The organism is Geodermatophilus sp. CPCC 206100 (assembly GCF_048569675.1).
GTDB lineage: Bacteria > Actinomycetota > Actinomycetes > Mycobacteriales > Geodermatophilaceae > Geodermatophilus.
On sequence record NZ_JAQISV010000003.1, the window covers coordinates 112,033 to 226,965 of the forward strand.

Below are 114,933 nucleotides of genomic sequence, written 5' to 3' on the forward strand. Positions count from 1 at the left end.
CCGCGGCCGCTCCGGACCTCGTCCTGACCCAGGACCTCTGCCGGGTGTGCGCGCTGCCAGCCGGGACCGTCGAGGACGCCTGCCGGGCGCTGGGCATCTCCGCCGCGGTGCTCGCGGTCGACCCGCACACGCTGGACGAGGTGCTGGACGCGCTGCTCGCGGTCGGGTCCGCGGCCGGTGTCCCGGCTGCCGCCGAGGCGCTGGTCGCCGGGCTCCGGGCCCGCCTCGCCGCCGTCGAGCGGGCGGTCGCCGGCCGGCCGCGGCCCCGGGTGCTCGTCCTGGAGTGGACCGATCCGCCCTTCCTGCCCGGCCACTGGGTGCCCGACCTCGTCCGCCGGGCCGGCGGGGACCCGGTCGGCGCGGGGGACGGCGGCCGCAGCGTCGCCGCGGCGTGGCGCGACCTGCCCCCGGCGGACCTCGTCGTGGTGGCGCCGTGCGGGATGGACCTCGCCGCGGCGCTGGACCAGTGCCCCGCCGTGGCCGGGCGGCTCCCGGGCGTGCCGCTGCTGGCGATCGACTCGGCGGCGCACGTGGTGCAGGCCGGCCCGGGGCTGGTCGACGGGATCGAGGCCCTGGGCTGGGCGTTCCACCCGGACGCCGTCCCCGAGCCGCCCCCCGGCCGGGTCGCCCGGCCGTCGGGGACCGGTGTCTGATCCCTCACACCCGGCCCGGACGGCACCGCGGTCGCGGGAGAGTGGCCCGATGGACCGCGTTCCCTCCCTGACCGTGCGCGGCGCGGACGGCACCCGCCTGCGGGCCTGGTGCACCGGCGGCAGCGGCACCCCGGTCCTGCTGTGCAACGGACTGGGCGCGCCCGCCTCGGCCTGGCCGGAGGTCGTCGGGCGGCCGGACGAGTTCTGCGTCGTCGGCTGGGACCACCGCGGCCTCGGCGACTCCGAGCGGCCCCGGGACCCGGCCCGGGTCCAGGTCGAGGACCACGTCGCCGACGCGCGGGCCGTGCTCGACGCGTTCGGCCTGCGGTCGGCGACCGCCGTCGGCTGGTCCCTGGGCGTCAACGTCGCCTTCGAGCTGGCGCTGGAGGACCCGGACCGGGTGGACGGCGTCCTGGCCGTCGCGGGCGTCCCCGGCGGCTCCTTCTCGTCCCTGTTCGCGCCCTTCGGCGTTCCGCGGCGGCTGCGGCCCCGGGCCGGGCGCCTGGGCAGCCGGCTGCTGCCCCTCGTCGGACCGCTGCTGCCGCTGATCACCCGGACCGTCCAGCCGTGGCAGGCGGCGCTGCTGCCGGCCGGCGGCGACGACCCCGCCGGCCGGCTGGGCACCGTCGTCCAGGTGGCGGCCGAGTTCGCCGAGAACGACTGGTCGTGGTTCCGGCACCTGGCCGTCGCCGTGGCCGACCACGCCCCGCTGGACCTGTCGCCCCTGACGTGCCCCGTGACGTTCCTCGCGGGCTCCTCCGATCCGCTCGTCGACGTCGCCGACGTGCGGGCCGCCGCCGCCACCGTGCCCGGCGCCCGCTACCGCGAGCTGCCGGCCGGGCACTTCCTGCCGCTGGAGCGCCCGGCGGACATGCGCCGGGAGCTGCGCCGGCTGACCGGCGCCCGCACCGCCGCCTGACCGGAGGCGGTCCGGCCGCCGGTCGGGCCTCCCGGTCAGCCGCCGGCGGCGTCGAGCTCGGCGAAGGTGTCGGCGACCCAGTCGGCGACGAACGTGCTCACGTGCGGCAGGTGGTCCAGCCCGATGTGCTCGGTCGCGCCCTCCTCGGGCGTGAACACCCGCAGCTCCCGCTTGGGTGAGTGGACCGCCTGGTCGTAGGAGCGGTGCGCGTACTCCAGCGGGATCTGCCGGTCGTTCGCGCCGTGGGCGACGAGGAACGGCACGGTGATGCGCTCGACGACGCCGTCGAGGTGGACGTCGTCGGCGAAGTCGAGGAACCGGTCGAGGTCGTCCTCGTCGCCCTCGTGGCCCCAGACCCACAGGACGTGCTCCCAGTAGTGGGGGACCGGGCGCTCGCCCTCGCGCTCCTTGCGGCGGCGCTGGACCGCGCCCCAGTCGTGGTTGGCACCCCAGGCCACGCAGAGCGCGAACCGCTTCTCGAACGCCGCGGCGCGGGGGGCGTAGTAGCCGCCCAGCGACCAGCCGACGACGCCGATGCGGGCGGCGTCCACGTCGGGGCGCTGCTCGAGCCAGTCGACGGCCGCGCCGGCCCAGACCTCGGTGTCGATGCGGGCGGTCAGCCCCTGCAGCCGCAGCGCCTCGCCGGTGCCGGGCTGGTCGAGCATCAGGCAGGAGATGCCGCGGGCGGCCAGCTCCGCCCAGTGGTTCGAGGCGTACATGTGCTCTTTGGTGGAGTCCAGCCCGTTGACTAGCACCACCACCGGGGCGGGGCCGTCGTCGGTGGCCGGCGCGGTGCTGAGGTAGGCCGGCAGCGTCGTCCCCTCGTAGGGGATCTCCACGCGGGAGACCCGCGGGCTGTGCGTCGCGAAGGCCCGCTGCGCCAGCTCGAGCATCCGCCGGTAGGTCGGGACCCGGTTCGGGTCGGAGTGCGCCAGCATCCGCTCGGCCTGCGCCAGGTAGTTGCTGGCGCGGAACCACAGCTGCCCGGCGGTGCGGGTGTGGCCCAGCTTCTCCGCCTCCTCGGCCTGCCCGACCAGCTGGTCGGTCAGCGCGGTCCAGGCCCGCAGGAACTCCGGCGTCCCGGCGTCCTCACCGGCGTTCGCGGCGTCCTTGATCGGCCGGCAGGCGCGGTCCACCTCGTCGATCAGCCCGCCGGAGTTCAGCGTCGCGACGACGCCGAGGTTCCAGGTGTAGGGCCCGGTGGGGAAGTACTCGAACACGGGGGTTCCTCTCGATCAGGGAAGGCGCTTGCGGGTCCGCTGGCGTGGGCGGGCCGGGCGGACCGGCGGCAGGTCGAGCCCCTCGACGACGCGGTTGCGGATGGTGCCGACGCCCTCGACGGTCATCTCGACGACGTCTCCGGGGCGCAGCGGGGGCGGGGTCGGCTCGCCCCGGCGGCCCCAGAGCTCGGCGAGGCAGCCGCCGTTGCCGCAGGTGCCCGAGCCGAGCACGTCGCCGGCGCGGACCTCGGTGCCGCGGGAGGCGTAGGCGATCAGCTCCTCGAACGGCCAGCCCATGTTGGACAGCAGGTCCTGGCCGACCTCGGTGCCGTTGACCGACACGCGCATGTCCAGGTTCAGGAAGCCCTCGTCGTCCCGGTACCGCTCGAGCTCGTCGGCGGTCACCAGCCACGGGCCCAGGGTGGTGGCCGAGTCCTTGCCCTTCGCCGGGCCGAGCTTGACGGCCATCTCGCGGCCCTGCAGGTCGCGGGCCGACCAGTCGTTGAGGACCGTGTAGCCGAAGACGTGCTCGCGGGCCTGCTCGGGGGTCAGCGAGGCGCCGTCCCGGCCGACGACGACGGCCACCTCCAGCTCGAAGTCGAAGCGCTGCGAGCCCGGCGGGACGGCGACGTCGTCGAAGGCCCCGACCAGCGCGTACGGGTTGGTGAAGTAGAACGTCGGCGCCTGGTACCACTCCGGCGGGACCGGCTCGCCGCTCGGGGCGACCATGCCCTCCACGTGCTCCTCGAACGCGACGAAGTCCCGCACCGTCGGCGCGGCCAGCGGGGGTAGCAGCCGCACGTCGGCCAGCGACACCGCCGGGCGCCGGAGGGCGACTTCGCCGACGTCGAGCGCGGCCGGGAGCCCCGCACGGACGAGGTCGAGCACCGTCGTCCGCGCGGGGAGCTCGTGCAGCCCGGCGTCACTGACGACGCCGGCCCGGACCCGGCCGTCGGCTTCCCAGGTGGCGAAGCGCATCAGACCGGCGGGGCCACGAACAGGCCCTTGTCCGGGTCGTTGAAGGACCGAGCGGCCACGAACTCGTTCATCGCGTTGGCCGTCCCCCACTGGTCGGAGACCTCGGGGTCGGTGAAGTCGTAGAGGTGGGGGTGCCACGTGTCCTCGTCGACCACCTCCAGCTCGGTCGTGTACTCCATCGTGTTGCCATTGGGGTCGAGGAAGTAGCTGAAGGTGTTGTTGCCGGCCAGGTGCCGGCCCGGGCCCCAGATCTTCTCCACCCCGGCGCGCAGCACCCGGCCGGTGCCGCGCATGTACTCGTCGATGCCGCGCAGCTCGAACGAGGCGTGGTGCAGCGAGGGGTGCGGGCCGCGGGCGATCGCCATGCTGTGGTGCCAGGGGTTGGTGCGCAGGAACCACATCATGCTGCCCATCCGGGGGTGCATGAGGGTGTCCGACAGCGAGAAGCCGAGGTGCCGGTCGTAGAAGGCGACCGTCGCCTCGGGGTCGGCCGAGTTGATCACCACGTGGGACAGCCGCACCGGGATCGACTCGCCTGCCTCGATCTGCCGGTGCTGCCGGACGGCGACGTCCGAGCTGATCTCGACGGTGCGGCCCTCGTTGTCGAAGAACCGGAACCCGTAGCCGCCGCCCGGGGTCTGCAGGTCACCGGGCTCGGTGACCAGCTGGACCCCGTCAGTGGCCATCCGGCCGGCGAGGGTGTCGACGTCGGCGGCGCTCCCCGCCCCGAAGGAGATCAGGTCGATCCGCTTGTCGGCGGACTCGCGCAGCCGGACGACGTACTGCTCGGGGCTGCCCTCGGCGGCGAGGAAGGTCAGGCCGGTGTCGCTGTGCTCGGCCGTGAGCCCCCAGGTGCCGGTGTAGAAGTCGAGCTGCTGGCCGTAGTCGGGCACGGCCAGGTCGACGTGCCGCAGGTGGGTGATCAGGCGCTGGGTCACGGGGATCTCCGGGTGCTTCGGTTCAGGCGGGCTGGCTGGTCAGCTGGGTGATGGTGCGCATCAGCGCGTGGATGTCGCCCTGGACGTGGTCGAGCTGCCACTGGGCGACCTGGTTGGAGGCGTCGACGACGGTCTTCGCGCGCTCGAAGCGGCGGGCGGTGAAGGCGTTCCACAGGCCGTCGTCGACCGCGTCGCGGGAGAGCAGCAGGTCGGTGAGCGCGTAGGCGTCCTCGAGCGCCTGCGCGCCGCCCTGGGCGATGGTGGGCGGGCAGGTGTGTGCGGCGTCGCCGATCAGCACCACCCGGCCGCGGTTCCACGGCGCCGGGAGGACATGGGTCTCGAACCAGGTGTAGTTGACCCGGCTCGGGTCGGTCAGCGTTCCGCGGATCTCGTCCCACGGGCCGTGGTAGGCCTGCGACAGCTCCCGCATGGTGGCCAGCTGCTGCTCGGGGGTGAGCGTGGAGCGGTCCTGGGCGGGTTCGACGATGTAGGCGTAGAGGGTCTCCTCGCCGGTGGGGCAGTAGCCGGCGATGAACGAGGGCCCGCCGTAGAACAGGTCGGTGCGGGTCACGCTGGCCGGGCGGGGGCCGAAGACGCGCCAGATGCCCATGCCGACCGACGTCGTCTCCAGGTCGATGCCCAGGGCGCGGCGGGTCCAGGAGCGGACACCGTCCGCGCCGACCACGAGGTCGTAGCGGCCGGTGCCGCCGTCGGAGGTGGTCACGTCGACGCCGTCCGCGTCCTGGCGCAGCTCGGTGTGCGTGGCCCCGAACCGCAGCTTGACGCCGACCTCCGCGGCGCGGTCGACGAGGATCCGCGCGAGCTCAGGACGCGACATGCCCAGGGCGGCGGGCAGGTCGGGGCCGCCGGTCTTGGCGTCGGGGATCTCGGCGACGACGGTGCCGGCCGGGTCGGGGGCGCGGATGCCGGTGACGTCGAAGGCGTAGCCGCTGGCCTGCACCTGCTCCCAGACCCCGAGGGTGCGCAGCTCGCGCAGCGCGTTGCCCTGCAGCGTGATGCCGGAGCCGAGGGCGCGGGTGTCGGGCTTGATCTCGACCAGGTCGACGGCCACGCCGGCCTCGGCGAGGCGGATGGCGGTGGCGGTGCCGGCCAGACCGGCACCGACCACGAGGACCGAGTTGACGGCGGGCACGGGCGTGCTCCTCACTTGACGGCGATCGGGTTGACCGGGGCGCCGACGGCGCCGGTCACGGGCAGGGGTGCGGCGGTGAGGAAGAAGTCCCACTGACCGTCGGCGGCGCAGTCGGCGGCGAGCGCGTCGAGGTCCCACATCTCGCCGATGAACAGGCCCATGTTCGGGATGGCGACCTGGTGCAGCGGCTGGAACGCGACGTCGAACTCGTTGGGGCGGACCTCGAAGCCCCAGGTGTCGGTGGCGATGCCGGCGATCTCACTGCCGTGCAGCCAGTCGGCGGTGGTGAACGACAGCCCGGGAGCCGCACCGCCGGCGTAGTCGCCCCAGCCGCGGCCCTCGGCGATGTCGCGGCGGGCGCGGGTGAGCCGGCCGGTGCGGACCAGCAGCAGGTCGCCGCGGCCGACCCGGGACGACTCGCCCTGGGCGGCGATGGTGGCCTCGAGGTGCTCGGCGGTGATGGCGAAGCCGTCGGGCAGCTCGCCGTCGGTGCCGATCGCGCGGCCGACGTCGAGCAGGACGCCGCGGCCGGCGAACAGCGCCGCGGTGGTCTCGATCCCGGTGACCCGGTCGCCGTCGCTGGTGACGACGTCACCCGCGCGGCGGCCGTTGTACGCCATGCCGTGGTCGAAGATGTGGCCCAGGCCGTCCCACTGGGTGGAGGCCTGCAGCGGCATGAAGATGACGTCGTCGGCGCCGCCGATGCCGTGCGGGAAGCCCTGGACGCCGCGCTCGGCGTCGGTGCCGGTGTCGGTCATCGTGTGCACCGGGTTGGTGCGCCGGCGCCAGCCCTTCTGCGGGCCGTCCGTGTCGAAGGACTGGGCCAGGGAGAAGCTCGCCCCGCGTCGGACCCGCCGGGCGCCCTCGACCCGCTTGGCCTCGTCGAGGAAGTTCAGGGTGCCCAGCACGTCGTCGGCACCCCAGCGGCCCCAGTTGGAGCAGCGCTTCGCCGCGGCGGCGATGGCACCCTCGGGGTCGGTGCGGTCCGGCGGGGGGACGTCGGTGGCGCGGGTCACGTCTCCTACGGTCGGGCGCGAGAGGGTATCAGGGAAGACCGAATGGGTGATGCCTGTCATCAGCGCCGTCTATAGGCTGCGCAGCCGTGAACCTGGGCAGCCTCGACCTCAACCTGCTGGTGTCCCTGGACGCCCTGCTCGAGCAGCGGAGCGTCACGCGGGCGGCCCAGCAGTTGGGGCTGAGCCAGCCGGCGCTGTCGGCCTCCCTGGCCCGGCTGCGCCGGCACTTCGGTGACGAGCTGCTGGCACGTGTGGGCAACTCGTACCGCCTGAGCCCGCTGGCCGCGCAGCTCAAGCCGCGGGTGCGGGTGGCGCTGGACGGTGTGGAGCGGGTGTTCACCGCCCGGCCGGAGTTCGACCCCGGCCAGTCGACCCGCGACTTCTCCCTGCTGGTCAGCGACTACGGCTGCGCCGTCTTCGGGGACGCGCTGGCCCGGTTGATGGAGGAGGAGGCGCCGGGAGCGCGGCTGCGGCTGGCGCACAACACCCCGGACGCGGTCGACCAGGCCCAGCAGACGCTGCTCAACACCGACCTGATGCTGTTGCCGCGCGGCTTCCTCACGGACCTGCCGTACGCCGACCTCTACCGCGACCGGTGGGTGCTCGTGGTCTCGTCCGACAACGCCGACGTGGGGGAGTCGCTCACCGTCGAACAGCTGGAGTCGATGCCGTGGGTGGCGACCTACCACGGGCCGACGGCGTCCACCCCGGCCGCGCGGCAGATGCGGATGCTCGGCATCGAGCCGCGGGTCCAGGTGGTCACGGAGAGCTTCCTGACCGTGCCGAGCCTGGTCGCCGGCAGTGGGCGGATCGCGCTGCTGCAGGAGCGGCTGGTCCAGCTGCTGCCCCTGGATGTCGGCGTCCGGGCGCTGCCGCCGCCGTTCGAGGTCGGTCCCCTGCTGGAGGCGATGTGGTGGCACCCGGTCTACGACCGCGACCCGGAGCACCGGTTCTTCCGCGACCTGGTGGTGCGGGCGGCCCGGCAGGCCACCGACCCGGTCGGTTGAATCATCCACCGCACTGATACATCCCATCAGCGATCGGCCGTTCCCTGATGGGCGCCGGCGTCCGCAGACTGCTCCGCCAGTGACGCCGGTCACCGGACCGGCGCCTGCCACCCCCGGAGATGTCCGTGTCGGATCGTGCCCTCAGCTCACCCCCTGCGGCGCCGCTCGACGGCGAGGTCGCCGTCGACCCGGCCACCGGTCGTCCGGCTGGCCGGCCGCAGGCGCTGGTCCTCCTGCTGTCCAGCTGCCTGGCCGTGCTCGGCGCGGTCCTCCTGGCGCCCGTGCTGCCGCGCATCCAGGACGCCTTCGCCGGCACGCCGGGTGTGGAGACCCTGACGCCCGTGGTCCTCACCGCGCCGGCCCTGGTCATCGGCCTGACCGCCATGATCGCCGGCCGGATCGTCGACCGGGTGGGGCGCAAGCGGCTGCTGGTCGGCGCGCTGGTCGCCTACGCGTTCGCCGGGACCGCGCCGCTCTGGCTGGACTCCCTGCAGCTGATCGTGGCCAGCCGGGTCCTCGTCGGCCTGACCGAGGCCGCGATCATGACCTGCTGCACCACCCTGCTGGCCGACTACTTCTCCGGCGCCACGCGCGAGCGCTACTTCGGGCTGCAGGTGGTCTTCACGACCGTCGCCGCCACCCTCTTCTTCGGCCTCGGCGGTGCGCTCGGTGCCCAGGACTGGCGGACCCCGTTCTGGCTGTACGCGGTGAGCCTGCCCCTGGCGGCCGCGGCCGCGAAGTACGTCTGGCAGCCGACCCCCGTCGCGCGGACGACGCAGCTGCCGCCGCTGCCGTGGCGGCAGCTGGCCGCACCGGTCGGCGTCTCGCTGTTCGGCGGCCTGGTGTTCTACGTGCTGATCGTGGAGCTGTCGTTCGTGCTCGACGGCATCGGGGTCGAGTCCACCGGCACCATCGGCGCGGTCAGCGCGATCGGCTCGCTCGGCACAGCGGTCGGCGCCTTCCTGTTCGGGCGGGTCGCCCGCCTCGGCCCGGCGGTGACCGTCCCCGTGGCGTTCGCGTTCTCCGGTCTCGGGCTGGTCGGTCTCGGGCTGGCAAGCTCCGTGCCGATGGTCGTCGTGTTCGCCGTGGTCACGGGCTTCGGCAACGGCCTGCTGCTGCCCGCGCTGCTCAGCTGGGCGCTGGGTTCGCTGACCTTCGAGCAGCGCGGCCGCGGCACCGGCGTCTGGACGTCGGCCATGTTCATCGGCCAGTTCGTCTGCCCGCTGGCGGTCCTGGGTCTCAGCGGCGCGATCGGTGGTCTCGGAACGGCGCTCGCGGTGGTCGGGGCGCTCGCCGTGGTCGCCGCGGTCGGGGTCCGGTCCGCCCGGCCGGTCGGCGCAGCCGCGCACTGACCGCTCCGGTCCCCGTCCCGGCCGGCCGTCTCCCTCGGGAGGCGGCCGGCCGGCGGCGCGTCGGGTCCGTCCCCGCCGGCTGCTCAGGGCAGCGGGGTGCCCTGGTGGAAGCGCAGCTGCCAGCCGGCCGGGCCGTTCCGCAGCCAGATCGAGCTGCGCAGCGACGGGCGGTCCCCGTCCACGCGGTAGGTGACGAGGACGGCGTCCACGGCGAGCCGCATCGGCGTGAACGCGCCCGGAGAGCCCGACGGTGCGGGGTCCGACACCAGCGCGTCGATGATCGCGTCGCGGTCCCACACCCGACCCGAGGCGCCGAACTCCTCGAAGTCGGGGTGCAGCAGCCGTTCCAGGCGGGCGCGGTCGGCGCGCACCACGGGCCGGAGCAGCGACCGTTCGCGCTCGACCACGGCCACCAGCTCGTCATCGTCGGCGGTCACCGGTCCAGGGTGCCTGCCGCCGGCCTCCGCCCGGCCCATCGGCGTTCCCGATCAGCCGAGCGCGGGGTCGGGTGGGGCGGTCTCGTCGAGCCAGGGCGGGTCCGGTTCGGGGTCGGGAGCCCAGCCCGGTGGTGTGCTGGTGCGGGTGATGCCGCTCGGGGTGCGGACGCGCAGCCGACCGTCGGGCAGCAGGATGAACGCCCAGCCGGGGGTGTGGGTCTTGAGGCGGTGGTGGGTGCGGCACAGGCAGCACAGGTTGGTGCAGGCGGTGCGGCCGCCGGTGGCGTACGGCCGGACGTGGTCGAGGTCGGACCGCACGGGTGGGCGGCGGCAGCCGGGCCAGCGGCACCGGCGGTCGCGGGCGAGCACGAAGCGGCGCTGGGCGGCGGTGGGTCGGTAGCGGTGGGTGTCGGCCGGGCGGCGCAGGCCGGGGCCGTCGGCCGGTCGAGGTGTCGGTTCGTCGACCTGGCGACTTGGCGATCCGTCGACGTGGCGCCCTGTCGGTTCGGGAACACGTCGACCCGTGCCCCTCCGGCGACGGGGGCTGCCGGCGGCGCGGGCGAGCTGGTTGCGGGTGGCGACCGCGAGCAGCCGCCCGCTGCCGGCAGCGTGGACGGCGACGGTGACGCTGCCACCGCGCGGAGGCCGGCCCACTCCGAGCACGCCGAGCTGGGCCAGCAGCTCGCGGCACTGGGCGGCGGACACGACGGTGCCGTCGACCTCGGCGGCGGACTGGTCGGGGCCGGTGGTGTCCAAGGCGGGCAGGTCGGCGTGGATGGTCAGCTGCGCGGTGACCGCCGGCCGGCGGGTGTCCCAGGGCCGCAGGATGAGGTCCTGCACCACCGCGGCGCGGATCACGCCGATCGGGCGGTCGTCGCCGCCGGCGCGCTGCAGGTCGGCGTAGGTGCGCACGGCGTCGGCGCAGGCGTGCGCTGCCGGGGTGGGCAGCTCCGCGACGAGGGCGGACAGGCCCTCGTCGACCGGCTGGACGCGGACGTCGGCGCGGCGGGCGGCGTTCCTGCGGCGCAGTTCGGCGGCGTCGGCATCGACTCTGGCCAGCACCCGGCGGGTGCGCTCGCGCAGTTGCGGGGCGGTGCGCGCGGCGGCGCCGGGCAGCACGGCAGCCAGCACCGCCGCGGCGGTGGCGGGGGAGACCTCGCCGAGCAGGTCGGCCAGCACCCGCGCCCGCCGGAGGTCGAGGTGCCCCTGGTACAGCTCGGACCACACCGCGGGCAGCCGCTCGACCAGGACCACCGACTCCACGGCCAGCATCGCGGCCTCGGCCTCGGTGCAGCCGCGGATCAGCGCCAGCTCGGGCACGAACCCCTCGGACACGTCGGCCAGGCACGGCGGGCGCCGGTCCACGGTGTCCCGGCCCGGTGCGCCGCGGGCCCCGAACTCGTCGCGCTGGGCCTCGATGCGCCGGCGGCGGGCCAGCCGCGCCACCCACACCGCCAGCTCGGCCGCGGCCCGGGCCGCGCGGGCGTCGGCGGCCCAGATGTCGGCCACGTCGGCCAGGTCCGAACCCTCGTCGGCGGCCAGCAGTTTGTCCGGGCGCACCGGGATCGGCACCCCCTCGCCCGGAGGCCGCGGCGGCTGGGTTGCGAGCACGACCCCATCCTGACCTGCAGGTACGACAGTTTCGGCGACACCGGACGTGGTCGCCGACGCTGCTGTCGTAGCGGGTCGATGGAGAGGACTGGGGTGGCCTCGGCCGGACGGTGGCCGCAGGCGTCCTTGCCGTCGGTGCGGCCGAGGTCGACGAGATGCGGTGGGGGTGTCGAGAGTCGATTCAGCCCTCGGACGTGACGAGGTACGAGCTGAACGTCTTGATCGCCTCGGGCCTGTGTCCGGACGACAGGATGTGCTGCCGAGCGGCAGCCTCGTCATCGCCGCGGGCAGATGACCACCCACAGGTGCCGGTGAGGGTCTGCCCACTGCGGATGTCGAGGCGGTGCGCGATGGGGGCGAGTTCCGCAGCGAGGACGGCACGGCGCCCCGCCCCGCTGTGCCGGCTCGAGACGTCGTTGAGGCGGTGGGCTCGAGGACGGTCTTCGGCGGCCCGAGCCGCCAGGTGCGGCGGTCGGCACCGTTCGCTCGCAGCCGCACTCGCGGGCGGGGTGGTCGTCGCCCACGAACTCGGTCGGGACCGGAGACGATCTTCACGGCGGCGACACCGGGTCCACGTGTCGGCGTCACCGTAGCGCCGTCCGTCGCCGAGAGCGTGCGGCCATGCGCGTCATCGGACACCGCGGCACGCCCGCTTCCCCCGTCCACCCCGAGAACACCCTCGCCGCCGTCCGGACCGCCCTGGCGGCCGGCGCCGACGGCGTCGAGGTCGACGTCCGCGCCACCCGCGACGGCGTCCTGGTCCTCTCCCACGACCGCGACCTCGGCCGGGTCCTGGGCACCGGAGCCGGCACCGGGCCCGAGGTCGGGCGGCTGTCGGAGGCCGAGCTCCGCGAGGTGGTCCTCCCCGGCGGCAGCGGCGTCCCGACGCTGGCCGAGGTCCTCGACCTGGCGGCCGCCTCCGGCGCGTGCGTGCTCACCGAGGTCAAACCCGAGGCCGGCGGCACGGACGCGCGGCGGACGGCGCGGCTGCTCGCCAGGCTGCTCACCGACCGCCGGCGCCGGCTGCCCGGCGCCGACCGGGTCATCACGACGTCCTTCGACCTGACGACGGCGGCGTCCCTGGCGGGCGTGGGCACCGTCGCGGGCGCGCTCATCGTGGCGCCGCACCTGGACCCCGACCGCAGCGCCCTGCAGGCGCGGGCCCGCGGCCTGACCGACGTCCACCTCGCTCCGACCCACGTGCGCGACGACCGCGGCGTCGTGGCGCGCATCCGGGCGCTGGGCCTGCTGGTGGGCGTGGGGGTGGTCGACGACCCGGACGAGGCGGACCACCTGTTCGCCCTCGGCGCGCACCTGGTCTGCACCGACGACCCGGCCGGGCTGGCCGCCGCCCGCGCCGCCCGGCGGGCCGTGGTCCCGCTCTGACCGGCTACAGCCAGCCGAGCACCGAGGCGCCGACGCCCACGTACAGGACCGCGCCCGGCACCACGCCGACGGCCGTGGCCAGCGCGTGCGGCACCCAGGGCACGCTGGACAGCCCGGCCGCGTAGCTGACCACCCAGAACGGCACGGGGCTGACCCGCGCGGCGAGCACGGCGAGGAACCCCCGGTCCCGGAACAGCCGGTCGGCGCGCGCCAGGCGCCGGCCGGCCAGCCGGGCCACGGTGTCCCGGCCCAGGTGCCGGCTCACGGTGAACCCGCCCATGCCGCCGAGCCACCCCGCGGCCACGGCCACGGCGAGCCCGGCCGGGAACCCCGCGGCGGCGCCGAGCAGGAGCGACAGCGCCGTCCGCGGCACGGGCGTCATCAGCGCGCCCGCCGTGCCCGCCACAACGGCCGCCCAGCCGAGCGGGCCGGCGTCGTGCAGCCAGGCCCGCAGCGCCGGCACCCCGGGACGCTCCACCGTCAGCGCCACGACGACGGCGGCCGCCAGCACCGCGCCCAGGACGCCGAGCCGCAGCCACCCGCCGGCCGACCGCCGGTCCCGGCCGTCGGCCACGGGCCGGCGCTCAGGCGTCGATGACGACCGGGATGACCATGGGGTTGCGCCGGTGGGTCCGGTGCGCCCAGGAACCGACCGCGCGCGCGATCAGCTGCTCGAGCTGCACCGCCCCGCCGACGCCCTCCTCGGCCGCACGGGCCAGCGCCTTCGCGATGATCGGCTCCAGCTCCTCGAACGTCTCGTCGTCGTGCACGAAGCCGCGGGCGAGGAAGTCCGGCGCCTCGGCCAGCTGGCCGGTGTCGGCGTCCACGATCGCGACGACGGTGATGACGCCCTCCTGGGCGAGGGTCCGGCGGTCCCGCAGGTGCGCCTCGGTCGCGCCACCGACGGTGGTGCCGTCGACGTAGACGTTGCCCGCGGGCACCTTGCCGGCGACCTTCACCCGGCCGTCGCGCAGGTCGACGGCGACGCCGTCCTCGGCGATGACCACGCCGCGCGGGTGCACCCCGGTGCGGATCGCGATCTCGGCGTTGGCCTTGAGGTGCCGCCACTCGCCGTGCACCGGCATGACGTTGCGCGGGCGGACGACGTTGTAGCAGTAGGCGAGCTCGCCGGCGCTGGCGTGGCCGGAGACGTGCACCTTGGCGTTGCCCTTGTGGACGACGTTGGCGCCCCACCGGGTCAGCTCGTTGATCACCCGGTAGACGGCGTTCTCGTTGCCGGGGATGAGCGAGCTGGCCAGCAGCACGGTGTCGCCGTCGGTGATCCGGATGACGTGGTCGCGGTTGGCCATCCGGGACAGCGCCGCCATCGGCTCGCCCTGGGACCCGGTGCAGATGAGGCACACCCGGTCGGCGGGCAGCTTCTCCAGCTCCTTCATGTCGACCAGCAGGCCCGGCGGCACGGTGAGGTAGCCGAGGTCCTTCGCGATGCCCATGTTGCGCACCATCGACCGGCCGACGAAGGCGACCTTGCGGCCGTGCGCGGCGGCGACGTCGAGGATCTGCTGGATCCGGTGCACGTGGCTGGCGAAGCTGGAGACGATCACGCGCTTGGGAGCGGTGCGGAACACCGTCTCGATGGCCGGCACCAGCTCGCCCTCGGAGGTGGTGAAGCCCGGCACCTCGGCGTTGGTGGAGTCGGTGAGGAAGAGGTCGACGCCCTCCTCGCCGAGCCGCGCGAACGCGCGCAGGTCGGTGATCCGCCGGTCCAGCGGGAACTGGTCCATCTTGAAGTCGCCGGTGTGCAGCACCATCCCGGCCGGGGTGCGGATCGCGACCGCCAGCGCGTCGGGGATGGAGTGGTTGACCGCGACGAACTCGCAGTCGAACGGGCCGAAGGACAGCTCGTCGCCCTCGCTCACCTGGCGGGTCACCGGGCGGATCCGGTGCTCCTTGAGCTTGGCCTCGATGAACGCCAGCGTCAGCCGCGACCCGACCAGCGGGATGTCGGCCCGCTCGCGCAGCAGGTAGGGGACGCCGCCGATGTGGTCCTCGTGCCCGTGGGTCAGCACGATCGCCAGGACGTCGTCGAGGCGGTCCCGGATCGAGGTGAAGTCCGGGAGGATCACGTCGACGCCGGGCTGGTGCTCCTCGGGGAACAGGACCCCGCAGTCGACGATCAGCAGTTTCCCGGCGAACTCGAAGACCGTCATGTTGCGGCCGATCTCCCCGAGGCCGCCGAGGGCGACCACTCGCAGGCCACCGTCGGCCAGCGGCGGGGGTGTGCGGAGCTCGGGGTGCGCGTGGCTCATGGCCTCCACGCTACGGCGGGCCGGTCCGCTCCCGGGTCAGCGGTCGGCGAGTTGCCGTTCCAGCGCGGCGAGCTGGCCGGCGTCGCTGCGCCGGATCGCCCAGCGGAGCAGCGGGCCGAGCGCCGTCCACGGGCCCGCGGTGCGCACGTCGGCGTCCAGGGTCACGCGGGCGCCGGTGCCGGAGGGCTCCACGCGGTAGGTGTAGTCCGCGGTCACGCCGCCCTGCCGCGACCGCAGGGTGACCGACCGGCCGGAGTCGAGGGCGGCGATCTCGGCGGTCCGGTCCCGTCCCCGGCTGGTGAACCGCAGCCGGGTGCCCACCTCCGGTGGCCCCTCGACGGTGACCCGGTCGACCCCGAGCCAGCCGGCGGCGCGGTCCCAGTCGGTGAGCTGTCGCCAGACGTCGTCGGCGGGGCGGTCGATGAGGGCGGTCGCGGTGAACGCGCGGGTCATGCGGGCCTCCTGCCGGACGGGGACGCCCACCCTGGCGCGCTGCGGCCGGGCCGGTCTTGGACGGACTGCACACGGCTCAGCCGGGCTCGGGGACGAAGCCCGGAGCCTCCTCGCCGGGCTGGAGGAACCGGCGCTGGGCGGCCACGTAGGCCGACGGCGGGACGCCGGTGTGCCGGACGACGTCGCGGATCCGGTGCGCCTGGTCGTACCAGCCGAGCTCGGCGGCCAGGCGGGTCCAGGCGACGCGGTCCCGGACGTCGACCTGCTCGAGCAGCCGGCGGACCCGCAGCACCCGGGCCAGGGTGCGGGGGCTGAGCCCGACCACGCGGGTGAACTCGCGGTCGAGGTGGCCGTGCGAGACGCCGAGCCCGGCGGCCAGGTCGCCGACGGGCCGCGCCGGGTCGGCCTCCAGCGCGGCGACGGCCGCGGCCACCCGGTCCAGCCCGCGGTCGGACTCGTCGAGCCCGGTCGCCAGCACGGCCTCGGTCCGGTTCAGCGCCTCGGCGCCGTCCGCGCCGGACGCCAGGAGCTCGGCGTGCAGCGCCCGGGCGGCCGGCCACCGGGCCAGCAGGTCGGCCACCCGGCCGCGCAGCGGGGCGGGGTCCAGCCCGAGGACCGCCCGGCAGCCGATCGGTGTGGTGACGATGCCGACGCAGTGGGTGTCGGCGGTCGGCTCGTTCACGATCGGGCGGTCGTGCGGCCCGATGAGGAACCCGGTGACCGCGAGGAACGCCGGCCCGCCGTCGGGGGTCTGGCGGATCGGCGGTCCGAGCACGATGCCGGCCACCGTCGACCCGGTCGGCGCGATCCGCTCCCGCCGGTACGGGATCTGCCCCCGGGCGTGCCACAGCGACGCGACGTGGCGGCCGAGCCGGCCGGCGGGCCGCCGCTCGGTGAACGCGAAGTCCACCCCGAGAGCCTAGGTGCGGCGAGCGGACCGGTTGGATGGCGGCGTGGGCACGGACTGGCCGGTGCGGGACGCGACCCCCGCCGACGCGGCGGGCTGCGCGGAGGTCTACGCCCCCTACGTCCGCGACACGGCGATCTCCTTCGAGACCGAGCCGCCGTCGGCGGCGCAGGTGGCCGAGCGGATCGGTGCGGCGCTCGCCACGCACGCCTGGGTGGTGCTCGAGGACGCCGGCCGCGTGGTGGGCTACGCCTACGGCGGCCCGTTCATGGCGCGGCCGGCCTACCGCTGGTCGACGTCGGTCAGCGTCTACACCGAGCCGGGCCGCCGCCGCCCCGGCGCGGGCCGGGCCCTCTACACCGCGCTGTTCGACCGGCTCACCGCCCGCGGCTTCCGCATGGCCTTCGCCGGCATCGCGCTGCCCAACCCCGCGAGCGAGGCCCTGCACCGCGCGCTGGGCTTCGAGCCGGTCGGCACCTACCGGCGGGTGGGCTGGAAGCACGGGCGCTGGCACGACGTCGCCTGGTGCCAGCGGCCGCTCGGCGACCCCGGCGACGACGGCTCGCCGGCCCCGCCGCGCTGAGGCGCCGCCCCGACTGTGGGGGGACTGTGGGGGTCGTGTGGGTGCCGGCCGCCGACGCCCGGCGACAGGCTCGTCCCATGACCGAGACCGCGAACCGCCCCCTCACCGACGTGCACGACATGGTGGTCGTGCACCGCGCCTTCCGCCGCGAGTTCCGCCTCCTCCCAGAACTGGTGCGCGCCGTCCGGCCCGGCGACACCGCCCGCGCCGCCGTCCTCGCCGGACACGCCCGGCTGGTGCTCACCGGCCTGCACCTGCACCACTCGGGCGAGGACGAACTGCTGTGGCCCCGGCTGCTCGAGCGCGCCGCGCCGGACGCCGCCCTCGTCCACCGCATGGAGGTCCAGCACGAGCGGGTGCACGACGCCCTCGAGCGGCTGCACCCGGCCCTGGACCGGTGGGAGGCCGAGGCCCGCCCCGCCGTCACCGAGGAGGTCGCCGCCGGCCTCGACGCGCTGCGCACCGCCCTGCTCGAGCACCTCGACGAGGAGGAGCGGGAGATCCTGCCCCTGGCCGCCCGGCACCTCTCGCCGGAGGAGTGGGCGCAGCTCGGCCAGCACGGCTCCGGGCAGATGCCGATGAGGTACCTGCCGATCCTGTTCGGGGCCGTGGCCGAGGAGGCGACGCCCGAGGAGATGGCCGCGATCCTGGCGACGCAACCCGCGCCGGTGCGGCTCCTCCTGCGGACCGTCTTCGCCCGCAGCTACCGGCGCTACGTCAGGCGGGTGCGGCACGGTCGCTGATGTCCGCGGCGAGCCGGGGGACGTCCGCGGGGCGCAGCCCGCGCCCGCGTTCCCAGGCCCGCCCGAACGCGGCCTCGCCCAGCGCCGCGCGCACCTCGGGGAGCGCCCGGGCCAGGAACTCGAGGTCGGGCGGGAAGGACACGGCCACCGCGGCCGCCTCCGCGGTCGCCGACCCGGCGGCGAACAGCTCCGCGGCGAGCTCCGGCAGGCCGCGCCGGGCCGCGAGCACCGCCAGGCCCGGCACGGTGTAGGCCATCGTCCAGGTGGTGCCGACCGCCGCGGCCAGCCCGGCCGCCTCCGTCCACCCCCGGAGCGCGGCGTCGTCGTCGCCCCGGACGAGCGCCAGGCTGGCCTGCACGTTGAGGACCATCGCGAGGGTGAACGGGCCCCCCATCTCACGGGCGATCCGCTCCCCCTCGACCAGGCCCGCTGCCGCACCCGGCAGGTCGCCGGCCAGGAACAGCAGCTGGGCCTGGGCCGTGGCCGCGTGCGCCAGCGCCCAGGAGTGCCCGGCCGCCGCGCCGAGCCGCCGCGCGTCGGCCAGCGCCGCGGCCGCCTCCTCGAACGACCCGAGGAAGCCCGTGGCCGAGCCCGCCAGCACCAGCGCCTCCACCCGCCGGTCGTCGTCCCCGGCCTCGGCGGCGGCGCGGGCCGCTCGGCTGGCGGCGGACGCCGTCGCCGCGACGTCCCCCGACGCGAAGGCCAGCCCGGCCGCCGCCAGGTGCAGGGCCGCCGACCCGGCCGGCGGCAGGGCGTCGCCGTCGACCCGGGCCACCCAGCGCAGCCCCTCGGCGGTGTTGCCCCGGAGCGCCCAGTACAGCCACGTGTCGGCGGCCAGCTCCGCCGCGGCGCCGGCGCGCCCGGCGGCGGTCAGCCGGGCCAGCGCCGCGGTCAGGTTGCCGTGCTCCTGCTGCAGCCGGTCCAGCCACTGCCGCTGCGCCGCCCCGCGCAGACCCCGGCGCGCGCCGGAGGCCAGCGCCAGCACCAGATCGGCGGCCCGGTCGGCGGTGGCGTCGGCCTCGCCGGCCGCAACCAGGTGGCCGGCGGCGTACTGCCGGACCGGCTCGAGCAGCCGGTAGCGCGCCGCGCCGCCCTCCTCGGCGACCACGAGCGACTGCTCGACCAGGCCGGCGAGCGCGGGCAGGACGTCGACGTCGGGACCGGCCACCTCCGCGGCGGCCTCCAGGGTGAAGCCCCCGGCGAAGACCGACAGCCGGCGCAGGAGCAGCTGCTCGGCCGCGGTCAGCAACTGGTGGCTCCAGTCGAGGGTGGCCCGGACGGTGCGCTGCCGCTCGGGCAGGTCCCGGCTGCGCGGCGAGCTGACCGCCTGGTCGAGCCGGGCCAGCAGCGCCGACGGCGTGAGGAAGCGGGCGTGGGCCGCCGCGAGCTCCAGCGCCAGCGGCAGGCCGTCGAGCCGCCGGCAGATCGCGGCGACGTCCGGCGCGGTGGCGTCGGTGAGCGGCACGGCCCGGCCGGCCGCGCGGGCGCGGTCGAGGAAGACCCGGGCCGCGGGGGAGGCGGCCACGGTGGCGACGTCGGTCCGCTCGGGGACCGGTAGCGGCTCCAGCGGCCGCTCGAGCTCGGCGCGCACGCGCAGGGCGGCCCGGCTGGTGGCCAGCACCACCAGGCCCGCGCAGCGGGCGAGCAGGGCCGCGACGTCGGCCGCGGCGTCCAGCACGTGCTCGAGGTTGTCGAGGACGACGAGCTGCCGGCGGGTGCCGATGGCGGCGGCCAGCGACTCGACCGCGGAACCGGCCGGCTGCCGGGCGCCGAGCGCGCCGGCCAGCGCGGGCAGCACCAGCGCCGCCTCGGGCACCGCGGCCAGCTCGACGACCGCGACGCCGTCCGGGAAGTCCGGGGCGAGCGTGCGGGCCACCTCGAGGGCCAGGCTGGTCTTCCCCACGCCGCCGGTGCCGGTCAGGGTGAGCAGCCGGGTGGTCCCGGACCGCAGGAGCCCCACCACCTCGTCCCGCTCGGCGGCCCGGCCGACCAGCGGTGCGGCTGGGTGGGGGAGGACCGGGGGCGGGGCGGGCGCGGCGCCGGGCTGCTCCGGCCGGGCGGCCGCGGCCAGGGCGCCCCGGTCGGCGGGGTCGAGGCCGAGCGCGTCGGCCAGCGCCCGGACGGTGTGCGGGTGCGGGCGCCGCCGCTCGCCCCGCTCGAGCGCGCTGACCGCCTTGGCGGTGAGGCCGGAGCGCTCGGCGAGCTCCTCCTGGCTGAGGGCCGCCCGCCCGCGCTGCCGGCGCAGGACCTCGGCGAACGCGCCCGGACCGTCGCTCACCGGCCGCAAGGTAGCAGCGGGCCCCGCCGCGGACCGGGCGTGGACACCGGCCTCGGCGGGGGAGATACTAGGACGTCCAACTATCGCACCCGGTGGTGCCGCCGGCGTCCGGACCCAGGGAGCACCATGCCCGGCTCGCGCTCGGACCTGCACGTCCCCGTCCACCCGGTCCGGTTCGTCACCGCGGCCAGCCTGTTCGACGGCCACGACGCGGCGATCAACGTCATGCGGCGGCTGCTGCAGAGCCAGGGCGCCGAGGTGGTGCACCTCGGGCACGACCGCAGCGTCGACGCCGTCGTGCGGGCGGCGCTGGAGGAGGACGTGCAGGGCGTCGCGATCTCCTCCTACCAGGGCGGCCACGTCGAGTACTTCACGTACCTGCGGGAGCGGCTGGCGACGGCCGGCGCCGGGCACGTGCAGGTCTTCGGCGGCGGCGGGGGCGTGATCGTGCCCGAGGAGATCGCGCTGCTGCGCGACCGCGGCGTCACGATCTTCAGCCCCGAGGACGGCCAGCGCCTGGGCCTGCCGGGGATGGTCAACGAGCTGATCCGCGCCTGCGACGTCGACCTCGCGGCCGAGGGCCCGGACGTCGACGCGCTGCGCACCGGCGACCCGGCGGCCCTCGCCCGGGCCATCACCGTGCTGGAGGCCGGGCGGGACCCCGAGCTGGCCGCCCGGGTGCGCGAGGCCGCGGCCGGGCGGACGGTGCCGGTCCTCGGCATCACCGGCACCGGCGGCTCGGGCAAGTCCTCGCTCACCGACGAGCTGCTGCGCCGGCTCCGGCTGGACCAGGAGGACAAGCTGCGGATCGCCGTCCTGGCGATCGACCCCACCCGCCGCCGCGGCGGGGGAGCGCTGCTCGGCGACCGGATCCGGATGAACGCGCTGGACACCGGGGAGGGGTCGCACACCTTCTTCCGCTCCCTGGCCACCCGGTCGGCCGGCGCGGAGACGCCCGCGCACCTCGACGACGTGCTGTGCGCGGTGCGGGCCGCCGGCGTCGACCTGGTGGTCGTCGAGACGCCGGGCATCGGCCAGGGCGACGCCGGGATCGTGCCGTTCAGCGACGTCGCGCTGTACGTGATGACGCCGGAGTTCGGCGCCGCCTCGCAGCTGGAGAAGATCGACATGCTCGACTTCGCCGACGTCGTCGCCATCAACAAGTACGAGCGGCGCGGCGCCGAGGACGCCCGCCGCGACGTCGCCCGCCAGCTGGTCCGCAACCGCGAGGCCTTCGGGCAGCGCTGGGAGGACATGCCGGTCTTCGGCACCAGCGCCGCCCGGTTCAACGACGACGGCGTCACCGCGCTCTACCAGCACCTGCTGGGCCTGCTGGCCGGCGCGGGGCTGCCGGTCGGCCCCGGCGTCCTGCCGCGGGTGGACGTGACGGCCTCGTCGGGGCTGACCAGCGTGGTCCCGGCGGCCCGGTCGCGGTACCTGGCCGAGATCGCCGAGACGGTGCGGCGGTACCACGCGCAGACCGAGGAGCAGGCCGCCGTCGTCCGCCGCCGGCAGGCCCTGCGCACCACCGCCGACCTGCTCGGGGACGACGCCGGCCGGGTGCCGGAGCTGCTGGCGGACGCCGACGGCGAGCTGCTGCCGGAGGTCCGCGCGCTGCTCGACGAGTGGCCGGACCGGGTCGCGGCCCATGCCGGCGACGAGTACGTCTACACCGTCCGCGGCCGGGAGATCCGCACGCCGCTCACCCGCGAGACGCTGTCGGGCACGCGGGTGCGCCGGGTGTCGCTGCCCCGGACGACGGACGAGGCGGAGCTGCTGCGCTTCCTGCGCCGGGAGAACCTGCCCGGGTCCTTCCCGTACACCGCGGGCGTCTTCCCGTTCAAGCGGGCCGGCGAGGCCCCCGCTCGGATGTTCGCCGGCGAGGGCGACGCCTTCCGCACCAATCGCCGCTTCCGGCTCCTGTCGGCGGGCAGCGAGGCGACCCGGCTGTCGACGGCGTTCGACTCGGTGACCCTCTACGGCCGCGACCCCGATCCGCGGCCCGACGTCTACGGCAAGGTCGGCACGTCCGGCGTCTCCATCGCCACGCTCGACGACATGCGCGAGCTCTACGCCGGCTTCGATACGTGCAGCCCCACGACGTCGGTGTCGATGACGATCAACGGGCCGGCGCCGACGATCCTCGCGATGTTCCTGACCACCGCGGTCGAGCAGCGGCTGGACGCCTTCCGCGCCGAGGAGGGCCGCGAGCCGGACGAGGCGGAGGCCGAGGAGATCCGCGCCTTCGTGCTGTCCACCGTCCGCGGCACGGTGCAGGCCGACATCCTCAAGGAGGACCAGGGCCAGAACACCTGCATCTTCTCCACCGAGTTCGCGCTGCGGTGCATGGCCGACATCCAGGAGTGGTTCATCGCGCACCGGGTGCGCAATTTCTACTCGGTGTCGATCTCCGGCTACCACATCGCCGAGGCCGGGGCGAACCCCATCAGCCAGCTCGCGTTCACCCTCGCCAACGGCTTCACCTACGTGGAGGCCTACCTGGCCCGCGGCATGGCGATCGACGACTTCGCACCCAACCTGAGCTTCTTCTTCTCCAACGGCATGGACGCCGAGTACACGGTCATCGGCCGGGTGGCCCGCCGGATCTGGGCGGTGGCCATGCGGGAGCGCTACGGAGCCGCGCCCCGGTCCCAGCAGCTGAAGTACCACGTGCAGACGTCGGGCCGGTCGCTGCACGCGCAGGAGATGGACTTCAACGACATCCGGACGACGCTGCAGGCGCTGTGCGCCGTCTACGACAACGCCAACAGCCTGCACACCAACGCCTACGACGAGGCGGTGACCACGCCGTCGGAGCAGTCCGTGCGCCGGGCCCTCGCCATCCAGGTCATCATCGACCGGGAGTGGGGGCTGGCCGGCAACGAGAACCCGCTGCAGGGCTCGTACGTCGTCGAGGAGCTCACCGACCTGGTCGAGGAGGCCGTGCTCACCGAGTTCGACCGGATCGCCGAGCGCGGCGGCGTGCTCGGGGCGATGGAGACCGGCTACCAGCGCGGCCGGATCCAGGACGAGTCGATGCTCTACGAGCACCGCAAGCACGACGGCAGCCTGCCCATCGTCGGCGTCAACACCTTCCTCGACCCGCACCGCGACGAGACGCCCCCGAAGCCGCTGGAGCTGGCCCGGGCCACCGAGGACGAGAAGCGGTCGCAGCTGCGCCGGCTGGCCGACTTCCACGCCCGGCACGCCGGCGAGGCCCCGGCCGCGCTGGCCCGGCTGCAGCAGGTGGCGATGGAGGGCGGCAACGTGTTCGCCGCGCTGATGGACGCCGTCCGCGTCTGCTCGCTCGGGCAGATCAGCGACGCGTTCTTCGAGGTCGGCGGCCAGTACCGCCGCAACGTCTGATGGCCCCCGTGCAGGGGCCCGACGCGAGCCTGCGAGTGGCGGGGGGCACGGGGCTCCTCGACGACCTGGGAGCGCCGGTCGACCTGCCGCGGCCGCCGCGGCGGGTGGTGTCGCTGGTGCCCTCGCTGACCGAGGCCCTGGCGGTCACCGTGCCCGACCGGCTGGTCGGCGCCACCGACTGGTGCACCGCCCCGCCGGGCCTGGACGTACCCCGGGTGCGCGGGACGAAGAACCCCGACCGCGCCGCCATCGAGGCGCTGGCGCCCGACCTCGTCGTCGCCAACCAGGAGGAGAACCGGCGGCTGGACGTCGAGCGGCTGCGGGCCGCCGGCGTCCCGGTGTGGGTGACGGTCATCGAGTCGGTCGACCAGGCGCTGGCCTCGATGCGCCGGCTGTTCGCCGACGCCCTCGACGCCGGGGAGCCGGACTGGCTGACCGAGGCCGCGCGGGTGTGGGCCGAGCCGGCGCCGGACGACGGGCGGCGGGTCGCCGTCCCCGTCTGGCGGGACCCGTGGATGGTCGTCGGTCCGCGCACCTTCACCGGCGACGTGCTGTCCCGGCTGGGCCTGGTCAACGTCCTCGCGCAGCACCCCGACCGCTATCCACGGGTCGAGCTCGCCGACATCGCCGCGGCCGCGCCGGACGTCGTCGTGCTGCCCGACGAGCCCTACCGGTTCACGCCGGACGACGGACCCGAGGCGTTCCCCGGCACCCGCACCGTGCTGGTCTCCGGCCGCGACCTCACCTGGTACGGCCCGTCGCTGACCGGCGCCCGCGCCCGGCTGCGAGCCGCCCTCGCCCGATGAGTCCCGGCCGCGACCGGAGTCGTCCCTGCATGGATCTCGACCCGGTCCGGCACGTGCTGGACGCGCAGGTCGCCGGCGGGCGGCTGCCCGGCTACGTCGCCGCCGTGCGGCACCGCGGGGACACCCAGGTGCTCACCGGCGGCACGACCGCGTTCGGCGGCAGCGCCCCCGTGCGGCCCGACACCCTGTTCCGGCTGGCGTCCTTGACCAAGCCGTTCGCCGGGGCGCTCGCCCTCGCCCTGGTGGAGGACGGCGTCCTCGCGCTCGACGACCCGGTGGCGCGCTGGCTGCCGGAGCTGGCCGCTCCGCGCGTGCTGCGCGACCGGGCCGGGCCGCTCGAGGACACGGTCGCCGCCGAGCGGCCGATCACCGTCCGGCACCTGCTCTGCGGCACCCCCGGCTTCGGCGGCGTCCCCGGCGGCGGCCCGCTGGCCCGCGCGATCGACGAGTCGCAGATCGGACCCAGCGCGTGGGGTCCGCCCGTGGCGCCGGAGGAGTACCTGCGCCGGCTGGCCGCGCTGCCCCTGGCGGCCCAGCCGGGGGAGGTGTGGCTGTACCACCTGGCGTCCGACGTCCTCGGGATCCTGCTGTCCCGGGCGACCGGACGGCCGGTGTCGCAGCTGCTGGCCGAGCGGGTCACCGGCCCCCTCGGGCTGCGCGACACCGGCTTCCGGGCACCGGACGCGGCCCGGCTGGTGACCTGCTACCTCCCCACCGAGGCCGGGCTGGAGGTCGTCGACGCCCCCGGCGGGTTCGCCGCCGCGCCACCGTTCGAGAGCCTGGCGGCCGGCCTGGTGTCGACCGCGCCCGACGTCCTGGCCTTCCTCGCCGCCCTGGCCGACGGCGGCGCGCCGGTGCTGCCGGCCCGGGCGGTCGCCGCGATGACCACCGACGTGCTGACCGACGCGCAGCGGGCCGCGGCCGCCGACTCCCTGGGCCCCGGGATCTCCTGGGGCCTGCAGACCGGGGTGTGCGTCTCACCCGTCCGCCCGTGGACGACGCCCGGCCGGTGGGGGTGGGACGGCGGCACCGGCACCAGCGGGTGGGCCGACCCGGCGGAGGACCTGGTCGCCGTCCTGCTCACCCAGCGGATGATGGCCGGGCCCGACGACGAGCCCACCGAGTTCTGGCGCACGCTGTACGCCTGCCGAGGCGCACCGCTCCGTCGCGGTGCGGATTGACGCGGCGGAGGCGGCCCCGGAGCCTGGGGGGATGACGGTGCTGTCGCTCCCGAGCCGGGGCCGCTGGGTGTGGGACGCCCGGGACCGGACGCGTGCGGTCCGGGTGTCGGCGCACCCCGACGTCGGCCTGCTCAACCTGAGCGTGTGGCGGGACGAGACCTGCGTGGGCACCGTGAAGCTGCGCCCCGACGAGGTGTCCGGCCTGGTCGCGGCGCTCACCGACGGACTCGCGCAGCTGGCCGCGCCCCGGCCGGGCACGGACGGCCCGCGGCTGGCTGCCGTGGAGGACCGGGTGACCGAGCTGGAGTCCCGCCTGGCGGCACCGGCTCGCCCCTCCGCGGTCGCGGCGCTCCGCGAGCGGGCCCGCCGGCTGCTGGGCTGAGCCGGCGGACCCGGACTACGGGCGGGTCCGGACCAGGTTCATCGCGACCATGCTCAGGGCGACCACGCCGTCCCGGTTCGCCAGCTCGATCCGGGTGCGCACCAGCCCGCGGTCGGGCTTGGTCCGCGACACCCGGGCCTCCTCGACCGTCGTCCGCAGCGTGAGCTCGTCGCCGGGGCGGACCGGAGCGCGCCAGCGCAGCTCGTCCACGCCGGGCGAGCCGAGGCTGGAGACGGGGGAGAGGTACTCGTCGGCGAACAGCCGCATCATCAGCGCGCAGGTGTGCCAGCCGCTGGCGATCAGGCCACCGAACGGCCCGGCCGCGGCCGCCTCGGCGTCGACGTGGAACGGCTGCGGGTCGAACCGGCGGCCGAAGTCGACGACGTCGTCCTCCTCGACCCGCAGCGGGCCGAACTCCGCCGTCGCCCCCGGCACGTAGTCCTCGAACCAGCGCTCGGTCACCGGCCCGAAGGTAGGGGACCGCCGGACCGCCCGCCGCGCAGAATGTGGGCTCGCACCATCAGGGATGCCGACAGGAGACGAGAGGGACGCCGGATGAGTGGTACCGCCGTGATCACCGGGGCGGCCGGAGCACTGGGCCAGGCGGTGGTCGCCGAGTTCCGCCACCGGGGGTGGCAGGTGGTGGCCGTCGACCGCCCCGGGCCCGCCCTGGACGGGGTGGCCGGGGACGAGGGGGTGCACGCCGTCCCCGCCGAGCTCTCCTCGCGGGACGAGGTGCAGCGCGCCTGGGAGGAGGTCGACCGCATCGGACCCACCGACGCGCTCGTCGCGCTGGCCGGCGGCTTCCGGCCGGGCTCGCTCGCCGACCTCACCGAGGAGGTCTGGGAGGAGCTGTGGCAGTCCAACACCACCTCGGTGCTCTGGTGCTGCCAGGCCGCGGCGGCCCGGATGGCCGACGCGGGGGGCGGCACGATCGTGACCGTCGGGTCCAAGACGGCGGTCGGGGGGAAGGCGCCCGTGGCGCACGCGGTCAGCAAGGCCGCCGTCGTCCGGATGTCCGAGCTGCTCGCCGACGAGCTGCGGCCGCGGGGCATCCGGGTCAACTGCGTGCTGCCCTCGGTCATCGACACCCCGGCCAACCGGAGCTGGATGTCGGCCGACCTGGCGGCCCGCGCCGTGGCCCCGGCGGCGATCGCCGCGGTCATCGCCTTCCTCGCCGGGCCGGACTCCGCGCCGGTCAGCGGGGCGCGGGTACCGGTCTACGGCGACTCCTGAGCGTCCCGCCGCTGCTACGGTCCGCGGCGTGCAGCCAGCCACCGGCCCGCTGAGAGGGATCCGCGTCGTCGAGATCGCGGGGCTGGGGCCGGTGCCGTACGCCTGCATGCTGCTGGCCGAGCTCGGCGCCGACGTCGTCCGGGTGGACCGCCCGGGCGGGGGCACCCAGCCGCTCCCGCCGGACCGCGACGTCCTGCACCGCAGCCGCCCCTCGCTCGCCGTGGACCTCAAGAGCCCGGGCGGGCGGGACGTCGTCCTCCGGCTCGCCGGGACCGCCGACGTGCTGGTCGAGGGGCTGCGGCCCGGTGTGACCGAGCGGCTGGGCATCGGCCCCGACGCCTGCTGCGCCCGCAACCCGCGGCTGGTCTACGCGCGGATGACCGGCTGGGGCCAGGACGGCCCGCTCGCCGCGCAAGCCGGGCACGACATCAACTACCTGGGGCTGACCGGCGCCCTGCACGCCATCGGCACGGCGGAGACGCCGGTGCCCCCGCTCAACATCGGCGCCGACTTCGGTGGTGGCTCGATGTTCCTGCTGGTCGGCGTCCTCGCCGCGCTGCTGGAGCGGGCCACCAGCGGGCGCGGGCAGGTGGTCGACGCGGCGATGGTGGACGGCGCCAGCTCCCTGGTCACGATGGTCCACGGGCTGCTCGCCGCCGGGCTGTGGCAGGACCGCCGGGCGGCCAACCTGCTCGACGGCGCCGCCCCCTTCTACGGCACCTACGCCTGCGCCGACGGCCGGCACGTCGCGGTCGGCGCCATCGAGCCGCAGTTCTTCGCCCGGTTCCTCGACGGCCTGGGCGTGGCCGAGGGGTTCCCCGGCGGGCAGGACGACGTCGCCCGCTGGCCCGAGCAGCGGGCGCGGATCGCCGCGGCGATCGCCACCCGCACCCGCGACGAGTGGGCCGAGGTCTTCGCCGGCACCGACGCCTGCGTCACGCCGGTCCTCGGGCTCACCGAGGCCCCGCACCACCCGCACCTGGCCGCCCGCGGCACGTTCGCCGCCGGCGACGGGCACCCGCAGCCCGGGCCGGCGCCGCGGTTCTCCCGCACCCCGGCCGCCGTGCGCGGGGCGCCGCGGGCGCCCGGGCAGGACACCCGCGCGGTCCTGCGGGAGTGGGGCTTCGCCGCGGGCGAGGTGGCCGCGCTGGAGGACGACGGCGCGGTCGTCCAGGCCGGCTGAGCGCCGCACCACCACCGGAGGAGGTCCCGTGACGGACGAGGTCCTGGTCGAGCGCCGCGAGGGCGTCCAGGTCATCACGATCAACCGGCCGCAGGCGCGCAACGCCCTCACCCGGGCGGTGGCCGACGCGGTCGCCGCGGCCGTCGACGAGCTCGACGCCTCCGACGAGCTGGCGGTCGGCGTCCTGACCGGCGCCGGTGGCACCTTCTCCGCGGGCATGGACCTCAAGGCGTTCCTCCGCGGCGAGACCCCCGCGATCGAGGGCCGGGGGCTGTGCGGGATCACCCAGACCCCGCCGCGCAAGCCGTTGATCGGCGCGGTCGAGGGCTGGGCGCTGGCCGGCGGGTTCGAGCTGCTGCTGGCCTGCGACCTGGTCGTGGCCGCGGAGACCGCCCGGTTCGGCGTGCCCGAGGTGCGGCGCTCGCTGGTGGCCGCCGGCGGCGGTGCGCTGCTCCTCCCGCGGCGGGTGCCGCCCAACGTCGCCATGGAGATGCTGCTGACCGGCGACCCGCTCCCCGCTGCGCGCGCGGCCGAGGTGGGGCTGGTCAACCGGCTGACCCCGGAGGGCGGTGCCCTGGACGGCGCCCTCGAGCTCGCCGCCCGCATCGCCGGCAACGGCCCGCTCGCGCTGGCCGCCACCAAGGCCATCGCCCGGGGCGCCGCCGACTGGACCGCCGCCGAGGGCTGGGCCCGGCAGGCCGAGCTGGTCGGCCCCGTGTTCGCCAGCGAGGACGCCCGCGAGGGTGCGACCGCGTTCGCCGAGAAGCGGACGCCCGTCTGGCGCGGCCGCTGAGCGGCGTCCCGTCGCTCGCCTGTCCCCGTGCCGGACGTCGGCTCGGACCCGGCGGCCCCCGGGTGGTAGACCCACGGGGTGCAGCGCCGTCGCGGCGCCTGCCTACCGAGGGGGAGCATGAGCGCGGAGACGACGCCGGACGCCGGGACGACGGCCGCCCCCGCCGCACCCCCGCCGCCCCTGGGCGCGCTGGCGATCCTGCGCATCGGGGGCTTCCTGGTGCTGTACCTCAACGCCGCCGCGGTGTTCCTCGGGGTCATGGGACAGGCCATCGCCCGCAGCTGGCTGGCCTTCGAGCTCACCGGCTCCAACGCGGCGCTGGGCGGGGTGCTGCTGTCCTTCGGCATCGCGTTGCTGATCGCCACGCCCTGGGGCGGGGTGGCCGCCGACCGGCTGCCCAAGCGGCTGGTGCTGCAGCTGTCGGTGCTGATCCTCGCCGCCTCCAGCGCGTGGATCGGGCTGGCCGTCGTCTTCGACGTCATCCAGTACTGGATGCTGCTGGGCGCCGGGGTCCTGCAGGCGGTCGGGTTCGCGCTGTTCAACCCGGCCCGCATGGCCTTCCTGGCCGAGCTGGTGCCCCGAGGGTCGGTGCCGCAGGCGGTCTCCCTGCTCCTGGTCAACGCCGAGGTCAACCGGGTCATCGGTCCGGCGCTGGCCGGCGTCGTCATCGGCTCGGTCGCCTGGGGCACCGAGGCGATCTTCCTGACCAGCGCGGGGCTCGCGACCGTCGGCGTGCTGCTCACCGGCGCGCTACCCCCGGGGCGGCGGCGCGGCGAACCCTCCGACCGCTCGCCGCTGGGTGAGCTGGCCGACGGCGTCCGGTACGTCCGCCGGCAGCCCGAGCTGTCCGCACTGACCTGGTGCGGCATCGGCGTGACGATGTGCGGGATGCCGTACCTGGCGTTCATGCCGACCATCGCCAGCGACCTCTACGGCCTCGGCTCGCTCGGCTACGGCGTCCTGTCGGCGATGTCGGCGGTCGGCGGGGTCACCGCCGGCCTGCTGCTCGGCCGGCGCTCGTCCCGGACCAGTGAGCAGCGGGTGTTCGTCCTCTCCGGCGTGCTGTTCGGCCTGGCCATCTGCGCGCTCGCGGTGGCGCCCAACGCCGGGGTGGCCGTCGCCGTGCTGCTGCTGCTCGGTGGCGGGATGCTGGCGTTCCAGACGACGAACCAGTCGCAGCTGATGACGCTGTCGGACATGGAGTACCACGGCCGCGTGCAGTCGCTGATCATGCTGAGCTTCGGGGCGTTCGGCATCGCCGCGCTGCCGCTGGGCCTGCTCGCCGACGTGGTCGGGTTGCGCTGGACGCTGACCGGGATGGGCGTCGGCGTGCTGGTGTTCGTGCTGCTGTTCGTCCTCGTCAGCCGGCGGTTCGGCGCCGCGCGCCGGCTGCGCGACCTCGGCTGAGCCGCCTCACGAGCGCCAGTCCACCCCCGGCAGGGTCGCGCTCCAGGACTCGGCGATCCGCCCGTCGGCGACCCGGTGCACCACCAGCCAGGTGATCACCGAGGTCTCCCCGGTCTCGAGGTTGACGCCGGTGGTGGTGGCGCGGGTCCAGACCCGGTCCTGCGAGGTGACCTGGTCGTCCACGGTGGTCGCCGGGGCGTGCAGCAGCTGCCAGGAGTTGCGCACCTCGCGCGTGAACTCGGCGCGGGTCAGCGAGCGGGTGCCGGCCGAGGAGTGCCGCACGTAGGGCTCGGCGATCAGCTCGTCGATGACCCCGAGGTCGCGCTGGTTCCACAGCCCGTCCCAGTACCGCCGCACGATCCCGGTCACCGCCTGCTGGTCCACGAGGGGGGAGCCTAGAGGCCGCTACCCGACCACCACCCGGCCCGGTGGCAGCAGCGGCTCGCGCTTGAGCTCGGCCCGGGCGACCGCGCGCAGGTGCACCTCGTCGGGCCCGTCGAACAGCCGCATCGCCCGGTGCCAGGCGTACATCGCGGCCAGCGGCGTCACGTCGGTCATGCCGGCGCCGCCGTGCACCTGGATCGCCCGGTCGATGACCCGGGTGGCGGCCCGCGGAACGGCGACCTTCGCCATCGCCACGAGGTCCTTGGCCGCCTTGTTGCCCTGCGTGTCGATGACCTGGCAGGCGCGGTGGCACAGCAGCCGGGCCTGTTCGATCTCCAGCCGGGACTCCGCGATCTGCTGCTGCACCACGCCCTGGTCGGCCAGCGGCCCGCCGAAGGCCACCCGCTCCCGCGCCCGCGCCACCAGCAGCGCCAGCGCCCGCTCGGCGGCACCGAGCGCCCGCATGCAGTGGTGGATCCGGCCGGGGCCCAGCCGGGCCTGGGCGGCGGCGAACCCGCCGCCCTCCTCGCCGATCACGTTGGCCACCGGCACCCGCACCCCGTCGAACCGCACCAGGGCGTGTCCGTGCTGGTCGTGGTGCCCCAGCACCGGGAGGTCCCGGACGACGGTGACCCCGGGCGTCTCCCGCGGCACGATCACCATCGACTGCTGCCGGTGCGGCGCGGCCGACGGGTCGGTCTTGCCCATGACGATGAACAGCGCGCAGCGGGGGTCCATCGCGCCGCTGGTCCACCACTTCAGCCCGGTGACGACGTACTCGTCACCGTCGCGCTCGATGCGGGTGCCGATGTTGGTCGCGTCGCTGCTGGCGACGTCGGGCTCGGTCATCGCGAACGCCGACCGGATCTCCCCGGCCAGCAGCGGCGCCAGCCACCGCTCCTTCTGCTCCGCGGTGCCGAGCAGGTGCAGCAGCTCCATGTTGCCGGTGTCCGGGGCGGCGCCGTTGATCGCCTCGGGCGCGAGGTCCAGGCTCCACCCCGACAGCTCGGCGATCGGCGCGTACTCCAGCTGGGTCAGCCCCGACTCCGCCGGCAGGAAGAGGTTCCACAGCTCCCGTTCCCGCGCCGTGCCCTTGAGCCGCTCCACCACCGGTGGCACCTCGTGCCCCTCCGGCCCGGCCGCCCGGCGGTGCGCCAGGTACTCGGCCTCCGCCGGGAGCACCTCCTCGCGCAGGAAGGCGACCATGCGGTCGTAGAGCTCGCGGGCGCGGGGGGACGGTGCGGCCAGGGCGTACTCCGTCACGGGAACTCCTGTCGGTCGGGGGGCTCGACCCGACCGTAGGGACTCGCGCGACCCTCCGCAGGAGTGCCTCCGTCAGGCCGACGCGGTGCCGCCCACGGGGCTGGGGACGTCGCGGTGCGGGCGGGACTGCCACAGCGCCCACTCCGCGCTGACGTCCCCGGCGGTGCGCAGCAGCTTCGGCAGGTGCTCGCCGAGCAGCTGCGCGGTCGAGGTCTCCGCGGCGTGCACGGTGACGTTCATGGCCGCCCGCACCGCGCCGGACGCGTCGCGGACCGGGACGGCGACCGAGCGGACCCCGGGCGCCAGCTCCTCGTCGGCCAGCGCCCAGCCCCGGGCCCGGACCTCGACCAGCTCCTCCTGCAGCTGCTCGGGGCCGCGGCCGATCGGGCCCGGCAGCCCGGCGCGGCTCGGCTGGGCCAGGGTCGCCGCCAGCTCGTCGGGGGAGAGGGCGGCGAGCAGCACCTTGCCCTGGGAGGTCTGCACCGCCGGGAACCGGGTGCCGATCTCCACCCGCAGCGCGATCAGCTTGGGCACCGAGACCCGGGCGACGTAGACGACGTCCGAGCCGTCGAGCTGGGTCATGGACGACGACTCGCCGGTGCTGGCCACCAGCGCCTCGAGGTGCGGCCGGGCGATGTCCCAGAGCCCCAGCGCCCCGACGTAGGCCATGCCGAGCGACAGCACCCGCGGGGTGAGCTGGAAGGCGTTGCCCGCGGTCCGCACGAAGCCGAGCTCCTCCAGGGTCAGCAGCAGCCGGCGCGCGGTCGGGCGGGCCAGCCCCGCCGCCGCGGCCACCTCCGACAGCGTCATGCTCCGGTGGTCGGCGTCGAAGCAGGCCAGCACGTCCAGGCCCCGCGCCAGCGCCTCAACGAAGTCCGGCCCGCTCCCGCGACCCGCCATGGTGTGCCCCTCTTCCCGGCGAGATCGCCGATCTCGCGCGAGTGCGGCCGCGGAACCGTGCGAGATCGCCGATCTCGCACGGTTCCGCAGTCGTGGCTCAGCGACCGAGGACGCGGTCCTCGCCGCCGGCCCGCTTCGACTCGTCCTTGAAGTCGCTGTACTGGTACGGGTTGTCGAGGACGTCGGCCTCGGCATCGGGCTTGTCGGGGAACATCCCGGCCTGCCACGCCTCCTCGCCGATCTCCGCGCGCAGGTACTCGATGGTGTCCTCGATCTCGCGCCGGACGGCGGCCAGGTCGACGCCGACCAGCCGGTGGGCGTGCTTCACCACCCGGCCGTCCACGAGCACCGTGTGCACGTCCCCGCGCTGGGCCTGGAAGACCACCTGGCCGAGCGGGTTGAGCAGCGGGAACGACACCGGGGAGGAGTCGTTCTTGATCAGCACCAGGTCGGCCTTCTTGCCGGGCTCGAGGCTGCCGAGGTCGGAGTCGCGGCCGATCGTGTGCGCGCCACCGCGGGTGGTCCACTCGACCACCTGCTGGGCGCGCAGCCGCAGGTGCGTGATCGTCTCGCCCTTGAGGTGCGCGGTGAGGTGCTCGGACATGCGGTCGGCGTTGAGGGTCGCGCGCATCGCGGAGAACATGTCGCCGCTCCACCAGACGCTGGTGTCCATCGACAGCGACACCGGGATGCCGTACTGCAGCACCTGCTCGGTCGGGGCGTGCCCCTGCCCGGCGCTGCACTCGGACTCGGTGGCCACGGAGATGGACCCGCCGGTCGCCGCGATCCGCTGGTAGGAGTCCCGGGTCAGCGTCGACGCGTGGACGTAGGTGGTCTCCGGCGTCATGAAGCCGTTGTCGTACATCTGCTGGATGCCGGTGTCGCTGGTGGCACCCCAGACGCCGGCGTGGGTGGTCACCGGGAGCCCGAGGTCGCGGGCGACCTCGAACGCGGCCTTCTCCGGGAACGCCGGGTCGCCGGTGACGTCGAAGGCGATCTGCACGCCCATCATGTCGTCGCGGGCGTCCCGCAGCCGCTCCAGGAACGACCGGACGGCGGGGTCGGCCGTCCACTCCCACGGGCCGGCCTGGATGTTGCCGTAGGCCAGGACGAACCGGCCGGGCACCGACCGCAGCGCGTCGAGTGCCGCCTCGCCGTGCTCGACCGAGTGCAGGTTGTGCGACCAGTCGACGGTCGTGGTGACGCCGGCGTCGAGGGACTCGATGGCCGCCAGGCGGTTGCCCGCGGCGATGTCCTCGGGGCGGAACTTCTTGCCGTGCTCCAGGTAGTACCAGACGAAGTACTGGGTGAGCGTCCAGTCGGCGCCGTAGCCGCGCATGGCCGTCTGCCACATGTGCCGGTGGGTGTCGATCATGCCGGGCATGACGATGCCGCCGGAGGCGTCGATCTCCTGAGTGCCCTCGGGGACCTCGAGACCCGTGCCGACGGCGGCGATCCGGTCGTCGACCACGAGCACGTCGGCGTCGGTCAGGACCGTGCAGGCGTCGTCCATGGTGAGCACGGTGCCGCCGCGCAGGACGACGGGGCGCCCGGCCTCCGGAACGGGGCCGTCGGAACTGGTCATCGTCTCCTCCTCGAGACAGCCGACCGTCAGCGGACCCACGTCCGTATACCGGTCAGCACATCGGACCCGGCCACCCTGGCCGCGGGCGCGCGAGGCTGTCAAGACGCGCCCGCGCCGGAGCGGGGACCGGGCCGGTGACAGGGCGGTCGCTTGACAGTGGGGGACGGCGTCCGAAGACTCGGGCCGCGGTGTGCGGACCGTCGTCCGCATGCCGGTCGAACGGCACGAGAGGGGCCTCATCGATGACCGCATCCCAGCTCCCGCCGGGTGCGACGCCCGGCCGGGGGCCCCTCGCGGGCCTGCTGGTCGCCGACTTCTCCCGCGTCCTCGCCGGCCCCTACGCCACGATGCTGCTCGCCGACCTGGGCGCCGAGGTCGTCAAGGTGGAGAGCCCGGCGGGGGACGACACCCGCAGCTGGGCCCCGCCGGTCCGGGACGGCGTCTCCACGTACTACCTCGGCGTCAACCGCAACAAGCGGTCGATCGCACTGGACCTCAAGGACCCCGAGGACCTCGCCGTCGCCCGCGAGCTGGCCCGCCGGGCCGACGTGCTGATCGAGAACTTCAAGCCCGGGGGCCTGGCCCGCTTCGGCCTGGACCACGCGTCGGTGGCCGAGGGCAACCCCGGCATCGTCTACGCCTCGATCAGCGGCTTCGGCAGCGGACCCCAGGGCCGGTCGTTGCCCGGCTACGACCTCATCGTGCAGGCCATCTCGGGGCTGATGAGCCTGACCGGCGACCCGGACGGCGAGCCGTTCCGCGCCGGCATCTCCGTGTTCGACGTGATGGCCGGACTGCACGCCACCATCGGCGTGCTCAGCGCCCTCAACCGGCGGCACGAGACCGGCACCGGCCAGCACGTCGAGGTCAACCTGCTCTCCTCGGCGCTGTCGGGCCTGGTCAACCACTCCAGCGCCTACGTCGCCGGCGCGGTGGTGCCGTTCCGGATGGGCAACAGCCACCCCAGCCTGTTCCCGTACGAGCCGTTGCCCTGCGCCGACGGCGACCTGATCATCACCGCCGGCAACAGCGGCCAGTTCCGCAAGCTGGTCGAGGTGCTCGGCGTCCCGGAGCTCGCCGACGACCCGCGGTTCCTGCGCAACGAGGACCGCACCGCCCACCGCGACGAGCTGCGCCCGCTGCTGGTCGAGCGGCTGCGGACCCGGACCAAGCACGACTGGTTCCGCGACATCATCGCCGCCGGGGTGCCCTGCGGTCCGATCAACACCGTCGACCAGGGCGTCGCCTTCGCCGAGGAGGTCGGCCTCGACCCCGTCGTCGCGGTCGGGGAGGGGGCCGCCGCGGTGCCCTCGGTCCGCAACCCGATCCGGTTCTCCGACACGCCGGCCGACTACCGCTTGCCACCACCGGCCCTCGACCAGCACGGTGCGGAGATCCGCGAGTGGCTGGCGACGCCGGCCGCCGGCACCGCCGACCGGCAGGAGGGGCAGGCGTGACCGACGACGGCCGCCCGGTCTACCCGACGGCGCTGGGCGCCTCGAGCCGGGAGAGCATCACCCTGCTCGGCTCGGACCTCGCCCGCGACGTCATGGGCGAGGTCGGCTTCGGGGAGCTGGCCTTCTGGCTGGCCACCCAGCGGCGGCCGTCGAGGGGGGAGACCCGCGTCTTCGAGGCCGTCCTCGCCGCGCTCGCCGACCACGGCTTCACGCCGACGGCGATCGTCACCCGGCTGACCTACCTGTCCGCGCCGGACTCGGTGCAGGGGGCGCTGGCCGCCGGGCTGCTCGGTGGCGGCTCCCGATTCCTGGGGGTCACCGAGGACTGCGGCCGCTTCCTGCACGACGTCCTCACCGGCGTGGACGGCCCGCTGCCCACCGACGACGCCGGCTGGGACGCCCTGGCGCTGGAGACGGTGACCGCGCAGCGGGCGGCCCGGCGGTTCGTGCCGGGCCTCGGCCACCACGTGCACAAGGACGGCGACCCCCGCACCCCGCGGCTGTTCTCGATCGCGGCGGAGGAGGGGCTCTACGGCCCGCACCTGTCGCTGTTCGCCGCGATCGGCCGGGTGCACCCCACGGTGCTCGGGAAGACGCTGCCGCTCAACGGGGCCGGCGTCTGCGGCGCGGCGCTGGCCGACCTCGGGCTGCCGCTGGAGCTGCTGCGCGGGTTCGCGCTGCTGGCCCGCACCGCCGGGCTGATCGGTCAGCTGGCCGAGGAGCTGCGGCACCCTGTCGGCAACGAGATCTTCCTGTCGGTGGACCTGAACAACCGGTCCGTCGCACCCGACCCCTACACCCCTGACACCGACGTCAACGGAGGACGGCATGGCTGAAGTCGCCGCGGTCATCGCATCTACGCACCACCCGTTCTACTACCGGGCCAGCACCTCGACCGGCGAGGACCGGCCGCCGTTCGCCGACGAGTGGGTCGCCAAGATCGAGCGGTTCCGGGAGACGCTGACCCGGGCCGAGCCCGACGTCCTGGTGATGGTCGGCAGCGACCACTTCCACCAGCTCTGGCTGGACAACATGCCGCAGTTCCTCGTCGGCAAGGCGCCCTTCTTCGACGCCAACTGGTACAACGAGGAGCGCGAGTTCGGCCTGCCGCGGATGACGCTGCGGGGCGAGGAGGAGCTGGCCGCGCACATCCTGCGCGACGGCCTGGACCGCGACTTCGACCTGGCGTTCAGCAACGAGCTGCGGATCGACCACAGCATCACGTGCCCGATCATCACGCTGCGCCCGCAGGCGGACCTGCCGATCGTGCCGATCTACACCAACATCTTCGCCCCGCCGCTGCCGCAGCCCAAGCGCTTCGTGCAGCTGGGCCGGGCGGTCCGGGAGATGGTCGAGTCCTGGGAGAGCGACAAGCGGGTCGCCATCATCGGCACCGGCCACCTGTCGCTCGAGCTGGGCGGCCCGCGCCAGTTCGGCGAACACGGACCGGATCCGGAGTTCGACCGCAAGGCCGTCGAGTGGATCGCCAGCGGCGACATCGAGGGCTGCCTGGCCGAGGTGAGCCTGGACAGCCTGCACTCCCCGGGCAACGCCACCCACGGGTTCATGGACTTCATGCTGATGATGGGCGTCGCCGGCGAGGGCCGGAAGGCCGACCACGTGGACACCCTCGACCTGTTCCACACCATGGAGGCCTACTTCACCTGGTACCCCAACGGGGCCCCGGCCTGAGCGCGCGGACGACCGGAACGGAGACAGCCGCATGAGCAAGTACCTGCTCGACAAGTTCCTCTACACCGTCGACCGCGACCCCGAGCTGGTCGAGCGCTACCGGGAAGACCCCGCCGGCACGGTGGAGTGGTGGGAGGCCGAGATGGCCAACACCATCCTCAACTGCACGCCGCCGGAGAAGACCACCTGGCTGTCGTTCACCGAGGAGGAGCGCCGGGCGCTGCGCGAGCACGACCACGTCACGCTGTTCCAGATGGGCGCGCACCCCTTCCTCACGCTCACGCTGTTCATCGCGATGTTCGAGCGCGACCACGGGCCGCTGGAGTACCAGAAGGCCTACGGCAAGGCGATGGAGCACGTCTCGATGCCCTATCCGGACATCGCGACCTGAGCGGAGGGGAACACCTGTGCGTGCCGCCGTCCTGACCACCCCGGGGGCGCCGCCGGAGTTCGGCACGCACCCGGCGCCGGAGCCGGGCGCGGGGCAGACCCTCGTGCGGGTCACCGCCGCGCCGGTCGTGCCCCTGGACCTGCTCTGCGCGTCCGGGACGTCCTACTTCGGCCGGCCCGCCACGCCCTACGTCCCCGGCGTGCAGGGCGTCGGCGTGGTGGAGCGCTCCGCCGTCCACCCGCCGGGCAGCCGGGTCTGGTTCGCCACCTCGGCGGGGATGGCGCCCGGCGACGGCAGCCTGGGGGAGTTGTGCGCCGTCCCGGACGCCGACGTCGTGCCGCTGACCGCGGCGGTGCCCGACGAGCTGGCCGCGGCGCTCGGGCTGTCGGCCGTGGCCGGGTGGATGGCGCTCACCTGGCGCGGGCGCCTGCGGGCCGGCGAGCGGGTGCTCGTCCTCGGGGCCGGCGGCGCGGTCGGGCAGGTCGCCGTCGGGGCCGCCCAGCTGCTCGGCGCCGCCCGGGTGGTGGCCGTCTGCCGGCCGGGCGCGTCGGAGGAGCGGGCCCGCCGGGCCGGCGCCGACGAGGTGGTGCCGCTGTCGGACGACGCCGACGAGCTCGCCGCCCGCCTGGCCACCGCCGCCGGGGGCGCCGTCGACGTGGTGGTCGACCCGGTGTTCGGCACGGCGGCGACGGCGGCCTCGCGCGTGCTCGCCCCGTTCGGCCGGCTGGTCAACCTGGGCGGGGCCTCCGGGGACGAGGCGCGGTTCTCCTCCGCGGTGCTGCGCGGCCGCAGCGCCGAGGTGCTCGGCTACACCAACAACGCGCTGACGCCGGAGCAGCGGGCGCAGGCCCTGACCGCCGTCCTGGGGCACGCCGAGCGGGGTGCGCTGTCGCTGGACCACCTCGTGCTGCCGCTCGCCGAGGCGGCCCGGGGGTGGGCGCTGACCGCGGAGGGCGGCGGCCGCCGGGTCGTGCTGGTGCCCGGCGACTGAGGTCCGCGGACGGGCCCTCCGCGGAGCGGGTGTGTGCCTTGACACACCGCGAGCGGGTCGTGCATCGTCCCCGGGTCCGCCCAGCGGACAACTGTCCACGCCCGCAGACCGCGCGCCGGAAGGACCTCCCGGACATGACGACGACCGCCCCGACCTCGGCTCCCACCTACGACGGGGACATCTACTCGGACGAGGCGCTGCTCGAGCCGTACGAGGACTACCGGGCGCTGCGCGAGCTGGGTCCGGCGGTGTGGCTGTCGCAGCACGGCGCCTACGCCGTGGCGCGCTACGACGAGGCCCGGGCGGTGCTCACCGACGCCGACACGTTCCGATCGGCCAACGGCATCGCGCTCAACGAGCCGGCCAACCAGGCGATCCTCGGCTGCACGCTGGCCAGCGACGGCGAGCTGCACGCGCACCTGCGCCAGGTGGTGGCCAGCCGGCTCACCCCGCGGGCGCTGCGCCCGATGACCGAGGTCGTCACCGGCAAGGCCGAGGCGCTCGTCGAGGGCCTGGTCGAGAAGGGCTCCTTCGACGCGGTCGGCGACCTGGCCCGCGCGCTGCCGCTGTCGGTCGTGCCCGACTTCATCGGCTGGCCCCAGGAGGGCCGCGAGCACCTGCTGCGCTGGGCCGGCGCCAACTTCGACTCCTTCGGCCCGATGAACGCGCGCACCGAGCGGGCGCTGCCGCAGTGCGGCGAGATGGCCGCCTACGGCGCGGAGATCGTCCGCACCCGCAACGTCGCGCCGGGCAGCCTGGGCGCCGGCGTGCTCCAGGCGGTGGACGCGGGGGACATCTCCACCGAGCAGGCGATGATGCTCATGCTCGACTACCTGGCGCCGTCCCTCGACACGACGATCAGCGCGGTGGGCAGCGCCATCTGGCTGTTCGCGCAGCACCCCGACCAGTGGGACCTCGTCCGCGCCAACCCGCGGCTGGTGGCCAACGCCGTCAACGAGGTGGTCCGGATCGAGTCGCCGATCCGCGCGTTCGGCCGGCTCGCCGCCACGGACACCCGGATCGGCGACGTCGACGTCCCCGCGGGTTCTCGGGTGCTGGTCGTCTACGCCGCGGCCAACCGCGACGAGCGCACGTTCGAGCGGCCGGACGAGTTCGACGTGACGCGGGCCAACGCCGTCCACCAGCTGGGCTTCGGCATGGGCGAGCACGGCTGCGCCGGTGCCGGACTGGCCCGCATGGAGTCGGAGTCCCTGCTGCGGGCGCTGGCGTCGCGGGTGTCCCGGTTCCACCTGCAGGGCACCGAGCGGGCCCTGAACAACCTCATCCGCGCGTTCGGCCGGGTGGACGTCACCGTGGACCGGGCGCCGGCCGCCGGCTGAGCCCCCGCGGGCGTCAGTGCCGGTCGGCGAGCTGCTCGCCGATCCGGCGCCCCACCGTCTCCAGCAGCCCGGCGGCCTCGGTCATGGACCGCGCCTCGTCGGGCTCCAGCTCGGTCAGCGCGTGGACCGCGGTCAGGCCCGCCGCCGCGGCCTGGGCCGGGGTGAGGAGGTTGCGCCCGGCGACGGCGACCACCGGCGTCCCCGAGGCGCGGGCCACCGCGGCCAGTCCGACCGGTCCCTTGCCGCGCAGGCTCTGCCCGTCCAGGGAGCCCTCCCCGACGACGACCAGCGCGGCGCCGCGGACGGTGTCGGCGAAGCCGGTCAGCTCCAGCAGCAGGCCCACCCCGGGCGTCAGCCGGGCACCCAGCACGCTGGCCAGCCCGAAGGCGATACCGCCCGCGGCCCCGGCACCGGGGACGTCGCGCCGGTCCGCCCCGGTCGCCGCGGCCACCACGTCGGCCCAGCGGCCGAGCGCCGCGTCGAGCCGGGCCACGGCGGCGGGGGTGGCGCCCTTCTGCGGGCCGTAGACGGCGGCCGCGCCCTCCGGCCCGGTCAGCGGGTTGTCGACGTCGCAGGCGAGGACCAGCTCGGTCCGCGCCAGGCGGGGGTCCAGGCCGGTGAGGTCCAGGCGCACCGCCTCCGCCAGGCCCGCGCCCCCGGGCGGCACCTCGCTGCCGTCCGCGGCGAGCACGCGGGCGCCCAGGCCGACCAGCGCGCCCGCCCCGCCGTCGGTGGTGGCGCTGCCCCCGACGCCGAGGACGACGCGCCGCGCGCCGGCGTCCAGCGCGTCGGCGACCAGGCGGCCCACCCCGAGCGTCGAGGCGCGCAGCGCGGTGGCCTCGGTCGGCCCGGGGGGCGGCAGCAGGGCGAGGCCCGCGGCGGCCGCCATCTCGAGGACCGCGGTGTCGCTGCGCAGGGCGTAGCGGGCCGGCACCGACCCCCCGAGGGGGCCGGGCACGGCCCGGGTGCGGGGCGCGAAGCCGTGCGCCAGCACCAGGTCCACGGTGCCCTCGCCGCCGTCGGCGATCGGCGTCTCGACCAGCTCGGCGGCCGGCAGGCTGCGCCGCAGCCCGCGGGCCAGCGCGGCGGCCACCTCGGGGGCGCTCAGCGACCCCTTGAACTTGTCGGGGGCGAGCACGATGCGGACGGCCACGGGCGCTCAGCCGGCGAGGTAGGGGATGGTCTGCGGGCCCTCGGGCAGGTAGCAGACCCGGGCGCCGGGTCCGTGCCGGCGGACGGCGTCGTCGACCGCCCCGGCCAGGTCGTCCACCGGGACCAGGTGGGCGGCGCGCACCTCCTCCGGCGGCAGCCCCGAGCAGTACAGCTGGACGTCGGCCTTGGCGAGCACCCGCGCGAGCACCTGCACCTGCCACTGGTCGGGCACGCGGAAGCCGGGGGAGGAGATCAGCTGCAGCAGGCCGGCCGGGTCCGGTGCCGCCCCCAGCACCTCGGCGAAGGACCCGTGTGCGGGGAGCCCGTCGGCGCACTCGGCCGCCACGACCACCGTGCCGCCCGGCCGCACGACCCGCTCGGCGGCGGCCATGCCCTTGACCGCCTGGTAGAGGTTCTGGTCCAGCGGGAAGCCGGAGTTGGTCGTCACGACGACGTCCATGGGGTGCGGAACGGCGCGCATCGCGGCGGCGCGGGCCAGCTCGCAGGCCCGCGCGTGCATCGCGAACAGCTCGCCGCAGACGACGGCGGTGATCCGCTTCGTCCGGTCCAGCAGCACGTCCAGGGCGAGGTCCGGCGGCGCAGCCGCGGCGCAGGCCCGGATGTCGCGGTGCACCGGGTTCTCCTCGATCACGCCCCAGGTGGCCAGCGGGCTGCCGATGCGGGCGGCGTCGTGGAGCACCATGACGGTGTCGAGGCCGGCCAGCCCGGGGGCGACCATCTTGGGCCCGCCGCTGAAGCCGGCGAAGAAGTGCGGCTCGACGAAGCCGGTGGTGATCCGCAGGTCGGCGGCCGGCCAGCGGCTGTTCAGCTCCAGCGGAACGCCGTCGCCGACCGTGCCCAGCGAGGTGAGCGAGGCGCGGTCCCGGGCGTCGTGGTTGACCACCTCGCACCGGTCCAGCACCGCCGGCCCCAGCATGGCGAGCAGCTCCTCGGGGGTGTTCCCGCGGTGGGTCCCGGTGGCCACGAGGACGACGACCTCGCAGCCGCGGGCCGCCGCGTCGATCTCGGCCAGCAGGACCTCGAGCACCTCCTGGCGGGGCTGGGCGCGGGTGCCGTCGCAGACGGACACGGCGATCGTCATGCCGTCGCGCACCTGCGCCGCCAGCGGTGCGGCTCCGAGTGGGTCGCGCAGGGCCCGGCGGAGGGCGGCGGCCGGATCGGGGAGGGCCGGGTCGTCGCGAGGCGTGACCACGAGGCCGCCGTCGTGGAGGGGGACGTCGACGGTGCCCCTCCCGTAGGCGAGGGGGACGACCGGAGCCGCCGGGCCTCCCGTCATCCGTGCACCGTCTCCCGGGGTCGTCCGCCAGCTGTCCGGACGTACCGTGCGGCCGGTCGGAGCGGGTGTCAAGCCGGCCCGGGCCCCGCGCCGGGCCGCCCTTCCGCCCGGGAGATGTGTCCCTTGACACACCGCGGCGAGCCCGCTGAGACTGGCGCCGGATGACTGTCCGCCATGCGGACACCGGGTCGCTCGACGTCGACCGACCCCGCCCGAGCCCCCTCAGCAGAGCAGGAGCCACCATGACGACGACCGCTCCCGACCCCACCCTCGGCGTGCAGCCGGCCGACCTCGTCGCCGCCGCGCAGCGGCTGGCACCGCTGGTCCGCGAGAGCGCTGCCGCCAACGAGGCCGCGGGCGAGCTGGTCGACGCCGTGGACGACGCGCTGCACGAGGCGCGCCTCTACGGGATGTGGACGCCCCGCGAGCTGGGCGGCGCCGAGTGCGACCCGATCTCGTCGCTGGAGATCGTCCAGACCCTCGCCGCGGCGGATCCCTCCACCGCCTGGGTGCAGATGGCCGCCGCGCTGGCCATCGGCACCGGCGGCGCCTACCTCAGCGACGAGGCGGTGAAGGAGGTGTTCTCCGGCGAGCGACTGCCGGTCGTCGCCGGCCAGGGCACCCGCCCCGGCACCGCGGTCACCGACGGCGACGGCTACCGGCTCAGCGGGGACTGGAGCTTCGCCTCCGGCATCAAGCACGCCCAGTGGATCCACACCCTCGGCATCATCCAGGAGACCGGCGAGCCGCGGATCTTCGTCCTGCCCGTCGAGGAGGCCGAGCTCATCGAGACCTGGGACGTCATGGGGCTCAAGGCGACCGGCAGCATCGACTACACGACCCGCGACGTCTTCGTGCGCGACTCCTTCACCCACCTCGGCCCAGTCGAGGAGGGTCGCCGCGGCGGCTGGGTCTTCAAGCTCGGCATCATGCACTTCGCGCTCATCGGCCACTCCGGCTGGGCGCTGGGCGCCGCGCGGCGCATGCTCGACGAGCTGGCCGAGCAGGTGCGGTCCAAGGCCGGTCGCGCCGGGTCGATGGCCGACAGCCCGCGGTTCCACGCCACCTACGGCGAGCTGGAGGCGCGGTACCACGCTGCCCGCGCCTTCGTGTACGAGGTGTGGCGGGACGCCACGGAGACCCTGCAGGGCGACGGCCAGCTCACCCCCGAGCAGCGGACCACGGTGCGGCTGGCGCTGTACAACGCCACCTGGACCGCGGAGGCCATCGCGAACGAGGTGTACCGGACCGGCGGGACGGCGGCCCTGCGCACCGGCCCGATCCAGCAGTTCTTCCGCGACATCCACGCCGGCACCCAGCACGTCACGTCCGGGCCGCAGGTCGTCGAGGGCGCCGGGCGGTTCCTGGCCGGCCTGGCCCCGAACCACTCGTGGCTGTACATGAACCTCGTGCCCCAGGGCTGAGCCCGGCACGCACGAGGGGGCGCCGACCACGAGGTGGTCGGCGCCCCCTCGTCGCGGAGGGAGGGCCGGGTCAGGAGACCCGGCGTCCGTCACCGGGACGCGGGGTCCGAGCCCAGGACGAACCCGAGGACCTCGTCGGCGACCTCGTCCGGCCGCTCGTGGTGCAGGCCGTGCCGGGTGCGCGGCAGGTCGCGCAGCACCGCCCCGGGGATCGCCTTCACGTAGGCCTCGCTGTGCTCGCGCGGGACGATCACGTCGATCTCCGCGGCGATGACCAGCGTCGGGCAGGTGATGAGCGGCAGCCGGGCCGGCAGCTCGGGGTTGTGCAGGTACGGCTCGCGGGCGAACCGGGCGAAGGCGGCCACGTCCTTCTGGGTCTGCGCGACCTGCTCGGGCGTGGGGGGCGCGGAGAGAGCCGCCTCCACCAGCGCGTCGTCGTAGAAGAGCGCGCGCACCAGGTCCGGCGGGGCCAGGTCGAACAGGTCGGCCGGGGGCGCCTCGGGCACGTCCAGCCCGGCGGGGGCCATGAGCACCAGGTGCTCGACCCGGTCGGGGATGGTGCTGGCCAGCTCCGCGGCGGTCCAGCCGCCGAAGGACGCCCCCACGACGTCGAGCCGGTCGATGCCGAGCTCGTCGAGGAGCTGGAGGTAGTGCTGGACCAGGTCGGCCATGGTGGCGACCTCGGGCAGCTCGTCGCTGTGGCCGAAGCCGGGGTGGTCGGGGGCGATCAGGTCGACCGACTCCGCCATCCGCTCGTGGAAGGGCTCCCAGTGGCCGGCGCCGCCGGCGGCGTGCAGGAAGAGGACAGGCCGGCCCGAGCCCTGGCGGAACAGGCTGATCTCCCCGGAGCCCATCGGCAGTCTCGTCGGGGTCGGTGCAGCAGCGGGTGCGGTCACGGTCTCTCCTGCCTCGTCGCGGAAACGGACAGTCGTCCGCCCCCGGGACCGTGTCGCATGCCACGTCGCGGTGTCAACGCCGACTCCGTGGAGCGGAGGGGCCGCGCTCAGGCCGTCGCGGACGGGGCGACCTCCACGTGCGGCCGGGACTGCCACAGCGCCCACTCGGCACCGACGTCGCCGGCGGTCCGCAGCAGCTTCGGCAGGTGCTCCTGCACCAGCCGCTCGGTCGAGGTCTCCGCGGCGTGCACGGTCACGTTCATGGCGGCGCGCACCGTGCCGCGGCCGTCCCGCACCGGCACCGCCACCGAGCGGATGCCGGGGGCCAGCTCCTCGTCGGCCAGCGCCCAGCCGCGCGCCCGGACCCGGACCAGCTCGTCGCGCAGCCGGTCGGCGTCCGGCTCGGACGTGGGGAGGCCCGCCCGGCTGGGCTGGGCGAGGGCGGTCTCGAGCTCGTCGGGGGACAGCGCGGCCAGCAGGACCTTGCCCTGCGAGGTGCGGACGGCGGGGAAGCGGGTGCCGACCTCGACCCGCAGCGCGACGATCCGGGGCACCGCGACGCGGGCCACGTAGACGATGTCGGAGCCGTCCAGCTGCGCCATCGACGAGGACTCGCCGGTCCGGGCGACCAGCGCCTCCAGGTGCGGGCGGGCGATGTCCCAGAGCCCGAGCGCGCCGACGTAGGCGGTGCCGAGGCTGAGCACCCGCGGGGTCAGGGAGAACGCGCCGCCACCCGAGCGGACGAAGCCGAGCTCCTCCAGGGTCAGCAGCAGCCGGCGGGCGGTCGGGCGGGCCAGCCCGGCGGCGGAGGCCACCTCGCTGAGCGACATGGCCGGCCGGTCGGCGTTGAAGGCGGCGATGACGTCCAGGCCGCGCGCCAGCGCCTCGACGAAGTCCGGTCCGGTCCCGCGTCCGGCCATCGCCCCCACCTCGTCCCGATCCCGGCTCGACCGGGCCATCATCCCGGTCGCGGGGCCGGGAACGGGCTCAGTCCCGAGCCGGCCACCCCGTCGGGGGAGTCGGTCCCCGCTCGGCGGACCCGTCGACCAGGGTGGCCAGCCCGGCGAGGTCGACGAGGTCGGCGAGGAACGGCCGGGCGCGGACCACCCGCACCGAGCACCCGCGGGCGGCCGCCAGCGCCTGGGCGCGGGCGAGCACCCGGAGGCCCTCGGTGTCGCAGAAGGAGATGCCAGAGGCGTCCACCGTCCACACCGGGTGGGCGGTGGAGGAGAGGGCGGCCAGCGCGTCGAGCAGGTGGTGGGCGCACGCCCGGTCGAGGTCGCCGGTGACGTACACGCGCCCGGCGCGCAGGTCGACCGAGACGAGCAGGGTGCGCGGGAAGGGAGAGGAGAGGACGCGGGGACGAGCCGACACGGTGGACCTCGCGGGCATCGCGGGGCCGGGAGGCGGGAGCTCCGGGCCAGAGTGGTGCGCACCTCACGTGCGCCGGCCGGAGCTTCGACCGAGACCCGAGCGTACCGGTCGAGACGCGTGCCCGCCCGTCGAGCGGGCTCCCGGCTCACCGGAGCCGGGGCAGCACCTCGCTGGTGAAGAGATCGACGAGCGACTGCCGCTCCGTGCCCCCGCCGACGGGGGAGAAGACCAGCGTCTCCGCGCCGGCGTCGGCGTACTCCCGGGCCCGGGCCGCCACGCGGTCGGGGTCGCCGTGCAGGAGGTAGCGGTCGGCCAGCCGGTCGAAGTCCTGCTGGTAGACGGCGCTCACCGTCTCGACCACCTGCCGCCGGGACCGGGCGGCGTCCTCGTCGACCCCGCCCCAGCAGAACACCGCACCGCGCACCGCGGCGGGGTCCCGGCCCGCGGCCTCCGCGGCCGCCCGCACCTCGACGAGGCTCGAGGCCAGCTGGTCGGGGGTGTACATGTACGGCATCCAGACGTCGCCGAACCGGCCCGCCCGGCGGATGGCGGCCGGCCGCCGGCCGCCCAGCCAGATCGGCGGGCCACCGGCCTGCAGCGGGAGCGGGTCCAGGGCCAGGCCGGGCACCCGGGTGAAGCGGCCGGCGAAGTCCACCGGTCCGCCGGCCCACAGCGCGCGGAACAGCTGCAGGGCCTCGTCGGCCCGGGCGCCGCGCTCGGTGACGTCGACGCCGGCCGCGGTGAACTCCGGCGGGTACTCGCCGCCCACGCCGACGCCGAGGTCGAACCGCCCGCCGCTGACCCGGTCGAGCGTGGTGGCCAGCTTCGCGGCCAGCGCCGCCGGGTAGAGCGGGACGACGGTCAGGGCGCTGAGCAGCCGGATGCGGCTGGTCGCGCCCGCGGCGGCGGCCAGCGCGACGAAGCCGTTCGGGTGCGTGCTGTGGAAGAACAGGTGCTCGCCGGTGGCCACGCCGTCGTACCCGGCGTCCTCGGCGGAACGGGCCTCCGCGGCGACGGCGGTCTGGTCGCTGCTCAGCGAGAGGACGACGCGCACCGGTCAGCTCTGCTCGGCGACGAGCTCGGTGTCCACGCCGATCCGGCCGACCTTCGACGCCCCGCCCGGACTGCCCAGCGGCGCCTCCCGCCCGGGGAGCACCTCCACGAAGAAGCGCCGGTTGTCGTCGACGTGCGGCTCGTTCTCGTCGCTGACCCGCCGGTCCTGGGCGATCGCCTCGACCGGGCACACCGGCTCGCAGGCGCCGCAGTCGATGCACTCCTTGGGGTTGATGTAGAGCTTCCGGTCGCCCTCGTAGATGCAGTCGACCGGGCACTCCTCGACGCAGGACATGTCCGTGGTGTCGATGCACTCGGCGCCGATGACGTAGGGCACGGGGACTCTCCTCGTGGGGCGGGGTGGTCGACGGGGGTCAGTGCGCGGCCGCGCCGAGGCCGGCGGGGTCGTCGCTGCTGTGGCCGGGGAACAGCGGCTGGTCGGGGTCGAGGTAGGTGGCGGCGTTGTTCACCGCGGTCGCAGCCTCCCCGAAACCGACCGAGATCAACCGCACCTTGCCGGCGTACTCGGTGATGTCGCCGGCCGAGTAGACGCCGGGCACCGAGGTGCGCATCGCGGTGTCGACGAGGATCTTGCGGTCGACGATGTCGATGCCCCACCGCTCCAGCGGGCCGATGTCGGCGGTGAACCCGAGCGCGGCGATCACCGCCTGCGCCTTGTACGGGGTGACGGTGCCGTCCTTGGCGCGCACGTGCACGGTGTGCAGCACGTCGTCGCCCTCCAGGGAGTCGACCTGGGCGTCGGTGACGACGACGGTCCGCCCCCGCTCCATGTCGGCGACGCTGGCCGCGTGCGCGCGGAAGTTCCGGCGCCGGTGCACCAGGGTCACCGAGGCGGCGAGCGGCTCCAGCGCCAGCGCCCAGTCGACCGCGCTGTCCCCGCCGCCGACGATGACGACGTCCTGGCCGGCGTGCGCGGCGAGGTGCTTCACCACGTAGGTGAGCCCGCGGCCCTCCCACTCCGCGCCGCCGGGCAGCGGGCGGGGCGTGAAGGTGCCGATGCCGCCGGTGATGACCACGGCGCCGCACGTGATGCGGGTGCCCTTGTCGGTGGTGACGACGAGTCGCTCCCCGGCCCGGGGGCGGCGGCCGGCCTCGTCGGTCAGCGACTCGGCCCGCTCGCCCAGCACGTACACCGGGTCGAAGCGGGCGGCCTGCTCGACCAGCCCGGCGACCAGGTCGCGGCCCCTGATGCCGGGGAACCCCGCGACGTCGTAGACCATCTTCTCCGGGTACAGCGCCATGACCTGGCCGCCCGGCTCGGGCAGGCTGTCGACCAGCGCCGTCCGCAGCCCGCGGAAGCCGGCGTAGTAGGCCGCGTACAGCCCGGCCGGCCCGGCCCCGACCACGAGCAGGTCGGCGTCGACCCGGCGGTCGTCGTCCACCCCGGTGGGTGACGGGACGAGGTCGGTCGCGGTCATGCGGGCTCTCCCGGGGTCGCGGCGGCGAGGTTGTCGGAGCGGGCCGCCCCCTCGAGCCGGGCGAGGGCCAGCTCGCGGATGCGGAACCGCTGCAGCTTGCCGGTCGCCGTCGTGGGCAGCTCGTCGAAGACGAGCACGTGCCGGGGCCGCTTGAAGGCGGCCAGGCCGTCGCGGCAGAAGCCGACGAGGTCCTCCTCGGTCGCCTGCCCGCCGGGCAGCAGGACGACGCAGGCCACCGGCTTGTCCAGGCCGTCGGCGTCGGGCAGCGAGACGACGACCACCTGGTTGACCGCCGGGTGCTGGCGCAGCCGCTCCTCGACCTCGGTGGGCGAGACCCAGATGCCACCGGCCTTGATGATGTCGTCGGTGCGGCCGAGGGAGGTGTAGTAGCCGTCCGCGCTGCGCACGTAGGTGTCGCCGGTGCGGACCCAGGAGCCCTGGAACACCCGCCGGCTGACCTCCGTCCGCTGCCAGTAGCCGGTGGCCGCCGAGCTGCCGCGGACGTAGAGGTGCCCGGGGGTCCCGTCGGGCACCGGGGCGCCCTCGTCGTCGACGATCTTCGCGTCGTAGCCGGCGACGATCTCACCGGTCGAGCCGGCGCGGGTCCGGCCGGGCCGGCCGCTGATGAAGATGTGCAGCATCTCGGTCGACCCGATGCCGTCGAGCATCTCCACCCCGAACGTGCCGGTGAACCGCTCGAACAGCGCCGCGGGGAACGCCTCGCCGGCCGAGACGCAGGCCCGCACGCCGGCGAAGGCGTCCCGCGGCAGCCCCGCGGCCAGCAGGGCGGCGTAGTACGTGGGACCGCCGAAGAAGAGGGTCGGCCGGTGCTCCTGCAGCACCCGCAGCGTGCTCGCCGGGCTGGGCCGGGCCCGGTCGAGAACCGTGCTGGCGCCCACGGCGAACGGGAAGGTCATCGTGTTGCCGAGGCCGTAGGCGAAGAAGAACTTCGCCACCGAGAACGTCACGTCGTCCGGGCCGATGCCCAGCACGTCGCGGGCGTAGGTCTCGGCGGTGTCGCGCAGCGACCCGTGCCGGTGCATCGCCCCCTTGGGTGTGCCGGTGGTGCCCGAGGTGTAGAGCCAGAAGGCGGGGGAGTCGGCGACCGTCGGATAGGGCTCGGCCACCCGGTCCAACTCGCCGGTGCCGGCGGCGAGGAACTCCGGCCAGGAACGGACGCGGGCGCCGGCCACCTCCGGGAGCTCCTCGGCGTCGAACACGACGACGTCGGCGAGGTCACGCATCCCGCCCAGGGCCGGCGCGAGATCGGCGAACTCGGCGCTGAGCAGGACGAGCCGGGCCCGGCTGTCGGTGGCGAGGACGGCGATGTCCTTGGGCTTGAGCATCGTGCTCACCGGGACCGGGACCGCGCCGATGCGCAGCCCGGCCAGGAACGCCGTGAGCAGCTCCGGGGTGTCCCCCATGCAGAGCAGCAGCCGCTCCTCGGGCCGGACGCCGGAGGCGACCAGCGCCGCGGCGAACCGGCGGACGGCGTCGTCGAGCTCGCCGTAGCTCAGGGTGCGCACGCTGCCGTCGAGGTCGATGGCGGAGATCGCCCGCTTGCCGGGGGCCGCGCGGGCGTGCCGGGTGACCAGCCACTCGGCGGCGTTGAACGGCTCCGGACCCGGCGGCGCCGCGGCCGGGGAGGGGAGGTCGGGACGGGCGGTGTCGAGGGTGGCCACGCTGCTCAGCCCTTCGGTGATGTGGCCCTCCTGCAGGGTCCCGCCGCGAGCGTGCGAGCGGTGGGGGGCAGGAGGGTCCTTTCTCAGAAGCGGACGTAGTCGTACTCGACCGGCAGCGAGTTGATGCCGACCGACGGCGGGGCGATCCAGCCGGCGAACTCCCCGGGCTCGTGGTGCGGGACCATCAGCTCGGCGACCTGCGCGCGGTCCTCCGGCGTCGGCAGGTACCCGCTGACCGTCCGCTCCCAGGTGGCCGCGTCGACGATCTCGCCGGCCGGGGTGACGTGGTGCCCGGAGAACGCGCCCACCTTGCGGTTGAAGCCCTGGTGCGGCAGGTACAGCCGCTCCTCCAGGCCGGCCTCCTCCAGCTCCTGGTTCCACCGCTTGACGCCGTTGGCGCAGTCGGCGACGTACTCGTTGCGCAGGTCGAGGTTGAGCGCGGTGAGCATCGGCACGGTCCTGCTGCTCATCCGGCCGTCCTCGATGATCGGGACGTCCATCGTCAGGTCGTGCAGCTGGTGGTCGTCCTTGCGGCGGGTCTCCATCCAGCGGCCCTTGAGCCCGGACGTGTAGTAGCCGGCGACGTTGGACGAGGTCTCGGAACCGAAGAGGTCCATCGAGACGGAGAACTGGAAGTTCAGGTACTTCTGGATCACCGACAGCGGGATCCCGCCGTACTGCCAGATGTCGTCGGTGCCGTGCTGCTTCATGAGCTCGGCGGTCCGCTGGACGGTGCGCTGCACGCCCGTCGTCCCGACGAACATGTGGTGCGCCTCCTCCTTGAGCATGAACTCGCAGGTGCGCGCCAGCGGGTCGAAGCCGCTCTCCTTCAGCGTCCCGAGCTGGTACTTGCCGTCCCGGTCGGTGAAGTAGGTGAACATGAAGAACGACAGCCAGTCGGTGGTCTCCTCGTTGAAGGCACCGAGGATGCGGGGCGAGTCGTAGTCCCCGGAGTTGCGCTTGAGCAGCTCCTCGGCCTCCTCGCGGCCGTCCTTCCCGAAGTAGGCGTGCAGCAGGTAGACCATCGCCCACAGGTGACGGCCCTCCTCCACGTTGACCTGGAAGAGGTTGCGCATGTCGTAGAGCGACGGGGCCGTCATACCCAGGTGCCGCTGCTGCTCGACCGAGGCGGGCTCGGTGTCGCCCTGGATGACGATGAGGCGGCGCAGGTCCGAGCGGTGCTCGCCGGGCACCTCCTGCCAGGCCGGCTCGCCCTTCTTGTCCCCGAAGTTGACCTTCCGGTCGGGGTCGCGCTCGGCGAGGAAGATGCCCCAGCGGTACTCCTCCATCGGCACCCGGTCGAAGTGCGCCCAGCCGTCGCGGCCGACCGCGATCGCGGTGCGCAGGTAGACGTCGTGGGTGGGGATCGAGGGGCCGAGGTTCTTCCACCAGTCCAGGAACTTGGGCTGCCAGCCCTCCAGCGCGCGCTGCAGCTTGCGGTCACCGGCCAGGTTGACGTTGTTGGGGATGCGCTCGCTGTAGTCGATCGTCGACAGCGGCCCGGTGGGGGCGGGGGCGTCGCCGGTGACCGTGCCGTTGGTGGGTGAGCTCTCGGTGGTGGTCATGCTCAGACCCGCTTCCTGTCGTAGTCGGCCCGCTTGCCGGTGCCGTACCGGCGCAGCGCTCCTTCCGGCCCAGCGGCGTTGGGCCGCTGGAAGATCCAGTTCTGCCAGGCCGTCAGGCGGCCGAAGACCTTCGTCTCGGGGGTCTCGCGACCGGCGAAGCGCAGGTTGGCCTCCATGCCGGTCAGGGCGTCGGGGGAGAAGCTCGCCCGCTCCTCGATGAGCAGCCGGACCTCGTCGTCCCAGTCGATGTCGTCCGGGGTGGCCGTGACCAGGCCGAGCTCGGCGGCGTCGGCGGCCGCGAGGTCCCGCCCGGTGGCGGCCTCCGCGGCGGCCAGTTCCTCGGCGCTGCCGAGGAAGCGCACCTGCAGCCGGGACAGGCCGTTGCCCATGGGCAGCAGGCCGGTGTTGAACGCGTCCAGCCGGACCACCGCGGGCGGCTTCGGGTCGTCGTCGTCCTCGAACTGCCCCTCGAGCATGACCTGCCGGTCGGCCGCCAGGGCGATCTCCAGGAGCGACCCGACGAAGCAGCTGCCCGGCTCGATCAGCGCGAAGAGGCTGCGCGAGGTGGTGTCCAGCCGCTTCACCGTCCGGCGGTAGAAGCCGATCGTCTCGTTGACCAGCCAGTGCTCGCGGTTCGCCAGCAGGAACTCGTCGTAGGCGGCGACCGTCGCCGGCTCGCCCTCGGTGCGCAGCAGCCAGGTGCCGATCGCCAGCTCGTTGGTGCGCAGCCGCAGGATCGCGTCGTCCAGCTCGCGGGTGGCGGCCAGCAGCCAGGCGGCGTCCCCCTGCTCCTGCAGCTCGTCGACGCTGCCGGGGACGGCGGTCGGCCCGAGCACGGTGACCGTCGCGGTGCCCGAGTCGCGGTCCAGCACGACGCGGACGTGTTCGTAGCGGGTGGTGTCGCCGTCGGTCTCGCGCCGCAGCGGGGTCAGCTGCACGCCGGTCGCCCCGGCGCCCGGGCGGGTCGAGCGGGCGGCCAGGTCGGCGGCCCGGCGGGCGACCTCGTCGGCGAAGTCGCGGGCCTTGACGGTCGCGTCGACCAGCCGCCACCGCACCGCGCGCTCGCCCCGGATCCCCTCGGCGGTGGTGGAGAAGACGTCGGCGAGGTCGCGCCGGACGCCGCGCTTGTCGACGACCCGGGTCAGGCCGCCGGTGCCGGGCAGCACGCCGAGCAGTGGCACCTCGGGCAGCGACACCGCCGAGGAGTTGTCGTCGACCAGCACGATCTGGTCGCAGGCCAGCGCCAGCTCGTACCCGCCACCGGCCGCCGTGCCGTTGACCGCGGCGACGAACGACAGCCCCGAGTGGGCCGAGGCGTCCTCGAAGCCGTTGCGGGTCTCGTTGGTGAACTTGCAGAAGTTCACCTTCCAACTGTGCGGCGAGGCCGCGAGCATCTTGATGTTCGCGCCGGCACAGAACATCCGCTCCTTGGCGCTGGTGACGACGACCGCCTTCACCTCGGGGTGCTCGAAGCGGATCCGCTGGACGGCGTCGTGCAGCTCGATGTCGACGCCGAGGTCGTAGCTGTTCATCTTCAGCTCGTAGCCCGGGACGATCCCGCCGTCCTCGGCGACGTCGAGGGTGAGGGTGGCGACCTCACCGTCGGTCGACAGCGTCCAGTGCCGGTAGGCCTCCGGGGAGGTGTCGAAGGAGACCTCGGTCGTGGCGGCCGGCTCGGCGACGGGGGCCGGGCCCTCCGCCGTCGTCGCCGCTCGGTCGTCGAGGGTGGTCACGGTGCCTCCAGGGGAGTTGCCGGCGCGGGCGTGTGGCGCCCGTCACCCATCCTGACGTGCTACACGACCGTGCGCAAGAGACAGAACAGATGTAGCGCGCGGTCAGGAGACCCCGAGCAGCGCGGAGGCGACGGAGCTGTCGCTGCGGAAGGCGAGCGTGGGCGAGCGGTGCACGACCTGGCCCTTGTCCATCACCGCGATCTCGTCGGCGACGGCGAAGGCCAGGTGCAGGTCCTGCTCGACGACGACCAGGGTGGTGCCCTCGGCCTTCATCCCGCCGATCGCCTCCCCGATGAGGTCGACCACGGCCGGGGCCAGCCCGTCGGAGGGCTCGTCCATGAGCACCAGCCGCGGGTTGGTGAGCAGCGCGCGGGCGATGGCCAGCATCTGCTGCTCGCCGCCGGAGAGCTGACCGGCCGCGTGCCGGCTCCGCTCGCCGAGGCGGGGCAGCAGCTCCAGCACCCGCGGCACGGTCCACGGCCCCCGGCCCCGGCCGCGCCGGGCGGCGAGGTCCAGGTGCTCGGTCACGGTGAGCGGCGCCCACACCCGGCGGCCCTGCGGCACGATCGCCACCCCGGCCCGCGCGACGACGTCCGGACGGCGGCCGGTGAGGTCGGCGCCCTCCAGCCGCACCGTGCCGGCCGACGGGGTCACCAGCCCCATCAGGGTGTGCACCAGGGTGGTCTTGCCGACGCCGTTGCGGCCGAGCAGGCCCAGCACCTGGCCGGCCGCGACGTCGAGGTCGACGCCCTGCAGGACGGTGCTGCGCCGGTAGCCGGACCGCAGTCCGCGGACCTCGAGCACTCAGCCCACCTCCAGCCGGGCCGGCCCGGTGCCGTCGAGGAACAGCGCGCCGCGGCCGGTGCCGAGATAGGCCTCCTGCACCGCGGCGCTGCTCCGCACCTCGTCCGGGCTGCCGGTCAGCAGCACCCGGCCCAGGTGCAGCACGGTCACCGACGTGGCCAGCGCGAAGACGACGTCGAGGTCGTGCTCGACGATCACCACGGTCACCGACTCCGGCAGCGCTTTGAGCAGGCCGACCAGCCGGGCGCTCTCCGCCGGCGACATCCCGGCGGCCGGCTCGTCGAGCAGCAGCAGGGTCGGCTCGCAGGCCAGAGCGACCGCCACCTCCAGCTGGCGCCGCTCGCCGTGGGACAGGGCCGCGACCGGGGTGGCGGCCCGCGCCTCGAGCCCGACGTCGGCCAGCAGCCCGCGGACGCGCTCGCGCGCGGCGGCCTGCCGGCGGGGCACCAGCGAGTGCCGCGAGCCGTGCCGGCGCTGGGCGGCGAGCAGCACGTTCTGCTCGACGGTCTGGCTGAGGAACAGGCTCGAGTGCTGGAGGGTCTGGCTGATCCCGCGCCGCGCGCGCTGCGGCTCGGACAGCCGCGTCACGTCGTCCCCGGCCAGGGCCACGGTGCCCGCGGACACCCGCAGGGCCCCGGTGACCAGCTTGAACAGCGTGCTCTTGCCGGCGCCGTTCGGGCCGATGAGGGCGTGCCGCGCGCCCGCGGGGACCTCGAGCGAGACGTCGTCCACCGCCTTCAGCGCGCCGAACGTCCGGCCCACGCCGGACAGCGACAGCAGAGGTGCGCTCATGCCGATCCCTCCCGGGGGCGCCGGCGCCGGAGGCCGGCCAGGCCCGCGACGCCGCGGGGGAGGAGGTAGACCGCGGCGATGAACAGCAGGCCGAGCAGCAGCGGCCCGTGCCCCTCCAGCGTCGGCCCGAACGTGTCGCGGACGAGGACGACGACCGCCGCCCCGAGCGCCGGCCCCCAGAGCGAGCCCGCCCCGCCGAGGACGACGGCCAGCAGCATCAGCGCGCTGGTCGTGAACCCGGTGTCGCTGGGGTTGACGATCCGCACGAGCCCGGCGAACAGGCCCCCGGCCAGGCCGGCGAACCCGCCGGCGAGGACGAAGGCGAGGTACTTGTAGCGGAACGGCGAGTAGCCCAGCGAGCGCATCCGGGCCTCGTTGTCGCGGATGCCGCGCAGGGCGGCGCCGAACGGCGAGGCGGCCACCAGCCACAGTCCCAGCGCGCCCAGGACGACGACCGCGAGGACGAACCAGTACACGTACCCGGCCAGCGTCAGCGGCGTGCCGGCGACCCGGATGGAGGGGATGCCGAACAGGCCGTTGGAGCCGCCGGTGACCGACGACAGCGACTGGGCCAGCTGGTGCACCAGCTCACCGATCGCGAGGGTGAGCATGAGGAAGAAGACGCCGCCGCTGCGCACCGCCAGCCAGCCGGTCGCGGCGGCCGCCACCGCCCCGGCGACCGCCGCCGCGAGCACGGTGACCACGCCCTCGCTGTTCCAGTGGGTGGACACCAGTCCGGCCGTGTAGGCGCCGATGCCGAACCACGCCGCGTGGCCCAGCGAGGGCAGCCCGGTGATCCCGACCAGCAGGTCCAGGCTCATCGCGAACAGCGCGAAGACGAGCAGGCGGGAGACGGTGGTGGTGCCGAAGGGGTCGACGAACAGCGGCACCGCGGCCAGCACCGCCAGCACGGCGAGGGCGAGGACGGCGGCCAGCGGCCGGGAGGTGCGGCGCCGCGGCGCGGCCGCCGCGGCCGGCGCCCCGTCCGCGGTGCTCACGACAGGAGGACTCTCCACGGTCATGAGTGGGCCACCTTCCCGGCGAAGAGTCCACGGGGTCGGACGATGAGGACCAGCGCCAGGGTGCCGAAGAGGATGAACGAGGCCAGCTCCGGCAGCAGCGCGCGGCCCAGCGACTCGACCTGGCCGATGACCAGCGCGCCGATGAGGGCGCCCCGGATCGACCCGAGCCCGCCGATGACCACGACCACCAGCGCCAGCAGCAGGATCGTCTCGTCCAGCCCGGGCCGGGCGCCGTAGACGGGGGCGGCCAGCACCCCGGCGACGGTGGCCAGCATCGACCCGAGGCCCAGGACGGCGACCTTCACCTTGCGGTTGTCGATGCCCATCGCCGAGACCATCTCCCGGTCGGCGACGCTGGCCCGCACGAGCGCGCCGACGGAGGTCTTCTCCACGACCAGCCACACCACCAGCGCGAGCACCAGGCCGATGCCGATGATGAGCAGGCGGTAGGCGGGGTAGGCGCTGCCGGCGACGTCCACGCTGCCGTCCAGGCCCGGGGGCGGGGGCACCGAGCGGACGTCGTTGCCGTAGACGATGGACAGCACCTCGGCCACGACCAGCGAGATGCCCAGGGTGAGCAGGGCCTGGTCGAGGATCGGCCGCCGGGCCAGCGGCTCGGTCATCCCCGACAGCGCCCCGCCGGCGAGCAGGCCGACGAGGGCGGCGACACCGAGGGCGGTCAGGAAGCCGCCCCAGGAGTCCCCGGCGACGAAGGTGACCGCGAGGTAGGAGCCGACGAGGAAGAACGCGCCGTGGGCGAGGTTGAGCACGTCCATCATCCCGAAGACGATGGACAGCCCGACGGCGAGGACGAACAGCAGTGCGCCGATGGCGAGGCCGTTCAGGATGCTGACGAGGTTCGCGTCGAACCAGCCGAGCACGGGCTGCTCCTTCCGGGGGTGCCGGGCCGCGGAACGGTGACTCCCGGCCCGGCACCGGGCGGGTCAGGGCTGGGGGAAGACGCCGAGCTCCTCCACGACGGAGTTCACGAGCGTGCCGTTCTCGTCGACCACCTCGCGCAGGTAGACGGCCTGCTCCGGGGTCTGGTTCGTGAAGCTCCACGGGCCGCGCGGGCTGTCGTCGATCTCGCCGAGGCCGCCGAGGGCGTCGCTGACCGCCTCGCCACCGGTGTCCCCGGCCTCCTCCAGCGCGCGGGCCAGGACGTTGGCCGCGTCGTAGGCCTGCACCGCGTACGTGGTGGGCAGCTCGCCGTAGGCCTCCTGGTAGGCCTGCACGAACTCGGTGTTGGCCGCGTTGTCGATCTCGGTCGAGTAGTGCAGCGTCGTCCGGACGCCGACCGCCGCGGGGCCCTGCGCCTCGAGCACGCTGCCCTCGGTGAGGAACCCGGACCCGTACAGCGGCACGGTGTCCTTGAGGCCGAAGTCGGCGTACTGCTGGACGAAGCTGACCGCCTCGCCACCGGCGTAGAAGACGAAGGTGGCCGCGGCGCCCGAGCCCTGGATGCCGGAGAGGAAGGGCTGGAAGTCCTGGGTCGTGCCGAACGGGCTCAGCGCCTGGCCGGCGATCGTGCCGCCGCCGGCGGTGTAGGCCGCGGTGAAGCCGGCGACGACCTCCTGCCCGGCCGCGTAGTCCGGTGCCATGACGTAGACCGGGCCGATGCCCTCGGCGGCGAGGTGCTCGCCCATGGCGGCGGCGATCTGGGCGTTGGTGAACGACGAGCGCCAGACGTAGGGGCTGGCCGCGTCCTTGGTGATGGCCTCGGCCCCGGCGTTGGCCACGATCAGCGGGATCTGGGCCTCGGTGACCTGCTCGGCGACGCCGAGCGCGGTGGCGGAGTTGACGATGCCGACCATGGCGTCCACGTCGCCCTCGGTGAGCAGCCGCTGGACCGCCGGGACGCCGGTGTCGGGGCCCTCGCCCTCGTCCGCGGTCACCGTCTCGACGGTGAAGCCGCCCATCTCGCCGCCGTTCTGCTCCAGCCAGAGGTCCCAGCCCTGCTGCATGTCCTCGCCGAGCGGCGTGTAGACCCCGGCCTGGGGGATGACCAGGCCGACGCGGACGGTGCCGCCGCCCTCGCCGCCGCCCCCGCTGCCGCCCTCCTCCTCGCCGCCGAGGCTGCCGCCTCCGCACGCGGCCACGGCCAGGGTGAGGATGCCGACGCCGAGGCTGCCGACCAGTCGCCGACCGGACAGGTGATGCACCACGGGCACACTCCGGAGCTCACGACGTGCTACACCCGCACGTCTGATGGAACTGAACCATGTAGTTTCCCGTCCAGGTGTGTCAAGCCTCACAGTTCGCCCGTCGGCCGCTTTGGTGCCGTTCCGTGACCTGCGGCGGGACCGGGGTCGCGGTGGGTGGCGGGGTGGCACGGGGTGTCACGATGAGGGGCGTGGAGGTCGTGGACGGTCCGTTCGTCACCCGCCGGCAGGAGCTGGGCGCGGCCAGCGCGCGCAGCCTGCTGCTCACCGTGCTCGGCGAGTTCGTGCTGCCCGGCGGCGGGCCGGTGTGGACCGCGAGCCTCATCGACCTGCTGGGGGAGCTCGACGTCGCCGAGAAGGCCGCGCGGCAGGCGATCATGCGCACCGCCGACAGCGGCTGGATCGAGCCCAGCCGCATCGGCCGGGAGACCCGCTGGGCGCTCACCGACGCCGGCACCCGGCTGCTGCGGGAGGGCACCGAGCGCATCTACGGCTTCGCCGCCGACGACCGCGCCTGGGACGGCCGCTGGCTGGTCCTGTCCGTCGGCGTGCCCGAGAACAACCGGGCGCTGCGCCAGCAGCTGCGCACCCGGCTGGGCTGGGCCGGGCTGGGCTCGCTGGACGCCGGGACGTGGGTGACCCCGCGGGTCGACCGCGAGGAGGAGGCCCGGCGGGTGCTCGAGCAGCTCGGCGTCCTCGCCGGCAGCTGGTCGTTCGTCGCCACCGCCGGTCTGGTCGGCGACGAGCGGTCGCTGGCCCGCACCGCCTGGGACCTCGACGGCATCGAGGCCCGCTACGAGGACTTCCTCGAGCTGGTCAGCCGGCGCCGGCCGCGGACGGACCGGCAGGCACTGGTCGCGCAGGTCCGGCTCGTGCAGGAGTGGCGCCGCTTCCCGCTGCTCGACCCCGGCCTGCCCCGCGAGCTCCTGCCGCCGCGCTGGAGCGGCAGCCGGGCCGCCGAGGTCTTCCGGGAGCGGCACGCCTCCTGGGCGCCGCGCGCGCAGCAGGCCTGGGCCGAGCTGGTCCGAGACCGCTGACCGCCCTCAGGCGGGGACGGCGTGGCGCTGCAGCCAGTCCCGGCCGGCGTCGGTGAGCACCCGCATGTCGCGGTCGGCCTCCAGCAGGGGCGGGTCCTGCCGGTAGAGCCGGGCCACCAGCTGGCTGTCGGGTGCGAGCTGGCGGGCGATCTGGTGCGCCTCCAGCTTGTGCATCCGCCCGCCGGGCGCCTCGGCGAAGCGCTGCAGGAGCGCCAGCTGGGCCTGCTGGGGGTCGGTCCGCGGGCGTGGGGTGGCGGCGGCCACCGGCTCCTCGTCGAGCAGCGCGGTGATCGCCCGGGAGAAGGTCTGCACCAGGTCGCGGATGCGGTCGTCGCGCGAGGGGGCGGCCGCCTCGCCGCCGGAGCCCTGCCAGGTGCGCTGCGGGTGCCGGCGCAGGTACTCCTGCTCCAGCTCCAGCATCCGCTCGGTGTGGGTCCGGTACTGCTCGGCGGTCCCGTGCAGGAAGACCCAGTGCCGCATCGCGTGCGCGTGCAACCCCTGGCGCTCGAGCTCCTCGTCGGTCAGCTCGCGCGCCGGGATGCCCGGTCGGTCGGTCATGGCCGCTCCCCTCGGTCGTGCCCGGTCGACGGTGACCGGGGTCTCATCGTGTCGGCAGGGGCGCCGGGCTGTCACCTCGGCGGAACGGCGCCGGAGGTGCGGCCGGCCCGGTCTGTGCCACCCTGACCGCGCCCGTGTGGCACCAGTCCGCCGGCCGGGGAGGATCCGATGCGCGTCGCGGTGGTGGGCGGCGGACCGGGCGGCCTGTTCGTGGCGGCCCTGCTGCGCAGCGCCGACCCGCGCCGCGAGGTCACCGTGTACGAGCGCAACCGCGCCGAGGACACCTTCGGCTTCGGGGTGGTCTTCTCCGACGCCACCCTGGCCGGGATCGACGACGCCGACCCGGTGCTGCGCACCGCGCTCACCGAGCACGGCGTGCACTGGGACCCCATCGAGGTGCGGGTGCACGGCGAGCGGCTGCGCTGCGGCGGCAACGGGATGGCGGCCGTCGAGCGGCGCACCCTGCTGCGGCTGCTGCAGGAGCGGGCCGCCGAGGTCGGCGTCGAGGTCCGCTACGCCACCGAGGCCGACCCGGACGCGCTGCTGTCCGCCGGGGCGGACCTGGTCGTCGCCGCCGACGGCGCGAACTCGCGGGTGCGGGCCCGGTTCGCCGGCACCGCCGGCGCCACGGTCGAGACGGCGTCGGCGAAGTTCATCTGGCTGGGGACGACGTACCCCTTCGCGGGCCTGACGTTCGTCCACGAGCGCGGCCCGCACGGGGTGTTCGCCGTCCACGGCTATCCGATCGGGTCCGGCGTCTCGACGTTCATCGTCGAGACCGACGAGGCGTCGTGGCGGGCGGCGGGCCTGGACGCCTTCGACGTCACCCAACCGCCCGGGCCCAGCGACGAGCGCTCCCGGGCCTACCTGGAGGAGCTGTTCGCCGGCCAGCTGGACGGCGCCGAACTGCTGGTCAACAACTCCCGGTGGTCGAACTTCCGGACGCTGCGCACCCGCCGGTGGACCGCCCGTGCCGGCCGGACCGCCGTCGCCCTGCTCGGCGACGCCGCGCACACCGCGCACTTCTCGGTCGGTTCCGGCACGAAGATGGCCATGGAGGACGCCGTCGCGCTGGCCGCCGCGCTCGACGCGCACGGGGACGACGTGGACGCGGCCCTGGCGGCCTACGAGGCGGCCCGTCAGCCGCAGGTCGCGAGGATCCAGGACGCCGCCCGGCCCAGCCTGTCGTGGTGGGAGCACGTCGGGCGTTCCCACGACGCGCTGCCGGCCTGGCAGTTCGCCTACCACTTCCTCACCCGCAGCCTCACCGACGCCCGGCTGCGCCGCCGCGACGAGGGGTTCGTCGCGCAGGTGCACGCGCGGTGGGCGGCCGAGCACGGCGCCGAGCCCCTGGCGAGCCCGCTGGAGCTCGCCGGCCGGCGGGTGCCCGGCCGAGTCGTCGAGGTGGCCGGCGACGCGGTGCGATATCCGGGCGGGGCGCTCCCGCTGGCCGCCGGGCCGCCCGGCGCCGGGCCCTGGGGCCTCGCGGTGACCGCACCCGACGCGGAGCAGGACCTGCCGCCGGCGCTGGACGCCGTGGCGGCCGGCGTGCGCGCCGGCGCCGACCTGGTGGCGGTCGGCGGGGGCACCCCGCTGACCCGGCGGCTGCTGTGCGAGGCGGCCCGGCTCGAGCACGGGGCGGCCGCCCTGCTCGTCGAGGACGCCGACGCCGACACCGCGACCACCGCCGTCCTCTCCGGGCGGACCGACCTGGTGGCGGGAGGAGCGCGCCGATGACCGAGCGGAGGAGGGCCACCCCGATCGCCGAGGGCACCGTGCCCTGGCCCGAGGACCTGGCCCGCGAGTACACGGCCCGCGGGTGGTGGCGCGGCCGCGCGCTCGGCACCGAGCTGGCCGAGGCCGGCGACACCCGGCCGGACGCGGTCGCCCTGGTGGACGGCGACGTCCGGCTGACGTACCGGGAGCTGCTGGCGCGGGCCGACGCGCTCGCCGCCCGCCTGGTCGACGACCTCGGCCTGGTCCGCGGCGACCGGGTCGTCGTCCAGCTGCCCAACTGCTGGGAGTTCGTCGTCCTGACGCTGGCCTGTCTGCGGGCCGGGATCGTGCCGGTGATGGCGCTGCCCGCGCACCGCTCGCACGAGCTGGGCCACCTGGCGCAGCACGCGGAGGCGGCCGCGCTCGCCGTTCCCACGACGCTGCGCGGCTTCGACCACCAGGCGATGGCGGCGGAGCTGGTCGCCGCCTCCGCCACCCTGCGCGCGGTGCTCGCCGTCGGCGAGGCCGTGGCGCCGGGGTCGGTGGACCTGACCGCGCTCTGCGCGGCGCCCCGGGACCCCGTCGTGCTGCGGGCCCGCTGGGACACCGATCCGCCCGGCAGCCGGGACGTCGCCGTGTTCCTGCTCTCCGGCGGGACCACCGGGCTGCCCAAGCTGATCGCCCGCACCCATGACGACTACGCCTACAACGCCCGGGCGAGCGCGGAGCTCTGCCGGCTCGGGCCGGGCAGCGTGTACCTGACCGCGCTCCCGGCGTCGCACAACTTCCCGCTGGCCTGCCCCGGGATCCTCGGCACGCTGCTGAGCGGCGGTCGGGTCGTGCTGCTGCCGTCACCGGAGCCGGAGCGGACCTTCGCCGTCGTCGCCGCCGAGGGCGTGACCGTCACGGCTGCCGTGCCCGCGGTCGCCCAGCGCTGGCTCGCGCACGCCGCCGAGGTCGGGGCCGGGCAGCTGGCCACCCTGGAGCTGCTGCAGGTGGGCGGCGCGCGGCTGGCCGACGAGGTGGCCCGCACCGTCCGGCCCGTGCTCGGCGCCACCCTGCAGCAGGTGTTCGGCATGGCCGAGGGGCTGCTGAACCACACCCGCCTCGACGACCCCGACGAGGTGGTGTGTACGACGCAGGGGCGGCCGCTGAGCCCCGGCGACGAGGTGCGGATCGTGGACGAGACCGGGGCCGACCTGCCCGACGGCGTGCCCGGCGCGCTGCTCACCCGCGGGCCCTACACCCCGCGCGGCTACTACCGGGCGCCGGAGCAGAACGCCCGCGCGTTCACCCCGGACGGCTGGTACCGCAGCGGCGACGTCGTCCGCCGCCGGCCCGACGGCAACCTCGTCGTCGAGGGCCGGGACAAGGACATGATCAACCGGGGCGGCGAGAAGATCAGCGCCGAGGAGGTGGAGAACCTCGCCTACACGCTGCCGCAGGTGGCCCAAGCCGCCGCGGTGGCCATGCCCGACCGTGAGCTGGGCGAGCGGGTCTGCCTCTACGCCGTCCTGCGGCCGGGTGCGGCGCTGACCCTCGAGGAGGTGCGCGCGGCGATGGCCGCGGCCGGGGTGGCCCGGCACACGTGGCCCGAGCGGCTCGAGGTCGTCGCGGAGCTGGCCACGACCAAGGTCGGGAAGGTCGACAAGAAGGCGCTGCGGGAGGACGTCGCCGCCCGGCTGACCGGCTGACCGTGGTGGCGATCCTCACCGCCGGGCGCCGTCGGGGTGTGAGACGGTGGGAGGGAGTCCCCAGCCGGGCTCCCGGACGAGCACCGCCGTACCCGGTCAGCGACAAGACGGCGTCAGGGAGTTCTGCCGTGTACTGGCTCGTCCTCGTCCTCTCCGGTGTCCTCGAAGCCGTCTGGGCCACCGCCCTCGGCCGCTCCGAGGGCTTCTCCCGCCTGGCGCCGACCCTGGTGTTCGTCGGCGCGCTGGTCGCCAGCATGGTCGGGCTCGCCCTCGCGATGCGCGCCCTGCCGATCGGCACGGCCTACGCCGTCTGGGTGGGCATCGGCGCCGCCCTGACCGCGGGCTACGCGATGTGGTCGGGGCAGGAGCCGGTCTCCGCGCTCCGGGTGCTGCTGCTGGCGGGCATCGTCGGCTGCGTGATCGGCCTGAAGCTCACGCACTGACCGCGGCGCGCCGCCGGGGCGGGACCACCACCAGGGCCACGCCGACGGTGGTGACGGCGATGCCCAGCAGCGAGAGCGGCGCCAGGCGCTCGCCGAACAGCAGGTAGGCCTCCACCGCGGTCGCCGGCGGCACCAGATAGTAGAGGCTCGACACGCCGGCCGCCGTCCCCCGGCGGAGCAGCACCAGCAGCAGGAGCACCGCCCCCAGGGACAGGACGAGCACCAGCCACACGAAGGCGGCGACGAACTCGCCCGTCCAGCGGATGGTGGTGTCCTCCGTGGCGAACGCGAGCGCCAGGAGCAGCACGGAGGCGGCGGCGTACTGCACGGCCGTGCCCCACACCAGCGGCACCTCGTCGCCGTGCCGCTTCTGGTACAGCGTCCCCGCGGTGCCGGCGGCCAGGCCGACGACGCAGGCCAGGACGCCGGAGACGGGCAGCGGGGCGGCGGGTCCGGCCGCGGCGATCCCCGGTCCCACGACGAGCGCCACGCCGGCCAGGCCCAGCAGCAGCCCGGCCCACTGCCGGGCGGTGGCCCGCTCGCCCAGCAGGGGGACGGCGAGGACGGCCACCACGACCGGCTGCAGGCTCACCACGACCGCCGAGACCCCCGCAGGGACCCCGACCGAGATGCCGTAGAAGACCCCGCCGAGGTAGCCGGCGTGCAGCAGGACCCCGGCCACCGACGCATGCCGGTACTGGGCCGGCCCGCGGGGCCGCGCCGACCGCAGGACCAGCGCCAGCCCGGCCAGCAGCGCGGCGGCGACCACCAGCCGGACGCCGAGGAAGGTGAACGGCTCGGCGTAGGGCAGCCCGTACTTCGCGCCGACGAAGCCGGTGCTCCACAGCAGCACGAACAGCGCCGGCCCGCCCAGGCGCAGCAGTCGGGAGGGTGCGGTCACGGACGCCAGCGTGCGTGCCGGGTTCCCGTCGCGCGCGTCCGGAGCAGCTCGAGCCGCGGACGCGGGCCGTCGGTGCGCCCGGCCTGCGGGCGGCGGCTGCCCGCCCGGAAGGGCGCGGGCCACTGCGCGCCCGGCCCGGTGTAGCCCTGCTCCGCGGCGGCGTGCAGCGTCCACTGCGGGTCGTAGAGGTGCGGGCGGCCGAGGGCGCAGAGGTCCGCGCGGCCGGCCAGCAGGATCGAGTTGACGTCGTCCCAGCTGGAGATGGCCCCGACCGCGATGACCGCGACCCCGAACTCGCGGCCCACCTCGTTGCGGATCCGGTCGGCGTACGGGGTCTGGTAGCTGCGCCCGAACGCCGGCCGCTCGTCCTTGACCACCTGGCCGGTGGAGACGTCGATGCCGTCGGCCCCGTGCTCGGCGAACGCCCGGGCGACCGCGACGGCGTCGTCCACGTCGGTGCCGCCCTCGAACCAGTCGGTCGCCGAGATGCGCACCGTCATCGGCCGCTCCGCCGGCCACACGGCGCGGACGGCGTCGAAGACCTCCAGCGGATAGCGCAGCCGGTTCTCCAGCGGCCCGCCGTAGCGGTCGGTGCGGTGGTTGGCCAGCGGGGAGATGAACGAGGAGAGCAGGTAGCCGTGCGCGCAGTGCAGCTCCAGGACGTCGAAGCCGGCGCGGGCCGCCGCGCGGGTGCTGGCGACGAACTGGTCGCGGATGAGCTCGAGGTCGGCCTCGGTCAGCTCCCGGGGGACGGCGTTGGCAGGGGAGTAGGGGACGGCCGAGGGGCCGACCACCTCCCAGTTGCCCTCGGGCAGCGGCTCGTCGATCCCCTCCCACATGAGCTTCGTGGAGCCCTTGCGTCCGGAGTGGCCGAGTTGGACACCGATCCGCGCGTCGGTCGCGCCGTGCACGAAGTCGACGACGCGGGTCCACGCCGCCTCCTGCCCGGCGGTGTAGAAGCCGGTGCAGCCCGGGGTGATCCGGCCCTCGGGCGAGACGCAGACCATCTCCGTCATCACCAGCCCCGCGCCGCCGAGCGCCTTGCTCCCCAGGTGCACGAGGTGGAAGTCGGTGGGCAGCCCGTCGACGGCGGAGTACACGTCCATCGCGCTCACGATGACGCGGTTGGCCAGCTCCAGGCCGCCGAGCCGGAAGGAGTGGAACATCGGCGGGCGCGGCTGTGCCGGCACGGGCTGGGTGCGGGCGAACCAGGCGTCGACGCCCGCCACGAACTCCGGGTCGCGCAGCCGCAGGTTGTCGTGGGTGACCCGCCGGCTGCGCGTGATGATGTTGAAGGCGAACTGCTCGGGGTCCTGGTGCACGTAGCGGCCGATGTCCTCGAACCACTCCAGGCTGGCCTGCGCGGCGCGCTGGGTGGAGAGCACGACGGGGCGGCGTTCGGCCTCGTAGGCGGTGAGCGCGGCGTCGACGCCGGGCTGCTCGTGGAGGCAGGCGGCCAGCGCGAGCGCGTCCTCCATCGCCAGCTTCGTGCCCGAGCCGATGGAGAAGTGCGCGGTGTGCGCGGCGTCGCCGAGCAGCACCAGGTTGCCGTGCCGCCAGGTCTCGTTGCGCAGCGACAGGAAGTTCAGCCACTTGGAGTTGTTGGCGAACACCCGATGGCCGCCGAGCCGGCCGGCGAACAGCTGCTCGACCAGGGCGATGGACTTGGTGTCGCTCTCGCCGGGCGGCAGGTCCAGGGCGGCGACGTCCCCGAAGGCGCGCTGCCACACCTCCTCGTGCATCTCCACGATGAACGTGCTGCCGGTGCGGTCGTAGGGGTAGCCGTGGATCTGCATGACGCCGTGCGGCGTCTCCTCGACGAGGAACTCGAACGCTTCGAAGACCAGGTCGGTGCCCAGCCACATGTACCGGCAGCGCCGGGTGTCGAACGTCGGCCGGAAGACGTCGGCGTAGCGGGTGCGCACCGCCGAGCGGGCGCCGTCGGCGGCGACGACGAGGTCGTGCTCGCGCCGCAGCACCTCGGGGTCGGGCGCCTCGGTGCGGAAGTGCACCGGCACGCCGAGGTCGGCGCAGCGCCGCTGCAGGATGCCCAGCAGCTCCTTGCGGCTCATCGCGGCGAACCCGTGCCCGCCGGAGGTGGTCACCCGGCCGCGGTGGTGCACGTCGATGTCGTCCCACCGGGCGAAGTGCCGCTCCATCTCCCGGAACACCGCCGGGTCGGCGTGCTCGATGCCGCCCAGGGTCTCGTCGGAGAAGACGACGCCGAAGCCGAAGGTGTCGTCGGGGGCGTTCCGCTCCCAGACCGTGACCTCGTGCGCCGGGTCGAGCTGCTTGACCAGGGCGGAGAGGTACAGCCCGCCGGGCCCGCCGCCCACCACCGCGATGCGCATGCCGTCGCTCACCGCAGCCGGAAGCGCTGGAGCTTGCCGGTGCTCGTGCGCGGCAGCTCGGTGCGGAACTCGACGGCCCGGGGGCACTTGTACGGCGCGATCACCTGCTTGCAGTGGGCCTGCAGCTCCTCGGCCGGCACCTCGCGGGCGCGCTCGGGGTTGAGCACCACGAACGCCTTGACGACCGTGCCGCGGTCGGGGTCGGGCGCCCCGACGACCGCGCACTCGACCACCTCGGGGTGGCTCAGCAGCGCCTGCTCGACCTCCGGTCCGGCGATGTTGTAGCCGGCCGAGATGATCATGTCGTCGGTGCGGGCCCGGTAGGCGAAGTAGCCGTCGGCGTCGCGGACGTAGGTGTCGCCGGTGTAGTTCCAGCCGTGTCGGACGTAGACCTCCTGGCGGTCACCGTCCAGGTAGCGGCAGCCGGTGGGCCCGCGGACGGCGAGGTGGCCCTCGGTCCCGTCGGGCACGGGGTGGCCGTCGTCGTCGAGCACCGCGGCGGTGTACCCGGGGACGGCGCGGCCGGTCGACCCGGGGCGGATGTCGTCGCCGGACGCGGCGATGAAGATGTGCAGCATCTCGGTCGAGCCGATCCCGTCGATGGCCCGCACGCCGCTCGCCTCGCGCACGCCGTGCCACACGGCGGCGGGCATCGACTCGCCGGCCGAGACCGCCCGGCGCAGTCCGGCCAGCCGGTCGCCCCGGCCGCCCGCGACGATCGCCTTGTAGGCCGTGGGGGCGGTGAACAGCACGGTCACGCCGGAGTCGGCGACGGCGTCCGCGAGCAGGTCGGGGGAGGGGTGCTCGAGCAGCAGCACGCTGGCGCCCGCGCGCAGCGGGAAGACCACGAGGCCGCCGAGGCCGTAGGTGAACGCGATCGGCGGGCTGCCGGCGAAGACGTCGTCCGGCTCGGGGCGCAGCACGTGTGCCGAGAAGGTGTCGGCGATGGCGAGCACGTCGCGGTGGAAGTGCATCGTGGCCTTGGGCCGGCCGGTCGTGCCGGAGGTGAAGGCCATGAGCGCGACGTCGTCGGCGGCCGTCTCGACGTCGCGGAAGCCCGTTGGTCGCGCCGCGCAGCGGGCGGTGAGGTCCCCGGGGGCGTCGGCGCCGAAGGTCACGACGGCGAGGCCGGGGATCGCGGCCCGCTCCAGGTCCGCGGTCAGCCGGGCGTCGCACAGCGCGACGGCCGGGCGGCACATCTCCCCGATGGTGGCCAGCTCGCCGGGGCGCAGGACCGGCATCGTGGTGACCGCGACCGCGCCGGCCTTGAGCACGCCGAACCAGCAGGCGACGAGGTCGGGGCCGTTGAACCCGCGCAGCAGCACCCGGTTGCCGGGGACGACACCGAGCTCGTCGGTGAGGACGCCGGCGATGCGGTCGGCCCGGTCGCGCAGCTCGCCGTAGCTCCAGGCTGGTCCGTCGGGCGTGCGCAGGCACGGCCGGTCCGGGCCGAGGCGGGCGATGGTGCCGTCGAGGAGCTCGGTGGCGGCGTTGAGCTTCTCGCCGTAGCCGAGGTCCCCGAGGTCGAGCACGGGCCACTGTCCTGGCGGGGGCAGGTGGTCGCGGCAGAAGGGATCGACGTGCGCGGAGGGGGACAGGGGCGGGGCGCTCAGCGTCATGGGACGGACCTCCCTGCGGTCGCCGGGTCCGGCCGGGCCGCACCCTCGCGCCAGTATGGCGCTGTGCTGACGGGAGTCAACGGGGCGGCATGGCGGGCCCCTCGCGGTCCCGGCCGCGTGGCTATCGTGTGCGCGTGACCGCCGTCGAGGAGGCGGCGGCTCCGGGCCCCGTCGTCCTCCAGCCCCGCCAGCTGATCGTCACCCTGTACGGGCTCTACGCCCGCGAGCGCGGGGGCTGGCTGTCGGTGGCCGCCGTCGTGCGCTTGATGGCGGACCTCGGGGTGGAGGAGGCCGCGGTCCGGTCGTCGATCTCCCGGCTCAAGCGGCGGGGGCTGCTCGACGCCCGGCGCGACGGCGACGTGGCCGGGTACGCGCTGACCGCGGAGGCGCTGGAGGTGCTGGCGGAGGGGGACGCCCGCATCTTCGGCCGGCGTCGGGCCCAGGAGGACGACGGCTGGCTGATCGTCGTCTTCTCCGTGCCGGAGTCCGAGCGCGAGCGTCGGCACCGGCTCCGCTCGGAGCTCAGCCATCTCGGGTTCGGCACGGTGGCGCCGGGGGTCTGGATCGCGCCCGGCCACCTGGGGGACGAGGTCCACGAGGTGCTGCGCCGGCGCGGGCTGTCCGGCTACGTCGAACTGTTCTCGCGGGCGCGGGTGCCGCGCGAGGAGGCGCGAGCTGCCGTGCCCCGCTGGTGGGACCTCGACGCGCTGCACTCGCGCTACGCCGCCTTCCTCGACCGGCACGCGCCCGCCCGGCACCGCGCGCATCCCGACCGCGCGCTGGACCCGGCCGAGGCGTTCGCCGACCACGTCCGGCTGGTGACCGACTGGCGCGGGCTGCCCTACGCCGACCCCGGCCTGCCGCTGGAGCTGCTGCCCGCCGACTGGAACGGCGCCCGCGCGGCCGACCTGTTCGCCGAGCTGGCCGAGCGGCTGGCCGGCCCCGCGGGCGAGCACGCCCGCCGGCTGCTCGACGCCTGAGCGCTCGTGGCACGCCCGTGCAGTCGTCGCCGGGCGCGTCCTGCATGGGGGGCGCGCGGACGGGTTCCGTGTCCCGCTCCCCTGCGGGAGGGTCGATATCGCCGTGCAGCCGGTCGACCGAGGGAGCGGACATGGCTTCGTACGTGCAGACGGGCCCGGTCACCACCTGGTACGAGGAGCACGGGGACGGCGCACCGTTGGTGCTGCTGCACGGCGGCCTGGTGGACGCCCGCTTCTTCGAGCCGAACCTGAAGCCGCTGGCCGAGCGGTTCCACGTCTACACCCCCGAGCGGCGCGGGCACGGGCACACGGCCGACGTGGAGGGGCCGATCACCTACCAGCTGATGACCGACGACACGATCGCCTTCCTCGACCAGGTCATCGGCGGGCCGTCTGACCTGGTCGGGCACAGTGACGGCGCCTTCGTCGCGATGCTCGTCGCGATCCAGCGCCCCGACCTGGTCAACCGGCTGGTCATGATCAGCGGCGGATTCGACAAGTCCGGCGAGGCCGCGCCGGACACGGAGTTCGACGTCGACGAGGTGGTGCAGTTCCTCGGCACGGCCTACGGAGAGGTGTCACCGGACGGCGAGGCGCACTTCCCGGTCGTCGTCGCGAAGATCGGCGAGCTGATGGAGAACGAGCCGCACGTGGACATCGCCGAACTGGGGAAGATCCGCGCTCGTTCCCTGGTGATGTTCTCGGACGACGACCTGGTGACGCTCGAGCACGCGGTGGCCATGTTCGACGCGATCCCGGGCGCGGAGTTCGCCGTGGTGCCGGGGACGTCGCACTTCCTCACCCAGGAGAAGCCACACCTGGTGAACGCGCTCGTCCTCGACTTCCTGACCAACGAGCCAGTGCCGACCGTGGCCCCCATCCGGCGGGCCCAGGAGGGAGCCTCGCCGCAGCCGCACCTCGCTGGGGCTGGGTGACGACGCCAGGCTGCTCGGCATTCGACCTCCGGCGAGGTGTCCGCAGCCGCCCAACGCAGTCGCTTGCACCGCGACCGATGTTGCGAGCGCGAGCCGGTAGCCCTCGGACCGTCCCCGCGGACCCGGGCTAGGTGCGCGGGCCGCCTCGGTGTTCGCAGCGCGGCCGGCAGGTCAGTGAGCTGTCACTGTCCTGGGCGGACGGAACGGTCGCGATGCCCGGCCACGCTCACGCCGGCAGGACGGCGATGCCCTGGACCTCGACGAGCGCGTCGTCGTCCCACAGGCGGGCCACGCCGATGCCGGCCATCGCGGGGTACTCGCGGCCGACCAGTCGCTTCCACACCGCTCCGATGTCACGGGCGCGCGCCCGGTAGTCGACGAGGTCCACGGCGTACACGGTGAGTGAGGCCAGGTGTGCGGGCTCGCCACCGGCCGCCCGCAACGCCGTCAACAGGTTGCCCAGTGCCCGCTCGAACTGCTCGACGACGTCCCCGCCCACGATGCGTCCCGAAGCGTCCATCGCCGTCTGGCCGGCCAGGAAGACCGTCCGTCCGGGCTGGGCCACCACGGCGTGCGCGAAGCCGGACGGCCGGGCGAGCTCCGGCGGGTCCACCCGCTCCAGCGAACTCACGACTGCACCGCTCCTCCATCGACGTTGATCCCCTGTCCGGTGATCGCCGCGCTGGCCACGCACAGCAGCACCGCGTCGGCCACCTCGTCGGGGTCGACCAGCCGGCCGATCGGCTGGCGGCGGCTCAGTGCCTCCCGCGCCTGCTCCTCGGTGCGCCCGGTGGTGGCGCTGATCGTGGCCACCGTCCGCGCCGTCATCGGGGTGTCCACGTAGCCGGGGCAGACGGCGTTCACCGTCACCCCCGTGCCGGCCACCTCGGCCGCCGCCGACCGGACCAGGCCGAGCAGTCCGTGCTTGCTGGCCGTGTAGGCCGCGACGTACGGGTCACCGCGCTTGGCCGCGGTCGAGGCGACGGCGACCACCCGGCCCCACCCGCCGTCGACCATCCCGGGCAGCGCCCGCCGCAGCAGCCGGAAGGGCGCGGTCAGGTTGAGCTCGAGCATCCGCGCCCAGTCCTCGTCGGTGGTCCGCGCGAGCGGCGCCGACGTCCCCGCGCCGGCGTTGAGCACCAGCACCTCCACCGGTCCGCCCCACTCGCGCTCCACCGTGCCGAGGACGGCGTCGGCCGCGGCCGGGTCGGTGAGGTCGGCGGGGACGACGAGTGCGGGGCCGGGCAGGTCGCCGGCGACCGCGGCCAGCTCGTCCACGCTGCGCGCGGTGAGGGCGACCGGGTGCCCCTGAGCGGACAGCCGCCGCGCGACCGCGGCACCGATGCCCCGCCCCGCGCCGGTCACCAGGCAGCGGCGGGGGACCACGCCGGCGAGCTTGCCAGTCGCTCGTGACGACCGTCAACATGACGACATACCGGCCGCGACCGCCGGCGCCGACGACCACGGAGGGGTGGTGCGCGATGCGGCCCGAGGAGTTCACCGACATCCGGTACGAGGTGGAGGAGGACAACCACGCCGTCATCACCATCGACCGGCCGGAGCGGATGAACAGCTTCCGCGGACGCACCGTCGACGAGCTGATCTCGGCGTTCAAGCACGCCTGGGCCGACCGCCGGGTGGCCGCCGTCGTCCTGACCGCCACCGGCGAGCGCGCCTTCTGCACCGGCGGGGACGTCAAGGAGCGGGCCGAGACCGGCGGCTACGGCGAGACCGAGTGGGGCACGTTCGAGATCGAGCGGCTGCACCGGATCATCCGCGACATCCCCAAGCCGGTGATCGCCGCGGTCAACGGCATCGCGATCGGCGGCGGGCACGTGCTGCACGTGCTCTGCGACCTCACCGTGGCCTGCGAGGAGGCGACCTTCGCCCAGGCCGGGCCGCGGGTCGGCTCCTTCGACGCCGGCTTCGGCTCGGCATACCTGGCGCGGGTCGTGGGGGAGAAGCGGGCCCGCCAGATCTGGTTCCTCCTCGACCGCTACGACGCCGCGACCGCCGAGCGCTGGGGCCTGGTCAACGAGGTGGTCCCGCGCGACCAGCTGCTGGAGACCGCCCGCGCGTGGGCCCGGACGATGGGGTCCTACTCGCCGACCGCGCTGCGCTTCCTCAAGCACTCGTTCAACGCCGACACCGACCACCTCGGCGGGATCTCGCACCTGGCCTTCGACGGGCTGGCGCTGTTCGCGGAGGGCGAGGAGGGCATGGAGGGCGCCCGGGCCTTCGCGGAGAAGCGCCCGCCGGACTTCCGCCGCTTCCGCTGACCGGCCCCCCTGGAGGTGCACTGCAGATGGACACCTTCCGTCCTCCGCGCATCGAGTCGCGGCGGCTGCCCGACGGCCGGCTGCTCCTGCGCTCGGCCGAGCCGCTGGCCGACCACCCGGTCAGCGTCGTCCACTCGTTCCGCGCCGGGAGCGAGGCGCACCCCGACCGGCTGCTCGTGGCCGAGCGGTCGGGGGAGAGCTGGGCCCGCTCGACGTGGGGCGAGGTCCGCGCGCAGGCCGACCGGCTGGCCCAGGGGCTGCTCGACCGCGGGCTGGCCGAGCGGCCGGTGCTCGTCCTGTCGGGCAACAGCCGGCTGCACCTGACCGTTGCGCTGGCGGCGATGACCGTCGGGGCGCCCGTCGTCCCGACCAGCGTCGCCTACTCCCTGCAGAGCGCCGACCACGCCAAGCTGCAGGCGATGGCCGAGCTGGTCGACCCCGGCCTGGTGGTCGCCGAGGACGCCTCGTACGCCGCGGCGGTCGCCGCGGTCGCGGGGGACCGGCCGGTGCTCAGCCGGGACGGCGACGTCCCGGGGTCGACCCCGCTGGCGGGGTTCGGCGCCGAGCCGACGGCCGAGGTCGACCGCCGGTGCGCGGCCCTGCGCCGCGAGGACGTCGCCAAGATCCTCTTCACCTCCGGCTCCACGGGGCAGCCCAAGGGCGTGCTCAACACCCACGGCATGCTCTCGGCCAACCAGCAGCAGATGCGGCAGGTCTGGCCGTTCCTCGCCGAGGAGCCGCCGGTGCTGCTCGACTGGCTGCCGTGGAGCCACACCTTCGGCGGCAACCACGACACCAACCTGGTGCTGGTCAACGGCGGCAGCCTGTGGATCGACGACGGCCGCCCCGCGCCGGGCCTGGTCGAGCGGACGGTGCGCAACCTGGCCGACGTCCACCCCACCGTCTACCTGAACGTGCCGGCCGGCTACGCGGCCCTGCTGCCCCACCTGGAGCGGGACGCCGATGCGGCCCGGGCGTTCCTCGACCGCCTCCGGCTCGGCTTCTTCGCCGCGGCCGCGCTGCCCCAGCAGCTGTGGGACCGGCTGCAGGCGCTGGCCGCCGCGCACGGCAGCGGGATGCAGATGACGACCTCCTGGGGGTTGACCGAGACCGCGCCGGCCGCGACGTCGGCGCACTTCCCGATCCCCCGCAGCGACGTGCTCGGGGTACCGCTGCCGGGGGTGGAGCTGGCCCTGGTCCCGGTGGACGCCGGGACCATCGACGCCGGGACCATCGACGCCGGGACCGGCGACGCGAAGACCGGCGACGCCAAGACCGAGGTCCGCGTGCGCGGCCCGAACGTCACGCCCGGCTACCACCGCCGTCCCGACCTCACGGCGGCCGCGTTCGACGCGGACGGCTTCCTCCGCACCGGGGACGCCGTCGCGCTCGCCGATCCGGACGACCCCGCGGCGGGCCTGGTGTTCCGCGGGCGGATCGCCGAGGACTTCAAGCTGTCGACCGGCACCTTCGTCAGCGCGGGGACCCTGCGCCCGCAACTGCTGTCGGCGGCGCGGGGACTCCTGACCGACGCGGTGCTGTGCGGCCAGGACGGCGACTGCGTGACCGCGATGGTGTGGCTGCACCCCGAGCACGCGGGGCGGGTCGACGCCGGCGGGGTGCCCGACGACGGCCTGCGCGCCGACCTGGTCGCCACGATGGACCGGCTGGCCGCCCAGGGCGGCGGCTCCTCGCAGTGCGTCGAGCGGCTGCTGGTGCTGACCGAGCCGCCCCGGCTGGACGCCGGCGAGGTCACCGACAAGGGCTACGTGAACCAGGCCGCCGTCCGGGACCGGCGGGCGGACCTGGTCGCGGTGCTCACCGCCGACCCCCTGCCCCCGCGGGTGGTCGTGCGGGGACCGCGAGAGGATCGCTGAGTGCTCGACGGTCACCTCCTCGTGGACGCGCACGTCCACGTCCCGCACCTGGCCACCCTCGCGCCGGCCTGGCTGGACTGGGCCCGGCAGTTCGGCCGGCCCGGCCTGCTCGAGGAGGCGTGGCGGGCCGACGGCTCGCCGGACCCGGCGGTGCTCGACCGGCTGTTCGGCGACGAGGGCGTCGACGTCGCGCTGCTGTTCTGCGAGTACAGCCCCAAGGCGACCGGCTACCAGCTCTTCGACGACCTGCTGCCGCTGGTCGACCACAACCCGCGGCGGTTCCGGCCGGTCGCCAACGTCAACCCGCACCTGCACTTCCCGATCGCGCGGGAGCTGGCCCGCCAGCTGGACCTCGGCGCCGCCGCGCTCAAGATCCACCCCGTGCACGGCGGCTTCCGCGCCGACGACGCCGCGATGTACCCCGCCTACGCCCTGCTGGTGGAGCGGGGGGTGCCGCTGGTCGTGCACTGCGGCACGAGCAGCTTCCCCGGGTCGACCAACGCCTACGCCGACCCCCAGCTGCTGGACGCCGTCCTGCGGGACTTCCCCGACCTGCAGGTGGTGCTCGCGCACGGCGGCCGCGGCTGGTGGTACGACGCCGCGGCGTTCCTCGCCGTCTCCCGGCCCAACGTCTGGATCGAGCTGTCCGGCCTGCCGCCCAAGCGGCTGCCCGAGTACTACGCCCGCTTCGACCTCGGCCGGCTGGCCCGCAAGTGGATCTACGGCACCGACTGGCCGGGCGTCCCGGGGCAGGCGGCCAACGCGCGGGCGGTCGCCTCGCTGGGACTGCCCGACGACGTCGTCCCGCTGGTGCTCGGGGAGAACGCGCGACGGGTGTACGTGGGCCTGGACCCCGCCTGAGGGACCCCGGTTCGTCTCCGCGCGGCGCATCGGTCAGGATGGTGCGGATGTACCCGGGGGAGGGAGAGGCCGGTCATGGGCAAGCACCGGGCGCCTGACGCGGACCCCACCGACTTCGACGCGGCGACCACCGCCCTCGTCGACGTCACCGGTGACTACGAGGTCGACACCGCGCACACGCGCATCGGCATCCGGGCCCGCCACGCGATGGTGACCACCGTGCGCGGGTCGTTCACGGACTTCAGCGGCACGGCGCACCTGGACACGGCGGACCCGGCGGCCAGCTCGGTCACCCTCCGGATCCGCACGGCCAGCGTCGACACGGGACAGGCCGACCGCGACGGGCACCTGCGCTCGGCCGACTTCCTCGACGTCGAGACCTACCCGGAGATCGTCTTCGTCTCCACCGCGGTCGAGCAGGTCGAGTCCGACGTCTACTCGGTGACCGGCGACCTGACCATCCGCGGCACCACCCGCCCGGTCACGGTCGACTTCACCCTGACCGGCTCGGCCAAGGACCCGTTCGGCAACACCCGGGTGGGGTTCGAGGGCGCGCTGGCGATCCGGCGCAGCGACTGGGGCCTGACCTGGAACACGCCGCTCGACACCGGCGGCGTGCTGGTCAGCGACCGCATCCAGATCGAGTTCGACGTCTCCGCCGTCCGCACCCACTGAGCGAGCCGCGCCGGCGGCTCGCGCCTAGGCCGGGCGGGCCGGCGGCCAGAGCGCCAGCAGCGTCCGGACGCCGGTGACCAGCGCCAGCGGCTGGTCGAGCATCGGGTGGTGGCCGGCCTCGGGCAGGTCGACGACGGGCAGCCCGCCGGGGACCAGCGCGGCCATCTCGGCGGCCATCTCCGGGGTCACCAGCCCCTGCTCGCAGCGGAACAGCGCGGCCGGCGCGGCGAGCCGGGGCAGCAGCTGGCGCACCAGCGGGCGGGTGCCGAAGAAGCCGGGGTCGAACTTCCACGTCCACCCGCCCTCGACGGCCCGCAGCGACCCGCGCGCGACGTGCTCCCGGACGTCGGGCAGGTAGACGTCCTGGGCGGGCAGCGTCCGGAACCGGGCGACGGCGGCGGCCAGGTCGGGGTGCACCCGGTGCACCCGCGGCTGCTCGCGCAGCGTCTGCTCCTCCGGCGGCTGCCGGTCCAGCGGGGAGTCGATGACCGCGACCCCGGCGACGGCGTCCCCGTGCTCGACGCCGATGGTCAGCGCCACCCAGCCGCCCATGCTGTGGCCCAGCACGACCGGCCGGGTCAGCTGCTCGGCGCCGGCCACGGCGAGCACCTCGCGTGCCCACCGCGCCATGTCGTAGGCCGGGCGCCAGTCGCTGTCCCCGTGCCCGCTGAGGTCGGGGGCGACGACGCGGTGGGTCGCCAGCAGCGGCGCCACGTGGTCCCACCACCCGGAGTGCGCCGCGCCGCCGTGCACCAGCACCAGCCCGGGCCGGCCCGGCTCGCCCCACACCCGGTAGTGGATCCGGGCGCCGTCGACCTCGACGTCCCGGTGCTCGGGCTCGGTGGCGAGGGCGCGGGGGAACCAGCCGGGGGCGGGCATGCGGGGTACTCCTCGGGGCCGTGGCGCGCGGGCCCCGCGGCAGCCGGGACCGGGAGGCGACGTTACGGGCGGCCGCGCCGGGCCTGGGGGAGCGGCCCCCGTCGTTGACCCGGCCGCCCGCGCTGTCTAGGGTCGCTGTGCGGCAAGGGAACTGGTGTGCGTATGCCGCACACGCCCTGCCGCCATCCCCGACGACGAGGAGCCGCCATGGAGCTGGAGTCGATCCTCGACCCCACCGGCGCCACCGACACCGCATCCGACACGTCCCTGGCCGCCCGGCCGGCGACCCTGCGGGGCAAGACCCTCGGGCTGCTCGACAACACCAAGCCCAACGGCGCGGCCCTGCTCAACGAGCTGGGGTCGGTGCTGCGCGAGCGGTACGGGCTCAAGGACGTGCTGATGTACAGCAAGCCCTACTTCGGCACCCCGGTCGAGCCCACCCAGACCCAGCGGATCTTCGAGGAGTGCGACTTCGCGATCACCGCGATCGGTGATTAGGGCTCCTGCAGCGCGGCCAGTGTGGCCGACGGGATCCTCCTGGAGCGGCAGGGCGTGCCGGCCGTCTCCATCTGCACCGACCCCTTCAAGCTCACCGCGCAGGCGATGGCCCGGACCTACGGGTTCCCGGGCTTCGACTACGTCTCCATCCCGCACCCGGTGGCCAGCCTGGACGCCGAGGGCCTCCGGCGGCGCGTGCAGGAGATGCTGCCCCGCGTCCTCGAGATCCTCGGGGTCGAGGAGTGACCGGGGGGCGCGGGTGAACCCCACCCAGCGGGCGATCGAGCACGTCTACACGCAGGGCTGGACCGACGGGCTGCCCGTCGTCCCCTGCGACGCCGAGGCGCTCGACGCGCACCTCGCCCGGGTCGACCGCGACCCGGGCGAGGTGCTGCTCGAGATGCCGCAGCTCAACCGCGCGGTCACCGTGCGGCTGGCGGCGATCAACGCGGTGATGGCCGGTTGCCGGCCGGAGTACTTCCCCGTGGTCGTGGCCGCCTGGGACTCGCTGCGCGAGGAGGGCTACCCGCGCAAGGGCATCTGGCAGAGCACCACCGGCACCGGCACCCTGCTCCTGGTCAACGGCCGGGTCCGGCAGGAGCTCGGCGTCAACAGCGCAGGGAACCTGTTCGGCCCGGGGTTCCGGGCGAACGCGACGATCGGCCGGGCGGTGCGGCTCGCCGCGATCAACAGCCTGGGCCTGCGACCGCACGAGCTGGACCAGGCCACCCAGGGGACGCCGGCGAAGTACACCTGCTGCATCGGCGAGAACGAGGAGCAGTCGCCCTGGGCGCCGCTGCACGTCGACTGCGGCCTCGCGCCCGAGGACAGCGCGGTGACCGCGTTCACCATGCGTTCGACGCTGCACATCGAGGCCCGGCACACCGGCGTCCCCGAGCAGCTGCTCGACGACGTCGCCGGCAGCCTGCGGCGCACCGGGGCGCTGCTGCAGCAGACGGTGAGCGCCCTCGTCGTGCTCGGCCCCGAGCACGCCCACCTGCTGGCCGACGCCGGATGGAGCAAGCGGCAGGTGTCGGAGTACCTGTACGAGCAGTCGTTCGTGTCGCGGGAGGAGCTGGACCGCGCCGGCAAGGGCGCGGTGTCGGCGAAGAGCCACTGGCGGGTCGCGCGCGACCACCCGGACGCCGTCGTCGACGACGGGCCGGACCCCGCGCGGGACGGCATCCGCGCGATGACCTCGCCCGACGCCGTCCTCGTGGTGGTGGCCGGCGCCTCGAACTCCGGGGTGTCGGCGGTCGTGGAGACCTTCGGCCCGCGCGGCGGGCGGCCGGCGGTCGCCCGGGTCGCGGGGGTCTGAGGGCCGTGGCCGCGGGCGGGGAGGCCCGGTTCCGGGACAACCTCGCGACGCTGTTCGAGGCGGTCGCCGACGCCGTCAGCGCCGTCGACCCGGGCCGCACCGCGCTCGTGCACGGCGACCGTGCCCTGACCTGGCGGCAGTTCGACGACCGCGCCGCCCGGCTGGCCGGGGCCCTCGCCGCCCGTGGGGTCGGTGCGGGCGACCCGGTGGGCATCGGCCTGTACAACTCGCCGGAGTACCTCGAGTCCGTGGTGGCCGTGCTCAAGCTGCGCGCCGTCCCGGTCAACGTGAACTACCGCTACCTCGAGGCCGAGCTCGAGCAGGTCCTGCGGATGGTCGACGCCCGCGCGCTGGTCGTCGACGCCTCCCTCGCCGACCGGGCCGCGGCCGTCGCCGGCCGGCTGCCCGGCCTGACCGCCGTGGTCGTCGCCGGGGACGTCGAGGACAGCGGGGTCACGCCCTACGAGGAGGCCGTCGCCGGGCCGCCCGCGCCGCGGACCGCGCGCTCGGCCGACGACCGGGTGCTGCTGCTCACCGGTGGGACGACGGGGCTGCCCAAGGCGGTCGTCTGGGACTGCGCGGGCGTGTGCGGCGTCGTCTCCTCGGCCTACGGGCGGGCGCAGCGGCCCGTTCCGGCCGACCTCGACGGCGTGGTCGCCGACGCCCTCGAGGCGGTCGCGGACGGCACCGCGCCGGTGATCCTGCCGGCGTCGCCGCTCATGCACGGCACCGGCTTCTTCTTCAGCCTGGGCAACCTGCTGCGCGGTGGCCGGGTGGTCACCCTGCCGCAGCGCTCGCTCGACCCGGCGGCGCTGTGGACGGCGGTGCAGGAGCACGGCGTGCACGAGCTGGCGATCGTCGGCGACGCCTTCGCCGTCCCCCTGCTGGCCGAGCTGGACCGGGCCGCGGCGGCCGGGCGGCCCTACGACCTGTCCTCGGTGCAGCGGATCGTCAGCGCCGGGGTGCGGTGGAGCACCGACACCAAGCGGCGGCTGCTCGGGTACGCCCGCTGCACGCTGCAGGACTCGATCGCCGCCACCGAGGGCGGCCCGTTCGGGATCAGCGTGTCCGGGCCGGACCCGGACGCGGTCACCTCCACCTTCACGCTGCCGCCCAACGCGCGGGTCGTCGGGCCCGACGGCGCCGACGTCGTCCCGGGGTCCGGGCAGGTCGGCGAGCTGGCCAGCACCGGCAACCTCCCGCTGGGCTACCTGGACGCGCCGGAGGCCACCGCGGCGGTGTTCCGCACCATCGGCGGCGTCCGGCACGCCGTCCCCGGGGACTCGGCCACGCTGGAGGCCGACGGCACGCTGACGCTCCTGGGCCGCGGCTCGGGGGTCATCAACACCGGTGGGGAGAAGGTCTTCGCCGAGGAGGTCGAGCAGGTGCTCGTCGACCACCCCGCGGTGGCCGAGGCGGTGGTCGTCGGGGTGCCCGACGACCGCTGGGGCGCCCGGGTGACCGCGCTGGTCGTGCCGGAGCCCGGGGCCGAGGTGGACGCCACGGAGCTCGCCGCGCACGTCGGCGCCCGGCTGGCCGACTACAAGCGGCCGCGGCTGGTGTCGGTGGTGCCCACGATCGAGCGGACGGTGTCCGGGAAGGTCGACCGGCGCTGGGCGGCCGAGCAGGCCCGCGGGCTGCCCGGGCGGGCCTGACCGGTCAGAGCTGGCCGGGCGGGGTCGGCCGGACCCCGAGCAGCCCGATGTCCCGCTCGACCAGGCGCGCGGTCTCGCGCAGCGGCTCCAGCGCCGCCCGCCGCAGCGCCGCGGGGGACAACCGGCGCGAGTGCGTGCCGACGTTGAGCGAGGCGACGACCGTGCCCTGCGCGTCGCGCACCGGCACGGCGATGGAGGTGACGCCCTCCTCGAGTTCCTGGTCGACCAGCGCGAACCCCTGCGCCCGGACCTCCGCGAGCCGCTGCCGGAGGACGGCGGGGTCGGTGACCGTGCGGGAGGTCCGCGGCTCCAGCGGGGTCCGCTCGAGGTAGGCCGTCAGCCGGTCCTCGGGCAGCTCGGCCAGCTGCACCCGGCCGTGCGAGGTGACGAACGCCGGCAGCCGGGTGCCGATCGTGATGCCGCCGACCCGCACCCGGCGGGGCCCGACCCAGGCGACGTAGACGATGTCGTCGCCGTCCAGCACCGCCGCGCTCACCGTCTCGTTGAGCCGGTCCGACAGCGCGGTCAGGTGCGGCGCCATCAGCTGCGGCACCGACATGACCGACAGGTAGGTGTAGCCGAGCTCCAGCACCGACGGGCGCAGGTGGAACCGCCGGTCGACGGTGCCCACGTAGCCGAGGTCGACCAGCGTGAGCACGAAGCGGCGGGCCGCCGCCCGGGTCATCCCCGTCCGCCGGGCGATCTCGCTCAACGTGAGCTCGGGCTCCTCGGCGGTGAACGCCTTGACCACGGCCAGCCCGCGCTCCAGCGACTGCACGAAGTAGTCACCCCGCGGGCGGGGGGCGTCGTCGGCCACGGCCACGGCCTCGGGTCCGGTCAGTGCGTCCAGCTCCTCTCCGCGGTCGCGGCCCTGCGGCGCGGCGTCGTCGTCGGTCATCGATCCTCGTCCCTGCGCCGTCGGGGGCGACCGGCGCCGGCGCCGCTATCCCCCGGAGGGGGTGACCACGACCTGCCCCGTGTCCGCGTCCACCCGCACCCAGTCGCCGGTGCGGATGAGCTCGAAGGGGTCACCGTCGAGGTCGGTGATCGCCGGCACGTGCGTCACCACCACCCCCAGCGCGATCTTGGTGTTCATCGTGGTGAAGACCATCGCCGCCGGCGCCGAGCCCATCAGCCGCGACATGTGGAACATGCCCGACCAGCCCGAGGAGCCCTTCGCGCCCCGGAAGACCAGCACCCGGCCCGCGAAGGACTGCCCGACCAGCTCGTGCCGGGACTCGATGACCCGGCCCTTGCGCGGCTCCACCCCGCCCCAGCCGGAGATGGCCTCGCGGGTGACCAGCGCCTCGCCCTCGGCGACCCCGCCGACCAGCCCCCGGCCGGTGAGGACGATCGGCTCGCCGGCCGCCCGGAGCGCGGCACGGTCGCGCAGCTCGGTCACGGGGCCTCCCCCCGCCAGGTGCCGGTCACGGCGGCGTCCACGCACTCGGCGAGGGTGCCGAACCAGCCCTGGACGTTCATGATCGCCGGCAGGTAGTGCACCTGCTTGGCCGAGTCGGTGGCGATGACCCGTGCGCCCTCGGGCAGGAACTGGCCGATCGCCGGGCAGGTGTCGCTCATCAGCAGCGCGCCGGCGTCGGCCAGCGCCCGGTCGTACCCGTTGCGCTCGGCCACGTGGCGCAGCGCGCGCGGGGTGAAGACCCACAGCTCGGTGTCGGGGTGCACCCGGCGGCCCTCCAGCAGCCGGACGACGTCGCGGATCTGGCCGAGCGTCGCGTGCGGGCAGCCGATCATCACCAGGTCGACCGAGGTGTCCCGGGCCGTGGCGTTGAGGTGCTCGTAGGCCTCGCGGCGCTGCGCCGGCCCGTAGCCCAACCGGACCGCCGGCGCGCGGCCGGCCAGGGCCTCCTCGACCGTGCGGGCCTCGGCCGTCACCCCGGGGACGTGGTACAGCTCGACCCCGCCCGAGGAGGCGGCCGCCGCGCCGAAGTGCTTGAGCCGGACCAGGTCGGGGGTGGCGGGGATGCCGTCGACGACCGGGATGGCCTCCTCCGGCACCTGCTCGCCGATCCAGTAGCCCAGCAGCCCCCAGTCGCGGTTGGACTCGACCGGCGTCGTCACCTCGACCAGGTGCGAGCCGTGCCGGTTCTCGTCCAGGTGCAGCCCCCAGTAGGGGATCTTGCCCGTGAGCATCGCCGCCCCGGTGCTCTCCCGGCCCTCCACGTTGGTGCGGGCGCCGAGCACCGAGTTGACGTAGACGACCGCCGAGCTCTCCATCCACGCGCAGTGCTCGCCCTTCAGCGGCACGTTGCCCACCTGGTAGGGCGTGCAGGTGTTGAGCAGGTGGATGCCGTGCTCGGCGTTGTACTGCTCGCTGGCCACGATCTCGTCGTGCTCGGCCTGGGGGAGCCCCTGCACCTGCCAGTGCTTGGTGTCCATCGGGCCGATGAGCTGGTAGCTCTGCGCCTTCACCGGCGGGATGGGCAGCACCGTGGGCGCGTCGAGGCTGTGCTCGGAGAAGGCGGCGTCCGGGGTGGGGGAGCCGCAGACCAGGCTGTGCCGGGAGCCGAACAGGTTGGCGCCGCAGACGTTGTCGGTGTCGACCAGCCGCTCGGCCCCCAGGACCTCGCCGTAGCGGACCAGCAGGTCCATCGCGGCCGCGACCGCCTCGCCCTGTACGCCGTCGAGCATCGCCTGCTCGTCGTCGGCCAGCCTCACCGGGACTCACCGCCCAGCCAGGCGCCGTCCTCCTGCAGGCGGGCCTGCAGCTTGGCGACGTCGACGTCCCCGGCGGCGACCCCCGCCGACAGCACGAGGTCGGCGGCGGTGCCGGCCGCCTGGCCCATGGCGAAGCACGGCCCGGTCACCCGGGCGCTGGACTGCCCCTCGTGGGTCATCGAGGCGCACCGGCCGACGACGTAGGTGTTGGTCAGCCGCTGTGGCACGACCATCCGGAAGGGCAGCTGGTTGTAGCCCCGCGGCTGCCGCTGCCAGCGGATCTCGACGTCGCCGGCGACGTGGGCCTCCACCGGCCAGCCGTTGACGCCGATCGCGTCCGGGAAGTCGGCGCAGTCGAGGATGTCGTCCTCGCTGAGCTGGTAGGCCCCGACGATCCGGCGGGTCTCCCGGATGCCGATGTCCGGCGCGATGTCGACGACGTAGGCGGCCTCGAAGCCGGGCACCTCGCGCCGGTAGAACGGGAAGACGTCGCGCACCTGGCGCCGGCCCTGCAGCTCCCCGCGGGACAGCTGCCAGACGTCGGTGCCGTCGATGGCGCTGCCGTCGGCGTTGGACAGCTGGGTGATGTTGGCCCGGTACTCCAGCGGGTTGCGCTGGGGGCGCACGATCGGCCGCTTGCGCGGGAAGGTGTACCGGCCCGACTGCTCGGCGTCCTCCATGAGCGCCGGCAGCAGGTCGTTGGTCGTGGCCGCGACCGCGGGGTCCACGCCGTTGATGCGGAACATCAGCGACGGGTAGAGCATCCCGTGCGCCGGGTCGGTCTTCTCGTACGGCGCCCCGGCCCAGGCAGCGAGGTCGCCGTCGCCGGAGCCGTCGACGAACACCCGCCCGCGGATGGCGCCGCGGCCGGACTTGGACTCCACGAGCAGCGCGTCGACGGTCGACTCGTCGGCCATGACCACGCCGACGGCGAGCGCGTGGAACAGCAGCGTCACCCCGGACTCGACCAGCAGGTCGTCGAGGGCGATCTTGTAGGCGCTGATGTCGTAGGCCTGGGCGAGGATCCGGTTGGCGAAGCTCAGGTGGGGCGGGTTCAGCCCCTCGAGCGCGTCGATCCGCTCCAGCAGCTCGTCGGCCAGGCCGTGCACCACCTGCCGGTCCTCGCCGTGCACGCGCGCGTGCAGCCCGCAGAAGGTGGACAGCCCGCCGGCGCTGCCCGCGCCGCCGGTGTAGCCGTTGCGCTCCACCAGGATCGTCGACCGGCCGGCGCGGGCCGCGGCGGCCGCGGCCATGACCCCGGCCGGCCCGCCGCCGAGCACGACGACCTCGTACTCGCCGAGGACGGCGGTGCGCCGTCCCGGCTCGTCGATCCAGCTGTCGGTCACGGGCGGTCCTCGGGGGTGCGGCCGGGGGCGGGCGAGGTGAGCACCGCGCCCTCGGGAACGGGGGAGACCAGCCGGCGGTAGGCCGACAGCCACCCGTGGTCGGGGCCGAGCTCGGGCGCGGCCAGGTGCTCGCGGCGGGCGGCGAGGACGTCGTCGGGCACCTCGAGGTCCACGGTGCGCCGGTCGACGTCGATGACGATCCGGTCGCCGTCCTCCACCAGGGCCAGCGGGCCGCCGAGCGCCGCCTCGGGCGTGACCTCGCCGACGACCGTGCCCACGTTGACCAGCCCGGACATCTGCCCGTCGGTCACCACCGCGACGCTGTCGCCGAGGCCGGCGCCCTCCAGGGCGAACACGACCGCCGAGCCCAGGGCCATGCCGGGGCCGCCGACGACGCCGAGGCCGCGGACGACCAGCACCGTGCCGGGCGGGATGTCGCCGCGCGCCAGCCCCGCGAGGGCCTCGTCGCGGGAGGAGTAGCAGAGCGCGGTGCCCTCGAAGCGGCGGGCGCCGCGGTCGTCGACCGGCCGCTTGACCACCGCGCCGCCCGGGGCCAGGGAGCCGCGGACCATGACGATGGTCGGCCGGGTGCCGAAGGGGCGGTCCGCGGGGCGGACCACCTCCTCGTCGGCGGGCGCGGCGTCGCGGAGGGCGTCGCCGAGGGTGCCGCCGTCGACCGTGGGGACGTCGAGGTCGAGCAGGTCGCGCAGCTGGGCGAGCACCGCCCGCGTGCCGCCGGCCCGCTCGAGGTCCTCGATGAAGTGCGGCCCGTTGGGGCGGACGGCGCACAGCAGCGGAACGCGGTCGCCGAGCTCGGCGAACAGGCCGGGCACGTCGACGTGCACGGCGGCCTCGTGCGCCACCGCCTGCAGGTGCTTGATCGAGTTGACCGACGCGCTGGTCGCCAGCATCACCGTCACCGCGTTGCGGAAGGCCGCCGCCGTCATCACCTGGCGCGGGCGCAGGCCCGCAGTGACCAGCCCGACGATGCGCTCGCCGGCCAGGCGGACCGCGTCCCACATCGCCGGGCTGTTGGCCAGCACGGGCGTGGTCCCCGACAGCGACATGCCCAGCGCCTCGCAGGCCATGTGCATGGTGTTGGCGGTGCCGAGACCCGCGCAGACCCCGGGCCCGCGGATGGCGTTGTCGGCCATCCCGCACAGGTGCTCGAAGGTCATCCGGCCGGCCGCCGCGGAACCGGCCGCGAGGAAGACCTCCTCGATGTCGACGTGCTCGCCGCGGTAGTCGCCGCTGGGCTGGTAGCCACAGCCGACGACGATCGTGGGGATGTCCAGCCGGGCGGCGGCCATGAGGTGCGCCGGCGCGGTCTTGTCGCAGGAGGCCAGGGTGACCATGCCGTCGAGCTGGGCACCCTCCACCGCGACCTCGACGTCGTTCACGATCAGGTCGCGGCTGGGCAGGATGTAGCGCCCGTCGCGGCCGGCCGAGGTGATGAAGTCGCTGGGCGCCGCCGTCCGGACCTCGAACGGCAGCCCCCCGGCGGCCCGGATCGCCTCCTTGAGCGGCCCGACGACCCCGTCGAGGTGGCTGAAGCAGATCGCGAGGTCCGAGGAGGAGTTGACGATCGCGATCTTCGGCTTGGTCATGTCCTCGTCGGGGATGCCGAGCGCCCGCCACTGGGCGCGGCGCACCGCCCAGCGCGAGCTGCCCTCGACGAGGTTGCTGCGCAGCTCGGTCACGGGGACTCCTCGCTGGCGCTCGTCGTCCCCGTGTCCGGGGGTGCTGTGCTCATGCGTGACCTCGCGAGCTCGGTCACGGGGAGACGCCCGCCACCGAGTCGTGCCACGGGATCATCAGCCGCTTGGTGAGCGTGACGGCCGCGTAGAGCAGCGAGCCCATGATCGCCAGCAGCACGATGACGGCGAACAGCTGCGGGGCGTCCAGCGCGTTGAGGCTGCGCACCACCAGGTGGCCCAGGCCCTCGCTGCCGCCGAGGTACTCGCCGACGATCGCGCCGATCACGGCGAAGACGATGCCCACCTCGGCGCCGGCGAAGATGTAGGGCAGCGTGCTCGGCAGCTCGAGGTTCTTGAACGTCGCCCAGCGGCTGGCGCCCAGGCCGCGCATGACGTCGCGGTGCCCGCGGTCGACCGACCGGACGCCGAGCATCACGTTCAGCATGATCGGGAAGAACGCGAGGATCGCGGCCATGATGATCTTCGACGTCGTGCCGAACCCGAACCAGATGACGAAGATCGGGATGAAGGCGACCTTCGGGACGACCTGGAGGGCGACCAGGGCCGGCTGGACGGCGCGCTCGAGCCAGACCACCCGGCCGAGGATCGCGCCGACGGCCATGCCGAAGACCAGCGCGAAGAAGAAGCCGACCAGCACCTCGTAGAGGGTGATCCAGATGTCGGTCCAGACCGCGGCGGTGCCCAGCATGGTGAGCAGCGAGTCCCAGACGTCCAGCGGCGCCGGGAGGATGAACTCCGAGACGCCGATGACCGAGACGGCGAACTGCCAGCCGCCGATCAGCAGGACGAGCAGGATCGGCGTGGAGATGAACGGCAGGGCCTTCATCAGCCCGTCGCGGTCACCGGGGACGCTGCTGCGGCCCGATCGTGCGTCCTTGCGGGACGGGGTGGTGTCCTCGGTGGGACGGTCGAGCGTGGTCATGGCTGCGTCACTCCTCGTCCAGTTCGTGGCGGAGCACCCGGACGATCTCTTGGAACTCGGGGCTGGTCTCGGTGTCGAGGGAGCGGGGCCGCGGCAGCGCCACCGGGGTGATCGAGCGGATCCGGCCCGGCCGCGGGGTGAGCAGGACGACCCGGTCGGCCAGGAAGACCGCCTCGTTGATGGAGTGGGTCACGAACACCACGGTCGCCCCGGCCTGCGCGTGGATGGACTGCAGCTCGAGGTTCATCTTGTCGCGGGTGAGCGCGTCCAGGGCGCCGAACGGCTCGTCCATCAGCAGGATCTTCGGGTCGTAGCTGAGCGCCCGGGCGATGGCCGCGCGCTGCCGCATGCCGCCGGACAGCTCCCGCGGGTAGGCCTTCTCGAACCCGGGCAGGCCGACCAGCTCGCAGAGCTCCGTCGCGCGCGCCCGCCGGGCCTTCTTGCCCACGCCGCGCAGCTTGAGCGGCAGCGAGATGTTGTCGGCGACCGTGTACCAGGGGAACAGGTTCGCGTCCTGGAAGACCAGGCCGAACTGCGAGAACGCCTCGTCGTTGCGCTTGTTGCCGCGCCAGATGCTCTCGCCGTCGGCGGTGACCGTGCCGGAGCTCGGGGCCAGCAGCCCGGCGAGGATGCGCAGCAGCGTCGTCTTCCCGCAGCCGGAGCGGCCGACCAGGGAGATGAACTCCCCCTTGCCGATGGAGAGGTTCACGTCGCTGAGCGCGTGCACCTCACCGCGCCGGGCCTGGTAGACCTTGTCGACCGCGGAGACCTCGAGCTGGGCTTGGGCGCCCCCGCCCGCCGCTGTGGCGGGGACCCGGGGCGCGGGCGCGGAGATGGTCATGCCGTCCTCCCTGGAGCCGGCGGGAGTGCCCGTCACCGGGCTGCTCATGACGCCGGGGCGAACTCGTCGGTGTACCACTCGGCGGGGTCCAGGCCCTCGGGCACGAAGCCGGAGCCGGACATCTCGTCGTAGATCGCCTGCCACTGCTCGGGGTCGGTCACGGCGATCTGGTCGTCGCCGGCCGCGGTCCAGGACTCCACGTACTGGTCGAGGGCGGCCTTGCCGACCTCCGGGTCCTGCAGGGTCGGGATCTCGTACTCGGACAGGCACTCGATCGTCTCGGCGTAGTCGTTGGCCTGGTCCTCGACGACGAACTGCACCGCCTGCTTGATCGCGGTCAGGTAGCTGCTCAGCTGCTCCTGCTTGGCCGGGTCCTCGGCCTGCTCCTGGGAGGTGATGTAGACCTGACCGCCGCTCCGGACGTCCTCCGAGGGGTTGTAGACCACGGCCTCGGGCTGCTGCTGGTCCAGGGCGACCGAGGTGTCGAGGGAGACGATGTAGCCGCCGATGCGCCCGGAGGTCACCAGGTCGAAGACGCCGGGGGCGACGCCGACCACCTGGGTCTGCACGTCGTCGGGGTCGATGCCGGCGGTCGCCGCGACCAGCTTGAGGATGATCTCGCTGGTGCCGCCCTCGGACGGGGTGCCCACGAGCCGGCCCTCGATGTCCTGGGGCGACTCCAGCGGGTCGGACTCGGCGGACACGAAGCGGATGGTGCCGGTCTTGTTGATCTGGCCGACGTTGACCAGCGGGGCGTCCCGCTCCCCGACGGCGAGCATCGTCTCCATGTCGCCGACCCGGGTGATCAGGGCACCACCGGCCAGCACGGTCTGGATGGCCGGGGCCGACCCCTGGGTGGTCTCGAAGGTGACGTTGAGGCCGTTGTCCTCGAAGTAGCCGCAGGAGGCGGCGACCAGCTCCGGGGTGAAGGTGAGGCTCTCCAGCGGGAGGATGTTGAGGAAGGTGACGTCCTGGACCTCGCCGCCGCCCCCGCCGTCCCCGCCGTCGCCGGCGGCGGCGCCCTCCTCCTCGCCACCCCCGCCGCAGGCGGCCAGCAGCGTCGCGGCGCTCGCCGCGGCGAGCGCCGAACGCCACCGCGGGCGGGAGCTCCGGCTGCTGGCGGGACGTGCGGTGGAGCGGGTCATCGGGGCTCTCCCTGGAGGAACGGACGACGGGGGGACAGAGGGCCGACCCGCGGCTCGGGGGTCCGGGGAGGGACCCGCCGGGAGGGGCACGGCCGGTCGGCGGACGGTGGGAACTGACCGTCCGCATGTGTGCGGCATGCGATCACTCGTGCTCTGTCCGAACGTATGGCGCGGATCACGCCGGTGTCAAACAGGAGGCGGCCGTCCCGGGCCGCGTCCGGACATCGTGACCCGGCTGTGACCCGCGTCACCACCGGGTCGACCGCGCACCGCGACAGCCGGTACGGTCTGTGCGGATACTGCGCAGTCGTGCGCATGGCGCACACTCGTCCGTCGGCACCTGGAGGAACCCGTGAGCGAGCTGGACACGAGGGCGGCCGGCGCCCCGGAGGAGGCCGACGACCGGCCCCTGGTCGACATGGAGACCCTCCGCCGGGTCATGGAGTTCTACGCGGGCCAGGGGTGGACCGACGGGCTGCCGGTCATGCCCGTGACCGACTCCTACCTGGCCGAGTTCCTCGCGCAGACCTCGCACCGCCCGGGTGACGTCGTCTTCCGGATGCCACACCTGGAGCGGGTCTGCACGGTGCGCTCCGCCGCGATCAACGCGGCGATGGCCGGCTGCCTGCCGGAGTACTTCCCCGTGGTGCTGGCCGCCTGGGAGGCGCTGTCCCTGGAGGGCTACGCCGGCAAGGGGATCTGGCAGAGCACCACCGGCACCGCGCCGCTGCTGCTGGTCAACGGCCCGGTCCGGGAGCGGATCGGGCTCAACAGCCGCGGCAACGTGTTCGGCTCCGGCTTCCGCGCCAACGCCACGATCGGCCGGGCGCTGCGGCTGACCGCGATCAACGTCTTCGGCCTGCACCCGCACCAGCTGGACCAGGCCACCCAGGGCACGCCGGCGAAGTACACCGCCTGCATCGCGGAGAACGAGGAGGACAGCCCCTGGGCGCCGTTCCCGGCCGACCACGGGTTCGCGGCGGGGGAGAGCACGGTGACCTCGATGCTGGTCCGCTCGGTCATCCACCTGGAGGCCCGGCACACCACCGACCCCGAGCAGCTGGGCCGCGACCTGGCCGGCACGGTGGCCCGCACCGGCGCGCTGGTGCACGAGACGATCAGCGGCTGCCTGGTGCTCGGGCCCGAGCACGCGCACCTGTTCGCCGCGGCCGGCTGGTCGAAGGCCGACGTCCGCCAGTTCGTGTACGAGCACGCGGTCAACACCCGCGAGCGGCTGGCCGAGGTCGGCAAGGACGCCGTCTCGCGGGAGACGCGCTGGCGCCTGCCGGCCGGCCACCCCGACGCGGTCCCCGACACCGCGTCCGAGTCCGGCCGGGACGTCGTCCCGGTGCTCAACTCACCCGAGGCGCTGCTGGTGACCGTCGCCGGCGCGCACAACGCCGGGGTCTCCGCCGTGGCCGAGACCTTCGGCCCGCGCGGCGGCGCGCCGGCGATCGCCCGCGTCGAGGACGCACCGACCCAGGGAGGCACCCGATGACCACCGTGCACGCGACGAGCACCGTGCCGGAGCCGGCGCGCGAGACGCCGGTCTACGGCGAGTTCGACGTCGTCGTCGTCGGCGGGGGGCCGGCCGGCATCATGGCCGCCGCCGCGGCCGCCCGGGCGGGGCGCTCGACGATCCTGCTCGAGCGCTACGGCTTCCTCGGCGGCGCCGGCACGATGGGCGGGCTGTCCACCTTCTGCGGGCTGCACGCCAAGGTGCACGGCGAGCACCGCCAGGTCATCCACGGCCTCGCCGACGAGCTGCTGGAGCGGCTCACCAAGCTCGACGGGCTCAACGCGCCGCACCTGACCATCAACGACGGCATCCTCGCCCAGGCCTTCGACATCTCCAGCTACAAGCTGGCCGCCGACGAGCTGGTCACCGGCGCCGGCGCCCGGCTGCTGTTCCACGCGGTCGCGGTCGGGGTGGTCATGGCCGACGACGCGACGGTCGACGCGGTGCTCATCGAGTCGAAGTCCGGGCGGGCCGCGGTCCGCGGGCGGGTGTTCGTCGACGCCTCCGGGGACGCCGACCTCGCCGCCTGGGCCGGGGTGCCCTTCGAGAAGGCGCCGCACCTGCTCTACCCGTCGCTGATGTTCCGGATCAACGGCGTGGACGTCGCCGCGGCCGGGGACGCGCCGTGGCGCACCGTCGAGCGGCTGATGGAGGAGGCCGAGGCGGCCGGCACGCACCACTTCCCGCGCAAGAAGCCGATCGTCCGGCCGCAGCGCAACCCGCTGGAGTGGCGGTCCAACCTCACCCAGCTGTCCAACCCCGACGGCACGGCGGTCGACGGCACCGACGTCGACCAGCTGACCCTCGGCGAGCTGCAGGGCCGGCGCCAGTCGTTCGACGCCTTCGACTTCATCAAGAACCGGGTGCCCGGCTTCGGGGACTCCTACATCGTCGACCTCGCTCCGCAGATCGGGATCCGCGAGACCCGGCGGGTGTTCGGCGAGTACCGGCTCACCGAGGACGACGTCCTGGACTGCGCCGACTTCGACGACACGATCGGCGTCAACGGCTGGCCGGTGGAGGCGCACGTCGCGGGCACCGTCGAGTTCCGCTGGCAGCGTGGGGAGGACCCCCGCGGCTACAACCAGCTGCCCTACCGGATGGTCGTGCCCGAGCGCGTGGACAACCTGTTCGTCGCCGGCCGCTGCGCGTCCATGACGCAGGGCGGGCAGTCCTCGGCGCGGGTCACCGGGCCCTGCTTCGCGATGGGCGAGGCGGTCGGCGTCGCCGCGGACCTGGCCATCGCCGGCGGCGTCCCCGTCCGCGACGTGCCGGTGCCCGAGCTGCAGCAGCGCCTCGAGCGGGCCGGCGTCTTCCTCGGCCGCGAGGAGGCGTGACCGTGTCGCTGCGCAGCAACTTCCCGGTCGGCGGCACCCCGTGGGCGATGCGCCGCGCGCAGTGGACGGCGCTGGGCCTCTCCGACGAGGACATGGAGAAGCCCAAGATCGCCATCGTCAACAGCTCGTCGAAGCTGGCCAGCTGCTTCAGCCACCTCGACGACGTCGTGCCCCCGCTGGAGGCGGCGATCCGGGCGGCCGGCGGCGTGCCGTTCGAGGTCCGCACGGCCGCGTCCAGTGACGCCATCACCAGCGCGGGCGCGCAGGGCCGCTACATCCTCCCGACCCGCGACCTCATCGCCAGCGACATCGAGGTCGCCGTCGAAGGCGCCCAGCTCGACGGGATGGTCACCCTCGCCTCCTGCGACAAGACCACCCCCGGCCAGCTGATGGCCGCCGGCCGCCTGGACATCCCGACGATCGTCGTCGGCTGCGGCTACCAGCCCAGCGGCGTCTACAAGGGCGAGCACGTCGACTTCGAGGACGTCTTCCTCTACGCCGGCCACGTCGCCACCGGAGCCATGACCGTCGAGGAGCTGGCCGAGATGGCCGCGGTCGCCGTCGGCGGGCCCGGCGTCTGCGCCGGGATGGGGACGGCGAACTCCATGCACATCGCCACCGAGGCGCTGGGCATGATGCTGCCCGGCACCGCGCCCGTGCTGGCGCTGAGCGACAAGATGTTCGCCGACGTCGAGCGGGCCGGCCGCCGCATCGTCGAGCTGGTCCACGAGGACCTCCGCCCGCGGCAGGTCATGACCCCGGGGGCCTTCCGCAACGCCGTCGTCGCCGTCCTGGCCATCAGTGGCTCGGTCAACTGCGTCAAGCACCTGCAGGCGGTCGCGGTGGAGGCCGGCTGCGACGTCGACGTCCTGGCCCTGTTCGAGGAGCTGGCGCCGCAGGTGCCGCTGATCACCGGCGTGAAGCCCAACGGCGACCGGCAGATCGACGAGTTCGAGGCCGCCGGCGGGGCGCAGGCGCTGTTGTACCAGCTGCGGCCGCTGCTGGACCTCGACCAGCCGACCGTCGACGGCCGCCCGTTGGGGGAGGTCCTCGGCGGCGCGACGGTGGGCGACGCCGACGTCATCCGCCCGGTCGACGACCCGCTGGCCACCCACCCCGGCATCACGATCGTCCGCGGCTCGCTGGCCCCCGAGGGTGGCGTGGTCAAGCGCACCGTCGCCGACGACGGGCTGCACCGCTTCACCGGGCCGGCGAAGGTCTACTCCTCCCGCGACGAGGGCCTGGCCGGCATCCGCGGGGGCGAGGTCAGCCCGGGCGACGTCGTCGTCCTCAGCGGTCTGGGCCTGCGCGGCTCGCCCGGCATGGCGCTCACCTCGGCGTTCATCTTCGCCCTCGACGGCGCCGGGCTCGGCGACCAGGTCGTGGTCGTGACCGACGGGCAGATGTCCGGCCTGGTGAACAAGGGCCTGGTGGTCGCCGAGGTCAGCCCCGAGGGGGCGGTCGGCGGGCCGCTGGGCCTGGTCCGCGACGGCGACGTGATCTCCGTGGACGTCGAGGCGCGCACCCTGGACCTGCAGGTGCCGGCCGAGGAGCTCGAGCGCCGCCGGGCGGAGCTGCCCCCGCTGCGGGCGCCGAGCGGCTGCGGCTGGCTGGACGTCTACGCGCGGACGGTCTCCCCGCTGGCCCGGGGCGCCACGCTCGGCGGCTGAGCGGCCGCCCGGCCCGGGAGCAGCCAGACCAGCACCGCGGTGACCACCGAGAGGCCGGCGCCGAGCAGCCCGATGACGGTGTAGCCCACCTCGGCGGGCAGCTCGCCGCCGGCCGGCGTCACCGCGGCCAGCACGGTCGCGGTCAGCGCGCTGCCCACGGCGAACCCGGCGTAGCGCAGCACCTGGTTGAGCGCCATGGCGCTGCCGGTCTCGCGGGGCGGGACGGCCGCGACGACCAGGTTCGGCGCCGCGGCGAACACCGTGCTGATGCCCAGGCCGGCCACCGCCGTGATCACGGCGAGCATCCAGAGGTGGCCGCGGGCGACGGCGAGCAGGACGAGCGAGGCGCCCATCAGCAGCGCGCCCAGCGGCAGCACCAGGCGGGGGCCCCAGCGCTCGCCCAGCCGGCGGGAGATCGGGCCGGCGACCATGCCGGCCAGCGAGAACGGCAGCAGCACCAGCCCCGCGACCAGCCCGGACGCGCCGAACCCGTAGCCGCTGGACACCGGCGTCTGCACCAGGATCGGCACCGAGCCCAGCAGCAGGTAGTTGGCCAGGCTGGTGAGCAGGACCGAGACGTGGCCGGCGGCCGGCAGCCGGCCCCGGGCCAGCCGCAGGTCGATGAGCGGCGCGCGCGTCCGCAGCGCGACCACCGCCCACGCGACCAGGGCCAGCACGGACCCCGCGCTGACCAGGAGCACCCGCGGGGAGGACCAGCCCCAGTTCTCGCCCTCGCTGAGGGTGACGATGGCGCCGGCCAGGCCCGCGCCGAGCAGCAGCGCGCCGGGCAGGTCGAACCGGCGGGCCGGGGCGGGGGAGGCCTTCGGCAGCACGAGGGCGCCGGCGAGGAGGGCGACCGCGCAGATCCCCGCCCCCACCGCGAACGCGAGCGTCACGCCGCCGTAGGTCGCGAGGGCACCGGCGATCGGGTACCCCAGGCCCACCCCCGAGACGACGGTGATCGACAGCGCCGCGATCGTGCGGCGCGCGCGGTCGGGGGGCAGGGCCTCGCGGGCCGTGGCGATGAGCATCGGCATGAGGCCGAGCCCGAAGCCCTGCAGCCCCCGCCCGGTCAGGAGCCAGCCCAGCGACAGGGGCAGGGCGGTCAGGACGCCGCCGAGGACGACGACGCCGAGGACGCTGAGCGCGACGGCGCGGCGGTGCGACCCGTCCCCGAGCCGGCCGAGCACCGGCGTGGCCACCGCGCCGACGAGCAGCGGCATGGTGAGCGACCACTGGGCCACGTGCAGCGGAGCGTCGTAGGCGTCGGCGACGGCCGGGATGAGCGGAGCCCCGACGCTGCTGCTGACGGCGACGACGGTCGCGAGGAGGACGAGCACCGGCACGAGCACCCGGGGGCCGCCAAGCCCGCCCGGGGCCGGGCCGGCGGCCGCCGTCGCGGCGTCCGTCCCGGCGCGGTCGCTCGCCATGGGTCCTCGCTCCTCTGTCGTCGATCGGACGCCGGTCCGTTCCCGGGCCACCCGCGGGGGCGGCCCGGGAACGGGTCCTGCGGTCAGGCGGGGAAGCCGACCGAGTGGGTGTCCATGAACTCGCGGAGCCCCTCGATGCCCATCTCCCGGCCCATGCCGCTGTGGTTGAACCCGCCGAACGGCGCCCGCTCGTCGAGGAAGGCCGCACCGTGCTCGTTGACGAACGTGTAGCCGGTGCGCAGCCGGGCCGCGACGGCCGCGGCGCGGTCGAGGTCGGCCGTCCACACCGAGGAGCACAGCCCCGACCAGGTGTCGTTGGCCCGGGCCACCGCGTCCTCCTCGTCGTCGAAGGGCAGGATCGGCAGCGTCGGGCCGAACTGCTCCTCCACCACGACACGGGCGTCGTCGGACGGGTCGAGGACCAGGGTCGGCTTGAGGAAGTTCCCGACGGAGAGGTCGGCGCCCTCGACGGCCTCGCCGAACTCGCGGACCTCGGCGCCGGACTCGCGGGCCTGGGCGACCAGTTCCTGCACGTACTCCTTCTGCCGGGCCTGGTGCAGCGGGCCCATGGTGACGCCCTCGTCGAGGCCGTGGCCGAGCCGCTGGGCGGCGAGCATGCCCGACAGCCCCTCGACGACCTCGTCGTAGCGGGAGCGGTGCACGTAGAGCCGCTTGGTGGCCATGCAGATCTGGCCGGTGGAGTCGAAGGTGCCGGAGAACATCTTGGCGAAGGCGTCGCCGGAGAGGTCGGCGTCGGCCAGCACCAGCGCCGGGTCGTTGCCGCCGAGCTCGAGCGCGACCCGGGTGAGGGTCTCCGAGGCCATGCCCATGATCCGCTTGCCGCCGCCGACGCTCCCGGTGAAGCAGACCTTCTTGACCCGGTCGTCCTGGATCAGCGCGGCGCCGATCTCGGCGTCGGCGCCGGTGACCACGTTGAGCACGCCCGGCGGGAGCAGCTCGGCGACCTGCTGGACGGTGCGGGTGGTGGCCAGCGGGGTGGTGGGCGGCGGCTTGACCACGACGGTGTTGCCGGCGACCAGGGCGTAGGGCAACGAGGCGGCGAGGATCGCCAGCGGCCAGTTGAACGGCACGATGATCGTGACCACGCCCAGCGGCAGGTAGGAGATCGTCGTGCGGTGCGGCGGGGCCGGCAGCTCGACGACGTCGGCCACCCGGTCGGCCAGCCCGGTGGCCAGGCTCAGCCGGTGGGCGAAGACGATCGAGTCGATGAACGACTCCATCCGGATCTTGCCGTTCTCGCGGGTCAGGATCTCGGCGACGGTGTTGCGGTCACCCTCCAGGGGTGCCAGCGCCGCGGCCACCAGCTCGGCCCGCTCCTGCGGGCTGCGGGCGGCCCAGGCCGGGAAGGCGCGGTGCGCGGCGGCGACGGCCTCCTCGGCCTGCTTGGCGCTCGCGGCGGCGGCGTAGCCGACGATCGACGTGCCGTCGGCGGGGTCGACGACCTGCAGGTGGTCGTCGGTGCTGCGGGTCTCGCCGTCGATGAACAGCTCGGTCCGGATCTCCGGCAGCTGGTCCAGGGACACCATCGGCTCAGTTCCCCTCAGGGTCGGGTGGGACCGCGGGAGGGACCCGCGGTCGTGCTCCGGGTCCCGCCGGAGCCGGAACGCCTCCGCCCGGCCGGCGAGGACCCGGCCCGACGATACGGCGGGGGGCGACGGGACACCGGACGCACCCGGGCGGAGCGCGGGCGGCGGGGCTAGCCTGCGCCAGCAGCCCCGCGACGCCCAGGAGGACCCGTGTCCATCGTCCGCGACACCACCTACGAGCTGCTCCGCGAATGGGGCCTGACCACGGTCTTCGGGAACCCCGGCTCCAACGAGCTGCCCTTCCTCAACGGGTTCCCCGCCGACTTCCGCTACGTGCTGGGCCTGCACGAGGGCGCCGTCCTCGGCATGGCCGACGGCTACGCCCAGGTGACCGGGCGCCCGGCGCTGGTGAACCTGCACTCGGCCGCGGGCCTGGGCAACGCGATGGGCAACCTGGCCAACGCCAAGGCCCTCGGCACGCCGCTGGTGGTGACCGCCGGACAGCAGGCCCGCCCGATGGTCGGCCTGGGCTCGATGCTCGGCGAGCCGGCCATGACCCGCGTGCCGGAGCCGCAGGTCAAGTGGTCGTTCGAGCCGGCCCGCGCCCAGGACGTCCCGCGGGCCCTGTCGGAGGCCTTCCACCTGGCCACGCTGCCGCCGACCGGGCCGGTCTTCGTCTCCCTGCCGCTGGACGACTGGGCGCAGCCGGTGGACGCCGACGAGGTGGCCCACCTCGCCGGCCGCCGGGTGCGCCGCGGCGGCGGCCTGGACGACGAGCTGCTCGAGGAGCTGGCCGGCCGGCTGGCCGCCGCCCGCAACCCGGTGCTGGTCGTGGGCCCCGAGGTCGACGAGGAGCGCGCCTATCCGCGGGTCGTGGCGCTGGCCGAGCGGCTGCAGGCCCCGGTGTGGACCGCGCCCTCGGCGCCACGCGCCCCCTTCCCGACCCGGCACCCGCTGTGGCAGGGCCTGCTGCCGCCGAGCATCGCCGGCGTCGCCGCCCACCTGGAGGGCGCCGACCTGGTCCTCGTGCTCGGCGCGCCGGTGTTCCGCTACCACGTCTACGTGCCGGGCCCGTGGCTGCCCGAGGGCACCCAGATGGTGGCCGTCGGCAGCGACCCGGGCACGGCCGCCCGGGCCGCGTTCGGCGACGCCGTCGTCGCCGACGTCGCCACCGTGGCCGGCCAGCTGCTGACCGCCCTGGAGGGCCTGCCGCCGCGGCCGGAGCGCCCCGCGCCGGAACGCGCCGTCGCGGCCGAGCCGGGGGAGGCGCCGTTCACCGCCGACGCCGTCCTCGGCCTGCTGGCCCGCTCGGTGCCCGGGCACGTCCGGTTCGTCAACGAGTCCACCGCGAACACCGCGCAGTTCTGGTCGCACCTGGACCTCGCCGGCCCGCGCGGGCTGCTCTTCCCGGCCGCCGGCGGGCTCGGCTTCGGGCTGCCCGCGGCGGTCGGCGCCGCGCTGGCCGACCCGGCCCGGCCGGTCGTGGCCGTCCTCGGCGACGGCGCCTTCCAGTACGGCGTGCAGGCCGTCTGGACGGCGGTGCAGCACCAGCTGCCGGTGACCTTCGTCGTCCTCCGCAACGGCATCTACGGCGCGCTCGCCTCGTTCGTGGGCCAGCTCGGCGTCTCCGGGATCCCCGGGCTCGAGCTGCCCGGCCTGGACGCGGTGACCATCGCCCGGGGCTACGACGTCCCGGGGCGCACGGTGACGACCGCCGACGAGCTGGCCGACGAGTTCGCGGCCATCGGCAAGGGCGAGGGCCCGCGGGTGGTCGAGGTGCCGATCACGGCCGAGACCAGCAGGCTCGGCTGACCCGGCCGGCCGGCGGGGGACGGATGACGTAGCCGCCCCCCGCCGGGACGGGGGCCCCGAACCGGTCAGGGGGCCGAGGACCGCGGGCGCGAAACCGGTTTCCATCTCCGGAGCGGTGTAAGCGGCGTCACCGCCGGACATCCCCGCACCTGCACAGCGCCGTCCAGAGGAGCATCTCCGTGGCCAGACCCACTGCACCTGCGTCGGCGAAGGCCGGCCCTTCCAAGAAGGGCATCTTCGCGGCGAGCTTCATCGGCACGTCGATCGAGTGGTACGACTACTACATCTTCGGCACCGCCGCCGCGCTGGTGTTCGGCAATGCCTTCTACCCCCAGTTCGACCCCACCGCGGGGACGATCGCGTCGTTCGCCACCTTCGCCGTCGGCTTCATCGCCCGGCCACTGGGCGCCGCGGTCATCGGTCACTTCGGCGACCGGATCGGCCGCAAGTCGATGCTGGTCCTCACCCTGCTGCTCACCGGTGGGTCGACCTTCCTCATCGGCGTGCTGCCCACCTACGACGCCATCGGCATCGGCGCGCCGCTGCTGCTGGTCCTGCTGCGGCTCATCCAGGGCTTCGGCGTCGGCGGCGAGTGGGGGGGCGCGGTGCTGATCGCCACCGAGCACGCCAGTCCCAGCCGGCGGGCCGTCTACGGCAGCTTCGCCCAGTTCGGCGTCCCGATCGGTGTGCTCACCTCGAACCTGGCCTTCCTCGCGGTCGGCGGCCTCGACGACGACGCGTTCCAGGCCTGGGGCTGGCGCATCCCGTTCCTGCTCAGCATCGTGCTCGTCGGCGTCGGCTTCGTCGTCCGCAGCAAGCTGGAGGACGCTCCGGAGTTCAAGCAGGTCAAGGAGCGCAACGAGGTCATCAAGATGCCGGTGGCCGAGCTGTTCCGGCGCCAGCCGCGCACGCTCATCCTCGGCAGCCTGGCCTCGATCGCCCCGCCGGCGGTCGGTTACACCGTGATCGTGTACATGCTCAACTACGGCACCCAGGTCGTGGGCTTCGACCGGAACACGCTGCTGTGGCTGATCCTCGCCTCGACGGTCATCTGGGTCGCGACGATCATCGTGGCCGCCGTGCTGAGCGACCGGTACGGCTCCAAGCCGGTGTTCGCCATCGGTGCGCTCACCGCCGTGATCTGGCCGCTGCCGCTGTTCGCCCTGGTCAACACCGGCAACGCCGCTGCGGCGTTCTTCGGCTTCGCGGTCGCGGCCGTGGTGCAGGGCATCATGGCCGGCGCCCAGGGCGGCATGTTCACCGAGATCTTCGAGCTGAAGACCCGCTACAGCGGCATCTCGATCGCCTACCAGCTCGGCGGGATGGTCGGCGGTGCGGTCACGCCCATCGTCGCCACCGCCCTGTACGGCGCCTACGAGTCCTCGACGCCGATCGGCATCTACGTGTCGGCCCTGTCGCTGATCAGCCTGCTCGCCGTGCTCGGCATCAAGGTCGCGCCGCCGGCGCGGCGCAACAAGGCCGCCGACCGGCTCGGGACGTCGGCGGCGACCGCCGGCTGATCCCGGGACCCGGGTACCGACGGGCCGCACCGCCTCCTCGTCAGGCGGTGCGGCCCGTCGGCGTCCCAGCGGTGGGTCACCAGTCGACGCCGGCCCGCTCGGTGCCGGTGCGGACGAGCCCACCGCGGTCCACCCGGTAGGTGTTCATGACGGTCAGCCGCGGCGTGTAGACGTGCACGCTGACCGCCGGCTCGCCGCCACGGTTGGTCACCCGGTGCACGTGGTGCGCGCCGAACGGCCGCACCCGGCCGGCCGCGAGCTGCCGCGCGTCGGGCAGCGCCCCGACCTCCTCGTCCAGCGTGCCGCGGACGACGGCGAACGCCCCCGCGGAGCCGCCGTGGTCGTGCAGGTCGGTGCCCTGTCCGGGCAGCCAGGACAGCAGCCAGACCTGGGCCTGCGCCAGGTCGGCGTGCAGGGACGGGTCCAGGACGTCGGCGGCCGTCGCCGGGTCGAGCAGGTGGGTCCACCGGCTCTCCGCCCGGTGGGCCACGAGCGCCGACCAGCGGTGCTCGGCGGCGGCGAGGGCCGCGGCCAGTGCGGCGGCGCCGGTGCGGCGCCGGGTCGGGTCGGTGTCGAGGGCAGGGGACAGCAGGGAGCGGGTCACGTCGGGTCCTTCGGGGGTCGGGCGTGCCGGGCGACCGCGGAGCCACGTGCCGGCGGGGACGACGGGGGCGTCGTCAGCGACAGCCGGCCGACCAGACCCGACCCAGATCGACGTGCGCGCGCCGCACCAGCCGCGGGGCGGCAGGCGAGGTGAGGACGACGGGCACGGCTTTATCTCTACCATGTAGATCGGATTTGACGACAATTCGAGCGGCGTGTCACCCTCCGCCGGGGCCGCGCAGGCCCCCACAGCCGGAGGAGCGGGTCAGTGCGGGAGCAGGACCGTGCGCAGTTCGTGGGCGCCGTCGGCGCGAGTCGCCTCGTAGTACCAGCGGGTGCCCCCGCCAGGCACGGCCACCGCGTCCGCATAGCGGAGCCCGCCCGGCGGGTGCGGGCTGGCCAGGAGCGGCCCGTCGGCAGCCGCGGTGAACCGGCCGTCGCCGTTGCGGACGGCGAGGCCCGTGCGCTCCTCCCAGTTCTCCGCCGCGGTTCCCCGGCCGTCGTAGAGCGCCCAGGTGCGCTCGCCGTCCAGGACGACGGTGGCGAACCGGACCCCGCGGGCGTCCCAGGACCCGGGCGTGCCGGCCAGCGCGGTGCCCTGCCAGGTCCACGCGACGCCGTCCGCGCTGGTGGCGTGCTCGGTGGTCATGCGGTCGGTCGCGTACGGGTCGTCGAGCGGGTGGACCGAGGCCCACAGGTGCCACTGCCGCCCGTCGTGCCGCACCACCGGGTCCTTGACCGCCTGCTGCTGGCTGCCGGGCAGCACGGTGCGGGGGGTCGCCGTCGCGAGGTCCTCGACCCGGCCGGCCTCGACCAGGTCCACCCGCCAGTGCTTGGTGCCCGGCGTCGCGCAGCTGACGTACAGCCGCCAGTGACCCTCTGGCGTGTGCACCAGCGCCGGCCGCTCCAGGGACTCGGCGCCGAAGTCGTCCTTGCCGAGCCGCACGACCTCGGTGAACCGCCGGCCGTCGTCGGAGCGGTAGACGACGTTGGCGAAGCCGCGGCCCTCGCCGACCGGGCGGCGCAGCCGGGCGGCCAGCCACCACGTCCCGTCCACCAGCTGCACCGAGGGGCCGCCGGCCCACGAGCCGGGGCGGGGGTCATCGGGTGCGAGCACGACCTCGGCGTCGGACCAGAACGACGCGGCGTCCGGGATGCGGACGGTGGACGTCGGGGCAGGAGAGGACGGCACGCAGCGGCTCCGGGATGTCGGGCGGACGGCCCGCCCAGTGTGCAACGGAACGCCGACGACACAGGAAGAAGGTCCTGATGGCGCACCCCAGCGAGCGAGGTCCGCAGTTCGTGATCGCGGGCGCGCCCAAGGCCGGGACGACGGCGCTGCACGCCGCGCTGGCCACCCATCCCGGGCTCTACCTGTCCCCGGTCAAGGAGCCCAAGTACTACCTGACCGACGGCCGGCCCCCGTCACGCACCGGACAGCGCGGACCCGGCGACGCGCACAGCGCCCGGGAGTGGATCTGGCGGCGCGAGGAGTACCTGGCGCTGTTCGCCGCCGCGCCGGAGGGCGCCGTCCGAGGGGAGAGCACGCCGTTCTACCTGTACGACCGCGCCGCCCAGGCCCGGCTGGCCGCCGACGTCCCGGACGTCAAGGTGGTGATCGTCGTCCGGGACCCCGTTGATCGGGCTTGGTCGAACTGGGTGCACCTGCGGGCCGACGGGCTGGAGCCGGAGGCGGACTTCCGCACCGCCGTCCGGTTGGAAGAGCGGCGGATCGCCGACGGGTGGGCGCCGTTCTGGCACTACCGCGGGCTGGGCCGCTACGGCGCGCAGCTGCGTGACCTCTACCGGCACGTGCCCCGGGCCAACGTCTGCCTGCTGCGCTACCGGCAGGTGGTCGACACCCCCCGGGAGACCCTGGACCGGGTGAGCGCGTTCCTTGGCGTCGAGCCCGGGGTGGCCCACGCCGTGCCGCCGGAGAACGTCAAGCCGCACGTCGGCGACTCCGCCCGGTACCGCGTGCTCGCGCGGCTCACCCGCGCCGGCGCGGCGCTGGGCGCGTACGCCCCGCCGCAGGTGTGGCGCCAGGTCAGCCGGCCGCTGCTCGCGGCGCTGCACGCCGGCCGGGCCCCGCGGCCGGCGATGCCCGTCGACGTCCGGCGCGAGGTGCTCGACCCCCTGCTCGACGACATCGCCCTGCTCGAGGAGCTGACCGGCGAGTCCTTCGCCGACTGGAAGGGCGACACCGGCCGCGGCGACTTCCGGTCCCGGTCGGTCGGCTCGGCGGATGCCCACTGACCGCCCGAGGATGACCGCCGTGTCCGCTCCCGTACCGCACCTGGTGCGTTCCACGCGCGCTGCGAGCCCTGCAGCGCCCGCAGGGCACGAGGACCGCCCGCACTGTGTTCGGTAGCAGGGAGGACCCCGTGGACCGCGACGCCGTCGACCCGGCCGTGCAGCAGACCGGCGTGCCGTTCCGCACGGCCGTGCGTGCCTGGTTCCTCATCTCCCTGCAGACTTTCGGCGGCCCGGCGGGCCAGATCGCGGTCATGCAGCGCACCCTCGTGGACGAGCGCCGGTGGATCGGCCAGCGCCGGTTCCTGCACGCCCTCAACTACTGCACCCTCCTCCCCGGCCCGGAAGCGCAGCAGTTGGCCACCTACGTCGGCTGGCTGCTGCACGGCACCCGCGGGGGCCTGGTGGCCGGCGGGCTGTTCGTCCTGCCCGGGGTGGTGGCCCTGCTGGTGCTCTCCGCCGTCTACGTCGCGTTCGGCACCACCACGGCCATCACGGCCCTGTTCACCGGCCTGGCGGCCGCCGTGCTCTCGATCGTCGTGCAGGCCGTCGTCCGGGTGGCCCGGAAGGCCCTCGACAGCCGCGCCCTCGTGGTCATCGCGGTGGTGGCCTTCCTCGCGCTGTGGCTCTTCGGCGTCCCGTTCCCGGTCGTGGTCGCGCTCGCGGGCCTGGCCGGCTGGGCCCTGGGTCGGTGGCGGCCCTCCGCCCTGCCGCGGGAGAAGGCCGCGGAAGGTCCCGACGCCGGCCCGCCGCCGGTCATCTCCGACGACGTGCTGCACTCCGAGGCACCGTCCGGCCGGCGCACGCTGACGGTCCTGCTCGTCGGCCTGCTCGTGTGGGGCCTGCCGGTCGCGGTGGTCGCCCTGCTGACCGGCGCCGGCAGCGTCTTCACCGAGCAGGGGGTGTTCTTCTCCGGTGCGGCGGTGGTGACGTTCGGCGGCGCGTACGCGGTGCTCGCCTACGTGGCGCAGCAGGCGGTGCAGGTCTACGGCTGGCTCGGACCGCGGGAGATGGTGCGCGGGCTGGCGCTGGCCGAGACCACCCCCGGGCCGCTGATCATGGTCGTGCAGTTCGTGGCGTTCCTCGGCGCCTACCGCGCCCCGGGCGCCCTGGACCCGTGGGTGGCCGCCGTCCTCGCCTCGCTGCTGGTGACCTGGGTGACGTTCGTGCCGAGCTTCCTGTTCGTGCTGCTCGGTGCGCCCTACATGGAGCGGCTGCGGGGCAACCGGTCGCTGTCGGCCGCGCTGACCGGGATCACCGCGGCGGTGGTCGGGGTCATCGCCAACCTCGGCGTCTACTTCGCCGTCCACACGCTGTTCTCGGGGACGACCGACGTCGACCGCGGGCCGCTGCACCTGGAGCTGCCCGACCTCGGCACGCTGCGGCCGGTGCCGCTGGCGATCGCCGTGGTCGCCGCCGTGCTGCTGTTCCGGCTGCGCTGGTCGGTGCTGCGCACGCTCGGGGTCTGCGCGCTGCTCGGTCTGGCCGCCGGGCTCGCGGGCCTGCCGGTCACCTGATCGCAGCTCCCTCCCGCCCGACGGGAACAGGCCTGCCGGCGGCCGGGTTCGAGGCCAGAGCATGGCGCGGCCCGCGCCCACCCATCCACGGAGGACCTGCATGTCGATCGTCGTCACCGGAGCCACCGGCCAGCTCGGCCGCCTGGTCGTCGAGCAGCTGCTCGCCCGCGGGGTCGACCCCGCCCACGTCGTCGCCGGCGGCCGGGCGACCGAGCGGCTGGCCGACCTCGCCGAGCGCGGCGTGCGCACCGCCCGCGTCGACTACGACGACCCCGCGACGCTCGACGCCGTCCTCGCCGCCGGCGACACGGTGCTGCTGGTCTCCGGCAGCCAGCCGGGCGCGCGCGTCGCCCAGCACCGGGCGGTGGTGGACGCCGCCGTGCGCGCCGGCGTCGCCCGGATCGCCTACACCAGCATCCTCGGCGCCGAGGACACCCCGCTGGTCCTGGCGCCGGACCACCAGGCCACCGAGGCGATGATCCGGGAGAGCGGCCTGCCGTTCACCCTCCTGCGCAACGGCTGGTACTCGGAGAACTACGTGCAGCCGCTGCAGCAGGCCCGCGAGACCGGGGTCGTCGCCTCGTCGGTCGGCGACGGGCGGGTGGCCAGCGCGACCCGCGCGGACTACGCCGCCGCGGCCGCCGCCGTCCTCACCGGGGAGGGCCACGAGAACGCGGCCTACGAGCTGTCCGGGGACACCGCGTGGAGCTTCGACGACCTGGCCGCCACCTACTCGGAGCTGCTCGGGCGCGAGGTGACCTACGTGCGCCGGACGCCGGAGGAGCAGCGGGCGGCGCTGCTCGCGGCCGGGCTCGACGAGGGCACCGCCGGGTTCGTCGTGACGATGGAAGGCAACATCCGCGACGGCGCGCTGGCGCACACGACCGGTGACCTGGCCCGTCTCGCCGGCCGGCACACCACCCCGCTGGTCGAGGCGCTGCGCCCCGCTGCCTGAGAAAGGACCCCGCCCTCCTCACCGCTCGCAAGCTCGCGGCGAGCCTCTGGACGGGGCCGGGCTGCTCAGGACCGGGCGGGGAGCCGGCCCTCCTCGTGGTCGAGCTCGCGCTCGAGGCGGCGCAGCCCCTCGTCGGGCAGCCGGCCGACGTCGCGCCAGTGCAGCAGCTCCTCGCGCTGGGCGGTGAGGACGGCCTTGCGCACCCGCAGCGCCGCCTCGTACTGCGGGGACAGCGGGACCTCGCCGCCCTCGGCGCCCTGCAGCATGTCCAGCCGCCGCCGGTAGCGGTCCAGCCGTCCCTGCAGCTGGCTCCGGATGACCTCGATCGCCTCGTCGTCGACGTCGTCGTGCTGCTCGTCGGCCAGCTCGGTCAGCCGCCGCAGCCCCGCCTCGACCGACGCCGCGCGGGCCTCGTTGCGCAGCCGGGCCTGGTCGGCCTCGTCCGCGCGCAGGTCGAGCGCCCGCACGAGCGGGGCGAACGTCAGGCCCTGCCCGACGAGGGTGGCCAGCACGGCGAGGAAGGCGCAGAACAGCAGCAGGTCCCGGTCGGGGAACGGGGCGCCGCTCTCGGTGGTCAGGGGCAGGGTGAAGATCGCCGCGAGGCTGATCACCCCGCGGGTGCCGGCCCAGCTGAGGACGACGATCTCCCGGCCGGACAGCCGCGTCAGGCCGGTCCACGGGTCGCCGTCGTCCCCGGCGACGTCCTCGCCGCCCAGCCGGGTGTGCAGGGACTGCGGCAGGTGCTCGGTGAGCCACAGCCACAGCGGCCGCAACAGCAGCACGACGCCGACCGTGATCAGGGACGCGGTCACCACCGTGCCGGTCGAGTACTCGCCGAGCCCCCGGATGACCGCGGGCAGCTGCTGGCCGATGAGCAGGAAGACGATGCCCTCGAGGAGGAAGGCGACCAGCCGCCAGACGGCCTCGGTCTGCAGCCGGCTCGCACCGGATGCCCAGCTCGGGTTGTTGTGCCCGATCACCAGGCCCGCGACGACCACGGCCAGCACCCCGGAGACGTGCACCGTCTCCGCCAGCAGGTAGGCCACGAACGGCGTCGCCAGCGAGATCGCGTTCGACGACAGGGGGTCGCGGCGCAGCCGGCGCAGCGGCCGGACGGCGTAGGCGACGAAGACCCCGACCGCGACGCCGCCGGCCGCGACCACGAGGAACTGACCCACGGCCGCCGGGGTGGAGAACCCGTCCCCCCGGGCGGCCGCCACCGCGACGGACAGGATGGTCAGCGCCGTGGCGTCGTTGAGCAGCCCCTCGCCCTGGATGAGGGTGATCATGCGGGGCGGCAGGCCCACCTTGCGGCCGACGGCGAGCGCGGCGACCGGGTCCGGCGGTGCCACCGCGGCACCCAGCGCGATGCCCGCCGCCAGCGTCGCGCCCGCGACGAACAACGCGAAACCGACCCCGATCGCCATGGCCGTGGCCAGCACGAGGAGCACGGAGAGGCTGACCACCGTCCGCAGGTTGCGCCGGATCGCGGTCAGCGAGCTGTCGAGCGCGGCGCTGTACAGCAGCGGTGGCAGCACCAGGGTGAGGACCAGCTCGGGGTCCAGCTCGATGTTCGGGCCGGGCAGGTAGGCGTAGGCGATGCCGGTCAGCGTCAGCAGCGCCGCGGCCGGCAGGCCGGAGCGGTCGGCCACCCAGCGCACCGCCACGATGATCGCGACCGCGCCCAGGACCAACAGCAACAGGGTCTCCACGTGCACCCGCGCATCCTTCCTGACCGGCGCGGACCGGGCAGGACGGGCCCGCCCTGAGGAGTTCCGCTCCGCTGCAGCGCAGCTCCGCGGGGGTCCCTGACCAGCGCCGATGCGGCATGCTCGGGCGGTCCGACCCCTCCCGTCGAAGGGACGCCCATGTCAGCCCTGTCCGGGTTCGCCGCCGCCCTGGCCACCGGCACCATCGAGGTCGTCGACCTCACCGCCCCGCTGTCGATGCAGACGCCGGTCATCGCGCTGCCCGAGCAGTTCGCGCAGACCGCCCGCTTCGAGCTCGAGGAGCTCAGCCGTTACGACGACCGCGGCCCGGCCTGGTACTGGAACAACATCCGCACCGGCGAGCACACCGGCACGCACTTCGACGCGCCCAACCACTGGGTCACCGGCCGGGACGGCGAGGACGTCGCCTCCGTGCCGGCCCGCCGGCTGATCGGCCCCGCCGTGGTCCTCGACCTCTCCGCCGAGGCGGCCGCCGATCCCGACTTCCTGCTCGAGGTCGAGCACGTGCGGGCCTGGGAGGCCGAGCACGGCCCGCTGCCCGAGGGCGGGTGGCTGCTCTACCGCACCGGCTGGGACGCCCGCGGCGGCTCGCAGGAGGAGTTCCTCAACGCCGACGAGACCGGCGCCCACACCCCGGGCATCTCGCCGGACTGCGCGACGTGGCTGGCCGAGGAGGCGCCGGTGATGGGCGTGGGCGTCGAGACGGTCGGCACCGACGCCGGGGCGGCGCACTCCTTCGACCCGCCGTTCCCGTGCCACGCCGCGCTCATGGGCAGCGGCAAGTACGGGCTGACCCAGCTGCAGAACCTCGCGCAGCTGCCACCCACCGGCGTGGTGCTGGTCGCCGCGCCGCTGCCGATCGTCTCCGGGTCGGGCTCGCCGGCGCGGGTGCTGGCCCTCGTCGAGCGCTGATGCGGACCACGGTCGCCGAGGCGGTCGGGACCGCGCTGGCCGGCCTGGGCGTCGACACGGCCTTCGGCGTCGTCGGGTCGGGCAACTTCGCCGTCACCAACGCCCTGGTGGCGGCGGGCGCGCGGTTCGTGGCCGCCCGCCACGAGGGTGGCGCGGCGACGATGGCCGACGCGTACGCCCGGATGAGCGGCCGGCCGAGCGTGCTGACCCTGCACCAGGGCTGCGGGCTGACCAACGCGCTGACCGGGATCACCGAGGCGGCCAAGAGCCGCACGCCGCTGGTCGTGGTCGCCGCGGAGGCCTCCTCGCCGACGTCGAACTTCGCCGTCGACCAGGCCGCCCTGGCCGCCGCCGTGGGCGCGGTGCCGATGCGGGTGACCTCGGCCGGGGACGCCCTGGCCCAGGTCGCCGCCGCCGTCGGCACCGCCGTCGCCCGGCGCCGGACCGTCCTGCTCAACCTGCCCCTGGAGGTGCAGGTCGCGGAGCTGCGGGTGCCGGACGGCCCGCCGGAGGTGCCGCCGGCGCCGCCGCCGGTGGTGACCCCCGAGCACGTCGAGCGGCTGGCGCACGCGGTCCGGCAGGCCCGCCGGCCGGTGTTCGTCGCCGGCCGCGGCGCCCGCGGCGCCCGGGCGGCGCTCGAGGACCTCGCCGCCCGCTGCGGCGCGCTGCTGGCCACCTCCGCCGTCGCCAAGGGGCTGTTCGCCGGGAACCCGTGGTCGCTGGACGTGTCGGGGGGCTTCGCCTCCCCGCTGGCCGCCGAGCTGATCACCGGCGCGGACCTGGTGGTGGGCTGGGGCTGCGCGCTGAACATGTGGACGACGCGGCACGGCCGGCTCATCGACGCCGACGCCGTCGTCGTGCAGGTGGACGACGACCCGGCGGCGCTGGGCGTGCACCGGGACCTCACCTTCGGCGTGGTCGGCGACGTGCGGGCGACGGCGGAGGCGGTGGCCGCCGTCCTCGAGGAGCGCGGCCCCGGCTACCGCACCCCGGAGGTGCGGACGGCGATCGCCGAGCGGCTGCGGTGGCGCGACGTGCCGTTCGCCCCGCGGGGCGGCTCCGACCGCATCGACCCGCGCACGCTGACCATCGCGCTGGACGACCTGCTGCCGGCCGAGCGCGTGATCGCGGTCGACTCGGGCAACTTCATGGGCTATCCGAGCATGTTCCTCGACGTCCCCGACGAGTTCGGCTCCTGCTTCACCCAGGCCTACCAGTCCGTCGGGCTGGGCCTGGCCACCGCGATCGGCGCCGCGCTGGCCCGGCCCGACCGGCTGCCGGTGGCCGCGCTGGGCGACGGCGGCGCGTTCATGGGTGCCGCGGAGCTGGAGACCGTCGTCCGCCTCGGGCTGCCCATGGTGGTCGTGGTGTACGACGACGCCGCCTACGGGGCGGAGGTGCACCACTTCGGGCCCGACGGGCACCCCCTGGACATCGTCCGCTTCCCCGAGACCGACCTCGCCGCGATCGCCCGCGGGTACGGCTTCGAGGCGGTCACCGCGCGCCGTCCCGAGGACCTCGCCGCGGTCGCCGGCTGGGTGGCCGGTCCGCGGTCGGCGCCGCTGCTGATCGACGCCAAGGTGGCCGCGGACGAGCCGTCGTGGTGGCTCGAGGAGGCGTTCCGCGGCCACTGACGGGTTCGTGAGCATCGCAGGGAGCGCCAGCGACCGAGGAGCGGAGCGAGGCCGGAAGGGGCCTGACGGTATGGCCACTGACGGGCTCGGGCCGCCGACCGGAGGGGCCTCCGTGGCCACGGAGGCCCCTCCGGGTCAGCCGGCGATGCGGCGGGCGCTGTTGTAGCCGCCCATCGAGTCGATCGAGGCGACCTTGACCGGCTGGCCGTAGGTGGAGGCGTGCACCATCTGGCCGTTGCCGACGTAGATGCCGACGTGGCTGACCGGGCTGTAGAAGAACACGAGGTCGCCCGGCTGCAGGTCGGCCCGGGAGACGGCCCGGCCCATCGTCGACTGGATGCGGCTGGAGTGCGGCAGGCTCACGCCGGCGGCGGCGTAGGCGTACTGCACCAGGCCGGAGCAGTCGAAGGCGTTCGGCCCGGCGGCGGCCCACACGTAGGGGTCGCCGCGCTGCGCCATGGCGGTGTCCACGGCCGCCTGGGCCGCGGCGCTGCTCGCGACGACCGGGGCGGCCGGAGCGGCCGCGGCCGGCCGGGGAGCGGCCGCGCGGGAGGCCCGCTCGGGCGCGGCGGCCCGCTCCGCGGTCTGCTGGGCGGCCTGCTCGGCGGCGTGCCGTTCGGCGGCCTCCTGCGCGGCCCGCTGCTCCTCGGCGGCCAGCCGGTCGTACTCGGCCTGGAAGCGCGCCACCTGGCGGTCGAGGTCGGCCTTCTGGCCGGCGACCCGGTCGACGAGGGCCTGGGCCTCGGACTCCGCCGCGAGCGCCGCGGCGCGGGCCCGGCCGGCGTCCTCGGTGGCCTCCTGGGCGCTGCCGAGGACGCCGTTGTTGTGGTCGGCGATGGTCTGCAGCGTGCCGACGCGGTCCATCAGCTCGTCGGCGGACTCGCTGGAGAGCATCGCGGAGAGGGTGGTGAGGCGGTCGCCGGTCCAGGCGCTCCGCGCGACGGAGCGGACCCGGTCGCGGGCGGTGGCCAGGGCGGCCTCGGCGGCGGCGACCTCACCGGCGGCCCGGGCGGCGGCGTCCTGGCTGGTCCGGAGGCGCTCGCGGACCTCGTTGAACTGCTCGGTGACGACCTCGAGGTCGTGCGCCTTGGCCGCGACGAGCGCGGCGGCCTCCTGCGAGGTGGCGGGGTCCCCGGGGGCGGCCGAGGCGGCGGGGAGGGCGGTGAGGGTGAGCCCGCCGGCGGCGACGAGACCGACGAGGAGGCGGGGGACCGTGCGGCGGGCAGGGGCGTGCGAACTCGCCATCTGGGCGGGTCTGTCCTCTCTTCCACAGCCGCCTACCGAGTTAGCTGACGGGTTCGGGAGGGAAGTCGCCCGGCGCCTCGCGACCGGGACGGGTCGCGGGGCGCTTCACCCCAGTACTGCGGTGGGTCCCCGGTCCCTGGTGCCGGCGAGACGGGCCGGCGCAGGGTTCGGCGGCGTCCGGCCGGTGTCACCACGCGGTGACCGAACGACCCGTCCGGACGCCGCGAACGGTAGGTCCGTGACCGGAGCGTGACAAACCCGCCGGGTGTCGGTGCGCGACACCCCGGACGGGGATCACCGACCGTGACGACCCCGCCGCGCTCACAGGTTGCCGCGGCGCTCCTGCTCGCGCTCGATCGCCTCGAACAGCGCCTTGAAGTTGCCCTTGCCGAAGCCGAGGGAGCCGTGCCGCTCGATGAGCTCGAAGAAGACCGTGGGCCGGTCGCCGGTCGGCCTGGTGAAGATCTGCAGCAGGTAGCCGTCCTCGTCGCGGTCGACCAGGATGCCGCGGGCCTGCAGTTCCTCGACAGGGACGCGGACGGTGCCGATGCGCGCCCGCAGCTCCGGGTCCTCGTAGTAGGAGTCCGGGGTGGCCAGGAACTCCACGCCCTCGGCGGCCATGGCGTCCACGGTGGCGACGATGTCCGAGGTGGCCAGCGCGACGTGCTGGGCGCCGGGGCCGCCGTAGAACTCCAGGTACTCGTCGATCTGCGAGCGCTTGCGCCCGGCCGCCGGCTCGTTGAGCGGGAACTTCACCCGGTGGTTGCCGTTGGCGACCACCTTGCTCATCAGCGCCGAGTAGTCGGTGGCGATGTCCGCGCCGATGAACTCCGCCATGTTCGTGAAGCCCATGACCCGCCGGTAGAAGTCCACCCAGGAGTCCATCGCGCCCAGCTCGACGTTCCCGACGACGTGGTCGACCGCCTGGAACAGCCGCCGGGGCGCCCCCGGCCGCCGGACGAAGGACGACGTCCGTGCGACGTACCCCGGCAGGTAGGGCCCGGCGTAGCGCGAGCGGTCGACCAGCGTGTGGCGGGTGTCCCCGTAGGTGGCGATCGCGGCCAGGCGCACGGTGCCGTGCTCGTCGGTGAGGTCGTGCGGCGGCTCGAGCACCGTCGCCCCCTGCGCCGCGGCGTGCGCGACGCACCGGTCCACGTCGGGGACGGCCAGGGCGATGTCGACGATCCCGTCGCCGTGCCGGCGGTGGTGGTCGGCCAGCGGGCTGGCCGGCGAGTACGCGCCCTGGACGACGAACCGCGCCGCGCCCGAGGTCAGCACGTAGGCGCGGGAGTCGCGGTTGCCGGTCTCGGGGCCGGAGTAGGCGACCAGCTCCATGCCGAAGGCCGACTGGAGGAAGTGCGCGGTCTGGGTGGCGTTCCCGCAGGTCCACACCAGGGCGTCCCAGCCGCTGACCGGGAACGGGTCGGCGGCCGGGTCGTGCTCGACGAGGCCGACCAGGCGCTGCAGCTGGTCGGCGCTCAGGCCGGCGAGCCGCTCCTCGTCGGTGAGCGTCTGCTCGAGGATCCCATGCGGCTGCACGGTGGTCATGTCGCTCTCCCGGACGGTTCGAACGCGGCGATGGTGCACCCAGCACACCTCGACGGCCCGCCGGTGGGCAAGATGACTCGATCGAGCTGCCCGGAACGGCAAGAACGTGCGGCCGAACCGTGCGGGAGCTGGTCGCAGTGACCAGCTCGCGGGGAGGAGGAGCGGTGGCGGAGCGGCTGGACGCGCTGGACCTGGCGGTGCTCACCGCGCTCACCGAGCAGCCCCGGGCCGGGGTGCTGGAGCTCTCCCGCCGGCTGGGGGTGGCCCGCGCGACGGTGCAGGCCCGGCTGCGGCGGCTGGAGGAGACCGGCGTGGTGACCGGGTACGGCCCGGACGTCGACGTCGTCGCCGCGGGCTTCGGCGTCCAGGCGTTCGTCACCCTGGAGATCGCCCAGGGCGCGCTGGACGACGTCGCCGCGGACCTGCGGGCCATCCCCGGTGTGCTGGAGGCGCACGCGACCACCGGCTCGGGGGACGTGCTGTGCCGGATCGCGGCGGAGTCGCACGGCGCGCTGCAGGAGACGCTGCTGCGGCTGGGCCGGTCGCCGTCGGTGGTGCGCTCGACCAGCGTGGTGGCGCTGTCGGAGCTGGTGCCCCGCCGGGTGCTGCCGCTGCTCGCGGCGGGGGCGCCGCGGCCGGCCGGGCGGGCGCCGGGCTACCGCGCCGCGGCCCCGGGAGCAGCGGCCGGGGTGCCGGACGCCGGCGCCGCGGAGGACTGAGCGCGGGGGAGGGCGAGGGCGGCGACCAGCCCGAGCCCGAGCACGGCGGTGCTGACGGCGAAGGCGAGCTGGTAGGAGGCGACGTCGGTGAGCCAGCCGGCGACGAGCGGACCGGTCACGGCCCCCAGGTCGGCGGCCATCTGGAAGACCGCGACCACCCGCCCGCCGCGGGCCGGGCTGAGGTCGCCGACCAGCGCGGCGGGAACGCTCGACAGCAGCGACGCCGACAGCCCGAAGACCGCCATCGACGCGAGGAAGGCCCCGGTCGCGGGCGGCAGCACCAGCACGGCGGTGGAGGCGGTGGCCAGCGACGCCCCCAGGACCAGCGAGGGCCGCCGTCCCCACGCGTCGGCCAGCCGGCCCGACCGCAGCAGTCCCAGGGCCTGCGCCAGGGAGCCGACGAGCAGGCCCACGCCGGCCCAGGCGACGGTGCGGCCCAGTTCCTCGACGACGTACAGCGGGATCAGGGAGTTGCGGACGCCGAACAGCATCCAGCCCACCCCCAGGTGGGCGACCAGCGCGGCGAGGTACACCCGCGAGCGGAAGGCGGCGGACAGGGTCAGCGGGCGGGCCTCCGCGTCGCCGGTGCCGGCCGCCGGAGCGGGTGTGTCCGCGGCGGCCTTCCCGGGCCGCAGGAACAGCAGGCCGAACCCGCCGGCCACGATCAGGGACCCGGCGTAGAGCAGGAACGGCAGGCTGGGGGAGAGCTCGGCGAGCAGCCCGCCCACGGCCGGCCCGGCGATGCCGCCGAGGATGAAGCCGCCCTGGTAGGTGGCGGCCGCCCGGCCGCGGTGCGTCGGCGGCGCCACCCGCAGCAGCAGCGACAGGGCGGCGACGGTGAACAGCGCGCTGCCGATGCCCCCGGCTGCCCGCAGCCCGAGGAAGAGGGGGAAGGAGTCGGCCAGCCCGGCCAGGCCGGTGGTGACCGCGACGGTGAGCAGGCCCGCGGCCAGGACGACGCGCTCGCCCAGCCGCTCCACGAGGGCGCCCCCGCTGAACGCCGAGACGAACCGGAAGAACGCGAAGGCGCTGACCGCGAGCCCGACGGCCGTGGTACCCACCCCGAACGCGCGGGCGTACAGCGGGATGGCCGGAGAGACGATCCCGAACCCGAGCGCGACCATGAAGGCGACGACCGACAACACCCGGACCTCGCGGGGCAGCTCCCCGGCACCCCGTACGCGCACGGTCGCCGATGGTCGCACGCCGTCGGCCACCACTCCGGATGAGGGCGGGGCGCGATGCGGTTGTCCGCAGGTGCGACGCACGCCACAGTGTCCCCGTGGCAGTCGGGGGGCACGGAGACGAGCCGAGCGGCTCGTTCGAGGTGGTGCGTGAGCACGGGGGTCCGGTGCTGCACCTGAGCGGGGACATCGACGCCCCGCTGGTGCAGCGGATG

Annotated in this window: 102 protein-coding genes, 1 pseudogene and 2 riboswitches (2 of these 105 cut by a window edge); of the genes and pseudogenes, 47 read left to right on the forward strand and 56 right to left on the reverse strand. The window is 75.0% G+C overall.

Going from position 1 to position 114,933, the window contains the following annotated elements; all coding sequences use genetic code 11:
• Together PGN05_RS01115 and PGN05_RS01120 are read left to right on the forward strand one after the other, a co-directional pair.
• Positions 1-653: the 3' portion of an ABC transporter substrate-binding protein gene (locus tag PGN05_RS01115; RefSeq protein WP_419750394.1), read on the forward strand. 232 nt of this gene lie to the left of the window's left edge; 653 of the gene's 885 nt are visible here — the last part of the coding sequence; its start codon lies off the left edge, out of view; its stop codon occupies positions 651-653.
• A gap of 49 nt (positions 654-702) precedes the next feature.
• Positions 703-1,572: an alpha/beta fold hydrolase gene (locus PGN05_RS01120; protein ID WP_419750395.1), complete on the forward strand. Its 870-nt coding sequence runs from the start codon at positions 703-705 to the stop codon at positions 1,570-1,572.
• Positions 1,573-1,607: 35 nt separating this feature from the next.
• Here the strand turns inward: PGN05_RS01120 and PGN05_RS01125 are convergent, their stop codons facing one another.
• From PGN05_RS01125 to PGN05_RS01145, 5 genes are read right to left on the reverse strand one after another with little or no spacing between them, the layout of a single operon-like run.
• The gene (locus PGN05_RS01125; RefSeq protein WP_419750396.1) at positions 1,608-2,792 is read right to left on the reverse strand and encodes an alpha/beta hydrolase family protein; all 1,185 of its coding nucleotides are present in this window, start codon (positions 2,790-2,792) and stop codon (positions 1,608-1,610) included.
• Between the two features lie 15 nt (positions 2,793-2,807).
• Complete coding sequence (locus PGN05_RS01130) at positions 2,808-3,770, reverse strand: fumarylacetoacetate hydrolase family protein (RefSeq protein WP_419750398.1); 963 nt, start codon at positions 3,768-3,770, stop codon at positions 2,808-2,810.
• Positions 3,770-4,708 carry a VOC family protein gene (locus PGN05_RS01135; RefSeq protein WP_419750400.1) on the reverse strand — a complete coding sequence of 313 codons (939 nt, stop codon included), beginning with the start codon at positions 4,706-4,708 and terminating at the stop codon, positions 3,770-3,772. Before PGN05_RS01135 ends, PGN05_RS01130 begins: the two co-directional genes overlap by 1 nt.
• A gap of 22 nt (positions 4,709-4,730) precedes the next feature.
• Positions 4,731-5,861, reverse strand: a complete 1,131-nt coding sequence (locus PGN05_RS01140; RefSeq protein WP_419750402.1) for an FAD-dependent oxidoreductase — start codon at positions 5,859-5,861, stop codon at positions 4,731-4,733.
• Positions 5,862-5,872: 11 nt separating this feature from the next.
• Positions 5,873-6,877, reverse strand: a complete 1,005-nt coding sequence (locus PGN05_RS01145; RefSeq protein WP_419750403.1) for a cyclase family protein — start codon at positions 6,875-6,877, stop codon at positions 5,873-5,875.
• 86 nt (positions 6,878-6,963) lie between these two features.
• Here PGN05_RS01145 and PGN05_RS01150 point away from each other — a divergent pair, with 86 nt between their 5' ends.
• Together PGN05_RS01150 and PGN05_RS01155 are read left to right on the forward strand one after the other, a co-directional pair.
• Positions 6,964-7,884, forward strand: a complete 921-nt coding sequence (locus tag PGN05_RS01150) for a LysR family transcriptional regulator (protein WP_419750404.1) — start codon at positions 6,964-6,966, stop codon at positions 7,882-7,884.
• A 125-nt stretch (positions 7,885-8,009) separates the two neighbouring features.
• Positions 8,010-9,236 carry an MFS transporter gene (locus PGN05_RS01155; RefSeq protein ID WP_419750406.1) on the forward strand — a complete coding sequence of 409 codons (1,227 nt, stop codon included), beginning with the start codon at positions 8,010-8,012 and terminating at the stop codon, positions 9,234-9,236.
• An 83-nt stretch (positions 9,237-9,319) separates the two neighbouring features.
• On the opposite strand, the gene PGN05_RS01160 is transcribed toward PGN05_RS01155, so the two are convergent.
• Positions 9,320-9,673: a DUF4440 domain-containing protein gene (locus PGN05_RS01160; protein ID WP_419750408.1), complete on the reverse strand. Its 354-nt coding sequence runs from the start codon at positions 9,671-9,673 to the stop codon at positions 9,320-9,322.
• A gap of 51 nt (positions 9,674-9,724) precedes the next feature.
• Positions 9,725-11,284 carry a DUF222 domain-containing protein gene (locus PGN05_RS01165; RefSeq protein ID WP_419750409.1) on the reverse strand — a complete coding sequence of 520 codons (1,560 nt, stop codon included), beginning with the start codon at positions 11,282-11,284 and terminating at the stop codon, positions 9,725-9,727.
• A 621-nt stretch (positions 11,285-11,905) separates the two neighbouring features.
• Here PGN05_RS01165 and PGN05_RS01170 point away from each other — a divergent pair.
• Entirely contained in the window at positions 11,906-12,670 is a 765-nt protein-coding gene (locus PGN05_RS01170) for a glycerophosphodiester phosphodiesterase (protein ID WP_419750410.1), read from the forward strand.
• 4 nt (positions 12,671-12,674) lie between these two features.
• Here PGN05_RS01170 and PGN05_RS01175 read toward each other — a convergent pair whose 3' ends face one another.
• From PGN05_RS01175 to PGN05_RS01190, 4 genes are all read right to left on the reverse strand, one after another.
• Entirely contained in the window at positions 12,675-13,244 is a 570-nt protein-coding gene (locus PGN05_RS01175) for a TVP38/TMEM64 family protein (protein WP_419750411.1), read from the reverse strand.
• 10 nt (positions 13,245-13,254) lie between these two features.
• Entirely contained in the window at positions 13,255-14,940 is a 1,686-nt protein-coding gene (locus PGN05_RS01180) for a ribonuclease J (RefSeq protein ID WP_419750412.1), read from the reverse strand.
• A gap of 36 nt (positions 14,941-14,976) precedes the next feature.
• Entirely contained in the window at positions 14,977-15,393 is a 417-nt protein-coding gene (locus PGN05_RS01185) for an SRPBCC family protein (RefSeq protein ID WP_419750414.1), read from the reverse strand.
• A 76-nt stretch (positions 15,394-15,469) separates the two neighbouring features.
• Positions 15,470-16,303 (reverse strand): helix-turn-helix domain-containing protein, encoded by an 834-nt coding sequence (locus PGN05_RS01190; protein WP_419750416.1) that lies wholly within the window; start codon positions 16,301-16,303, stop codon positions 15,470-15,472.
• Between the two features lie 43 nt (positions 16,304-16,346).
• Between PGN05_RS01190 and PGN05_RS01195 the strand changes: the two genes are divergently transcribed.
• Both PGN05_RS01195 and PGN05_RS01200 read left to right on the forward strand, forming a co-directional pair.
• Positions 16,347-16,883 (forward strand): N-acetyltransferase family protein, encoded by a 537-nt coding sequence (locus PGN05_RS01195; RefSeq protein ID WP_419750417.1) that lies wholly within the window; start codon positions 16,347-16,349, stop codon positions 16,881-16,883.
• Positions 16,884-16,960: 77 nt separating this feature from the next.
• Entirely contained in the window at positions 16,961-17,626 is a 666-nt protein-coding gene (locus tag PGN05_RS01200) for a hemerythrin domain-containing protein (RefSeq protein WP_419750419.1), read from the forward strand.
• Here the strand turns inward: PGN05_RS01200 and PGN05_RS01205 are convergent.
• A complete protein-coding gene (locus PGN05_RS01205; protein ID WP_419750421.1) occupies positions 17,601-19,904 on the reverse strand; it encodes an ATP-binding protein in 2,304 nt (767 codons plus the stop codon). The two genes, PGN05_RS01200 and PGN05_RS01205, sit on opposite strands and share 26 nt — an antisense overlap.
• A 126-nt stretch (positions 19,905-20,030) precedes the next feature.
• Between PGN05_RS01205 and icmF the strand changes: the two genes are divergently transcribed.
• From icmF to PGN05_RS01225, 4 genes are read left to right on the forward strand one after another with little or no spacing between them, the layout of a single operon-like run.
• Complete coding sequence (gene icmF / locus PGN05_RS01210) at positions 20,031-23,270, forward strand: fused isobutyryl-CoA mutase/GTPase IcmF (protein ID WP_419750423.1); 3,240 nt, start codon at positions 20,031-20,033, stop codon at positions 23,268-23,270.
• Positions 23,271-23,278: 8 nt separating this feature from the next.
• The gene (locus PGN05_RS01215; protein ID WP_419750425.1) at positions 23,279-24,076 is read left to right on the forward strand and encodes a helical backbone metal receptor; all 798 of its coding nucleotides are present in this window, start codon (positions 23,279-23,281) and stop codon (positions 24,074-24,076) included.
• A 29-nt stretch (positions 24,077-24,105) separates the two neighbouring features.
• On the forward strand, positions 24,106-25,257 hold the full coding sequence (locus PGN05_RS01220) for a serine hydrolase domain-containing protein (RefSeq protein WP_419750427.1): 1,152 nt from the start codon (positions 24,106-24,108) through the stop codon (positions 25,255-25,257).
• A gap of 31 nt (positions 25,258-25,288) precedes the next feature.
• On the forward strand, positions 25,289-25,639 hold the full coding sequence (locus PGN05_RS01225) for a hypothetical protein (protein ID WP_419750429.1): 351 nt from the start codon (positions 25,289-25,291) through the stop codon (positions 25,637-25,639).
• Between the two features lie 15 nt (positions 25,640-25,654).
• On the opposite strand, the gene PGN05_RS01230 is transcribed toward PGN05_RS01225, so the two are convergent.
• Positions 25,655-26,101 (reverse strand): MaoC family dehydratase, encoded by a 447-nt coding sequence (locus tag PGN05_RS01230; RefSeq protein ID WP_419750431.1) that lies wholly within the window; start codon positions 26,099-26,101, stop codon positions 25,655-25,657.
• A gap of 93 nt (positions 26,102-26,194) precedes the next feature.
• Between PGN05_RS01230 and PGN05_RS01235 the strand changes: the two genes are divergently transcribed.
• The 4 genes from PGN05_RS01235 to PGN05_RS01250 all read left to right on the forward strand — a co-directional run bounded on the left by PGN05_RS01235 (position 26,195) and on the right by PGN05_RS01250 (position 30,258).
• Positions 26,195-26,875: an SDR family NAD(P)-dependent oxidoreductase gene (locus PGN05_RS01235; protein WP_419750433.1), complete on the forward strand. Its 681-nt coding sequence runs from the start codon at positions 26,195-26,197 to the stop codon at positions 26,873-26,875.
• 28 nt (positions 26,876-26,903) lie between these two features.
• A complete protein-coding gene (locus PGN05_RS01240) occupies positions 26,904-28,058 on the forward strand; it encodes a CaiB/BaiF CoA transferase family protein (protein WP_419750435.1) in 1,155 nt (384 codons plus the stop codon).
• A 28-nt stretch (positions 28,059-28,086) separates the two neighbouring features.
• The gene (locus PGN05_RS01245) at positions 28,087-28,851 is read left to right on the forward strand and encodes a crotonase/enoyl-CoA hydratase family protein (RefSeq protein ID WP_419750436.1); all 765 of its coding nucleotides are present in this window, start codon (positions 28,087-28,089) and stop codon (positions 28,849-28,851) included.
• A 117-nt stretch (positions 28,852-28,968) separates the two neighbouring features.
• On the forward strand, positions 28,969-30,258 hold the full coding sequence (locus tag PGN05_RS01250) for an MFS transporter (RefSeq protein ID WP_419750438.1): 1,290 nt from the start codon (positions 28,969-28,971) through the stop codon (positions 30,256-30,258).
• Between the two features lie 6 nt (positions 30,259-30,264).
• Here the strand turns inward: PGN05_RS01250 and PGN05_RS01255 are convergent, their stop codons facing one another.
• From PGN05_RS01255 to PGN05_RS01270, 4 genes are all read right to left on the reverse strand, one after another.
• On the reverse strand, positions 30,265-30,642 hold the full coding sequence (locus tag PGN05_RS01255) for an ester cyclase (protein WP_419750440.1): 378 nt from the start codon (positions 30,640-30,642) through the stop codon (positions 30,265-30,267).
• 21 nt (positions 30,643-30,663) lie between these two features.
• Complete coding sequence (locus PGN05_RS01260; RefSeq protein WP_419750442.1) at positions 30,664-31,905, reverse strand: acyl-CoA dehydrogenase family protein; 1,242 nt, start codon at positions 31,903-31,905, stop codon at positions 30,664-30,666.
• A 72-nt stretch (positions 31,906-31,977) separates the two neighbouring features.
• Positions 31,978-32,805 (reverse strand): IclR family transcriptional regulator domain-containing protein, encoded by an 828-nt coding sequence (locus PGN05_RS01265; protein ID WP_419750444.1) that lies wholly within the window; start codon positions 32,803-32,805, stop codon positions 31,978-31,980.
• A 97-nt stretch (positions 32,806-32,902) separates the two neighbouring features.
• Positions 32,903-34,390 carry an amidohydrolase family protein gene (locus tag PGN05_RS01270; protein WP_419750445.1) on the reverse strand — a complete coding sequence of 496 codons (1,488 nt, stop codon included), beginning with the start codon at positions 34,388-34,390 and terminating at the stop codon, positions 32,903-32,905.
• Positions 34,391-34,632: 242 nt separating this feature from the next.
• Here PGN05_RS01270 and PGN05_RS01275 point away from each other — a divergent pair, with 242 nt between their 5' ends.
• The 6 genes from PGN05_RS01275 (at position 34,633) to PGN05_RS01300 (ending at position 40,261) form a co-directional block, all read left to right on the forward strand.
• A complete protein-coding gene (locus PGN05_RS01275) occupies positions 34,633-35,847 on the forward strand; it encodes a CaiB/BaiF CoA transferase family protein (protein ID WP_419750447.1) in 1,215 nt (404 codons plus the stop codon).
• Positions 35,844-36,683 carry a citryl-CoA lyase gene (locus tag PGN05_RS01280; protein ID WP_419750448.1) on the forward strand — a complete coding sequence of 280 codons (840 nt, stop codon included), beginning with the start codon at positions 35,844-35,846 and terminating at the stop codon, positions 36,681-36,683. Before PGN05_RS01275 ends, PGN05_RS01280 begins: the two co-directional genes overlap by 4 nt.
• The gene (locus tag PGN05_RS01285) at positions 36,676-37,539 is read left to right on the forward strand and encodes an extradiol ring-cleavage dioxygenase (RefSeq protein ID WP_419750450.1); all 864 of its coding nucleotides are present in this window, start codon (positions 36,676-36,678) and stop codon (positions 37,537-37,539) included. Before PGN05_RS01280 ends, PGN05_RS01285 begins: the two co-directional genes overlap by 8 nt.
• A gap of 31 nt (positions 37,540-37,570) precedes the next feature.
• Positions 37,571-37,930 (forward strand): hypothetical protein, encoded by a 360-nt coding sequence (locus PGN05_RS01290; RefSeq protein WP_419750452.1) that lies wholly within the window; start codon positions 37,571-37,573, stop codon positions 37,928-37,930.
• A 16-nt stretch (positions 37,931-37,946) separates the two neighbouring features.
• Positions 37,947-38,921 (forward strand): quinone oxidoreductase family protein, encoded by a 975-nt coding sequence (locus tag PGN05_RS01295; RefSeq protein WP_419750454.1) that lies wholly within the window; start codon positions 37,947-37,949, stop codon positions 38,919-38,921.
• A gap of 134 nt (positions 38,922-39,055) precedes the next feature.
• A complete protein-coding gene (locus tag PGN05_RS01300; RefSeq protein WP_419750456.1) occupies positions 39,056-40,261 on the forward strand; it encodes a cytochrome P450 in 1,206 nt (401 codons plus the stop codon).
• Between the two features lie 13 nt (positions 40,262-40,274).
• Here the strand turns inward: PGN05_RS01300 and PGN05_RS01305 are convergent, their stop codons facing one another.
• Both PGN05_RS01305 and larA read right to left on the reverse strand, forming a co-directional pair.
• On the reverse strand, positions 40,275-41,414 hold the full coding sequence (locus PGN05_RS01305) for a glycerate kinase (RefSeq protein WP_419750458.1): 1,140 nt from the start codon (positions 41,412-41,414) through the stop codon (positions 40,275-40,277).
• A 6-nt stretch (positions 41,415-41,420) separates the two neighbouring features.
• On the reverse strand, positions 41,421-42,710 hold the full coding sequence (gene larA, locus PGN05_RS01310) for a nickel-dependent lactate racemase (RefSeq protein ID WP_419750460.1): 1,290 nt from the start codon (positions 42,708-42,710) through the stop codon (positions 41,421-41,423).
• Between the two features lie 242 nt (positions 42,711-42,952).
• Here larA and PGN05_RS01315 point away from each other — a divergent pair, with 242 nt between their 5' ends.
• A complete protein-coding gene (locus tag PGN05_RS01315; protein WP_419750462.1) occupies positions 42,953-44,134 on the forward strand; it encodes an acyl-CoA dehydrogenase family protein in 1,182 nt (393 codons plus the stop codon).
• Positions 44,135-44,223: 89 nt separating this feature from the next.
• On the opposite strand, the gene PGN05_RS01320 is transcribed toward PGN05_RS01315, so the two are convergent.
• The 14 genes from PGN05_RS01320 to PGN05_RS01385 all read right to left on the reverse strand — a co-directional run bounded on the left by PGN05_RS01320 (position 44,224) and on the right by PGN05_RS01385 (position 58,659).
• A complete protein-coding gene (locus PGN05_RS01320; RefSeq protein WP_419750463.1) occupies positions 44,224-45,030 on the reverse strand; it encodes an alpha/beta fold hydrolase in 807 nt (268 codons plus the stop codon).
• A 107-nt stretch (positions 45,031-45,137) separates the two neighbouring features.
• Entirely contained in the window at positions 45,138-45,950 is an 813-nt protein-coding gene (locus PGN05_RS01325; protein WP_419750465.1) for an IclR family transcriptional regulator domain-containing protein, read from the reverse strand.
• A 67-nt stretch (positions 45,951-46,017) separates the two neighbouring features.
• Positions 46,018-46,404 carry an STAS domain-containing protein gene (locus PGN05_RS01330; RefSeq protein WP_419750466.1) on the reverse strand — a complete coding sequence of 129 codons (387 nt, stop codon included), beginning with the start codon at positions 46,402-46,404 and terminating at the stop codon, positions 46,018-46,020.
• 145 nt (positions 46,405-46,549) lie between these two features.
• The gene (locus PGN05_RS01335) at positions 46,550-47,458 is read right to left on the reverse strand and encodes an LLM class flavin-dependent oxidoreductase (protein ID WP_419750468.1); all 909 of its coding nucleotides are present in this window, start codon (positions 47,456-47,458) and stop codon (positions 46,550-46,552) included.
• 3 nt (positions 47,459-47,461) lie between these two features.
• Positions 47,462-47,794 carry a ferredoxin gene (fdxA, locus tag PGN05_RS01340; protein ID WP_419750470.1) on the reverse strand — a complete coding sequence of 111 codons (333 nt, stop codon included), beginning with the start codon at positions 47,792-47,794 and terminating at the stop codon, positions 47,462-47,464.
• Between the two features lie 37 nt (positions 47,795-47,831).
• A complete protein-coding gene (locus tag PGN05_RS01345) occupies positions 47,832-48,896 on the reverse strand; it encodes an NAD(P)/FAD-dependent oxidoreductase (protein WP_419750472.1) in 1,065 nt (354 codons plus the stop codon).
• Positions 48,893-50,578: a benzoate-CoA ligase family protein gene (locus PGN05_RS01350; protein WP_419750473.1), complete on the reverse strand. Its 1,686-nt coding sequence runs from the start codon at positions 50,576-50,578 to the stop codon at positions 48,893-48,895. Before PGN05_RS01350 ends, PGN05_RS01345 begins: the two co-directional genes overlap by 4 nt.
• An 83-nt stretch (positions 50,579-50,661) precedes the next feature.
• A complete protein-coding gene (boxB, locus tag PGN05_RS01355) occupies positions 50,662-52,143 on the reverse strand; it encodes a benzoyl-CoA 2,3-epoxidase subunit BoxB (RefSeq protein ID WP_419750475.1) in 1,482 nt (493 codons plus the stop codon).
• 2 nt (positions 52,144-52,145) lie between these two features.
• Positions 52,146-53,876: a 2,3-epoxybenzoyl-CoA dihydrolase gene (boxC, locus tag PGN05_RS01360; protein ID WP_419750477.1), complete on the reverse strand. Its 1,731-nt coding sequence runs from the start codon at positions 53,874-53,876 to the stop codon at positions 52,146-52,148.
• Between the two features lie 102 nt (positions 53,877-53,978).
• On the reverse strand, positions 53,979-54,680 hold the full coding sequence (locus tag PGN05_RS01365) for an ABC transporter ATP-binding protein (RefSeq protein ID WP_419750479.1): 702 nt from the start codon (positions 54,678-54,680) through the stop codon (positions 53,979-53,981).
• A complete protein-coding gene (locus tag PGN05_RS01370) occupies positions 54,681-55,472 on the reverse strand; it encodes an ABC transporter ATP-binding protein (protein WP_419750481.1) in 792 nt (263 codons plus the stop codon).
• Entirely contained in the window at positions 55,469-56,470 is a 1,002-nt protein-coding gene (locus tag PGN05_RS01375) for a branched-chain amino acid ABC transporter permease (RefSeq protein WP_419750482.1), read from the reverse strand. The genes PGN05_RS01370 and PGN05_RS01375 overlap by 4 nt, the downstream gene beginning before the upstream one ends.
• 20 nt (positions 56,471-56,490) lie before the next feature.
• Complete coding sequence (locus PGN05_RS01380; RefSeq protein ID WP_419750484.1) at positions 56,491-57,375, reverse strand: branched-chain amino acid ABC transporter permease; 885 nt, start codon at positions 57,373-57,375, stop codon at positions 56,491-56,493.
• Positions 57,376-57,438: 63 nt separating this feature from the next.
• Positions 57,439-58,659, reverse strand: a complete 1,221-nt coding sequence (locus PGN05_RS01385; protein WP_419750486.1) for an ABC transporter substrate-binding protein — start codon at positions 58,657-58,659, stop codon at positions 57,439-57,441.
• Between the two features lie 179 nt (positions 58,660-58,838).
• On the opposite strand from PGN05_RS01385, the gene PGN05_RS01390 reads away from it, so the two are divergent.
• A complete protein-coding gene (locus PGN05_RS01390) occupies positions 58,839-59,693 on the forward strand; it encodes a PaaX family transcriptional regulator C-terminal domain-containing protein (protein ID WP_419750488.1) in 855 nt (284 codons plus the stop codon).
• Between the two features lie 6 nt (positions 59,694-59,699).
• Here PGN05_RS01390 and PGN05_RS01395 read toward each other — a convergent pair whose 3' ends face one another.
• The gene (locus PGN05_RS01395; protein WP_419750490.1) at positions 59,700-60,251 is read right to left on the reverse strand and encodes a DUF6158 family protein; all 552 of its coding nucleotides are present in this window, start codon (positions 60,249-60,251) and stop codon (positions 59,700-59,702) included.
• Between the two features lie 168 nt (positions 60,252-60,419).
• Here PGN05_RS01395 and PGN05_RS01400 point away from each other — a divergent pair, with 168 nt between their 5' ends.
• The 3 genes from PGN05_RS01400 (at position 60,420) to PGN05_RS01410 (ending at position 64,104) form a co-directional block, all read left to right on the forward strand.
• On the forward strand, positions 60,420-61,988 hold the full coding sequence (locus tag PGN05_RS01400) for an FAD-dependent monooxygenase (RefSeq protein WP_419750492.1): 1,569 nt from the start codon (positions 60,420-60,422) through the stop codon (positions 61,986-61,988).
• Positions 61,985-63,661 (forward strand): (2,3-dihydroxybenzoyl)adenylate synthase, encoded by a 1,677-nt coding sequence (locus PGN05_RS01405; RefSeq protein WP_419750494.1) that lies wholly within the window; start codon positions 61,985-61,987, stop codon positions 63,659-63,661. Before PGN05_RS01400 ends, PGN05_RS01405 begins: the two co-directional genes overlap by 4 nt.
• Before the next feature lie 51 nt (positions 63,662-63,712).
• A riboswitch (guanidine-III (ykkC-III) riboswitch) is annotated at positions 63,713-63,778 on the forward strand.
• Positions 63,779-63,789: 11 nt separating this feature from the next.
• The gene (locus PGN05_RS01410) at positions 63,790-64,104 is read left to right on the forward strand and encodes a DMT family transporter (RefSeq protein WP_419750495.1); all 315 of its coding nucleotides are present in this window, start codon (positions 63,790-63,792) and stop codon (positions 64,102-64,104) included.
• On the opposite strand, the gene PGN05_RS01415 is transcribed toward PGN05_RS01410, so the two are convergent.
• From PGN05_RS01415 to PGN05_RS01425, 3 genes are read right to left on the reverse strand one after another with little or no spacing between them, the layout of a single operon-like run.
• Positions 64,094-65,005 (reverse strand): DMT family transporter, encoded by a 912-nt coding sequence (locus PGN05_RS01415; RefSeq protein WP_419750497.1) that lies wholly within the window; start codon positions 65,003-65,005, stop codon positions 64,094-64,096. The two genes, PGN05_RS01410 and PGN05_RS01415, sit on opposite strands and share 11 nt — an antisense overlap.
• Positions 65,002-67,356: a bifunctional salicylyl-CoA 5-hydroxylase/oxidoreductase gene (locus PGN05_RS01420; protein ID WP_419750499.1), complete on the reverse strand. Its 2,355-nt coding sequence runs from the start codon at positions 67,354-67,356 to the stop codon at positions 65,002-65,004. The genes PGN05_RS01415 and PGN05_RS01420 overlap by 4 nt, the downstream gene beginning before the upstream one ends.
• Before the next feature lie 8 nt (positions 67,357-67,364).
• Entirely contained in the window at positions 67,365-68,975 is a 1,611-nt protein-coding gene (locus tag PGN05_RS01425; RefSeq protein WP_419750501.1) for an AMP-binding protein, read from the reverse strand.
• 134 nt (positions 68,976-69,109) lie between these two features.
• Between PGN05_RS01425 and PGN05_RS01430 the strand changes: the two genes are divergently transcribed.
• Positions 69,110-69,955 carry a PaaX family transcriptional regulator C-terminal domain-containing protein gene (locus PGN05_RS01430; protein WP_419750502.1) on the forward strand — a complete coding sequence of 282 codons (846 nt, stop codon included), beginning with the start codon at positions 69,110-69,112 and terminating at the stop codon, positions 69,953-69,955.
• A gap of 131 nt (positions 69,956-70,086) precedes the next feature.
• The gene (locus PGN05_RS01435; protein WP_419750503.1) at positions 70,087-70,890 is read left to right on the forward strand and encodes an alpha/beta fold hydrolase; all 804 of its coding nucleotides are present in this window, start codon (positions 70,087-70,089) and stop codon (positions 70,888-70,890) included.
• 226 nt (positions 70,891-71,116) lie between these two features.
• Here the strand turns inward: PGN05_RS01435 and PGN05_RS01440 are convergent, their stop codons facing one another.
• Both PGN05_RS01440 and PGN05_RS01445 read right to left on the reverse strand, forming a co-directional pair.
• Positions 71,117-71,521: a RidA family protein gene (locus PGN05_RS01440; protein ID WP_419750505.1), complete on the reverse strand. Its 405-nt coding sequence runs from the start codon at positions 71,519-71,521 to the stop codon at positions 71,117-71,119.
• Entirely contained in the window at positions 71,518-72,276 is a 759-nt protein-coding gene (locus tag PGN05_RS01445) for an SDR family NAD(P)-dependent oxidoreductase (RefSeq protein WP_419750507.1), read from the reverse strand. The genes PGN05_RS01440 and PGN05_RS01445 overlap by 4 nt, the downstream gene beginning before the upstream one ends.
• A gap of 23 nt (positions 72,277-72,299) precedes the next feature.
• Here PGN05_RS01445 and PGN05_RS01450 point away from each other — a divergent pair, with 23 nt between their 5' ends.
• From PGN05_RS01450 to PGN05_RS01465, 4 genes are all read left to right on the forward strand, one after another.
• The gene (locus PGN05_RS01450) at positions 72,300-73,169 is read left to right on the forward strand and encodes an enoyl-CoA hydratase-related protein (RefSeq protein ID WP_419750509.1); all 870 of its coding nucleotides are present in this window, start codon (positions 72,300-72,302) and stop codon (positions 73,167-73,169) included.
• A 26-nt stretch (positions 73,170-73,195) separates the two neighbouring features.
• Positions 73,196-75,046 carry a feruloyl-CoA synthase gene (locus tag PGN05_RS01455; protein WP_419750511.1) on the forward strand — a complete coding sequence of 617 codons (1,851 nt, stop codon included), beginning with the start codon at positions 73,196-73,198 and terminating at the stop codon, positions 75,044-75,046.
• A complete protein-coding gene (locus tag PGN05_RS01460) occupies positions 75,047-75,907 on the forward strand; it encodes an amidohydrolase family protein (protein ID WP_419750512.1) in 861 nt (286 codons plus the stop codon). It begins immediately after the preceding gene.
• 75 nt (positions 75,908-75,982) lie between these two features.
• Positions 75,983-76,582: a YceI family protein gene (locus tag PGN05_RS01465; RefSeq protein ID WP_419750514.1), complete on the forward strand. Its 600-nt coding sequence runs from the start codon at positions 75,983-75,985 to the stop codon at positions 76,580-76,582.
• Positions 76,583-76,606: 24 nt separating this feature from the next.
• On the opposite strand, the gene PGN05_RS01470 is transcribed toward PGN05_RS01465, so the two are convergent.
• Positions 76,607-77,461: an alpha/beta fold hydrolase gene (locus PGN05_RS01470; RefSeq protein ID WP_419750516.1), complete on the reverse strand. Its 855-nt coding sequence runs from the start codon at positions 77,459-77,461 to the stop codon at positions 76,607-76,609.
• Between the two features lie 207 nt (positions 77,462-77,668).
• Here PGN05_RS01470 and PGN05_RS01475 point away from each other — a divergent pair.
• The 3 genes and pseudogenes from PGN05_RS01475 to PGN05_RS01485 all read left to right on the forward strand — a co-directional run bounded on the left by PGN05_RS01475 (position 77,669) and on the right by PGN05_RS01485 (position 80,932).
• Positions 77,669-78,205, forward strand: a pseudogene (locus PGN05_RS01475) (UGSC family (seleno)protein).
• 13 nt (positions 78,206-78,218) lie between these two features.
• Complete coding sequence (locus PGN05_RS01480; RefSeq protein WP_419750518.1) at positions 78,219-79,277, forward strand: hypothetical protein; 1,059 nt, start codon at positions 78,219-78,221, stop codon at positions 79,275-79,277.
• Positions 79,278-79,282: 5 nt separating this feature from the next.
• A complete protein-coding gene (locus PGN05_RS01485; RefSeq protein WP_419750519.1) occupies positions 79,283-80,932 on the forward strand; it encodes an AMP-binding protein in 1,650 nt (549 codons plus the stop codon).
• A gap of 4 nt (positions 80,933-80,936) precedes the next feature.
• On the opposite strand, the gene PGN05_RS01490 is transcribed toward PGN05_RS01485, so the two are convergent.
• From PGN05_RS01490 to PGN05_RS01525, 8 genes are all read right to left on the reverse strand, one after another.
• Positions 80,937-81,830: an IclR family transcriptional regulator domain-containing protein gene (locus PGN05_RS01490; RefSeq protein ID WP_419750521.1), complete on the reverse strand. Its 894-nt coding sequence runs from the start codon at positions 81,828-81,830 to the stop codon at positions 80,937-80,939.
• 45 nt (positions 81,831-81,875) lie between these two features.
• The gene (locus tag PGN05_RS01495; protein WP_419750523.1) at positions 81,876-82,334 is read right to left on the reverse strand and encodes an aconitase X swivel domain-containing protein; all 459 of its coding nucleotides are present in this window, start codon (positions 82,332-82,334) and stop codon (positions 81,876-81,878) included.
• A complete protein-coding gene (locus PGN05_RS01500) occupies positions 82,331-83,611 on the reverse strand; it encodes an aconitase X (protein WP_419750525.1) in 1,281 nt (426 codons plus the stop codon). Before PGN05_RS01500 ends, PGN05_RS01495 begins: the two co-directional genes overlap by 4 nt.
• Positions 83,608-84,957, reverse strand: coding sequence for an FAD-dependent oxidoreductase (locus PGN05_RS01505; protein WP_419750527.1), 1,350 nt, complete (start codon positions 84,955-84,957; stop codon positions 83,608-83,610). The genes PGN05_RS01500 and PGN05_RS01505 overlap by 4 nt, the downstream gene beginning before the upstream one ends.
• The gene (locus tag PGN05_RS01510; protein ID WP_419750528.1) at positions 84,954-86,657 is read right to left on the reverse strand and encodes a dihydroxy-acid dehydratase; all 1,704 of its coding nucleotides are present in this window, start codon (positions 86,655-86,657) and stop codon (positions 84,954-84,956) included. The genes PGN05_RS01505 and PGN05_RS01510 overlap by 4 nt, the downstream gene beginning before the upstream one ends.
• A gap of 73 nt (positions 86,658-86,730) precedes the next feature.
• Complete coding sequence (locus tag PGN05_RS01515; protein ID WP_419750529.1) at positions 86,731-87,597, reverse strand: ABC transporter permease; 867 nt, start codon at positions 87,595-87,597, stop codon at positions 86,731-86,733.
• Between the two features lie 7 nt (positions 87,598-87,604).
• Positions 87,605-88,438, reverse strand: a complete 834-nt coding sequence (locus PGN05_RS01520) for an ABC transporter ATP-binding protein (protein WP_419750530.1) — start codon at positions 88,436-88,438, stop codon at positions 87,605-87,607.
• Positions 88,439-88,482: 44 nt separating this feature from the next.
• Positions 88,483-89,583: an ABC transporter substrate-binding protein gene (locus PGN05_RS01525; RefSeq protein WP_419750532.1), complete on the reverse strand. Its 1,101-nt coding sequence runs from the start codon at positions 89,581-89,583 to the stop codon at positions 88,483-88,485.
• Positions 89,584-89,935: 352 nt separating this feature from the next.
• Here PGN05_RS01525 and PGN05_RS01530 point away from each other — a divergent pair, with 352 nt between their 5' ends.
• From PGN05_RS01530 to PGN05_RS01540, 3 genes are read left to right on the forward strand one after another with little or no spacing between them, the layout of a single operon-like run.
• On the forward strand, positions 89,936-91,081 hold the full coding sequence (locus PGN05_RS01530) for a hypothetical protein (protein WP_419750534.1): 1,146 nt from the start codon (positions 89,936-89,938) through the stop codon (positions 91,079-91,081).
• A complete protein-coding gene (locus PGN05_RS01535; protein ID WP_419750536.1) occupies positions 91,078-92,439 on the forward strand; it encodes an FAD-dependent oxidoreductase in 1,362 nt (453 codons plus the stop codon). Before PGN05_RS01530 ends, PGN05_RS01535 begins: the two co-directional genes overlap by 4 nt.
• Positions 92,436-94,109: a dihydroxy-acid dehydratase gene (locus tag PGN05_RS01540; RefSeq protein ID WP_419750538.1), complete on the forward strand. Its 1,674-nt coding sequence runs from the start codon at positions 92,436-92,438 to the stop codon at positions 94,107-94,109. Before PGN05_RS01535 ends, PGN05_RS01540 begins: the two co-directional genes overlap by 4 nt.
• Here PGN05_RS01540 and PGN05_RS01545 read toward each other — a convergent pair.
• Both PGN05_RS01545 and PGN05_RS01550 read right to left on the reverse strand, forming a co-directional pair.
• Entirely contained in the window at positions 94,058-95,539 is a 1,482-nt protein-coding gene (locus PGN05_RS01545) for an MFS transporter (protein ID WP_419750540.1), read from the reverse strand. The two genes, PGN05_RS01540 and PGN05_RS01545, sit on opposite strands and share 52 nt — an antisense overlap.
• Before the next feature lie 83 nt (positions 95,540-95,622).
• On the reverse strand, positions 95,623-97,086 hold the full coding sequence (locus PGN05_RS01550; protein WP_419750542.1) for an aldehyde dehydrogenase family protein: 1,464 nt from the start codon (positions 97,084-97,086) through the stop codon (positions 95,623-95,625).
• A 210-nt stretch (positions 97,087-97,296) separates the two neighbouring features.
• On the opposite strand from PGN05_RS01550, the gene mdlC reads away from it, so the two are divergent.
• Positions 97,297-98,898 carry a benzoylformate decarboxylase gene (gene mdlC, locus PGN05_RS01555; RefSeq protein ID WP_419750543.1) on the forward strand — a complete coding sequence of 534 codons (1,602 nt, stop codon included), beginning with the start codon at positions 97,297-97,299 and terminating at the stop codon, positions 98,896-98,898.
• Between the two features lie 179 nt (positions 98,899-99,077).
• A complete protein-coding gene (locus PGN05_RS01560) occupies positions 99,078-100,418 on the forward strand; it encodes an MFS transporter (RefSeq protein ID WP_419750545.1) in 1,341 nt (446 codons plus the stop codon).
• A 76-nt stretch (positions 100,419-100,494) separates the two neighbouring features.
• Here the strand turns inward: PGN05_RS01560 and PGN05_RS01565 are convergent, their stop codons facing one another.
• Positions 100,495-101,022 (reverse strand): cysteine dioxygenase, encoded by a 528-nt coding sequence (locus PGN05_RS01565; protein ID WP_419750547.1) that lies wholly within the window; start codon positions 101,020-101,022, stop codon positions 100,495-100,497.
• Between the two features lie 264 nt (positions 101,023-101,286).
• Complete coding sequence (locus PGN05_RS01570) at positions 101,287-102,213, reverse strand: hypothetical protein (protein WP_419750549.1); 927 nt, start codon at positions 102,211-102,213, stop codon at positions 101,287-101,289.
• 77 nt (positions 102,214-102,290) lie between these two features.
• Here PGN05_RS01570 and PGN05_RS01575 point away from each other — a divergent pair, with 77 nt between their 5' ends.
• From PGN05_RS01575 to PGN05_RS01585, 3 genes are all read left to right on the forward strand, one after another.
• Positions 102,291-103,277 carry a sulfotransferase gene (locus PGN05_RS01575; protein ID WP_419750550.1) on the forward strand — a complete coding sequence of 329 codons (987 nt, stop codon included), beginning with the start codon at positions 102,291-102,293 and terminating at the stop codon, positions 103,275-103,277.
• Positions 103,278-103,405: 128 nt separating this feature from the next.
• Positions 103,406-104,791 carry a chromate efflux transporter gene (chrA, locus tag PGN05_RS01580; RefSeq protein ID WP_419750552.1) on the forward strand — a complete coding sequence of 462 codons (1,386 nt, stop codon included), beginning with the start codon at positions 103,406-103,408 and terminating at the stop codon, positions 104,789-104,791.
• A gap of 100 nt (positions 104,792-104,891) precedes the next feature.
• The gene (locus tag PGN05_RS01585; RefSeq protein WP_419750554.1) at positions 104,892-105,746 is read left to right on the forward strand and encodes an SDR family oxidoreductase; all 855 of its coding nucleotides are present in this window, start codon (positions 104,892-104,894) and stop codon (positions 105,744-105,746) included.
• 65 nt (positions 105,747-105,811) lie between these two features.
• Here the strand turns inward: PGN05_RS01585 and PGN05_RS01590 are convergent, their stop codons facing one another.
• On the reverse strand, positions 105,812-107,464 hold the full coding sequence (locus PGN05_RS01590) for a Na+/H+ antiporter (RefSeq protein ID WP_419750556.1): 1,653 nt from the start codon (positions 107,462-107,464) through the stop codon (positions 105,812-105,814).
• A gap of 150 nt (positions 107,465-107,614) precedes the next feature.
• Between PGN05_RS01590 and PGN05_RS01595 the strand changes: the two genes are divergently transcribed.
• Both PGN05_RS01595 and PGN05_RS01600 read left to right on the forward strand, forming a co-directional pair.
• The gene (locus tag PGN05_RS01595; RefSeq protein ID WP_419750557.1) at positions 107,615-108,388 is read left to right on the forward strand and encodes a cyclase family protein; all 774 of its coding nucleotides are present in this window, start codon (positions 107,615-107,617) and stop codon (positions 108,386-108,388) included.
• Positions 108,388-110,022 (forward strand): thiamine pyrophosphate-binding protein, encoded by a 1,635-nt coding sequence (locus PGN05_RS01600; RefSeq protein ID WP_419750559.1) that lies wholly within the window; start codon positions 108,388-108,390, stop codon positions 110,020-110,022. Before PGN05_RS01595 ends, PGN05_RS01600 begins: the two co-directional genes overlap by 1 nt.
• Positions 110,023-110,157: 135 nt before the next feature.
• On the opposite strand, the gene PGN05_RS01605 is transcribed toward PGN05_RS01600, so the two are convergent.
• Positions 110,158-111,267 carry a C40 family peptidase gene (locus PGN05_RS01605; RefSeq protein ID WP_419750561.1) on the reverse strand — a complete coding sequence of 370 codons (1,110 nt, stop codon included), beginning with the start codon at positions 111,265-111,267 and terminating at the stop codon, positions 110,158-110,160.
• A 14-nt stretch (positions 111,268-111,281) separates the two neighbouring features.
• Positions 111,282-111,425, reverse strand: a riboswitch (cyclic di-AMP (ydaO/yuaA leader).
• Between the two features lie 163 nt (positions 111,426-111,588).
• Positions 111,589-112,815, reverse strand: coding sequence for a 4-hydroxyphenylpyruvate dioxygenase (hppD, locus tag PGN05_RS01610; RefSeq protein ID WP_419750562.1), 1,227 nt, complete (start codon positions 112,813-112,815; stop codon positions 111,589-111,591).
• 164 nt (positions 112,816-112,979) lie between these two features.
• Between hppD and PGN05_RS01615 the strand changes: the two genes are divergently transcribed.
• On the forward strand, positions 112,980-113,534 hold the full coding sequence (locus PGN05_RS01615; RefSeq protein ID WP_419750564.1) for an Lrp/AsnC family transcriptional regulator: 555 nt from the start codon (positions 112,980-112,982) through the stop codon (positions 113,532-113,534).
• Here PGN05_RS01615 and PGN05_RS01620 read toward each other — a convergent pair.
• Entirely contained in the window at positions 113,471-114,721 is a 1,251-nt protein-coding gene (locus tag PGN05_RS01620) for an MFS transporter (RefSeq protein WP_419750566.1), read from the reverse strand. The two genes, PGN05_RS01615 and PGN05_RS01620, sit on opposite strands and share 64 nt — an antisense overlap.
• Positions 114,722-114,816: 95 nt before the next feature.
• On the opposite strand from PGN05_RS01620, the gene PGN05_RS01625 reads away from it, so the two are divergent.
• Positions 114,817-114,933: the beginning of an STAS domain-containing protein gene (locus PGN05_RS01625; protein ID WP_419750568.1), read on the forward strand. It continues 282 nt past the right edge of the window; 117 of the gene's 399 nt are visible here — the first part of the coding sequence; its start codon is at positions 114,817-114,819; its stop codon lies off the right edge, out of view.

Bases quoted from the DNA above. Each gene is read 5' to 3' on its own strand.
- PGN05_RS01120 (WP_419750395.1), top strand. From the start codon at position 703: ATGGACCGCGTTCCCTCCCTGACCGTGCGCGGCGCGGACGGCACCCGC.
- PGN05_RS01130 (WP_419750398.1), bottom strand. From the start codon at position 3,770: ATGCGCTTCGCCACCTGGGAAGCCGACGGCCGGGTCCGGGCCGGCGTC.
- PGN05_RS01170 (WP_419750410.1), top strand. From the start codon at position 11,906: ATGCGCGTCATCGGACACCGCGGCACGCCCGCTTCCCCCGTCCACCCC.
- PGN05_RS01180 (WP_419750412.1), bottom strand. From the start codon at position 14,940: ATGAGCCACGCGCACCCCGAGCTCCGCACACCCCCGCCGCTGGCCGAC.
- PGN05_RS01185 (WP_419750414.1), bottom strand. From the start codon at position 15,393: ATGACCCGCGCGTTCACCGCGACCGCCCTCATCGACCGCCCCGCCGAC.
- PGN05_RS01200 (WP_419750419.1), top strand. From the start codon at position 16,961: ATGACCGAGACCGCGAACCGCCCCCTCACCGACGTGCACGACATGGTG.
- icmF (WP_419750423.1), top strand. From the start codon at position 20,031: ATGCCCGGCTCGCGCTCGGACCTGCACGTCCCCGTCCACCCGGTCCGG.
- PGN05_RS01220 (WP_419750427.1), top strand. From the start codon at position 24,106: ATGGATCTCGACCCGGTCCGGCACGTGCTGGACGCGCAGGTCGCCGGC.
- PGN05_RS01225 (WP_419750429.1), top strand. From the start codon at position 25,289: ATGACGGTGCTGTCGCTCCCGAGCCGGGGCCGCTGGGTGTGGGACGCC.
- PGN05_RS01235 (WP_419750433.1), top strand. From the start codon at position 26,195: ATGAGTGGTACCGCCGTGATCACCGGGGCGGCCGGAGCACTGGGCCAG.
- PGN05_RS01250 (WP_419750438.1), top strand. From the start codon at position 28,969: ATGAGCGCGGAGACGACGCCGGACGCCGGGACGACGGCCGCCCCCGCC.
- PGN05_RS01265 (WP_419750444.1), bottom strand. From the start codon at position 32,805: ATGGCGGGTCGCGGGAGCGGGCCGGACTTCGTTGAGGCGCTGGCGCGG.
- PGN05_RS01270 (WP_419750445.1), bottom strand. From the start codon at position 34,390: ATGACCAGTTCCGACGGCCCCGTTCCGGAGGCCGGGCGCCCCGTCGTC.
- PGN05_RS01275 (WP_419750447.1), top strand. From the start codon at position 34,633: ATGACCGCATCCCAGCTCCCGCCGGGTGCGACGCCCGGCCGGGGGCCC.
- PGN05_RS01285 (WP_419750450.1), top strand. From the start codon at position 36,676: ATGGCTGAAGTCGCCGCGGTCATCGCATCTACGCACCACCCGTTCTAC.
- PGN05_RS01290 (WP_419750452.1), top strand. From the start codon at position 37,571: ATGAGCAAGTACCTGCTCGACAAGTTCCTCTACACCGTCGACCGCGAC.
- PGN05_RS01300 (WP_419750456.1), top strand. From the start codon at position 39,056: ATGACGACGACCGCCCCGACCTCGGCTCCCACCTACGACGGGGACATC.
- larA (WP_419750460.1), bottom strand. From the start codon at position 42,710: ATGACGGGAGGCCCGGCGGCTCCGGTCGTCCCCCTCGCCTACGGGAGG.
- PGN05_RS01315 (WP_419750462.1), top strand. From the start codon at position 42,953: ATGACGACGACCGCTCCCGACCCCACCCTCGGCGTGCAGCCGGCCGAC.
- PGN05_RS01325 (WP_419750465.1), bottom strand. From the start codon at position 45,950: ATGGCCGGACGCGGGACCGGACCGGACTTCGTCGAGGCGCTGGCGCGC.
- PGN05_RS01345 (WP_419750472.1), bottom strand. From the start codon at position 48,896: ATGACCGCGACCGACCTCGTCCCGTCACCCACCGGGGTGGACGACGAC.
- boxB (WP_419750475.1), bottom strand. From the start codon at position 52,143: ATGACCACCACCGAGAGCTCACCCACCAACGGCACGGTCACCGGCGAC.
- PGN05_RS01370 (WP_419750481.1), bottom strand. From the start codon at position 55,472: ATGAGCGCACCTCTGCTGTCGCTGTCCGGCGTGGGCCGGACGTTCGGC.
- PGN05_RS01390 (WP_419750488.1), top strand. From the start codon at position 58,839: ATGAGGGGCGTGGAGGTCGTGGACGGTCCGTTCGTCACCCGCCGGCAG.
- PGN05_RS01395 (WP_419750490.1), bottom strand. From the start codon at position 60,251: ATGACCGACCGACCGGGCATCCCGGCGCGCGAGCTGACCGACGAGGAG.
- PGN05_RS01400 (WP_419750492.1), top strand. From the start codon at position 60,420: ATGCGCGTCGCGGTGGTGGGCGGCGGACCGGGCGGCCTGTTCGTGGCG.
- PGN05_RS01405 (WP_419750494.1), top strand. From the start codon at position 61,985: ATGACCGAGCGGAGGAGGGCCACCCCGATCGCCGAGGGCACCGTGCCC.
- PGN05_RS01420 (WP_419750499.1), bottom strand. From the start codon at position 67,356: ATGCGCATCGCGGTGGTGGGCGGCGGGCCCGGCGGGCTGTACCTCTCC.
- PGN05_RS01425 (WP_419750501.1), bottom strand. From the start codon at position 68,975: ATGACGCTGAGCGCCCCGCCCCTGTCCCCCTCCGCGCACGTCGATCCC.
- PGN05_RS01435 (WP_419750503.1), top strand. From the start codon at position 70,087: ATGGCTTCGTACGTGCAGACGGGCCCGGTCACCACCTGGTACGAGGAG.
- PGN05_RS01455 (WP_419750511.1), top strand. From the start codon at position 73,196: ATGGACACCTTCCGTCCTCCGCGCATCGAGTCGCGGCGGCTGCCCGAC.
- PGN05_RS01465 (WP_419750514.1), top strand. From the start codon at position 75,983: ATGGGCAAGCACCGGGCGCCTGACGCGGACCCCACCGACTTCGACGCG.
- PGN05_RS01470 (WP_419750516.1), bottom strand. From the start codon at position 77,461: ATGCCCGCCCCCGGCTGGTTCCCCCGCGCCCTCGCCACCGAGCCCGAG.
- PGN05_RS01490 (WP_419750521.1), bottom strand. From the start codon at position 81,830: ATGACCGACGACGACGCCGCGCCGCAGGGCCGCGACCGCGGAGAGGAG.
- PGN05_RS01515 (WP_419750529.1), bottom strand. From the start codon at position 87,597: ATGACCACGCTCGACCGTCCCACCGAGGACACCACCCCGTCCCGCAAG.
- PGN05_RS01520 (WP_419750530.1), bottom strand. From the start codon at position 88,438: ATGACCATCTCCGCGCCCGCGCCCCGGGTCCCCGCCACAGCGGCGGGC.
- PGN05_RS01525 (WP_419750532.1), bottom strand. From the start codon at position 89,583: ATGACCCGCTCCACCGCACGTCCCGCCAGCAGCCGGAGCTCCCGCCCG.
- PGN05_RS01535 (WP_419750536.1), top strand. From the start codon at position 91,078: ATGACCACCGTGCACGCGACGAGCACCGTGCCGGAGCCGGCGCGCGAG.
- PGN05_RS01545 (WP_419750540.1), bottom strand. From the start codon at position 95,539: ATGGCGAGCGACCGCGCCGGGACGGACGCCGCGACGGCGGCCGCCGGC.
- PGN05_RS01550 (WP_419750542.1), bottom strand. From the start codon at position 97,086: ATGGTGTCCCTGGACCAGCTGCCGGAGATCCGGACCGAGCTGTTCATC.
- PGN05_RS01575 (WP_419750550.1), top strand. From the start codon at position 102,291: ATGGCGCACCCCAGCGAGCGAGGTCCGCAGTTCGTGATCGCGGGCGCG.
- PGN05_RS01585 (WP_419750554.1), top strand. From the start codon at position 104,892: ATGTCGATCGTCGTCACCGGAGCCACCGGCCAGCTCGGCCGCCTGGTC.
- PGN05_RS01595 (WP_419750557.1), top strand. From the start codon at position 107,615: ATGTCAGCCCTGTCCGGGTTCGCCGCCGCCCTGGCCACCGGCACCATC.
- PGN05_RS01600 (WP_419750559.1), top strand. From the start codon at position 108,388: ATGCGGACCACGGTCGCCGAGGCGGTCGGGACCGCGCTGGCCGGCCTG.
- PGN05_RS01605 (WP_419750561.1), bottom strand. From the start codon at position 111,267: ATGGCGAGTTCGCACGCCCCTGCCCGCCGCACGGTCCCCCGCCTCCTC.
- hppD (WP_419750562.1), bottom strand. From the start codon at position 112,815: ATGACCACCGTGCAGCCGCATGGGATCCTCGAGCAGACGCTCACCGAC.